Origin of the sequence: Mesorhizobium sp. M0088 (assembly GCF_040322895.1) — a bacterium.
Lineage (GTDB): Bacteria > Pseudomonadota > Alphaproteobacteria > Rhizobiales > Rhizobiaceae > Mesorhizobium.
The window spans coordinates 57,672-173,014 of the sequence record NZ_JAMYUI010000008.1; the positions used below are offsets into that span (position 1 = coordinate 57,672).

Below are 115,343 nucleotides of genomic sequence, written 5' to 3' on the forward strand. Positions count from 1 at the left end.
AGATGATATGTGCCTGTTCAAGCCAGGCGACATCGTCAAGTTCAAGGCCATTGGCCGCGATGACTACGACGCCACGCTGGAGGAAATCGAAGCCAATCGGTGGCAGCCGACGGTTCGCGAGTGCACCTTCAGCCTGAAGGATTTCAACAGCGATATTTACGGCACCAATGCAAAGCTGATGGAGCTTATCAATGGCCGTTAAGGTAATCTCTCCCGGCCTCTCCACTTCCGTGCAGGACCTTGGCCGACCAGGCCACTACCATGTCGGCATTCCCGAAGGCGGCGGCATGGACCGCTTTGCCACACGCATCGCAAACCTGCTTGTCGGCAACGATCCGGGTGCCGCGGTGCTCGAAGCCACCTTCATGGGCCCCGAACTCGAATTCACCCAATCCGCGGTCGTCGCCGTCACGGGAGGAGAACTCCCCCCCAAACTCAATGGCGAGGAACGGCCGACCTGGGAAAGTTTTCCGGTGAAGGCCGGTGACCGGCTTTCCTTCGGCTTCCTCAAGGGCGGCGCGCGCGCTTATCTGGCCGTCTCCGGCGGCATCGACGTACCGGTGGTTCTCGGTTCGCGCTCGACTTACATTCTGGGCGCACTCGGCGGTCATCAGGGCCGCACGCTGAAGGCGGGTGATGAGCTTCCCCTCGGCGAAGGTTCCGGCAAAGCCGGTCTTTCACTGCCTGCAAATCTGCGCCGCGCGGGCAATAGTCCGGCGGAACTCAGAATGCTTCCCGGCATGTACTGGCATCGGATCACTGAAGCTGCCGGCACTCGGTTCTTTGAGGAAACCTGGAAGGTCGCACCCGAAGCCGACCGCATCGGCTATCGCTTCCGGGGTGGGACGCCGCTGGAATTCGTCGAGCGCGAGCAGCCTTTCGGTGCGGGCTCCGACCCCTCGAACATCGTCGATGCCTGCTATCCCTACGGATCCGTCCAGGTGCCGAGTGGCACGGAGCCGATCGTTCTTCACCGGGACGCGGTTTCGGGTGGCGGGTACATGATGCTGGGCGTGGTGATATCGGCCGACATGGACCTTATCGCCCAGCTCCAGCCGCACACCCCGGCGCGCTTCGTTCCGGTGACGCTGGAAGACGCGCTTGCCGCGCGAACCGAACAGCGCGCCGCGCTGGCGCGTGCTGAAGGGCATCTGGCCGGCTGACGTCAGCCGGGAAAATGCCGGCGGAGGAGCCGGTGGCGAGGAGATCGGCCGGCCAAAACCGACCGTGCGTGGCGGAAGACAAAATCCGGTGCGCGAAACGACAAGACGACGCCGGGCAACGGCGTGAATTTGGCACCCGAGCAGTCCGCTAGAGACCGCCGGAACCGACAGGGGAAGACATTTGCAACGCGACTGGCCGCAAGGCCGGATGCTTCGCGCCTTTCCGTCGGTAGAAAGAAGGAAAGGGTCATGAGTCATCTGAGCGCGGAGAATGTCTCGGTATCGTTTGCGGGGCTGAAGGCCCTGTCATCGGTAGACCTCCAAATTACGCCCGGCCGCATCAGTGGCCTCATCGGCCCGAATGGCGCTGGCAAGACCACGCTCGTCAACGTGCTGACCGGCTTCCAGGCACCGACGGAAGGCACCATCAAGCTCGACGGGGCAGCACTCACAGGTCTCAAGCCGCATCAGGTCCGGCGGCGCGGCATTGCCCGCACCTTCCAGGGTGGGCGGCTCTTCCGCGACCTGCCTGTGCTGGACAATTTGGAGGTAACCGGCGTTGGTCTGGGAATGAGCCGGCGCGCTGCCATCGCCGAAGCGGAAGCGATGCTCGACTGGATAGGCATCGGTGCGCTGGGCACCCGCATCGCCGGAACGTTGCCATATACGGACGAGCGCCGCGTCGCCATTGGCCGCGCCCTGATGGGACGGCCCGCGTACATCCTGCTCGACGAGCCCGCGGCTGGCATGAGCGCGCTGGAGGCGCGGGAGCTTTCGGCCCTGATAAGACATATCGCCAGCGATCTCGGCTGTGGTGTCCTGCTCATCGAGCACAATGTCGGGCTGGTGCTCGGCCTTTGCCAGCATATCGTCGTGCTCGATTCCGGAGCGATCATCGAGGAAGGCCCGCCTGCCGCGATCCGCGACAGCGAGAAGGTGCGCCACGCCTATATGGGCACGGCCGCGAACACCGACCTGCCTGTGCTGGAGGCGATGGAATGAGCCTGCTCGCCCTTTCCGATATCACTATCCGCTACAGCCGTCTCACGGCGGTCCGAAATGTCTCCTTCTCCATGGAGGAGGGAGAAATCCTGTTCATCACCGGCCCGAACGGAGCCGGGAAGTCTTCGCTGCTGCGCGCGATCGCCGGTGTTACGCCGGTGGCGGGCGGCCGGATCGACCTTGCAGGTCATGAGATCACCGGCCAGGCGCCGGAGAACATCGCCCGGCTCGGATTGTCCATGGTGCCGGAGGGGCGCGATGTCTTCGGCTCGCTGACGACCGAAGAGAACCTTCTGGTCGGAACCGGCATGCATGCCCGCGAACGCGGCTGGCGCAGCCGAGCGGCCGACGAACTCGAAGCCGTCTACGCAACCTTCCCGATGCTGAAAGAGAGGCGGCACGGGCAGGCGGGATTGCTGTCCGGCGGGCAGCAGCAAATGCTGGTCATCGGACGCGCGCTGATGACCAATCCGCGGCTTGTAGCCATCGACGAGCCTTCGCTGGGCCTCGCCCCCAACATCAACGACCAGGTCTACGAGCGGCTGATCGCGTTGCGTGCGCAGCGCCAGCTCACGCTCCTGATCGTTGAGCAGAGCTCGGCCCGGGCGATGATGGTGGGCGGGCGGATGATCCTGATGCGTGGCGGACAGATCGTGCTCGATGGCGACGCGCGGACGCTCGGCAATGGCGAGGCGATCCAGGCTGCCTATTTCGGTTACGAGGACCACTGAGATGCTCCAGATCCTGTTCGACGCACTCTCGCTTGGTTCGCTCTACGCGCTTGGGGCGCTTGGCATTGCCCTCATCTTCGGCGTCATGCGGCTGGTGAACTTCGCGCATGGCGACGTCATCGCCTTCTGCGTCTTCGCGCTGCTATGGCCGTCAACAGACGCCATGGCCATCGTCTTCGCTGGCCAATTGCCGTGGTACCTGCTGGTGCCCTTCGTGCTCCTTTGCGGGGCCGGGCTGTCGGTGCTGTGCGAAATCGTTGTCTTCAGGCGGTTCCGCCAAGCAAATCCGGCAACCATGATGATCGCCTCCTTCGCGCTCGGTTTCGTCATTCGCTACTTCCTGCTCATGCTTTTCTCCAGTCGGCCGAAATCGATCTCGCTGCTGCCCGAACTGTCCCAGCCGGTGGAGATCCTCGGTGCCAGGCTTCCCCTCCTCCAGCTCATAACGATCGTCGCCACGATGGTCATCCTGATCGGCCTGACACTGTTCCTGCGTCAAACCCGCTTCGGCCTGGAGATGCGGGCGGCGGCCGAGAACTTCTCGATGGCCCGCATGCTGGGTGTGCGTGCGAACCGGGTTATCATGGGCGCGTTCGCCCTCTCCGGCGCGTTGGCCGCCGCCATTGCACTGATCTTTGGCGCCCAGACAGGCACGCTGGACATCCAGATGGGCGCCTCGATCATGTTGATGGCCTTCATCGCCACCGTCATTGGCGGCCTCGGCAGCCTCGGGGGAGCCGTGCTCGCCGGCTTCCTGCTGGGTGCCGCCTCGGTGATCATGCAGGTCATGCTGCCCATCGACGCCCGGCCGTTCCGCGATGCCTTTGTCTATGGAGCGGTCATCCTCGTTCTCCTCTTCCGCCCGCAAGGGCTTATTGCCGCGCGCGGCACCAAGGAAAGGGTCTGATTTCATGGGTGTCGCCGCCTCCCTCACCAACTCTACCGCTGCCGGTGCCGCGGCTGCCGAGCGAAAGCCCGCCCGCTTCGCGCTTGCCCGCCGCACAATCCTGACGCCGGTCCTGCTTTCTCTGCTGCTGCTGGCCATCGCGCTGATCACGGTGATGACCGGATCGCGGCCCTTCAACCAGACGGTGATCGACGTGTTCGTCCGTGTCATCCTCGTCGTGGGCCTATACATCTTTATCGGAAATTCGGGCGTTCTCAGCTTCGGGCATATCGGCTTCACCTGCCTTGGCGCCTACGCGGCCGCATGGCTCACCATCAATCCGATGATGAAACGCGGTTCGCTGCCGGGATTGCCCGAATGGCTGCTGGCGACCCGTTTGCCGTACTGGCAATCGGCCGTGCTGGCGGCATTGTTCGCCGCCCTCGCCGCTCTCATCTTCGGGCGGGTGCTGATGCGGCTATCGGGCATCGCGGCTTCGATCGCGACCTTCGCGATGCTCGCCATGATCAACACAATTTATTCCAACTGGGAGAGCGTGACCGGAGCGACCTCATCGGTCGTCGGCATTCCGATCGTGCGCATGATCTGGCCGTATCTGATCGGCGCCGTGGTCGCAATCTTCATCGCCTGGGCGCACGCGATCTCCCGGTCCGGCCTGGCCCTTCGTGCTGCCCGCGACGAGCCCACCGCCGCCGCGGCTTCCGGTATCGACATTCCCAGGGAAAGACTGGTGGCGTTCGTCGTATCGGGCGCGGTGATGGGGCTGGGCGGTGCGCTTATGGCTCATTCCATCGGCGTGGTCACACCCGATACATTCTATCTCGGTCTCACCTTCATCACCCTTTCCATGCTCGTCGTCGGCGGCATGGGCAGCCTGTCGGGGGGTGTGGTGGGTGTCGTCCTGCTGTCCGCCCTGATCCAGGCGCTGCGCTGGCTGGAGGCAGGCGTATCGCTCGGCGAGTCCACTTTCGCCCTCCCGAAAGGGGTCCAGGAAATAGCCCTCGGCGTCATCATGATCGTGATCCTCGCGCTTCGCCCATCCGGACTCATGGGCAACCGCGAGCTCACCTTACCTCGCAGCAGTCGCAACAAGTGACCGGCGGCACAAGCCCGACCGGAAAACAAAAAAGGAGACGTGCATGACATACAAAATGAGAATTGTCGCAACCGCTCTGGCCTCGATGTCCATCGCATATCCGGCGCTGGCCGATGACAAGACTATCGTCATCGGCTTCGCCACTGCGGAGTCGGGCTTCATGGAAGCTTATGACAAGCCTGCGCAGGAGGCGGCCTTGATCCGCATCGACGAGATCAATGCGGCTGGCGGCCTGCTTGGAAAGCAGATCAAGGTTGTCAAGGCCGACACCAAGTCCGACCGGGCCGAAGGCGCCAAGGCGGGCCTCTCCGTGCTCGACCAGGGTGCGGATCTCGTGGTCGTGTCCTGCGATTACGACTTCGGATCGCCGGCTGCGCTCGCGGCCGAGGACGCGGGCCGTATCTCCTTCTTCCTGTGCGCGGAATCGGTCAAGGCCGGTATCCAGGGTGTCGGCCCGCACAGCTTCTCCGCGTCGGTGCTGGCGGCCGTGCAGGGCGCAACCATGGCCGAGTGGGCATTCAAGGAAAAGGGCGCAAAGGACTTCTACCGTCTGCTCGATACCTGGACGGCCTACAACAAGGGCATCTGCGACGGCTTCGACTGGATGATGCCGAAGCTCGAAGCCCAGGGCGCGAAGCTTGTCGGTGAAGACACCTTCAAGAACGAGGACGCCTCCATCGCCGCGCAGATCACCCGCATCAAGTCTCTGCCGAAGGAGCCGGATGCGATCATGCTTTGCACGATGATGCCGGGCGCTGTCTCGGCCATCAAGCAGCTTCGCGCCGCGGGTATCAACTCCATGATCCTGAATGGATCGGGCGTCGACGGTAGCTATTGGCTCTCGGCTGTGCCCGATCTGACGAACTTCTACGTCCCCGTTCAGGGATCGATCTATGGCGACGATCCCAATCCGGCCGTGCTGAAGTTCAATGCCACCTACAAGGCGAAGACAGGCGCCGATCCCTCGAGCCAGTATGTCTTTCCGGGTTACGTCATGGTCGACGTCTGGGCCAAGGCGGTGGAGCGTGCAGGCACGGCCGATGCCGACGCGGTCGTCGCGGAACTGGAAAAGATGAAGAATGAGCCGACGCTGTTCGGGCCTCGTACCTTCTCGCCGGAACTGCATCACCAGAACCAGACGCGGTACCTGATCGTCGAGACCAAGGCCGGCAAGCCGGGTGTTGTAGGCAACTGGACGATTTCCGAGCCGGTACCGATGGAAGCCTTGCTCAAGTAGGAGAAGATGGGCCGGATAAGTCCGGCCCTTCATCTACGAAAGGCCCTGTTCCTCTGGGACGACCGGGCCTTTCGTCTTTGAGGATCTTGCCTTTGGACAAAAAATGAGGGCGGCCCGTTTGGACCGCCCTTGTCGCCCGATGAATTCAGATTTTCGCTACCCTCGCGCTTTGCGGTAGGAATCCTTGAGCGCTATGAGCTCCCCCGAGAAAGCGAAGATATCGCAGCCGTCGACTTCGATTTTCTGCCCCGCTGCCGTGGTGCCGACGAAGCGCCATGATGAAAGCCCGGTGTCGCCCGTCACGACGTGCCGTCCCCTGGCCCACTCGGCTTTCGGGAAGGCATCGAACAGCGCTGCATAGGCGGCGCGCACGGCGTCACGCCCCATATGCTTGCGCCCTTCGGCATCGGGTCCAGCCGAGCCGTGGAAAGCGCAATTCTCAGCCATGCAGTCCATCAGCGCGCCCACGTCGCGGGCGTTCCAGGCCGCGAGGAACCGGTCGAGCACGGCCAGCCGCCTGGCTGCGAGATCGCCGGCTTCAACGACCTCGACCTCCAGGAAGGCGAGCGGTGCATCGCCGGCATTGATGACGTTGTGAGCCACACCCGTCCGCCGCGAATAGGGCACCCCTTGGGTGAGAGCGGCTTGCGACTGCGCGCCGTCCGGGCCTTCGAGACCGAGTTTGCCGCCCGTAAGCGGCACGATGACGTAGTCATGGCCATGGATGTGCCAGCCGGTCTCGGCCCCGGTGGCAAAGCGCCATTCGGTGACCCGGAAGCGTTCGTCGTCGATATGGACGACCGGTTCGGCTTTCATGCGGGTCATTCAAGTCCCTCCTTGGCGACCGCACCGGTCAGGCGCTCAAGCGTCCGGCCCATGCGCGTCATGATTTCCTTCACATCGTCTTCTGTCGAGATCATCGGCGGACAGAGCGCGAGCTGGTCGCCGATGGCGCGGAAGATGAGGCCTTCCTCGTGGCCGATTCCTGCTGCGATAGCCCCTACACGCCCAACTTTGGCGAAGGGGCGTTTCGTCGCCTTGTCTGCCACCAGTTCAACGGCGCCGATAAGACCGGTGCCCCTCGCTTCGCCGACAAGCGGGTGATCGGCGAATGAGCGGATGCCGGCCTGGAACGACGTCTCAAGGCGGGCCGCGTTTCCGATCAAGTCCCGCTCCTCGAAGATGGCGAGGTTTTCGAGACCCACCGCCGTGGCGACCGGATGTCCTGACGCGGTGAAGCCGTGGCCGAAATTGCCGATCGTGGCGGTGTTGTCGGCGATCGCCTGATAGATCGCATCGGAGAAAATGACGGCGGCAAGCGGCATATAAGACGACGTGATTTGCTTGGAGACCGTCATGATATCAGGCGTGAAGCCGTATTTCTGAGCGCCGAAGGGCGTACCAAGCCGCCCGAAACCACAGATCACCTCGTCTGCTACCAGGATGATATCATTTGCCCGGCAGATTTTCTCCACGCCTTCCCAGTACCCGACCGGCGGCGGCAGAACGCCGCCGGCTGCCATGAGCGGCTCTCCTATGAAGGCTGCGATGGTGTCAGCCCCTTCTTCCGCGATCACCGCTTCCAGCTCGGCGAGCAGACGCGCCGTGAAGGCGGCTTCGTCTTCGCCTTCCATGCCGAAGCGATAGAAGTGCGGGCAGGTCAGGTGGCGAACGGGAATCGCCGGCAGATCGAAGTCGCGATGGTTGACCGGCAGGCCTGTCAGGCTGCCGGAGGCGACGGTGATGCCGTGATAGCCCTTGGTCCGTGCCAGGAATTTCTTCTTTTTTGGCCGGCCCAGCGCGTTGTTCATGAACCACATCATCTTGACGATGGTGTCGTTGGCTTCCGAGCCCGACGACGTGAAGAAGACACGCGTCAGGTTTTCCGGCGTCATCTCCACGAGTTTCTCCGCGAGCCGGATGGACGGTTCATGCGCCTTGGAGGAGAAGGTGTGATAGTAGGGCAGCTTCAGCATTTGCTGATAGGCAGCATCGGCCAACCGCTTTTCCGAAAAGCCGACGCCCACTGACCACAGCCCGGCGAGCCCTTCGATGTATTCCTTGCCGCGTTCGTCATACACACGGATGCCGTCGCCGCGGCTGATGATCAGCGGCCCGGTTTCTTCGTGCTGACGCAGGTTTGTGTAGGGGTGCATGGAGGTGGCGATGTCGGCGGCGGCGAGAGAGTTGGAAAGCGCATCCATGGAAGTCCTCAGCGGCTTGGGGAAATGGTTCGGGCGGTGAGTTCGAGATAGTCCTCGATCCCATGCGTGGAGCTTTCACGATTCGGGAAACGAATCATGGCAGGCTGTTGGAATGGGTGTCGATGATCCGCCGCATCAGCGCGGCGACGTCGCGCGCATTCGGAGGATCGGAGTGGATGCAGACGGTGTCGAAGTCGACCGGGCGGATCGTACCGTCTGTCGTGACGAGTTCGCGTCGGGTAAGCGCCCCCACCATGCGATGCTCGGCAAGCGTCAGGTCGATGGCCGACTGGACGCGCGGGATGATCAGGCTGCCGCCGGGAGCGTAGGCAAGATCGGGAAAGAACTCGCCCACGAAGGCAACGCCGAGCTCGGCTGCCGCCGTCTCGTGACAGGTTCCCGCCAGGCCGAAGAGCGGGACGCCGAACGGCTTGACCGCCGCGGCAATTGCCTGGGCAGTGTCCATGTCGTGCGCGGCCATGCCGTAGATGATGCCATGCGGCTTGACATGGCTGAGCTGCCCGCCCTCGGTGGCCAGCATTCCTGTCAGCGCACCGATCTGGTAGAGGAAGGCGGCTGTCAGTTCCTCCGGTTGAAGTTTCATCTCGCGCCGGCCGAATCCCTCGCGATCGGGAAGGGACGGATGCGCGCCAACCTTCTTTCCGTGCGAAAGCGCGAGCCGCACGGTCTTCAGCATCGTCCATGGATCGGAGGCGTGGAAGCCGCATGCGATGTTGGCGCAATCGATGTGAGGCATGATGCCAGCATCGTCGCCGAAACGCCAGTTGCCGTAACTTTCCCCCATGTCGCAGTTCAGGGTGACCATGGTTTGCTTGCCTCAGCCCAGAGTGTTCGACGCCCAGCCGGGGGCGATGTGCGGGAATTCCGGCGGCGGTTCGCGCTCGTGCAGCAGTCGAAGCACGCGCGGCGGCGTCAGTGGTAGCTGCCGCACCGGCTTGCCGATAGCGCGTGCCACAGCGCAGCCGATCGCCGCGCCCACGGCCAGGATCGGGACCTCGCCCGCGCCCTTGGTGCCTAGAGGCCCGATCGACGGTGCGCCCTCGTAGAGGTCGGCGGCGACCGGAACCACGTCCTGCGCCAGCGGCAGGCGATAGGTCTCGAAATCGTCCTGCGCGATGCGTCCGTCAGCGGTGATCGTCACCTCCTCATGCAGGGCGTAGCCGAGACCCTGCACGACACCACCCTGTATCTGGCCCATGACCGCGCGCGGGTTGAGTGCGCGGCCGACATCCTGCACCACGCGATAGGCCAGCACCTCGACATGACCGGTGTCCGGATCAACCGCCACCTCGGCCTCGTGAACGACGAAGACGGGGATGTCGAGCGCATCGATGAAGTGCCCCATCGCGCAGCCGGACATTGCCGGAGTGTTCCTGGCGGTAAAGGCTCCGCTTCCGGTGACCGGGCCGGTGGTTGCCTGCGCATGGGCGACGACAGCGGGGATCGACATGCCGGAACCGGGACGTCCCGTGATCTCGACACGACCATCCCGCACCACCAAGTCTTCCGGTCGGGTCTGGAGCATCTCACCGGCGGTCCGCAGCAGCTTCTCCCGCACTTCCGCGCAGGCAGCCACACTTGCCGCACCGATGGAGACGGTGGTGCGCCCACCGCCAACGCCGACATCGAGACCGGCGGCATCCGTATCGGCTTCGCGCACGATCACCTGGTCGGGAGCGAGGCCGAGTTGCCCGGCCACGATTTGCGGCAGGGATTGCACCATCGTGCCCGATCCGATCTCCACACCCGAGGTGACCAGCGTTGCGCTACCGTCGGCGTTCAAATTCACCGTCGCCGCCGAAGGCCCGACGAAAACGAACCATGTGCCGACCGTGGTCGCAATTCCATAGAGCCTGCCGTCGGCCTCGGCCTCTGATGTACCGGTGCTGGCGCGCAGTGTCTCCATGCGATCTAGCATCGGACCCAGCACGTCGGCCTCGAAAACCTGGCCCGTGGCACCGAGATCGCCATCTCCCAGGACATTTTTCTTCCGGAACTCCATAGGGTCGAAGCCTAGCGCATCGCAGATTTCGTCGGTATGTCGCTCCAAAGCGAATGTGTTGTAGACGCCGTTGCAAGCTCGGAAAGCACCGTTGGGTGGTGTGTTGGTGTATACGGCGCGGCTGACGAGCCGCGTTGCGCCAACCCTGTAATTGCCGCCCAGCGTGTGCGCCGTCATCGTCGTCAGAAAAACCTGTTCGCCTCCATACGCGCCGCAGTCCATCAGCACGACCGCCTCGCGCCCGGCAATGTATCCTTCGGCGGTGACAGCGGACCGGATGCGGATTTCCGCATTCTCGCGGCAGAGGCAGGTTGCCATCTCTTCCTGCCGGGTATTTTCCAGGACCACCGTGCGCCCGGTCATTCGCGCCAGAAGTGCCGTGATAGGCTCGATGGACGCATCGAATTTCAGGCCGAACCCGCCGCCGACAGGGGGTACAGTGACCCGCACACGCCCGGGCGGAAGCTGCATGACCCTTCCGGTGACGTTGCGCACGGTCCAAGGCACCTGCGTCGAGGTCTGGATGTGAGCACGGCCGTCCTCCCAGGAGCCGATGGCAACGCGCGGTTCGAAGGGCACATGGTTCTGCCGGCCGACGGTGAAGCTGCTCTCGACAATGCGAATGTCGGGACGGGAGAAGGCCGCATCGACGTCGCCGCGACTGGATTTTGCCTCCCAGGCGATGTTGCCGGCACGTGCACCGCCCTCGGTGATCACCTCATAGCCGCGCCAGCCCTCGTGAACGAGACGGGCGGCGGGCTGGAGCGCTTCGGCCATGGTGGACACCGGTGCCAGCGGTTCGACCTCAAGCACGACGACTGCAAGCGCCGCCCGCGCCTGCTTCTCCGTTTCGGCGGCGATGACGGCGATTGGTTCGCCGTGATAGCGGATCGTGTCGATGGCCAGGAGCGGATGGTCGGCAATGCCGATGCCGTACAGCCCTGGCGCATCGGCGCCGGTCGCCACCGCGCGCACACCAGGACAGCGAAGTGCTGCCGAAACGTCGAGCTTGCGGATCCGCCCAGCGGCAACGGTCGACCGCAGCAGCACGGCATGCAACATGTCGGGGCGAACCCGGTCGTTGGTGTATTTCGTGCGCCCGCGCAGCTTGTCCTGCGCATCGCGGCGGGGAAGGTTCATCACCGTGGCGGACAGCTCAGACATGGATGCCTCCTACCACCTGGCCAGCCATCCGCGCTTGGTCGAGCCAGTCGGCCACGGCGTCGACGATCCGCTCATATCCCGTGCAGCGGCAGATGTTGCCGACCATCGCGGCCTTGATTTCGGGACGGCTCGCATGCGGATTGTCGCGCACGAACGCCGAAAGGCTCATGACCATTCCCGGGAAACACATGCCGCATTGCACGGCATCGGCCGCCTCGAAATTGGCCTGGAGCGGGTGCAGCGCCTGGTTTCCGGAACTCAATCCCTCGATGGTCGTCACCGCGCATCCCTGGACGAGGCCAATCGGCTTCAGGCAGGACGGCACCGCTTCATCGTCGACATGCACGGTGCACGCGCCGCAGAAGCCTTCGCGGCACACGGCTTTGGTCCCCGTCAGGAATCGTTCCTGCCGCAGGATGTCGACGAGTGGCGTCATCGGATCGCCATCAAAGCGGCAGTCCTCGCCATTCAGCTGGAATATCACGGTCATGCCAGGCGCCCGGTCTTGAGAAGTGCGGCAACACCGCGCTTGACCAGCGGCGCAAGAACCTGGCGCCGGTACCAACCCTCCGCTTCCTTGCCGTCGCGGCCCTGAAAATCATTGTGCTCCAGCGCAAGCCCGGCGGCGCGTTCCGGATCGAACGCAGAGGCCGAGTCCGCCGCCATAGCCTGTTCGAGCGCCGTCCAGCGCCGCGCCACCGGCTCCACCGAGCCGACGGCGATGCGACATCGTTTGTCCTTGTCTACCGCAAGCGAGATGATGGCGACCGGATAGTCGCCGGCTTTCCGAAGCGGCAGGCGAATATGAGCACTGGCGACAAGGTCGCGGCGCAGATGAATTCTCGTCACAATCGCTTCGGCCAGCAGCGCATGCCTGTCTTTGAGGAAATCCGAAATACCGATGAGTTTTGGGCCTTCGAACGTCTCCAACTCCACCGTCGCCTCACAGGCGAGAAGCGCGGGAGCGAGATCGGCGGCGGCAAAGTCGAGGGCACAAAGGTTGCCGCCCACGGTGGCGACCTTTCGGATGCCAGGATTGGCCGCATTCTCCGCCGCGGCAACCAGACCTTCGAAGCCCACCGCCCCGTGCAACGTACGGCCAAGGACTGCATGGGTAACGGCTGCGCCGATCACGACATGGTCCGGTTCGATTTCGACCTTAGACAAGGCGGGTATTCGGTGGAGTGCGACCACCGCCTCGGGAAGATCGACCCCGCGCCGTGGATCACGCATCATCCAGGTGCCGCCGGCAAGCACCGCCGCGCCTTGCCGGCGTGCGGCCATTGCCTCTTCAATCGTGCTGGCTGCGGTGAACGATCGTTCCACGCTTGGTGCCATCTGTCATACCCCTCGGAAGCAGCCAACTTTCGCGGCGCTGCAGCATTGTTGCTCCAGCTTTAGGCTCCTGTGAAATAGTAATTCTTTGAATATCGTATCGAAAAAACAGATAACTCGGGCATCCCGCGAGCGCCCGCAAGATTGCGGCGCGCTCGTTAGTGCTCAGACCCAGTGGGCGACGGTCCGTTTCTCAAAACTTTCCCGGAACTGGGCGGTGGTTTTGGGGAGCAGTTCGCCAGTCTCCCAGTCGAGGATCACGGCATAGTGCCGAACCGCATCGAGCGTATCGATCTCGCCGGAGCGGTATTTGCGCGCGACCTCCTCGGGATCCATGCGTGCCCAGTCCTTCCGTTTCGCCCGGATGTCGGCACGGCAGGCTTCGGTTGCCGTCCCGTCGATTTCGTACTGGCACAGGTCGCGGTCGATTTCGCGGATCACCACGCCGTAGTCAGTCCTGGCGCGCTCCAGGGAAACGTAGTCGTCGATCACGTCCTCCATCACCTTGCGGGGCTCGCGCTCCAATGGATCGCCGAAACCGCCGCCGCCGGCCGTCGGACGAGCGAACTGGTCGCCTGTGTGGACGGAGTAATCGGAGAATACGGAGCCGAGCCAAATCTCGGTCTCTTCTCCGGCGCGCTTCATGGTCAAGCCGTGGGGCATCGACGGCAGGCCTCCTTCGACACCCCAGACGACAGCGCGCTCGCGGTCGCAAATATAGGACATGACGGCATTTTCAGCCTCAAGCAGCAACGAAGTCTTCTGCACGCCGACGCCGCCCCGCCATTTGCCGGGCCCGGCTGAATCCTGCTTGATCTGGAACTCGAGTGTCCGAGTGGGATTCACCCGCTCGTTGCCTTCGTTCGGCTGCGACATCAGCCCGGTTCCGAAGCAGGCGGTGGTGACATCGGCACCATCCTTGCCGTTGCGCCCGCCCCAACCGCCGGGCAGCCATTCGTAGAACATGAAGATCGGCTTTTCGGGTTTGCGCGCGTCCCGTCCCCCGGCCAGCAGATATTCGAGGTTGAAGGCGCAGGCGATAGCGCGTTCGGGCATGATCTTCGACCACATCTCGAAGATCGCGTTCATGATCTTTTCGAACGGCATCAGGAATCCGGTCACCGCCACCGGCCATTCCGCGCTGACGATGCTGTTCTTTGGCGCGGTTACCTCGATCATCCGGTAAAACCCGCTGTTGAGTGGAAGGTCCGGAAAGAAGGTTTTCATGCCGGCGACCACGGCCGAGAAGGTCGCGCCCGGGGCGGAATTGTACATCGAGGCAATGGTCGAATGGCTTCCCGTAAAATCGTAGTGGATCGTGTCGCCCTTGATCGTCATCTTGATGCGGATCGGGATCATGCCTTCGCCGGCACCGAGATCCCGGTCGATGTAGTCGACCGTCTCCCAAGTGCCGTCGGGCAGCTCCGCGAGACGCTTTCGCACCGCACGTTCGACGTAGTCCTGAACCTCCTCCATCCCGCGCATGACCTGGCCGCGTCCGTACTTCTTGACCAGCCGCAACAGTTCGCGCTCGGCGGCCTGCGTCGCCTGCGCCTGGGAATGGATGTCGCCAATGATCGACGCGGGATCGCGCGTGTTGGCCGCGATCATGTTGGCGACGTCGGAGCAGAAGCGGCCGCGCTGGAAAAGGCGCAACGGCGTGATCCGCAGGCCTTCGCGAAACATGTCGCGGGCGGTGACGTCGAAGGAACCCGGCACCGAGCCGCCAAGATCCGACCAGTGGCCGTTCGACTGTGAGAAGCCGATCAGTTTGTCTTCGTCGAAGATCGGCCGGACGAGCCGAACATCGCTGAAATGCGTACCGCCGGCATAGGGATCGTTGATTGCGTAGACGTCACCGGGTGCCATATCGCCTTCGAAGACCCGGATCACCTCCTTGCACGTGTTGTGCAGTGTGCCGACATGGACCGCGATGTCGTAGTTGCCCTGGGCGACGGAGTTGCCATCGGCGTCGTGCAGGGCATTCGAAAAGTCTCGGTTGTAGATGACGAAGGAATAGCAGGTGCGAAGCATCTGTTCGGCCATCTGGTCGACGGTGGTGATGAAGGAGTTCTTCAGCACCTCGAACGTTACCGGATCGAGGCCAGGGCTCGTTTCAATCAGCTTTGTCATGTCTCAGCCTTTCGTCACGATGAGAATGTTCAGGAAGCCGTCGACGGTCGCGCTCATTCCCGGCGGAACCACGGTGGTGGAATCGAACTGTTCGACGATGGCGGGTCCCGCAAAGGCAGCGCCGGCCCTGAGTTGGTCGCGTTCATAGACAGCCGCATCATGAGATACGCCGTCGAACCAGACGCCGCGGCGGCCGAGCGGCTCGGGCACATGAGGCAAGACTTCATGCCGCGGCATCTCGGCTTTCGGTACGATGCCGATCGCCTTGACCGCGATGCGGAAGATCGACACCGGCGCCTCTTCGCGGCGGTAGTTGAACTCGCGTTCGTGCTCGTTGTGGAATGCCTCTATCAGCGAGCAGATGCTCTCGATCCGTGCCGGGGCTGACACCGCGAGCGAGCGCCACTGGCCCTGGTACATCATCTCGACCGTACGCTGCAGCGCCATGTCTTCGCGCGCCACGCCCTCATGGGTCAGGCGCTCAACGGCCTGTTCTTCCATCAGAACAAAGGCCGCCTGCATCTCGGCGGGCGAGACCGTCGAAGCATCGGCCATGAAGCTTTCGGAGAAATCATGCTGCACGTCGACGAGAAGGCAACCGAGCGCGGAGGTGACGCCGGGATTGGGTGGCACGATCACGGTTGGAATCGAAAGCTCCTTCGCCACGGCCGCTCCGTGCAAAGCGCCTGCACCGCCGAATGCGACGAGCGCAAAGTCGCGTGGGTCATAGCCCCGGCTGATGGAGAGAAGCCGCACGGCATTGCCCATGTTGGCGTTGGCGACGGCGATGATCGCCTCGGCCGCCTGGTGGAGTTCCATGCTGAAGGGTGTCGCCACAGTCTCCTGCACCGCCTGGGCGGCCAGGGCGGGGTCGAGCGTGATCTTGCCGCCCGCAAGGCTGGTGCCGAGACGGCCGAGCACGACATTGGCATCGGTGTTGGTGGCGGTGCGGTTGCCATTCTTGTAGCAGGCCGGGCCCGGAAAGGCGCCGGCGGACTGCGGTCCGTTGCGCAAGCTGCCGCCCTCGTCCTGCCATGCCAACGACCCGCCGCCCGCGCCGATGGTCAGCACCTCGATGGAGGGGAAGCGGATGGGGTATCCGAATTCGATGTACCAGTCTTTTGTGATGCGCGACTCCCCGTTCCATGCGAGCGAGACGTCGGTGCTGGTGCCGCCCATGTCGAAGCCGATCGAGTTCGGGAAGCCACAGAGATTTCCGATGAAGCGGCTTGCGATCGCGCCGGCAGCGATGCCGGATCCCGCGAGCCGGGCCGAGAAATCCCTGACGCTCGCGGGCGTCATGACCCCGCCACCGCTGTGCAGCAACAGGAGATCTCGTTTGTATCCGGCGGCCGCGAGCTTTTCTCCGAGACGCGACACGTAATCGACGACGACCGGGGCGCAGACGGCGTTGGCCATGGTGGTGGAAAAACGTTCGTGCTCGAAGATTTCCGGCATCACCTCCGAGGAGATCGAGACCGGCAGATCCGGCATGGCCTCCTTCAGAATCTCACGCATGCGGCGCTCATTGGCGCCGTTGACATAGGAGTTCATGAAGCAGACGGCGATGGACTTGACCTGCCGTTTGACGAGAATTTCCGCGACGCGATGAGCGGCCTCTTCGTCCAGTGCTTCCAGGATCGTGCCCTCGGCACTGACCCGTTCCCGGACTGTCAGCCGGTCGCGGCGCGGGATATACGGCTTGGCGACATCCTTGTAGGTGTCCCAGAGGTCTTCCTTGTTGGCGCGGCGGATCTCGACAACATCACGGAAACCCTCGGTGCAGACCATTGCGGTGCGTGGCAGGCGGCGGGTGATCAGCGCATTGGTGGCGACCGTCGTACCATGAGAGAACAGCGTCACCTCCGAAAGATCGATGCGGCCCTGCTCCACGCCATTCATGATCGCCTGCATGGGATCGTCAGGCGTGGAGGCGGTCTTCTCGATGCGGATCGCGCCGCTGTCTTCGTCCATGATGCAGATGTCGGTGAAAGTCCCTCCGACATCGACGGCAACTCTTATTCTGCTCATGACAGTTCCTTCGCGGGATATTTGCGGGCAAGGCCCGGCTTTCGCCGCCCTTGCCGGGGCGGCGTCGCAATAGATTATGGAATTGGCCCGGATTTCGCCGGGTCTAGTGCCGCTCTCTTGAGGTCGAAGCGCGGCCTGCCCGGTTCGCTGCTTCGCGACGGGTATCGGTCGGTGCGCAACCGAACCGCGTCCGGTAATGCTTGCAGAATTGAGACTGGTCGGCAAAGCCCCAGCGGTAAGCAATCTCGGCAACGCTGCTGATGTTGGTCACCGACATCAGTTCCTCGGCGCAAAGTTCAAGCCGGGCGTCGCGGATGAAGCCGTTGATCGACTGGTTGCTGTCCTGAAAAAGAACCTGCAGGTAACGCAGGGAAATCCCGCAGGCATCGGCCACCGCCTGCGGGCCGAGGCCGGAATTCTTCAGATTGTCGCGAATATACTGCTCGGCACGATGCAAATGGCCGGCCCGGATCGACGAGATGCTGCTGTCCAGCACGCGATCGTCGCTCACGATCGACAGGCACAGCATTTCCAGGATGTGCCTGCCCATCATCTCACGAGCGACTTCAGTGATCTCATCGACATGGCCGATCGTGGTTCGCACCGTGTCGAGGAAGAGCGCGGCGACGCCCTGGGTCGCGTCGAAACTGAGCGCACTGAGCCGTTCGGCAGACCCGATCCGCGCCCGAACGCTCGACGATGGCACCTTCAGGACCCACAGCGCGTTTGGCTTGCCGTGCCAGAATTCGTAAGGCGCGTCTCCCCTCTCAACGAGGAAGCCCCCCGGACCGCAATTGACGGTCCTCGACCCTTGCGAGAAATTCACCTCCGACATCTCCGGGATGGTGATGAGCAGGCTGGCGTCACGTTCGTTGAGGAAGTGGCGGCGATGGCGGCGATAGCTTACGGCATCGCAGCGCATTTTAGACACGCTGACGAGCCCAAGCGAGAAGGTTTCCAGCGTGCCCGAAAATTCACGACGGTTCCGATACTCGGTGTCGAGCGGAAAATAGGCTTCGGTAACAGCGGCTTGCCAGGCATCACCGCCTGTGGGACCGCCGATCGTATCGACGACGTATTTCATTCCCCGACCTTTCTGGTTGGCCCCGGTTAGCCCGGTGTTTTTCTGAAGATTACAGGAATCCGCCGGCGCGTATTGGTCAAAAACGAATAAACTTATGTGGCCGCTTGGCCCAAGGGCCGGAGCTCGCGATGGTTTCAGTTATCGTCACGGTCCTGGTGTGCAGTTGATCAAACCAGCCTTGGGCGCGCAAACCGCAAGCCAAATTGGAACCATGCATCGGCCTCGACCGGCTCGTGCACCTTGGGCACGGTCGTCGCCGTGTTTGGTTTCGCGCGATGAGGATGGCGGGACACAGCGCGCACCCGAAACTTCTTCGCCAGGCAACTTTGCGCGAGCCCGCGGCCGAGAAACCCTGTTCCGCCAAAAATGGCGCCGATCCGCTCGGCTCCTCGGTCGTTTTGGCATGAGCCCAACCCTTCCACGCGCCGAAGCGATGCGCCGGCCTAGTCGGCCGCCGGGATAACCCGCCAAATCTTGTTGCCCACATCATCCGCGATCAGCAATGCGCCAGTTCGGTCGATGGCAACGCCAACCGGACGGCCGAATGCCTTGTCATCGTTGCTCAGAAATCCGGTAAGCACGTCCTGCGGCGGCCCCGACGGCTTGCCGTCGGCAAACGGCACGAAGATCACCTTGTAGCCGCTTCGCGGCATGCGATTCCATGAACCATGCTGGCCGACAAAGGCGCCATTCTTCATGTGCGGGCCGAACAGGTCGGCGGTGTTGAAGGTGAGCCCAAGCGACCCGGTGTGCGCCCCGAGTGCGTAGTCGGGCACGATCGCCTTGCCGACGAGGTCCGGACGCGGTGGCTCCGCCCTGACATCGATGTGTTGGCCGAAATAGCTGTAGGGCCAGCCGTAGAAGGCGCCATCCCTGACCGATGTCATGTAGTCGGGAACGAGGTCGCTGCCGATCTCGTCCCGCTCGTTGACGACCGCCCAGAGTTCCCCGCTTTCAGGGTTCCAGGAGAGGCCGTTCGGGTTGCGCAGACCCGACGCAAAGAGCCGCGTCTGCCGCGTAGCGAGGTCGATTTCATGCACGGCGGCGCGGCCTTCTTCCTCCTCCATGCCGTTTTCGCCGACATTGGAGTTGGAGCCCACGGTGGCATAGAGCTTCGTTCCGTCCGGACTGGCAATGACGTCCTTGGTCCAATGGTGATTGCGGCCGGCTGGAAGGTCGACGATCTTCTCGGACGGAGCAGTGATCTCGGTGGCGCCATCGCGATAGGGGAAAGCGACGACCGCGTCGGCATTGGCGACATAGAGCTTGCCGTCGAGCAGCGTCATGCCGAAGGGCGAGAAGAGGCTGCTGAGGAGGACTGTCCTGGTCTCAGCCACGCCATCGCCGTTCTCGTCGCGTAACAACGAGATACGGTTGGCGCTCCGCACCTCGGCGCCAGCCCGGCTCTGGAACAGTTTCATGAACCAGCCACGTATGGAAAAACCTTCGTCAGGTTTTGGCGGCGCATTGCTTTCGGCGACCAGCACGTCGCCATTGGGCAGCACGTGCAGCCAGCGCGGATGGTCGAGGCCGCCAGCGAATTCGTTGACGGCGAAGCCTTTGGCGGCGACCGGCATCTTGCCTTGGGGCCAAGGGGTCGCCTCGGCAACGTGGACCGTGGGTATCCAGGTCGGATTGGGTTCGGCAAGCGTCGGGTTTGGACCGTAGGTCTGCTCGATCGGAACGCTGGCCTGTTCGCGCGAGAAGAAGAACAAGCCCGCCCCCGCGATTACGACGAAGGCGACAATGACGAGTAAGACGCCCAGAATTTTTCGCATTGGATATTCCCGAGGATTGGGACAGTGACGTAACGCCATCAGGGCGTTCCGGTTGCGGCGGCACGCGACATTTGCGCGAAATAGGCGGCCAGTGCGGCAATATCTTCGTCCGAGAGGTTTTTAGCAGCGTTGCGCATCAGATGGGCGAAGCGCGTGCCGCCGCGCTTTTCCTCCCGGAAAAGCTCGAGATGGGTCGCAATGTATTTGGCGGGCTGTCCGGACAGTTCCGGATAGATGGGGTTGCGGTCCGGACGACCGTGGCAACCCAGGCATGCCGGAACGTCGCGCTCCGGGATGCCGCGTCGCGCGATCTCATCGGCACGCGCGATCCGGGCACGGTCCGGTTGCGTCGACGTTGCAGGCGCAGGCAGCGCGGAAAAATGCCGCGCGAGATCGGCGAGGAGTGCAGGGTCGACAGCGGTGACAGAAATTCCCATGACACCGCTCTGGCGGTGGCCGGCAGCGTAGGCTCTCAAACTTTCAAGAAGATAGGTTTCGCGCTGAGAGGCCAAGACGGGCGTTGCGGGGCTCCGGCCGAGCCCGTCCGTGCCGTGGCAGCGGGTACAGTCGGCGAGTGCGCGTTCGAGGCCTTGTGTTTGGCCAGTCGACGGTTCGCTACTGCCATAAGCAAGGTCGCGCCACCGCGCCTCGTCCATCGTCGGCAGTTCGCGCAGGAAGGCGACCATCGCCCAAACTTCATCGTCGCGCTGCTGCGTCGGCCAGGCCGGCATGCCGGTGAAGCGCACGCCGTGCTGGACGATGCGGAAGAGTTCGGCATCCGTCCATTCGCCGACCTTGCCGGCAAGGTCCGGCGGCTGCGGCAGCATCGCAAGGACGGCGGGCGACCGCGGTTCGCCGGGCGCACCGTGGCAGATGGCGCAGCCGCGCGCGAAATGGCCGGCAGCCGGCTGAATAGCGTAGCGCGGCAGTTCGTCCGGCACCTTGACCGTGAGTGCGTATGTCCGCACGGCCGAGCGCATCGCGAAGTGCAGAAACCATTCGGTCACCTTCCAGTGGCCGGTCGAGGCACCAACGTTGAAGAAGCCGATCCAGGTTGCGAAAAGCACCGCGGCCGGCAAGATCGCCAAGCCTATCGCCAAGTGTTTCCAGTTGACGTGCATCAGCCGGCCAGCCTCTCGGTTTTGCCGCCTAGGAGCCTGGCAAGCAGGAAGACGCCTCCAGCGAGGTAAACGGCAGCGCCGATCATCAACATGATGATGCCGCCGAGCGCCTGGTCCTGCCCCGCCCCGAGCACGAGGCCGAAGCACGTCACTTCGCCGAGGCCATAGAGCGGTCGCGAGGCGAGCGAGAGCAGCGCGCCAAGCAACGTCATGTGGATGGAGGTCAGGAGCAACGCGAAGGCGCCGGCAGCGTCCCTAGCCGGCGCATCGGCATTGCGCGGCGCCATGCACGTCAGCCACAGGAACAGCCCGGCGCCAAGGAAGGACACCTGCTCGATCATGGTGGCGATGGTCGATGTCTCGGCCCACTGGCGCGCAGCCGGCGCATGCCAGCCCCAGACGACAATCAGTTCGACGAGAGAGGCGATAAGGGGAGCGGCGGTGGCCACGGAGCGTATCGTCCTGGCAATACCGATTGCTATCAGCGGCGCCGCGATCGCGACGACGCCCATGTGGGCAAGCATGTGAGCCGCGAACGAGCCACGCCACGCATCGAGCAGCGGTCCCGCCCAGACCAGCGCGAGGGTGACGAAGCCCAGCAACAGGCTTGCCGTCCTCATGAGGAGCATCCGTCGATGAAGAGCAGCGGCAGCGCCACGTAAAGCACGGCGACGAAGCTCAGGCCGCAAAGCAGTAGCGTGGCAAACCCCTGGAAGAGGTTGCGGTCCGTCGCTGTGGGATCGTCGTGCGGCGGGTCGTTCGTGCCGAAGCCCCACTGCCTCCAGGCGAGCCACCCGGACAAGACGATCATCGCGAGTGCCCCCAGCGTCATAGCCACTATGCCAGCCTGGACGACAGCGAAACCGAGGTCACCGCGCTTGGCACACCAGATTGCGGCCAGTGCGTAACAGGCGAGGAAATGTCCGGCCCAGATCACGGGCGCGGTGAAGAGCGTCCAGAGCGTTTCGACCTCTTTGGGAATGATGCGCATCACCGTCTCACATCGCTTCCGGGAAAAGACCGATGACGGCGAAGGTGATGACAGCGGTGATCGCCATAAAATGCCAGTAGAGCGCGACGTTGTGCAGTTCCATGTCGTGCTCCCGCGTCAGGCGACCGGCGAGGCTGCGCGCAAGGCAATAGAGCTGCATGACGGATCCGACCGCGGCATGAGCAAGCGCCCAGATGACGAGAATCCAGACGATCGCCGGATAGACATGCGCGGTCGGCTGCATGTCATGCTGCCAGGGTCCGGCAAAACCGGCTGCAGAGGCAGCAAGCGTCAGCAGAAACGCGGCAACAAGCGCAACGCGTGCGCCGTCGATCCACCCGCTTGCGTTCAGTCGGCGCGCACCAAGCATCGCGACCCATGCGGCGACGAAGAGAGACAGCGCGATCATCGGCCACCGCATACCGGGACCCGGCTGCCCCAGAGTGAAGTCGGGATGGATGGTCCAGTAAAAGAAATAGCCGAAGATGAGGCTGGCGAAGGCAGTTCCGTCGCCAACCATCGTAATGAACATCGCCCACCAGCCAACAGAATCCGGACCGGAGGCATAGAGCGGCAAGCGCAATCCAAGGCCGACATCCTTGGTCTTCTTTTCCGGGGTTTCGCCGGTGCCGGTCCAGAGCCACCACAGAACGGCAGAGAGCGTACCGATGCCCGACAACAGGGCGAGGATCCAGAGTTCGAAGGTGAGCGCGACGAAGACGCCGCCGAGCAATGCGGCCGAGATTATTGTGATCGTGGTTGATGTCGCCACGCGCTGGCACTGTAGCGGATGGGCGTCGAGCACCGAGGTGATGAGCGTCTCGCGGCGATTCTCCTTGGCACTGCGAAGATAATAGGCGCCCTCATTGACCTTTTGCATCAGATCCGCCTGGTCCCAAAGCGGATACCGGCTCTCGATGATCGGAATGGATCGAACGCCCCAGTTCTCCTCGGGCTCGTTCAGCCATTCGAGCGTGCCCGCCTTCCACGGATTCTGCTCGCTGCGGGGTTCGCGATGCTTCGGCCGTACAACATCGAAGACAACCACCAGCACCCCTGCCGCGAAAACATAGGCGCCGATCGTGGAGATGAGATTCAGCCAGTCCCAACCGATCCCCTCGGGGTAGGTGAAGACGCGGCGCGGCATCCCGCGCAGGCCGCTGAGATGCATCGGAAAGAACGCGACGTTGAAGCCGGCAAACATCAGCCAGAAGGCGGTGCGCCCGAGACGGGGCGAGAGCATCCGCGCATTGATCAGCGGGTAATAATAGTAAACGCCGGCGACCAGCGGGAACAGCATTCCACCGATCAGCACGTAATGCAGATGTGCGACGATAAAATAGGTATCGTGCGCCTGCCAGTCGAACGGCACGAGCGCGACCATCACGCCGGTCAGCCCGCCGATGACGAAGATAGCGAGCCCGCCGGCGCCGAACAGCATCGGCACCGAGAAGATGACACGTCCGGCCAGCATGGTGGCGATGAAGACGAAGATCTGCACGCCGGTTGGAATCGCGACCGCTTCCGAGGCGGCCGAGAAGAATGCCAGCGAGATCTGCGGCAGGCCGGTCGCGAACATGTGGTGGATCCAGAGGCCGAACGATAGGAAGCCGGTGCCGACAGCGGCAAGCACGATCCAGGAATAGCCGACGATCGGACGTTGCGAAAAGGTTGGCACGATCATCGCCATCAGCGCGATGGCGGGCAAGAAGATGATGTAGACCTCGGGGTGCCCGAAGATCCAGAACAGGTGTTGCCACAGCAGTGGGTCGCCGCCCCGCGTCGGGTCGAAGAACGGCCAGTCGAACATGCGCTGCATCTCAAACAGGATGTCGCCGGCGATCAGCGGCGGAAAAGCGAATAGTATCATGCCCGCGAGGATCAGCAGGTACCAGGCGAACAGTGGCATTAGGTTGATGCGCATGCCCGGCGCACGGCACTTCATGATGCCGACGATCAGTTCGACCGCCGCAGCAATGGAGGCGACTTCGATAAAGGAGAGGCCCAGCAGCCAGATGTCGGCACCAATGCCGGAATATGCCTTGTCAGTGGCAAGAGGCGGATACATGAACCAGCCTGAAGAGGGAGCGGCGTCGAAGAAGATCGAACCGCAAACGAAGACACCGCCGATCAGAAAGCTCCAGAAGCCGAACGCGCCGAGACGGGGAAATGGCAGTTCACGCGCACCGAGCATTGGCGGCAGCAGAAAGATCGCGACGGCCTCGAAGATAGGCACGGCAAACAGGAACATCATCACGGTGCCATGCAGCGTGAAGGCCTGGTTATAGAAGTCGGCAGAGAGGAAATTGTTTCCCGGAACCGCGAGTTGCGTGCGCACAAGAAGCGCCAGAACGCCGCCAAACAGCATGAAGGCAAAGGCCGCACCCCCGTACCAGAGGCCAACCTGCGTATTGTTGACCGAAGTCCAGTAACGCCAGCCGATCGGCGTCTTCCAGACGAGGCGCAGCTGTTCTTCCTCGATCTTCTCTGCGGAGGGCAAGGCGTTTCGCTTTATGCGGGCTTTGAGGGTTGTCATTCGAGCCCCTTCAGCCAGGCGGCGATTTCGGCGATGTCCTGTTGGGGCAGCATGTTGAAGTCGGGCATCTTCGAACCCGGCTTGATCAAATGCGGATGGGCGATGAAGCTACGAACGGCCTCATCGTCGGTGGGCAAAACGCCGGCACCAATCGTTCCCCGCGAACCCATATGCGAGAGATCCGGGCCGACACCACCCTCAGCTTGTGTGCCCGCAACGCGGTGGCACGCGCCGCAGCCGTTGCGAAGGAATATGTCGCGTCCGGGCAAGGATGCGCCGGGCGAAGGGTTCGCCCGCACAGCCAGCCATTCCCGGAAGGCAGCGGGCTGCATGGCGACGGCCGTGAAGGTCATCAGCGCGTGCGAGGTCCCGCAATATTCTGCGCAAGGGCCGCGGTAGGTGCCAGGTTTGGTCGCCAGCAACGAGAGCCGATTCACGCGACCCGGGATCATGTCCATCTTGCCACCGAGCGCGGGAATCCAGAAGGAATGGATGACGTCGGTGCTTTTCAGCAAGAACTCGACGCGCTCGCCAACCGGCAGCCTGATCTCGTTGGCGGAAAGAATAGGAACTCCGCCGTCAGCCGGGTGGTAGGCGACCCGCCACCAGAATTGCTCACCGGTCACTTCGATCCTGAGACCATCGGCTTCGACGGCTCGTGCGAAAGGTCTCAGTCCAGGCATCAACCAAAGCGCATAGCCTAGCAAGAGAAAGAGGAGTAGCGAAGGAATGGCTGCCCCGCCCCAGAAAATCAGCCGACTTGCAATATGCTCGTCTATGGGAGTGCGCTCATGACGTATCGCGTGGACCAGAAGACCGATGACCGTCAGCCAGATAAGACCGCCAGCAATGGCCATGAGCCAGAAAAGGTCAGCGATCTGGCGCGCTTCCTCTCCGGCCGGATCAAGCGCCGACTGGGCTCCCGAGCAGCTGGAACAGGTTCCCAAGCATAACCACAGCGCGAGCCAGCGCACCGCAGCGAGTTTCGTAATCCGGGCGCTTGTGCTTGGAACTGTTGACGAATCTATCCCTCCAATCGATGCCCTTGCTCACAAACGCGCCCGCAACCGAGTGGTTGCGCCAAAACTTCAGTTTAACGGCAATGGCCAGTGCTCATGCAATCTGTGCGCCGGTTTCGTCATTTGTCGCGCCGGTAGGCTTCGATACCGGCGATCCTTTGTACGTCTCAGCAGGCAGCCACCTATTTTAAGGTTCACCAACTATCGGGACCAATCGAGCGATTTCTTGCACTTTGCGGCGTTCGACGGCGTGCCCAAGCCGTCTCGAAAAGTACCGTCTCCGCTCCAACCTGCGAGCAGGCGACCAAGCATTGGTGTTGGTGAAACGTGGGCGCGCACCGAAGAGTTGTCGCCGAGCCGCCCGTCGATCTCGAACATCTCGATCAGGAACCCGCGCCTCCGGCGCGGTTGCAACGCCGGTCCTGTAAATGTCCGCAACGCCAGGGGGGCGGCTCAGCCATCGTCCCTGGCGACCAGTAGAAAAGGTTCGCGCTCCGGCGTCGTCACCGAAAAGCCCGAAGGGCCCACCGCGCTGAAAAAGCGATGGAACATGTCGATGAAGACACGCACGAAGAGTGGCTTTGCCGAACCGTACATGTCGGCGACGATCAGCGTGGGTGGCGGCAGTTCATCGAGGATTGGTCTTCGAACGATCTCCTCGCCATCGGCGGTGGCGCGACCGATCGGCCGCATGTTGAGGACGGCCATGCCGAAGCCGGATGCGACGGCCGAGCGCACCGTTTCGTAAGAGCGCGTGCGAAAGCGCACCTCCGGTCGTTTCGCCAGCACGTCGAACAGGGTCAGGAGATAGGTCGCCGTGTGCGGCAGGTCGAGCAGCACCAGCGGCCGTGCCGCCAGTTCCGCCAGCCAGATGCCGTCGCGCGCGGCAAGGGGATCGTCTGCATTGAGCACGGCATGCGCCGGTACCTTGCAGATGCGGGTGACGCTGTCGATACCGATTGGACCGATGTCGTAGAGAATGGCCAGATCGATCTGGCCAGCGACAAGCCGTTCCTGCAACTGGACCTGGTCGGCCTCGACAAGGTCGATCTCGACATCGCCGACGCTGTCGAGGTAGCTGCGCAGCATCTCCGGCATGAACAGCGCGCCGAACGGCTCGAAGCAGCCGATGCGCAGGACCTTCGGCACGCGCCCGTTGAGGTCTCCGATCGACCGGTTGAACTCCGTTTCCGCCGCCAGCATGATGCGGGCGGCGGCGACGAAGCGTTGGCCGGCCGGCGTGATGGAGACGCCGCGCGCCGGCCGCCTGTCGAAAATGCGCGCCCCCATCCCGGCCTCGGCCAGAGTGATCGCCGCGAGGATGGAGGATTGCGAGATGTAGAGCGATCTGGAGGCCGCCAGCACGCTGCCAAGGCGGGCGACTTCGCAGACATAGCGCAACTGCCGAATGGTCAGATTCATGGCTCTTTGTTACATTAAATAGCGAATATTCCCCACAACAATACATTTTATGGTGATGAAAAAACCCGCCAGATTGCCTGGGCTGACAAGGCTGCCGGAAGAGCGGCCATGAAGTGAGGGGTTCGAACTGCATGCCGAATGGGCTGTCTCCCATTGCCGACGCCGATGATCTGTGCCGCCTGGCTGCTGCGGAGCTTAGCGCCGCCTACCGCGCTGGATCGCTGTCGCCCGTCGAGGTGACGCTGGCGGCGCTGGATCGCGCCGAAGCGATCAATCCGCTTTTCAACGCTTTCACCATGATCGACCGCAAGGGTGCGATCGAGGCCGCAGGTGCTTCCGAGAAACGATGGCGGGCAGGCGAGCCGCTGTCGGCGGCCGACGGCATACCGACGACGCTGAAGGACATCGTCTGGGTCGAGGGCTGGAGCGTGCGTTACGGCAGCAGGACGACGACTTCCGCCGCCTATGACAAGGATGCCCCCGCCGTTGCCCTGCTGCGCAGAGCCGGCACCGTCTTCATCGGACAGACGACGACGCCCGAATTCGGCTGGAAGGCGATTACCGACAGCGGCCTCTGCGGCATCACGCGCAATCCCTGGAATGCGCAAAAGACGCCCGGCGGTTCCTCCGGCGGAGCGGCGGTGGCCGCCGCCACCGGCGCCGGCGTCTTCCATCTCGGTACCGATGGCGGCGGCTCGATCCGCATTCCGGCCTCGTTCACCGGCATCGCCGGATTGAAGCCGACCTTCGGCCGCGTGCCCGCCTATCCGTCCAGCGCGTTCGGAACCGTCGCCCATATCGGACCGATGGCGCGGACAGCACTCGATCTTTCCGTCATGGCCGGCGCCATGTCCGGCCGCGATATCAGCGACTGGCAGCAAGGCGTGGGAACGCTGGCACCGCTTGGCCGGATCGAAGAAGTTTTGCGGGGCGCCCGGATCGGCTACTGGTCGAAGCCGCCTTCAGGAGCGCTGGATTCCGGGATCGCCGCCGTCGTCTCCCACGCCTTGACGTGTTTCGACGCCTTCGGCGCGACGGTCGAGCCGATTGATCTTCCCGGTGGCGATCTCCTCGATCTGTTCCAGCATCACTGGTTCACCGGCGCCGCGGCGCGGCTGGCGCTGGTTCCGCCGAGCGAACGGGCGGGCATCGATCCGGGCTTCCTGGAGATCGCACAGGCTGGGGCGGCGTTCGACGTCCATACGCTCGTCGCCGCACAGTTGGAGCGCGCCGAATTCGGCGCCGCCATGGACCGGCTGCTGGACGACTATGATTTCATCGTTTCGCCGGGGACATCGATTCCAGCCTTCGACGTTGGCCTTGAAGTGCCTCTGGGCAGCGGCCTCTCGCGATGGATCGAATGGGCGGCGTTCAGCTACCCGATCAATCTCAGCCAGCAACCGGCCTGCGTCATCCCTTGCGGCATGACCGAGGTGGGCCTGCCCGTCGGCTTCCAGATCATCGGCGCGCGCGGCGACGATGCCCGCGTGCTTTCGGCGGCAGCCGACCTGGAAGCCGCTTTCGTGCCCATGACCCACGCGTTTCGCCAGAAAGATCTGGTGTGAAAGATTTCGCATGAAGAAAAGACTCTAACCAACGCCAAAAAGGGGAACTTTGCCATGATGAACAGACGTGCAATGCTGCAGGGCGCGGTCGGCGCGGGTGCGGCCGGTGCCGCGCTTCTTGCCGATATGAACACTGCGGCGATCGCCCAGGACACCAAGCCCATTCCGGTCGGCTCGGCCCTGCCGATGTCCGGCATCGCCGCCGCCGACGGCATCGAGTTCAAGAACGGTCTCGAACTTGCCGCCGAGGAGATCAATGCGGCGGGCGGCATTCTCGGCCGGCCTGTCGAGATCCACATCGAAGACACCAAGGAAATGGGCGCCGACCTCGTCAGCCAGTCGATGCAGCGCCTGATCGACCGTTTCGAGGCGCCGGTCATCATCAATGGCTACAATCTCGGCACCAACATGATCGAGATGGACGTCGCCGCCGACAACGACGTCATCATGATGCACTACAACACGCTGATTTCGCACAATGAGAAGTTCAAGACCGACCCTGCCCGCTATTACAGCTCCTTCCAGGGCGATCCGCCGGAGTTCTGGTATGGACCGGGCTGCCTGAACTTCCTCAAGACGCTTGCCGCGGACGGCAAATGGAAGGCGCCCAACAAGAAGATCGCCATCATCCCGTCTGCCAACGAATATTCGATCGTCATCGCCAACGCGATCCGCGACAAGGCCGCCGAATACGGCTTCGAGGTTAGTCTGTTCGAGACCGTTCCGTTCCCGACCAACCAATGGGGACCGACGCTGGCGAAACTCCGCCAGGACCCGCCGGCGGCGATCCTGGTCACGCACTTCCTGCCGCAGGACCTGGCGCAGTTCATGGTCCAGTTCCTCGCCGAGCCGATCAACAGCCTGATCTACATGCAGTACGGACCATCGCTGCCGGCTTTCCGCGAGATCGGCGGCGAGGCGGTCAACGGCGTCGTCTATTCGACGGTGATCGGCTGCCTGCCGGACGACTTCTCCAAGCCGTTCCGCGAGAGCTACCGGGCCAAATTCGGTCCGAACTCGGCCTACATCACAGGATCGCAGACCTATGACGGCCTGTGGATGTGGGCGCTTGCCGCGGCAATCGCCGGTGGTCCAGGCGAACCGATGGACAAGGCGCAGACCACCAAGGTGGCCAATGCGATGAAGCGCCTGGTCTATCGCGGGGTCAACGGCACCTACCGGGCCGATCCGGCCGGCCAATCGGCCTTCTGCTATCCGACGCAGGTAGCCGATCCGTCGCTTGGCATGCCGCACCAGTTCCTGCAGCATCAGGATTACAAAACCGATCCGAAGCTGATCGCGCCGGTGCTCTATGCCACGGACAGCTTCATCCTGCCGCCATGGATCAAGTGACCGGACGCGGAAATGAAACCAACGACACCGGCCGGGCCCTTTGCCCGACCGGCTCCATTGGGTGAGAAATATGACTGAGGCCGCCAGTCCGATGCTGGTTTGTGACAGTGTGGTCAAACGGTTCGGCTCGCTGGCCGCCGTCGACGGGGTGTCGATGGTGGTCAATGCGGGCGAGATCGTTGGCATTGGTGGGCCAAACGGCGCCGGCAAGACGACCTTCTTCGACGTGGTGACCGGGATCACGCCGGCCAGTGGCGGCCGGGTGCATTTCGGCGACGCCGACATTTCGGCGCTTCCGGCCGACCGCATCTGCCAACTCGGCATCGCCCGCACCTTCCAGCTCAATGCCGCCTTCGACAGCTTGACCGTTCGCGAAAACATCGAGATCGCCGCCTATTTCGGCCGGCAGCGGCGAAGGCTGGCCGGCTTCCGCCTCGGCGAGGATGTCCGGCAGGCAACGATCGAAGCGCTGGACTTCGTCGGGCTTGCGGCCAAGGCCGACGAGACCGTGGCGCGGCTGCCGGTGCTCGACCGCAAGCTGCTGATGATTGCCGGCGCCATCGCCACCCGGCCGAAAATGCTCTTCCTCGACGAGCCGGTGGGCGGGCTCAACGTCGCCGAGATCGACCAGATCATGGCGATGGTGCTGAAACTGCGCGACCAGGGACTGACCATCGTCCTGATCGAGCACGTCATGCGCTTTCTCCTGGCGCTCTCCAGTCGCGTGATCATCATGCACCATGGCAAGGTGATATTCGAAGGCCGGCCGGACAAGGTCGCCGAGGACCAGACCGTTGTAGAAACCTATCTCGGCCAGGGCACGCAGAAACGGCTGAAGAAATTCTTCGATGAGCAAGCTGCCGCGACGAATCCGGCGGTGGGGGGAACGCCATGACGGGCGCAGCCGCAAAACCACCTGTCCTGCAACTCGACGGCATCGTCTGCGGCTATGACGGACTCGACGTGCTCAAGGGCATTTCGCTGACCGTTCATGCCGGTGAATTCGTCACCGTCGTCGGCCCGAACGGCCATGGCAAGTCGACATTGCTCAAGACCATTTCCGGCCTGGTGCCGCTGCGCGGCGGTCAGATCAGCATCGACGGCCGGCGCCTGTCCGGCAAGCCGCATGAGACGGCGATGTTGGGCGTCGCCCACGTGCCGCAGGGCGATATGCTGTTCGCGCAGATGAGCGTGCTCGAAAACCTTTTGATGGGCGGCTATCTCGCGCCGGACAAGGCCGAGATCGCGCGTCGGCTGGACGAGGTCTACGCGCTTCTGCCGAAGCTTGCCGACCGTCGCAACCAGATCGCCTCGAGCCTGTCGGGCGGCGAACGGCGCATGGTCGGCATAGGCCGCGGCCTGATGATGGGCGGGCGCATCCTTTTGATCGACGAGCCGTCGCTTGGCCTCGCGCCACTGATCATCGATCAGGTCTACGACGTCATTTCGCAACTGAGCAAGGCTGGGCGCACGATCCTGCTGGTGGAGGAGAACCCGGCCCGGGTCGAGGACCTCGCCGACCGCCTGCATCTGCTCGACGACGGCGCCATCGTCTGGTCAGGCAAGCCCGCCGAACTGATGGCGCGCGACGAACTCCTCGCAACCTATCTCGGAGGCTGACGCCATGACCGACGTTCTCATGGCCATTCTCGTCGCCGGCTTCACCTCGGGCGCGCTCTATGCGCTGGCGACGGTCGGGCTGTCGCTGGTCTGGGGTTCGATGGGCATGCTCAACATGGCCCATGCGGCGATGCTGACGCTTGGCGGCTACGTCGCCTTCACGGTGATCACCTCGCTCGGCCTGCCGGTCGCGATCGGTTTCGCCGGTGCTATCGTCGCGGGTGCTTTGGCCGGCGCCATCCTCTATTTCGCGATCGTTCGCAATCTCCTGCAGAACGACAAATCGACATTCGAAGCCAACGTCATGATCGCCACGGTCGGCATCGGCATCGCCCTCGAGAATGCCATCCTCCTGACCTATGGCGGGCAGCCGCTGAAGCAGCCGGTCTCGATCGCCGGTGCCTTACGCCTGGGGCCGCTGACGCTGCCCTGGCAGAACCTTCTGATCATCGCTGTGGTGGTCGTGATGATGGTGGTCGTCTCGGCGGCGCTCGGCCGCACGCGGATGGGCCGTGCGATCCGGGCGACGGCGCAGAACCGCGACGCGGCGCAACTCATGGGCGTCGCCGTCAACCGCGTCTACCTGCAGGTGCTGATGCTGTCGGGCGCGCTCGCCGGCATCTGCGGCGTCATGGTCTCGTCGATGACGCAATTGTCGCCGCCACTCGGCAACGATCCGATGCTGAAGGCCTTCATCATGTGCGTGGTCGCCGGTCTCGGCAATCTGCCGGGCGCCATCGCAGCAGCACTTGGGCTGGCGTTGCTCGAATCCTTCGTCCAGTACGCCTTGGGCGCCAGGTGGGGCTTTCCATCGCTGCTGTTCGTCGTCATTGCCGTGCTGATCTGGCGGCCGTCCGGCCTTTTCGGCCACGCCGAAATCCGGCGCATGTGAGGGGTATCATGACAGAGACACGTCCCATGTCCCGTTCCTCCATGTCCCGCTCGGCCAGGACTGATCTTGCCATCAGCCTGATGCTGATCGCGGCTGCGATCGTGCTGCCGTTCCTGGTCGACAGCCGCTACATCCTTGGCCAGATCGTGCTGGCGCTGTTCTATGCGACGATCGCCTCGCAGTGGAACCTCCTGTTCGGCTTCTCGGGCATCTTCTCGCTGGCGCAAATGGCGATCTTTGCCTTCGGCGGCTATGCGACGGCGATGCTCTGCTTCTATTTCGGCTGGAACGTCTGGGCAGCACTTGTGCCTGGCGCGCTGGGCGCCGTGCTGTTCTCGCTGGTCGTCGGCCTCGCCTGCCTTCGCCTGACCGGCGTCTATGTGGCGCTGCTGACGCTGGCGATCGCCCAGACGATGTATCTGCTGATCGTCACCGATACCGAATGTTTCGTCATGGTCGGCTCCGTCTGCCGCCAGTTCACCGGCGGCGCCGTCGGCTTTGCCCGCTTCGGCGACCTCGGCACCAGGGCCTTGCTCCGGGCGCAGTGGCTGGTCGGCAATTACGCCATCATCGCGGTGCTGTTCGCGCTCACCATGGTCTTCACCTACGCGATCGTCAAAAGCCCGATCGGCCTTGCCTTCCGGGCGCTGAAGGACAATCCGGGCTATGCGGTGGCCCGCGGCGTCAACCGCTTCCAGGCGCAGCTTCTGGTGTTCGGCATCTCCGCCTTCTTCACCGGGCTGGCCGGCGGTTTCTATGCCGCGCATTTCCAGGCGATCGGCCCCGGTGTGCTGTCGATGTCGCAACTTATGTTCATCATCGCCATCGTCGTGGTCGGCGGCGTCGGCACGTTCTGGGGACCGCTGGTCGGGACGGTGGTGCTGGTGCTGGCTGACGAATTGATGCGAGAGAGCGGCGAGTTCCGCACGCTCGGGCTCGGCCTGATCATCGCCCTGTCGGTGGTGCTGATGCCCAAGGGGCTGGTCGGCCGTTTTGGCGATGTCATCGACTGGCTCGGGCGCCGTCGCGCCAGCCCCGACAGCAAGCCAGCAGCAAGCAGCATTGTGCAAAGCCCGACCCCGGCCGGAAAGTGAGAGACTGACGATGTTCGATACGATCATAGTGGGCGCCGGCTCGGCCGGCTGCGTGCTGGCAAACCGGCTCAGCGCCGATCCTGCCCGCAAGGTGCTGCTGCTGGAGGCCGGGCGCGAGGCGCCGCTCGCCTCGGACGTGCCGTCGGACTGGCCGACCATGTTCAACACGGAAGTCGACTGGGGCTACTACACCGAGCCGCAGGCCGGCTGCCGCGGCAGGCGGGTGTTCTGGCCGCGCGGCAAGATGATCGGCGGCTCCGGCGCGCTGAACGCCATGATCTATATTCGCGGCCTGCCGTCCGACTATGATGGCTGGGCGGCGATGGGCTGCCCCGGCTGGGCGTGGGCTGACGTGCTGCCGGTGTTCAAGGCCAGTGAAAGCAATGCCGAACTCGGCAACGACCCGCTGCACGGCGCCGACGGGCCGCTGCATATCGGCAATGTCGGACATGTCGATCCCAACGAGCTTGCCTGGATCGAGGCCTGCAAGGCCGCAGGCTACAAGCAGAACCGCGATTTCAACGGCGTCGAGCAGGAAGGCGTCGGCCTGTTCCAGTTCACCATTAAGAATGGCGAACGCTGGGGCACCGGCAAGGCCTATCTGCGCCCGGCGCGGGAACGACCCAACCTGACCGTGAAAACCGGTGTGCTGGCGACGGGCCTGATCGTCGAGAAGGGCCGGGTCAAGGGCATCCGCTATCTCGTCAATGGCGAACCTGAGACCGCTTTCGCCGACAGCGAGGTGGTGCTGTCCTCGGGCTCGATTGGCAGTTGCCAGCTGATGCTGCTTTCGGGCATCGGGCCGGCCGACGAACTCGCCCAGGTCGGCGTTGCTCCCGTGCACGACCTGCCGGGCGTGGGCAAGGATCTGCAGGACCACATCAACATTCCGATCACCTTCTATACCAAGGACAAGATCGGCGTCGGCGCCTGGACCGACGAGACGCTGCAGCGCGACTTCGCCGAATGGCAGACATCGCGCAGCGGCCCGCGTTCCTCACCCTGGGTGGCGGCGGGCGGCTTCGTCAAGAGCCGGCCCGATATCGAGCCGGACCTGCAGCTTTACGGCGCCATCAGCCCGCATCGAGACTATGTTCGGTTCCTTTCGTCCAGACCCGGCATCACGCTGCACACCACGCTGCAGCGGCCAGACAGCCGCGGCGAGATTCGCCTGCGCTCGGCCAATCCGATCGAATATCCGGCGATCGACCCACGTTACTTCATCAGCGACGAGGATGGCTCGGACATCGCCACGCTGGTCGAAGGCATCCGCATCAGCCGGCGCATCGCGGCGCAGTCGCCGCTTGCCGAAATGCTCGCCGGCGAAATCACGCCGAGCGCCGAATGCGAGAGCGACGCCGAGATCGCCGACTATATACGCGGCCACTGCACGACGCTCTATCACCCGACCAGCACCTGCCGCATGGGTTCAGATGCGATGGCCGTCGTCGATCCGACGTCGATGAAGGTTCATGGGCTGGACGGGCTTTACATCGCCGACGCCTCGGTCTTTCCGAAAATGGTGTCGGGCAACACGAATGCGCCGACGATCATGATCGCCGAACGCGCCGCGTCAATGATCCTGGCGGGCTAGGAGACAAAACATGACGACAGGCTGGAATTTCCACGAACTCTATCTCTGGCACGAGACCGGCAATGCCGCGCAGTTCTTTCAGCCGAGCCTGACCATCGAGCCGGGCGAGCATGCGGAGAATGCCGACACGAAACGCCGATTCCGCAATCTGATGGAGGTTTCGGGCCTGACCGAGAAACTGTCCAAAATCGCCTCCATCGCGGTGAGCGAGGATGACCTCGCCCTGTTTCACGACCGCGACTACATCAGCCGCATCAAGCTGCTTAGTGATGGGCGCGGCGGCGATGCGAGCTATCTCACCCCCTTCGGCCATGGCAGCTACGAGATCGCCTGTCTGGCCGCCGGCGGCACGGCAGCGGTGATGGATGCGGTGTTGAGCGGCGATGTCGACAATGGCTATGCGCTGGTACGACCGCCCGGCCATCATGCCGAGCGCGGGCAAGGCATGGGCTTTTGCCTGTTCGGCAACGTTCCGGTCGCTATCCTGAAGAACCGGGCCAAACATGGCTTCGAGCGGGTCGCCAGCGTCGACTGGGATGTTCATCACGGCAACGGCACCCAGTCCGCCTTCTATTCGGACCCGTCGGTGCTGACCATCTCGATCCATCAGGACGGGCTTTATCCACATGACAGCGGTCTTCACAACGAACGCGGCGAGGGCAAGGGCGAAGGCTACAACATCAATGTACCGCTGCCGGCCGGCTGCGGCCACGGCGTTTACATGTCCGTCTTCGAACGCGTCGTGCTGCCGGCGCTCAATCGCTACAAGCCTGATCTTATCGTCGTGCCGTCGGGCTTCGACGCCTCGGCGGCCGATCCGCTGGGGCGCATGATGCTGCATAGCGGCAGCTACCGCGACATGACGCGGATGCTGATGCAGGCAGCGGACGACCTCTGCGGCGGGCGCCTGATGATGTCGCACGAAGGCGGCTATTCCGCCTCCTACGTTCCCTATTGCGGCCTGGCGGTGATGGAGCAGTTGTCCGGCATCAGGACGCATATCGACGACCCGTTCCTGCCGGTCTTCGAAAGCTATGCCGGCCAACCCTTGCAGCCACATCAGGCGGCCGCTGTTTCCAGGGCGGAGGAACTTTTGGGCGGCATCGCCTAGAATTCTGATTGCGGTCAGCCGATGAGGCGATCTCAAGACACACCGGCGGCCAATCTCGCAAATGCGGGCATGCGCTGACGGTAGGCTAATGCATGTCGCCCAAAAGTTCCGGTTTGGGACAACGACATGCACGAAAACAAAGACTTAAAGCGCGTCGTTTTTTGCGAGAAACTACGCCGGAGCACTCCAGACTACGCTAACCCCGACTCCCACTCGATTGTTCAAACAGCCTATAACTAATTGAAATTACACTAGAATGTTTCTATTGCCCCATAAGAGACCGACACCAGAGCCGTCAAAAAATTACACCTTGGTCCTAAAGGGAAATCGCCGCAAAGAATTTTTCGAGGGTTCACCAACTATCGGGGACCAATTGGGCGATTTTTGTACCTCAAGACGTTCGACCGCCTGCCCAAGCCGTTTAAAAAAAGTACCGTCACCGCTCCAATAGGGCATTGGCATGGGTCATAATGATCGACAAGCAACCGGTGTCGCACACACCCTGCTGCGGGCGGTGTGGCGCGACCGCGCTGGCATCCACTCGATTATTGCTAAAATTCCGGCTAGCTTGGCGACAGATGGCTCAATTTCTGGTCGGTGAATCACAATCAGACCGCCCTTCAAGAGAATAATGGGCGGCACCTTTGGTCCAAGGCGAGTGCAATGGCGCACGAATGAGCTCTACAACAATGCGCCGTGCGACGCCCAGCGACCTTGTCCTTTCGTATACCGATCAAGCAATTGGCTATATGGGCAAGATAGGGGAATCGCCTTTAGCAGTCCGGATTGGAACCAAGAGGGATGACTTCTGCCGATTTTTTTGACATCGCTTTCCTCCTCGATCCATCCCACAATACAACAGGAAGTCTCTGCTCACTCCTCGCGGCGATATTCGCCAACCCATCTAGTTCCGGACTGGCGATCAGAAGGCATATCCGAACGGCATTCCATAGAAGCGATATAAATTGAAATTGCGGCCTGATATTTCACACCTAGGATGGTTTCGAAGCCGGCGGGTCGCTCACGGTCTCAAGGCGAGAATTTTAAGAGACGTTCAAGAATGACCCAGCACGCAGAAAACGCTCGAATTCTCATGTACAGCCACGACACGTTCGGGCTCGGCCACTTGCAGCGCTGCCGGACTATTGCGCATTCGCTAGTCGAGGATTTCCGTGGGCTTCAGGTGCTTATCATTTCGGGTGCGACTATCGCCGGCGCCTTCGACTACCGCGCCCGTGTCGACTTCGTGAAGATCCCCAGCGTCATCAAGTTGCGCAACGGCGAATACACCTCGTTGGAAAAGGACATCGATCTGCATGAGACGCTAAGGATGCGTCAGTCGATCATCCGCCACACAGCCGAGACCTTCCGGCCGGATATCTTCATCGTCGACAAGGAACCGCTCGGCCTGCGCGGTGAGATTGAGGACACGCTGTCCTACCTCAAGACGCGGGGCACCACGCTGGTGCTTGGCCTGCGCGAGGTGATGGATGCACCGCATCTGCTCGAAGCAGAGTGGGCGCGCAGGGATGTGATGCGCAAGATAGGCCTGTTCTACGACAAGGTCTGGGCCTATGGCCCGCCGGATTTCTACGATCCATTGACCGGCTTGGATGTGCCGCCGGCTGTCAGGGCAAAAATGAGATTCGTCGGTTTCCTGCAACGGAGCCTGCAGCGGAACCAGTTGCCCGGCCACCGGCCAGAGGGCGACTATATCCTGGTTACCACCGGTGGCGGCGGCGACGGCGCCGAATTGATTCACGACGTCATCGATGCTTATCAGCACGATCCGAAATTGCAGCACAAGGCGCTGATCGTGCTTGGGCCTTACATGCCGGCTCGCAAGCGCAACAAGTTGCTGAAGAAGGGTGCCACGATCCCCTACATCAAGATTATCGAGTTCGACAACCGCATGGAAGACCTGATTGCCGGCGCCAAGGCGGTAGTGGCGATGGGCGGTTACAATACCTATTGCGAGATACTTTCTTTCGACAAGCCGGCGCTCATCGTGCCGCGCATCGAACCCCGCCAGGAACAACTGATCCGCGCGCGGCGCGCGGCCGAACTGGGCCTCATCGAAATGCTTTTGCCGGAGGAAGCCAAGGACTCCCAGCGGTTTGCCGATGCACTGGTGGCGCTGCCGAATCGGCCTCGTCCATCCCAGAGTAATCCACATCTGACCCTGGAAGGGCTCCCTCATATTTCCGAAATCGTCGCGGAACTGCTCGACCGGCAGGCTGGCCCTCACCTTTCGGTTATTGAAGGCATGAACTGAGTTGCAACATCGCAAGATCGTCGTGGTTCTGAAGGGTTATCCGCGGCTGTCGGAAACCTTCATCGCGCAGGAACTGCTCGGACTGGAGCGTGCGGGGTTCGATCTGATACTCGTTGCGCTCAGGCGGCCGACCGACGCAAAACGCCACCCCGTGCATGACGAGATCAAAGCGCCCGTCCATTATCTGCCGGAATATCTGCATGAAGAGCCGCTGCGCGTGGTTCGCTCGCTTTCTGCTTGTTTGCAGCGGCCGGGCTTCTGGCGTGCACTGGGATCGCTGGCCGTCGATATGCCGCGCGACTTTACGCGCAATCGCGCGCGCCGTTTCGGGCAAGCGCTCGTGCTAGCGGCCGAATGGCCCGAAGACGCGGTATGGCTGCATGCGCATTTCGCGCACACGCCGGCATCGGTGACGCGCTATGCCAGCCAGCTTCTTGGTCTGCCCTGGAGCTGCTCGGCCCATGCCAAGGACATCTGGACTTCGGCGGATTGGGATCTGGCCAGCAAGCTTTCCTCGGCGCGCTGGACGGTAACTTGCACGAAGACGGGCTTCGACCGTCTGAAAAAACTCGCCGACGGCAACTCGTCAGTGCATTTGAGCTATCATGGGCTCGACCTTGATCGCTTCGGCATTTTCGGCGAGGCACGAAAACAGCATGACGGCTCGGCGCCGGACGAACCGGTTATCGTTCTGAGTGTCGGGCGCGCCGTTGCAAAGAAAGGTTACGACACCTTGCTGGAGGCCCTTGCCCTCTTGCCCGGTGATTTAGCGTGGCGTTTCGAGCATATTGGCGGCGGCGAGGAATTGGAGCGGCTCAAGGCGTTGGCGCAAAAACTCGGACTGGATGGTCGCATCTCTTGGAAAGGCGCGCTCGCGCAGGAAGAGGTGCTTGAGCACTACCGCCGCGCCGATATCTTCGCCCTGGCCTGCAGGATCACCGCAAATGGTGACCGCGATGGTCTGCCGAATGTTCTGGTGGAGGCGGCCAGCCAGCGGCTTGCCTGCGTGTCGACCGATATTTCCGGCGTGCCGGAGCTTTTATCGCCGGATGAAACCGGGCTACTGGTTCCGACGGAAAACCCAATTGCCCTGGCACAGGCGCTGGAGCGGCTGATCCGTGATCCCGTGCTGCGTGCCCGCCTCGGCGACACCGCAGAGGCGCGCGTGCGCGGCAATTTCGATCACATGGCAAGCATTGGACAGCTCAAGGAGCTGTTCGAACGGGAGTGGCGGGCCGCCGAATGAAGCGGCTGCGCGCTTTCTTCTATGTCCAGCACCTGCTCGGCATCGGCCATCTCGCGCGCTCCAGCCGCGTCGCGGCGGCTCTGGTCGATGACGGGTTTGACGTAACCATCGTCACTGGCGGAGCGCCGGTCGCGGGGTTTCCGGGATTGGGGGCAATATCTGTAACCCTGCCATCTGTTACCTCCGGTGATGAAGGATTTTCCGGCCTTGTCGACCTGCAGGGCAAGCCCATTGACGATGATTTCAAGAAACGGCGTTCAGAGATGCTGCTGCAGGCATTCCGGGATTGCAGGCCTGATATCGTCATTGTCGAGGCGTTTCCATTTGGGCGCCGGCAGATGCGTTTCGAACTCTTGCCGCTGATCGAGGCCATCGACGCGGCGTCGCCCAGACCGCTGCTGGTGACGTCCGTCCGTGATATCCTTCAGGAGCGCGTCAAGCCGGGCCGAAACGAGGAAACGGTCGATCTCGTTAACAGGCATTTTGACCTTGTCATGGTCCATGGCGATCCGGCTTTCGCAACCCTAGACAAGACATTTCCACTGGCGGGAGCGATCAGGGCCGAGGTTGCGTACACGGGGCTCGTTGCCGCGCCACCAGCGCCCGCGGCCTCCGAGCGTTTCGACGTTGTGGTGTCGGTTGGCGGCGGGGCCGCCGGAAAGAGCCTTGTCCGGTCCACCATCGCATCAGCGCGGAATGCCGACAACGCCTGGAAATGGTGTCTGATCACCGGCCCAAACCTGCCGAAGGACGAGTTTGACGCGATTACACGCGATGCCACGCCGGGCCTGTCCATCTTTCGGTTTCGCGAGGATTTCCCCAGCTTGCTGACCGGCGCCCGCCTGTCGGTCTCGCAGGCGGGTTACAACACTGTCTGCGATGTCCTGCGCGCGCGCTGTCGCTCGCTGCTCGTTCCCTTTGCAGCCGGCGGGGAAACGGAACAGACGGTTCGAGCCCTGATGCTCGAAGAACTGGGTTTGGCGACGGTTCTGAGGGAAAACGACCTGACGCCTGAGTGTCTGGCGCAAGCGATCGAACAGGCGCTTGCGGGACCGACGCCAGCCGCGCATCGTCTCGATCTGGAAGGCGCCCGTCACTCGGCGCAAATCCTGCGCGAGCGGCATCGAGCCTGGTCCTCGAAATCCTAGCGCAGGTCATATCTCGGTTGGATTCGCGCAACGCGCTTCAAACTGTTCCAATCAGCATGAAGCGGGTATATTTTTTTGTCGGCAGTTCGCCGGAGAACCTGATCTCCCGTAGCGCCGCCATTGCTTCGAAGGCTGCAAGCGAAGCCACGCAGTTGATGTGCGTCGGCTCGCTGAAGTAATCGTTCGATTGCAGTAGCACCTTCGTGCCCCGCGGAAGCAGGGCAAGCCAGGCACCCAGGTCGGCTATGTGTTCGCAGCTCGTATTGACCACCAGGTCGGGCCGACCGGCCGCATAGTCGAGTGCGTACATATCTTCCGTCAGCGCCCGGAAGCGGTCGCCGGCTTCCCGGTTGAGGATCCGGGCGACCGGCCCGACTTCGGGATCGATGTCGATGCTGTCGATCGCCGCAATGTCGAAACGGGCGTCGTTGAAAAGCATTGCCGGCAATACGCCGTACCATCCGCCCAGAACCCATATGCGCCCGAACCGGCCGCCGTCGTTTTCGAACAGCTTGTCGAGCGCCCACATTTTGCAGGCGACCTGCTTGTGGTTGAAGGCGTTGGCGATATCGGCCGTCGGATGCTTGGCGATGACCCGCGCCAGCCCGGCGACAAGAGGGTGGTCGACATAGGCGGCAATTCCCCGGGCGAGGTCCAAGGCTTGTTCGTGCCCGTCAATGCCGGCATTGCGTGCTTGCGTGACATCCATCATATTCGTCTTCTATGTTGGGATTTCGGGCTACACAACGCAATATTGCCTCACCCAAGGCTGTTCGACTTGCGGATGAGACTATGCCACCAGCCGTTTCGCCGTTGCACGGTCACGAAGGGGGCCGGTTGCGTCTGTCCGGACCAGCGGCGTCCATCCGCGAAGACATTGCCGATACATCGTTTGCCAGCAGGTGCTTTCACCGCCTGCTTCCTCCAAACTGACAGCCGCATATGGAACCCAGCCTAGCCCGCTATATCTGGACGCACACCCGGAAGCAGCAGATCTGGATATTGATGATCGTCCTGCTTTCGATGATCCCATATTTCATGTCCTTCGACCTGCCGAAGCTGATCGTCAACGGCCCGATCCAGGGGAAGGGGTTCGAGCAACCCGGCGCGACCCTGCCCTTCATGAAATTGCACTATAACCTGCCGTTCATTGGCGAGGTCCAGTTCTTCTCCGGTTTTCAGCTGGACCGCAAGGAGACGCTGCTTGCCCTGAGCCTTGTGTTCCTCTTGCTGGTCGTCATCAACGGCCTGTTCAAACTCTACATCAACACCTACAAGGGCCGCCTCGGCGAACGCATGCTGCGGCGTATTCGCTTCGATCTGATCGATCGTGTGCTGCGGTTTCCGCCGATTTACTTCAAGCGGGTGAAATCCGCCGAAGTGGCGACCATGGTGAAGGATGAGGTGGAGCCGCTGGGCGGCTTTATCGGCGATGCCTTCCTGCAGCCGGTGCTGCTCGGCGGCCAGGCGCTGACGGCCATGCTGTTCATCATGGTCCAGAACGTCTGGCTCGGAATGATAGCGATGGTGATCGTGATCATCCAGATAGTACTCATCCCGCGGATGCGGCGGCGGCTGCTCGTGCTTGGGCGCCAACGGCAGTTGACGGCGCGCGCGCTTTCCGGCCGGGTTGGCGAAATCGTCGACGGTATCGGCGCGGTTCACGTCCACGACACGTCGAACTACGAGCGCGCCGACATAGCTGCTAGGCTAGGGCTCATCTTCAAGATCCGCTTCGATCTTTACCAATGGAAATTCATGGTAAAGTTCCTCAACAATTTTCTCGCACAGCTCACGCCCTTTCTGTTCTACATGATCGGCGGGTATCTGGTCATAGGGGGCCGGCTGGACGTCGGTCAGCTCGTGGCGGTGATCGGAGCCTACAAGGACCTGCCCGGACCGATGAAGGAACTGATCGACTGGGATCAGGATCGGCAGGATGTCCAGGTCAAATATCAGCAGGTCGTTGAACAGTTCACCGTCGAGGATATCATTGCGCCGGGAATCGCGGCACTGGCGATCGACGATCCCGGTCCGATGACAAACCCGCTGTCGGCGGTCGGTCTGTCCATGGCAGACGATGGCGGTGCAATGCTCCTCAACCGTGTCTCCATGCAGGTCAAGCCGGCTGAGACGGTGGCGCTGGTCAGCACCCCGACAGGCGGAGCAGAGGCGCTAGCAGAAGCCTTCGCGCGTCTGAACTGGCCAGAGAGTGGAAAGGTCGCTTCGGGCGCCGATGACCTGCTTGAACTCCCCGAAGCCGTGACCGGCCGGCGCATGTCCTACGCCTCGTCGGATGTTTTCCTGTTCCAAGCAAGCCTGCGCGATAACTTGCTCTACGGGTTGAAGCATGCACCGCTGACATCGGTGACTTATGACGGCACCGCGGCAGACCAGCAGCGCTGGAACATGGACGAGGCGCGCCGGTCGGGCAATCCGGATTTCGACGTCCACAGCGACTGGATCGACTATGCTTCCGCCGGTGCTACCGGCCCGCACGACCTCTTTGAAGCGGTGCGCCGGGTGCTCGACGCGGTTCTTCTGTCGCGCGACATTCTGGATCTTGGCTTGCGCTCTTCGGCCGACCTCACGCGTCACACGAAGCTCGCCGGGCGGATCGTCGAACTGCGTGCAGCGCTGCGAACCCGGCTCGAACAGGAAGGGCTGCGCGAACTGGTGGTTCCTTTCGAGCCGGGCGCTTACAACACGGAAGCGACGATCGGCCAGAACCTGCTTTTCGGCGCCGCCGCCGGCCCCGAACTGGCCGACAAGGCTCTGGCGGCCAATCCCTACTTTGCTTCCGTGCTGAAGCAGGCCGGCCTCGACAGCACGCTCTACGAGATGGGCATGGAGATCGCCGAACAGGCGATTGAGCTGTTTGCCGACCTGCCGCCAGATCACCAGTTCTTCCAGCAGCTCGCCTTCATGAGCGCCGAGGAGATCCCCGCCTACGAGACCTTGCTGCAGCGGCTCAAGAACCGCCCCTACGAGGCGGTTTCGGAGGCCGACCGCGCCATGATCATCACCTTGAGCTTTGCCTATATCGAGCCCCGGCACCGCTTCGGCCTGCTGACCGACGAGTTGATGAGCAAGATCGTCGCCGCACGCAACCGGTTCTATGAAAACCTGCCGCCCGAGCTGCACAACGCGATCGAACGGTATGATCCTGCCAAATACATTGCCGCGGCCACCGTCATGGACAATGTCCTATTCGGCCGTGTGGGAAACAACCATCCCGACGCGCCGGACCGCATACGCTCCATCGTCTATGACATTCTTGACGAGCTGGGGCTTTATGCCGAGCTTCTGGATGTCGGCCTGGACTTCAACGTCGGCGCCGGTGGAAGGCGGCTGACCAGCGGACAGCGACAGAAGCTCGATGTTGCCCGGGCTCTGCTCAAGCGTCCCGATTTTCTCATTCTCAACCGGCCGCTGTCGGCGCTCGACCAGCGCGTTCAGGACAAGGTGCTGCGAAACGTGCTCGAGGAAGCCAGACGCGACGGCCATTCGCCGGCAATTGTGTGGGTCGTGACGAGTCCGGCAATGGCGATGATGTTCGATCGCGTTATCGTCTTTGACTCGGGGCAATTGGTGGAAGACGGTACACACGAGACACTTTTGGCAGAGAACGGTATCTTCAAGGAACTTCTGTCATAGTCTGGCAGACGCGAATTTAGGAAGGTTTGCGACAATGCTGCTCAAGGATGAAGTTGGAATGCTGCAACGCGTTCCCTTGTTCTCCGGCATTGAGCCGGCAAAGCTCAAGCTGCTCGCGTTCACATCCGATCGCGTGAATTACAGCGCCGGCCAGATTCTTTTCCGGCAGGGCGACGAGGCAGACGCTGCCTATGTCATCCTTTCAGGCAGGGCGGATATTCTGGTTGATTCCGACAGCGGGCCGATAAAGGTTGCCGAACTGCTGCCAAATTCGATCGTCGGCGAGATCGCCATATTGTGCAACAGCTCCCGCACTGCCACCGTCAGCGCGGCAAGTGATCTGGAGGCCTTGAGAATCCGCAAGGATCATTTCCTGAGGCTTATGAAGGAGTTCCCGGAAATGACCATCGAGATATTGCGGGTTCTTGCCGATCGGCTAAGCCATACGACCGCGGATCTGATCGACGCACGAAGCGCCTAGAGCTATGATGAGCGAAAGGTAGCATGGACGACGATTTTTTCCTGGTCAGATTTTGGGGCGTGCGCGGCAGCATTGCTGTATCCGGGCCAGAATTCGCTCGCTATGGAGGCAACACAATCTGCATTGAGATGCGATGCGGCAAGCATACGCTTCTGTTCGACGCAGGTTCTGGCCTGCGGCCTGCCGGTAGGGCGCTTCAGGCGTCGGATGTGACCGATTTCGACCTGCTTTTCACCCATTGCCATTACGATCACATCATCGGGCTGCCGGCTTTTGCGCCTATCTTCGACCCGAGCGTCAAGCTTACGCTTTGGTCCGGGCATCTTGCAGGACGCATGACGACCCGGCAGATTATCGATGAGTTCATACGGCCGCCGTGGTTTCCGGTGAAAATGAACGTCTGCAAGGCAAATCTCGACTGCCGCGATTTTGTATCCGGAGACGTGCTTCGGCCGCGCGAAGGGGTGGTGGTTCGGACCGGCAGTCTCACCCATCCGGGAGGCTGCATAGGCTACCGGATCGAATGGGGCGGCCGCGTCGTGGCGGTGATCACCGACACCGAGCACGAGCCGGACAAACTCGATCAGTCGGTGCTAGACCTGATCGAAGATGCCGACCTCGTCATTTACGATTGCACCTACACCGAGAAGGAAATGGAACGCCGCCGCGGTAACGGGCACTCGACATGGCAACAGGGCGTCAAGCTCTGTGAGGCTGCTGGTGCACGGGCGCTTGCGCTGTTTCACCACGATCCGACACGCACCGACGAGCAACTGGACGAGATGGAGAAGCTGGCCAAGGACAGGTTTGCCGGCGCTTTTGCCGCGCGGGATGGCCAGATGCTCAAATTCCCGGTCTCATCGCACAGAAAGCGCTGAGCTATTTTCCTTTACCCGCGCGGCGCCCGATCAATGTCCTGATCGGAAGCCATGCACAGGGTTCAGCCTGAACGGTGACTGTCAACAATCGTTCGAGGAAAAGCCAGGCCGATTCATCATGTACAAGATGGTGGGTGAGCAGGCCGATCGGCTCGCCGTCGGATGCATGCTGCAAGTGTGCGATGATAGCCTGGACCAATAGACCATGATCGAGGCAGCCGCGCGTGCCATGCCAATCCATGATGTCGACATTGCTGTTGATGACCGCCAATGAAGCCGGCTTCGGCGGCCCATAGACTGACAAGGCCGCAAAACCTATCGATCCAAGGTCGGATACCACGCCGGCGTCGATCCTGTTCCAGGGCGGCACCAGCATCGGAACGGCACGTGCGCCGTGCAGGCCGGTTACTCGCGACAGTCCGCGAGCCAGATCATCGAGCACCGCCTCGCGTGGCCGATGCGCGCCGAGTTCCTGCTTTTTCTGGTCCTCGGGCGCATGATTTCGGTGCGCCCAGCCATGGATCGCGACCGTGGCATGCGGGGCCTCGTCAAGCCGGGCGACAAGCTTCGCGTCGGTCAGGGCCGGAATGACGGCCAGAGTGACCGGAACCGCGAATTCACCGGTGAGGTCGAGCAGCCGATTAAGCGCAGGCGTCGGATCCACGGCGTCGTCGTCGCGCAGCCAGAACTCCGCCTTGCGGCCCGCCCGTTGCAGGCGCGCCAGCTCTTCCACCAAGGGCTGCCAGATCGGATCGGACGTCATGAAACCGGGACTTTCGCAATAAGTCCGGCCAGACGCGCAGCTGCGCCACCGAGGGAACGTTCTTCGAGAACGAAACGCCTGGCTTCCGCGGCCATGATGGTTCTTTCGTCGTCACGGGCCAGAAGCCTTTCAATGGCGGAAGCGAACGCCGCGACATCTCCCGGCGGGGTTAGAAACCCGGTCTGGCCATCCCGCACGACCTCCGGCACGCCGGCGATGTCCTGGGCCACCACCGGAAGGCCGGCGGCCTGTGCTTCAAGATAGGCAACGCCGTAGGCCTCGCCATAACCCGGCCAGACATAGATTCCCCCGGTGTAAAGGACATCTGGCACGGCGGCTGGCTCGATCGAGCCAATCCATTCGATGCGATCGGCGGGCAGGCCGGCGAATTGCGCTTCGACCTCGTCGCGGGCTGGGCCGTCTCCGACGACCGACATGGTCCAGGGCAGATGACCTATCAAGCCGAGCGCTTGCGCCAGCATGCGATAGCTGCCCAGTTTGTCGCCCGGGCGCATCATGGCGACGGCAATGAGGCGCGTCGGACAACCCCGTGCCGGGATTTCCCGGAATGCCGATGTGTCGATGAAGGGCGAAAGCATACCGAAAGCGGCCTTGGGAATAGCATCCGCCAGTCCCTGACGATCCCTTTGGGTGAAGCAGATGTTCATCGCCGCCTGTTCGATGGCTCGCGCCACCAATGCTTGGCTATCGGCCCACAAGCCGGCATCGCGTCGCCTGGAATAGGAGGCTTCCGCTGTCACATAGGGGACAGCAAAGGCCGACGCCAGCTCCGGCCCGATCAAGTCGGGCGCCTTGTAATAAGGATGGTAGGTGAACCAGAGATCGGGCTTGCCGTCACGATCCCAAAGCTTGGTCAGCCGCACGGCTTCCTCTGCGGCCTCGATCTTTAGTGCCTCGAAACTTTTCGACTCCGGCTGGCGTAGATAGAAGCGCAACTCAGATGCCAGTTCGACGCTATGCCCTCCGTACTCCAGCGCTTTGACAAGCATCCGTGCCATCTGGCGGTCGCCGGAAACAACGGGATGATTGGGTGACTTCAGCGGCGCGTAGAAGGCAATTCGCATCGCGCGACCCTATCACCGGAAAGCCTGCGCAAGTCAATTTCCAAGCGTAATCGACTTCACCTTCAAGCCGTGGAATATGCTATCTAATGGCCATGGAAACAGCTGTCGCGTCCGACCCGTTTGTCGCTTCTTTGCCGGTCTTCGCAAAGTTCGAAAGCGTTGCCGACATCGATAACTATCGGCCCCTCCCCGATGGCTGGGCGCTGGCCACTGCCGACATTGTCGGCTCGACCAAGGCGATCGAGGCGGGGCGCTATAAAACCGTCAATATGGCCGGCGCAAGCGTCATTTCGGCGCTGCTCAATGCGCTGGGTCGGCAAGACCTCCCCTTTGTCTTCGGCGGCGACGGCGCGCTCGTGGCGTTTCCCGGCTCGGCGCTGGAGATCGCCCGCAACGCACTGGCGGCCGTCCAAAGGTGGGTGGCGGACGAACTGGGCCTTACCTTGCGCGCCGCGATCGTGCCGATAGGGGACATAAGGGCGCATGGCCTCGACGTTCGCGTGGCGAGGTTCCGGGCTTCCGAAGCGGCCTTCTATGCCATGTTCGCCGGCGGTGGCGGCAGTTGGGCGGAAGCTGAGATGAAAGCGGGGCGCTACCGCATCGATCCTGCGCCGGCCGGCGCGCGGCCGGATCTGACCGGCCTCTCCTGCCGTTGGAACCCGATCGAGGCCCGGCATGGCGAAATCGTCTCGATCATAGCCACACCGGGGGCGTCGCGCGACTTGCGCGGGTTTCAGTTTCTGGCTTCCGACATCATCGCCCTCGCCGGCAGGCAAGAGCGCGATGGCCACCCGGTGCCGGTGGACGGCCCGGGCTACAGTCTGCTGCCCGCCGGCCTGGATGTCGAGGCGCGGGCGATGGCCCCGGCAGGATGGCGGTGGCGGTCGAAGCTGTGGATCGTGTTCCTGATGACGCTTACGGCTGCAACCGATCGATTTGGGTGGACGATTGGCCGTTTCGATCCGAAGGTCTACAAACGCGAGGTGGCCAGCAATTCGGATTTCCGAAAGTTCGACGACGGCTTGAAGATGACCATCGACGTTGACGCGGATGTGCTGCATCGGATCCAAGACCGGCTGAAGCAGGCGGAAGAAGCGGGCATCTGCAATTATGGCCTGCACCGCCAGAAGTCTGCCTTGATGACCTGCCTCGTCATCTCGCCGCTGCAGCGCGATCACGTTCACTTCATCGATGGCGCCGCCGGCGGCTACGCGATGGCTGCCGCAAGCCTGAAGGCGAAGGCGCAGGTCTGCTGACTGCTTGCGGAATTCGATTTCCCCAATATGCCCTCACTCATGGTTCTTGGCACCGGTGAGCCTCGCCATGGGAGCGGGTAACCTGTCCGAATTGACGGGGAAGCAGATTTTTTGGACGCCTCACGATATGACCGTCTTCTTAACCGGATTTCGAGGCGCGCCGCGCATGTCGGCGTGATCGGGCTGGCTATGTCGGGTTGCCGCTGTCGGTTGCGATCGCACGTGCCGGGTCCCCGGTTTTCCAGCTTCGACATCGAAACCCGGAAGGTCGAGACCCTGAACAACGGCCAATCCTACTTGAGGCAGTGACGAGGCCCGACGGTGTCTGAGACGGCGAATTCTTTGCCCGATGTCAGGATCGAGATTGCACTCCGCCGGAAGCCTCGCCACATAGGGTTCCAGGTGATAGATGCTGTTTTACGCCTGCTTCCTTCCTGCAAGGAGTTATTTAGGAAATTCTTCGCCGGCTTTCGTCGCCGAAGCCGGCTTCACTGACTTCGATTGTGTGGCGGATCAAAGGAGATGGCTCGTCTTCGACGGGTTTGAGATGGCATGAGCACAGCGCAAGCAGAAATTTCCACCATTCTCATGGATAAAGTTGCCGACTGGCTGAGCCAATCGGCGCTGGCGGGCAACGACCTGGAAACATTGGTAAAGGGCTTTTGTGAACGGCTGGCTGCTGCCGGCCTGCCGCTGAAGCGGGTGCATTTGAGCTTTTCGATGCTTCATCCGCTTTATGACGCGCTCGGCTTTACCTGGCTTCGCGGCCAGGGCCTGGAAGTGGAAGGCTTCCGCAGTGAGAACGGCGTTCATTCCGACAGATTCCTGACCAGCCCATACTACCATCTGCTCAGCAACAAGCTCGACCACCTGCGGCGCCGGCTCGACCCGTCGGTGCGGTCGGAGTTTCCTGTTTTCGATGACCTCGGGCGTATGGGCGTCACCGACTACATGGCTTTCGTGCATCCCTTCAACGGCGATACCAGTCAGGGCATGATGGGGTCTTGGTCGACCGACAGTGCTTCAGGCTTCAGCGACGGCATGATTTCGGCGCTATTGCGGATCCAGAACTATCTCGCTATCGCCACTAAGATGGCGGTGCTCACCAAGCTCGCCGACAACATGATGACCACCTATCTTGGCGGCGACGCCGGCAGGCGTGTGCTGGATGGCCAGATCAAGCGCGGCGAAGGTGACACAATCCGGGCCGCACTGGTCATGGGCGATATGCGCGGGTCGACAAGGCTTGCCGAAACCTCCGGTCGCGAAATCTACATCGATACGCTGAACCAGTTTTTCGATGCCATCGCTGCGCCTTTCAATCGCAAAGGCGGGCAGATCATGAGTTTTCTGGGTGATGGCTTCATCGCCGTCTACCCCTGCGAAAGGCATCGCTCGCAGTCCGAGATCGCCTGCCAGGCTGCTCTTGCGGCAGCGCACAAGGCCAGCGCGCGCATGATGGAGCTCAATCTGCGTAGAAAGGAGCAGGGATTGGGCGACATTAAGTTTGGTATCGGCCTGCATGTCGGCAATGTGATGTTCGGCAACGTCGGACTTACCGACCGGCTGACATTCTCTGTCTTCGGCTCGGCTGTAAACGAGGTCCAGCGTCTCCAGACCCTGACCAAGAAATATCCGCACAGCGTTCTCGCCAGCAAGGACTTCGCCAGCTATTGCGGCGACAACAGTTGGCTGACGCTCGGCACGGAGGAACTGGCGGGTAGCAAGCAGAAGCTGACGGTGCTTTCACCCGATTTGTCGGGTGCTCTCGCTCTCGATGAAGACGCTGCGCCGATTCACGACCGGATATCGGACGCCGAGCAGGTCATGCTGCTTCATCGCGATGCCGCGCGGTTGTCGGCAAGCGACCGAAGAAAGCTTCAGTAACCGACACGATCCGGTCCGAAAGCCTTGGTGTGCAGCCCGGTCGCCGGTTCCGTCGCGGAATTCGATTCGAATCCAAGTTGCTCTGGGCTGGCAATACGCTAGTCTCGTTTTTTGGGTCTGCCGCCCGGCAGACTGCCAGAGTGGGGCTGGTGTGAGGATGAATTCGGGCATTGATCTGCTGCGGATCGAGGATCTTGGCATCTCTTTTGCCATAATCGGGGGACCGTTGCATGCCGTCAGGCGCGCAAATCTCCGCGTCCTGCCCGGCAAGGTTACCGCGCTTGTGGGAGAGTCCGGTTCCGGAAAATCGGTTCTCAGCCAGGCAGTGATGGGCATTTTGCCGAATACGGCCCATGTTCGCGGCCGTATCCTGTTTTCCGATCCTGAAAAGCCCGGAACGACGCAGGATATCCTGCAGATGCAGCGTGACGGAACCGAAATCCGAGCGTTGAGAGGCAGCCGCATCGGCAAAATCTTTCAGGAGCCAATGACATCGCTGTCGCCGCTGCACACGATCGGCAACCAGGTCAGCGAATCCTTGCAGATTCATACGCCTATGGCTCGGGCGGAGCGCAAGGCGCGGACCGAGGAAATGCTCGGCCTTGTCGGCTTCCCCAATCCCAAACGCGCCTATGACATGTATCCCTTTGAACTTTCGGGAGGATTGCGGCAACGCGCCATGATCGCCATGGCGCTCATCTGCCGGCCTGCTTTGTTGATCGCCGACGAGCCGACGACGGCGTTGGACGTCACCATTCAGGCGCAAATCCTGCATTTGCTGCGCGGGCTTCAGACCAAGCTGAACATGGCGATGCTGCTGATCACGCACGACCTTGGCGTGGTCGCCAATGTCGCCGACGAGGTGGTGGTCATGTACCATGGCGAGATCATGGAAATGGGGCCTGTCGAGGCGATATTCCGCCGGCCGGGCCACCCTTACCTGAAGGGCCTGATGGCAGCCGTTCCGCATTTCGACCTGAAGCCTGGTGAAAGGCTAAAGGCGCTCCGCGAGGTGCCGGTGAATGTTGGGAACCTGCTCGGCAAGCAGACTGCGCCGGCATCGAAGGGGCCGGAGGACATTCTGCTTTCGGTGAGGGATCTGACAAAGACCTTCACCACCCGCAAGTCCGGATGGTTCAGCGGGGGTCATCAAACCTGTGTTCGCGCCGTGGACGGCGTGAGCTTCGACATCAGGCGGGGTGAGTGTCTGGGTCTGGTCGGCGAAAGCGGCTGTGGCAAAACAACCGTCAGCAAGATCCTCATGCGGGCCATCACCCCCAGCGGCGGCTCTGTGATCTTCAACGGCCGCGATGGACCGACCGACGTCCTGGGCGCAGAGGGAGATGCCCTGCGCATATTGCGCGCGAAAATCCAGATGGTCTTCCAGGACCCGGTTTCGTCGCTTTCACCTCGCATGACGGTGGAGAACATCTTGAGCGAGCCGCTGGAGATCCATCGACGTGGCAATGCGGCGTCCCGACTCGCCACGGTCAAGAGCCTGATGCAGGCAATCGGGCTCGATCCGCGCTTCATAAAGCGCTATCCGCACAGTTTCTCCGGCGGGCAACGTCAGCGCATCGGCATCGCGCGTGCGTTGGCGCTAGGGCCCGAACTCCTGATCTGCGACGAGCCGGTTTCGGCGCTCGATGTCTCTGTCCAGGCGCAGATCCTGAATCTTCTGAAGGACCTGCAAAAAGAACTGGGCCTGACCTACCTGTTCATATCCCACAATCTGGCGGTGGTGGACTACATGGCAGACCGCATCGCGGTGATGTGCGGCGGGCGTATCGTCGAGCTTGCGCCGCGCGAAATTCTGCTCAGGAAACCAATCCACCCCTACACGCGCTCCCTGGTCGCCGCGGTACCTTTCCCCGATCTCGACAGGCCGATGGATTTCAAGACGCTGAAGCTCAGCGGAGCTTCCGACACCAGCGCATGGGGACCGCAATTCCGCGACGAGGGCGACGAAGATAGGCTGTCACCACTCGATCTTGGCGGTGGCCACCTCGTGCTGGCGAGACATTCGGCCGATATCAGTGAGTTACGCCATTGATCAGCCGGCGCACCGTCCTTGGTCTCATGGCTTCGGCCTTTCTGCCAGGGACGTCGCGCGCCGGCGATCTGGAGCCGGAATTTCTTCGGCAACAACTGACGGTCAAGGCGCTGCCGGCACTCGCTGAGCGCCTGCCCAAGAGTCCGCGCGCGCTGAATCTCGCTGCAATGGGCCGGCTGCCCGGCCAGTATGGCGGCACGCTGCGGACAATCATCGGCAGCCAGAAAGATATCCGGATGATGACGATCTACGGGTATTCTCGCCTGGTCGGCTATGACGAAAAGCTCAACATGCAACCCGACATTCTCGAACGTTTCGACGTAGCGGATGATCGCGTCTTCACCTTCAAGATACGGGAAGGGCACAAATGGTCTGACGGCAGCCTGCTGACGACGGAGGATTTTCGCTATTGTTGGGAAGATGTCTGGCTGAACGACGAGCTTTCGCAAGGCGGGCTCGCCCCCGCCCTGCTGGCGGACGGCAAGCCGCCACGCTTCGAGATCGTCGATCCGTTGACGGTCCGCTACAGCTGGGATGCGCCCAATCCAGACTTCCTGCCCAAGCTCGCTGCCGCTTCGCCGCTATCGCTTGTCCTGCCGGCCGCCTATCTCAAGCAGTTCCACAAGAAATATCAGGATTCATTCCGGCTCGCCGGCCTGATGAAGGAGAACCGGACCCAGAAATGGACGCTCCTGCATATCCGCATGTCGCGGCAGTATCGCCCGGAGAACCCGGAACTGCCGACGCTCGACCCCTGGCAGAACCGGACCAAGCCGCCGGCCGAGCAATTCATCTTCGAGCGCAACCCGTTCTTTCATCGAATAGACGAGAACGGCCGGCAACTGCCCTATGTTGACCGGATCATCATGAATGTCAGCTCATCGGCGATCATCTCCGCCAAGACCGGTGCGGGCGAGAGCGACCTGCAATGCATGGGAATTGACTTCAGCGACTACTCCTTCCTGAAAGACGCGGAGAAGCGCTATCCGGTGAAGATGCACCTGTGGAAACGTACACAGGGTTCTCGGCTGGCGCTGCTGCCGAATCTGAATTGCGCCGACCAGGTGTGGCGTGGCCTTCTGCGTGACGTGCGCGTGCGCCGCGCACTTTCGCTCGCCGTGGACAGGCGCGAGATCAATATGGCCGTGTTCTACGGATTGGCGCAGGAAAGCGCCGATACCGTATTGTCCGAGAGCCCGCTCTACCGGCCGGAATTCGCTAAAGCTTGGGTTGCCCATGATCCCGAGCAGGCCAATGCACTGCTCGACGAGGTCGGGCTTCTGGCACGTGACGATGACGGCCTGCGGATACTTCCCGATGGACGCTCTGCCCAGATAATCGTGGAAACCGCCGGCGAAAGCACACTGGAAACCGACGCGCTCGAACTCATCACCGATCACTGGCGAAAGATCGGCATCGCCCTGTTCATCCGGACTTCGCAGCGCGACATCTTCCGCAGCCGCGCGCTTGGCGGCCAGATCATGATGTCGATGTGGTCGGGCATCGACAATGGCGTGCCGACCGCCGACATGAACCCGAGCCAGCTGGCCCCCACCATCGACGATCAACTGCAATGGCCGCTCTGGGGTGCTCACTACTTGTCTCACGGCAAGATGGGCGAGGCGCCCGATCTTCCTGAAGTGATCGAGTTGATGGCTTTGCTCAAGCGCTGGAACGCATCGACCGAAGCGACAGAGCGCGCCGAAATCTGGAATTCGATGCTGTCGATCTACACCGATCAGGTGTTTTCGATCGGGACCGTGAACGGAACGCATCAGCCGATTCTGGTGTCCTCACGACTGCGCAATCTGCCTGACAAGGCGCTCTTCGGCTACGATCCGACCGCCTATTTCGGTGTCTACATGCCGGATACATTCTGGCTTGGAGAGTCCTGAGCGTGCTTCGATATATTGTCTGGCGCATTACTGTGATGGTTCCAACGCTGCTGGTGATATCAGCGCTGGTGTTCACGATCATCGAACTTCCCCCCGGCGACTATTTCGACAGCTATGTCGCCGAGCTTCGGGCGCAGGGCGAAGGGGTGGATTCCGATCGCATCGAGATGATGCGGAAGGAATATGGTTTCGACAAGCCGCCGATCATTCGCTACTTCTACTGGGTCGGCGGGATGCTGCACGGCGATTTCGGCTATTCCTTCGAATATGAGCTGCCGGTTCGCGACGTCGTCGGGGACCGAATGTGGCTGACCGTGCTGGTTTCCTTCGTCACGATCATCTTCACCTGGCTCATCGCCTTTCCGATCGGCATGTACTCCGCGACGCATCAATACAGTTGGGGCGATTACGGCCTGACCTTTTTCGGCCTCCTGGGCCTTGCCATTCCGAACTTCATGCTGGCGCTGATCCTGATGTATTTCGCCAACATCTGGTTCGGCACGTCCCTCGGCCATCTCATGGACCCGCAATATCTCAGCGAGCCGATGAGCTGGGCCAAGGCGAAGTCGATACTCGCCCATCTCTGGATCCCGGTCTTGATCATCGGCACCGGGGGCACGGCAAGCATGATCCGGCGGCTGCGCGCCAATCTGCTCGATGAGCTACACAAGCAATATGTGGTGACCGCGCGCGCCAAAGGCCTTCATCCGTTCAAGGCGCTGGTCAAATATCCGCTGCGCATGGCGCTCAATTTCTTCATTTCCGACATCGGCTCTATCCTGCCGGCCATCATCTCCGGCGCCGAAATCACGGCGATCGTGCTGTCTTTGGAAACGACCGGGCCGATGCTGATCAAGGCCTTGCAAAGCCAGGACATGTATCTGGCGGGGTCGTTCCTGATGTTCCTAGCCTTCCTGACAGTCATCGGTGTCCTGATTTCCGACCTGGCGCTGGCGGTGCTTGATCCACGAATTCGTTTGCAGGGCGGCAGCACCAAATGAAGACGGATTCGCCGCTCCCCGCTCCGGGTGCTCCACTAGAACACTACGTTTCCAGCGCGCCCTTTGACCTGCAGTCGGTCGAGGCGATGACGGCGGAGCAGTCGAAGGTCTTTCAGGCGTCGCAGTTGCGGTTGATGTGGTGGAAATTCCGCATGCACCGGCTTGCCCTTGTATCCGGCATATTCCTGATAGTGCTTTATTTCGGGATATTGATCTGCGAGTTTCTGGCGCCGTACAATCTGCACACGCGCAACATGGACTATATCTATTCGCCGCCGCAGCAGGTGCACCTGTTCCACAACGGCGAGTTCGTCGGGCCGTTCGTCTATGGCCGCCAGATGACGCTGGACATGGACACGCTCAAGCGGAACTACATCGACGACCAGGGGGGCGATGTTCAGCGGCTCCGTTTCTTCTGCAAGGGCGACAGTTACCGGTTCTGGGGCCTGATCGAAGGTGACAGGCATTTTGTCTGCGCTGCCGAAAACGGCCAGCTCTTTCTGGCCGGCACCGACAGGCTGGGGCGCGACGTGCTCTCGCGCATGATCTATGGCGCACGCATTTCACTGACAATCGGCCTCGTCGGCATCAGTTTCAGCTTCCTGCTCGGCATCGTCATCGGCGGACTGGCCGGTTATCACGGCGGTATCTTCGACCTGATCGTTCAACGGATAATCGAAGTTCTGCAATCGATTCCCAGCATTCCGCTATGGCTGGCCCTCGCGGCGATCATGCCGATAACCTGGAGTCCGATCCTGATCTATTTCGGCATTACCGTGATCCTCGGAGTGCTCGACTGGACCGGACTGGCGCGGGCCGTGCGTTCAAAGCTTCTGGCCTTGCGCGAGGAGGATTACGTTCTGGCCGCGCAGTTGATGGGCGCCGGGAGCAGCCGCATCATCGGCCGGCATCTCATTCCCGGCTTCATGTCGCATCTGATCGCCACGGCGACGCTCTCCATTCCCGGCATGATCCTGGGCGAGACGGCGCTGAGCTTCCTCGGGCTCGGCCTGAGAGCGCCGATAACCAGCTGGGGCATCCTGCTCACCGAGGCGCGCAGCGTCAGCGTGATCGCATTCTATCCATGGCTGCTTTTGCCGATGCTTCCCGTCATTCTCGTCATCATGGCGTTTAACTTCCTCGGTGACGGCTTGCGGGACGCCGCAGATCCCTACAAATGAGTTGTTATTTTGCCGCGCCGTGCCGCCTATTCCACCCGGTATGATCCTGCCGGCTGCCTGTACGGTTGTTGCAGTGTTCATGGTCCGCCTCTATATGTGCCGACACGTGATCGAGTTTCGCACTACGCCTTCGGGATTCACCCGTGAACAGTTCTTGTCGGCGGCATTGACGATCTCTTGCTGGTTCAGGACACACAAAAGCATATGAGTCGCCTCGAGAATTTCATCAGCAGGATGACCGCACAGCGCGACATTCTCGACCAAGTCTGCGTCGAGGTGGCGAAGATGGAGGGGCTTGTACTCGAGCTCGGCCTCGGCAACGGTCGGACGTTCCACCATCTGCGCGAGCGCCTGCCCGGGCGCCGGATCGTGGTGTTCGACCGCGAAGTCGGCGCACATGCCAGCTCAATTCCCGAAGCCGAAAACCTCGTGCTCGGCGAAATACGCGAGACGGCCCGCAAGTTCATTGGCATCGAAGCCGCCCTTGTTCATGCTGACATCGGCACCGGCTATGACGATCGGGATGCAGTGACTGCTACCTGGCTTCCCGATCTGATTGCGAGCCTGCTTCGGGTCGGCGGCTTCGCGGTCAGTGGCACGCCGCTCGATCACCCGCTGCTGCAACGCCTCCCGGCGCCGACTTCAGAGCCCGCCGATCGTTATTTCCTCTGCAAGCGCGTGTGAGCGGCCGAGAGCGCTTCATCTTTTCACGCAAACGCTGCTCTACTGCAATTCCAAGGGAAAGTGCTACGCGTTTTTCCCGAAAAACCGTTTACACTTTCCCTGGGATTGCTCTGGACGGCCCAATTGCTCAGGGGATTGTATACACCGCGATCTCCCGCTCGATGCCGCGCAGCGAGACTTCGTGAGGCACGGGCGTCAGAGCGTTCCTACGCAACAGATCGGCGGTGAGATTGTCGTCGACCACCGCGCGGGTTGCGAAGATAGCCTGTGCGTTGGCCAGGTTCTGGACCCGTGAAGCAATGTTGACCGTCTGGCCGAAATAGTCCTGTCGCTCGTTCATGGACACGGCGATGCAGGGGCCGGCATGGACACCGATCTTGAGCAGCAGATCCTCGCGCCCGCTTCTCTCATTGAGCGCACGCATGGCATCACGCATCCTGAGGGCCGCAGCCATCGCGCGATCAGGCGTCGCGAATGTCGCCATCACCGCATCACCGATGGTCTTCACCACCGCGCCTGCCTCCGCCGCGACGATCTCGTGCAGAACCTGGAAATGCACGCGCACGAGATCGAAGGCTGAAAGGTCGCCCACCCGCTCGTAAAGCGCGGTCGATCCGCGCAGGTCGGTGAACAGGAAGGTGAGGCTGGTGATCTTCAGGCGCTGGTTGATGTCGAGCGTATCCGTACGATAGAGGTCGCGGAACGTCTGGTTGGTGAGCAGGCGCTTGGCGGTCAGAAAAGGCCGGCGTTTGCCCAGGAGATTATGCAATGCCTCGCCGGCGATGAAGACTGCCGGCAGCACGCGGGTGTCGGTCCTGTTTTCCAGCGAAATACGCAGCGGACCAGGTTGCATTTCCAGTGTCTGGTTCTGGACATGGTCGCGGTCGAAAGCCAACGACAGGCTTCGCCGCTCTTTTGTTGGTTCGCCCTTCGCGTCGATGAACTGCGCTGAATGGGTGACCGGCTCGAAGACGATGATGAATTCGGACGGAAGCTGTATGGGCAGAACGGCCTTTTCACCCGGCGCCAATTCGATATCCTCCAGCGAGAACGCTTCTATGTTTTTCGCCAAACCCTCTTCCGGCAGATCGACGCCGGATCCCCAGTAAATCTGGCGAAAATATTCCACCAACGGCAGTTCGTGTGGATTGTGGGCGGCAATCCTGCGCACGCGAGGGCTGACGGTGAATGTCACCTCAACCATCTCATCGAGGGTCGGCGAATAGCCTTCGGAGCATAGCGCGCAGGTGTATTCGTCCTTCTGCAGGGTTTTCAGCGTAGCGTTGGTGTCGAGCACGCCGCCACAGCCGGGGCACAGAACATTCCATGAAATGTCGAAGATGCCCACCCGCGCCGCATGGAGGAAGGCGCTTATGGCGCGTTCCTCGTCGAGGCCATGCTTGCTGGCGAAAGCCGGCACATTGATGCGGCAAAGTTCATAATCCTTGCCTTCCGCGATGGTCCGCCGGATCGCGTCGATTGCCTGGGGATCGACATCGGTCGATTGCCGCAAAAGCGAGAACAGATCCTGAATTTCGGTCATCGTGCAGGCTCCGGAAAATGCACCCCCGAGGTGGTTGACCGGAACCGGTCTTCGTTCCGAGCGCTCCATCTTACTTCGAAACGGATCGTACGGCCATTCGAATGGAGAAGCCCGCCGACGTGTCAATTCCGTCGGGATTTTCACCGATCGCAAGCGGTACTATGGTGGGTCCATGGGGTATTCATCTTTGGGACTTTCTCCCGCGCCGACACCCGACAACCCGCCATTTCCCGCGGCCTTGCGGCTTTTCTCGGCGGGGGTCATCATCGTCCTGATCGTCGGCGCCGGCCTTTTTTTCGCGCCTGCGCTGGTCAAGCCGCGCTGGCCTTGGGCCGTCACGCCGTTCAACGCCCGCTTCCTCGGCGGCTTCTACACCGCCGAAATGGCCGTGATGGCGGCGCTGCTGGTCTGGAATCGCTGGTCGCCAGGCAGGCTAGTGCTTGTCATGGCCTTCATCTTCACCGTCATCGTTTCGGCGGCTTCGTTCATCAATCTCGGCTATTTCAACTTCGAGCGGAAAGCGCCCTGGCTCTGGTTCTTGGTCTATCTTGCTTCGGTCGCGGTATCCGGGCTGTTCCTGTGGCGGGCCGGGGGCCGTCCTTCCGCAAAGGGCGTGACCTTAAACTCTGCATGGCGCGGCTACATGTCGATGGAAATGGCGATCCTTGGGCTTTATGGCGTCGGTCTGTTGCTGTTTCCCCTGACATTCGGCGGCTTTTGGCCGTGGCCGATCGACGCCTTCCACGCTCAGGTTTACAGCGCCATCTTCCTCGCCGGAGCGGGCGGCACATATCTCGTCTGGAAAAGCGCGCCGCGCGAAGAGCTGCTGGTGCTCGGTCTGGCGCAGTTTCTGGTCGGCTTGTTTGCCATCCTTGGCCTTGTCATCACCGAGGCCGTAATGCACCGGATCGACTGGACGGCGACGGGAACATTGTGCTGGCTCGCCCTTTTCGGCTGGATCGGAATCAGCGGCATCTTCAAACTCTACGCCGTCTCCCGGTACTTCAGCGCGCAATCGGCATCATAGGATGATGAGATGGCTGGATTTTCAGATGATGTCCGGTGCATCGTGCCGGGCCTATTGCCTTTGCCGGGAAAGCCATGACCAGCACGACCTCGCCATTCCCAAAGAAAATCCAGCCGCAACTCCGGGCCATTCGGCCAAGCGATGCGGAGGCGCTTTGCGCCATCTTCAACATGCCGGGCTTCCGCTGGGGCACGCTCAGGATGCCATTCGAGATGGTGGAGCAGGTAGAACGGCGTATCACCAAGTCCGGCCAGGAAACCACCTGGATCGTTGCCGAGCTGGACGGCAAGGTCGTCGGCCATGGCAGCCTTGTCGTGCAGGGTTCGCCGCGCCGTTCGCACATCGGCGAGATCAATATCGGCCTTGACGATGGCTTTGTCGGCAAGGGTATCGGCTCTGCCATACTTGGCGCGCTGCTTGACGTGGCCGACAACTGGCGCGCCCTGAAGCGAGTCGAATTGACCGTCTATGCCGACAATGGACCGGCCATCCGCCTCTACACAAGCCACGGCTTCGAGGTCGAAGGCCGGCATGTGAAGGCCGGCTTTACCGAAGGACGGTATCACGACCTTCTGAGCATGGCCCGGCTGCGGTTCTGATGACCAGGGACTTTGATCCGACCCTTAAGGCTCCGGTGGATGTTCTGGCAGTGCTGTCACTGCTCTGCCCGGAAGTCGTGCGTGACATCGAGCAGAACTGGAATGCACCGGTTTCCGAATATGCCCGCCATCTGTGGCGGCCGGTGGCAAGGCCTGCTTCGGGTCCGGCGATCGCTGCCCGTTCGATCCTGCTTGATGTACTGCATCAGCGCCTTGATTTGATCATGCAGCCTGAAGAGGTCGGCAAGGCCCTTGAAGAATTCGACCACAGACCGGTGATTCAGTCCGGCCTCCACTGCCTGCTGCTGATGGACAGGATCACCTTCGATGCCCTCCTGTTTGCCTGGCTCGGCGCGGTCGAAAACGGGCTGTCGGCGTTCGTCGGCTTCATGGGAACGACGATGACCATGGAGACAATTGGCCGGGAGGGGCCGGGATGGCTCGATGTCGGCGACGACAAGGTCAACTTGTTTGGCATGGGGCGCCACAAACTATGCCGCAAAAGCGCCTGCGCGGCCGGCCCGGTCACCCTCAACAAGCGGGCGCTCGAAGCGGTGGGCGACGAAACGGATGCCAGCCGCTGGCTGGGCACACTGCTCGCCAGCCAGGACAAGGTGTTTGGAACCGCCGCCGATGCACTGACAGACCTCAACGAGGATCTGGTCGCCGATTGGGATCGTTCTGGCATGGCTCGGCCGGTGTTCATCGATGACCGGCTCGCGGCTTCCGTCGTGGCGCGGCATCTGGACCATGACGGCAGCCTTCTTTCCAAGCTGCTCCTTGAGCCCGCAAGGCGTCAGCGTCTCGAACGTACCCTGCAAGAGACCGAATCGGGCCCATTTGGCAGATTCCTGCCCAATGCCACGGCCTATTTCTGGGGCATTCGCGAGGAGCGCGTGCGCAAGCTTGTTTTCGAGAACGGGCACCTGATCGAGCCTGAAAGGCCGAATGGTCTTTCCATCCCGTTCGAGCGGGCGCATCTCAAGCAGGCGCTGCTGGACGGCGTGCTGCTGCCGAACTTGTTCTTGACGTTCCTCGTTCTTGCCATATTGCCTCGCGTGCGGGTGGTGGGCGGGCTGAGGCAGATCGGTTATGTAGCGCTTTTCCACACGATCCTGCTGGCTGCGCTGGATGAAACCGCGCCGGAAGAGCGCGGTCTGGCTGCCGAGTTGCAGGTTCGGGAAAATGCCTGGGGCACCCGGGTCATCGATGAAAAAATGTCGGTCCGCGAACAGGTTGCCGGCCTGCCGGCAGGGAGGCTGTTTCCTGACCTGCTCGGGCACTACCGTTCGCACACCTTTGCCGAGACGACCGACGACCTGAAACTGGTTCGTGAAAACGCCCGATGGCGCAAGATCGGCCGAGCCTTTGGCGTCTGATCCGACCGCATGCCCTCATTTGTCATTGCACTATTCCGGCCTTGCGGAGCCCGTCGATCATGAGTTCGAAATCGGCATGGTTCTTGTAAGGCAAGACTTTGCGACGGTATTCCAGCGAATAGTCAGGATTGACGCGAGCAGTTCCTGCCATGCCGCCCACGCGTGCCGAGATCGCTGACCGAGAGGTCGAGCCTCGCCTTGACCTGGCGATAGGCGTCCTCGGACAGGCAGATGGCGCCGGGCGCCGCGACGCCCTCCAGACGTGAGGCGAATCTTCGTCCGCGCTGTCGACCGGCTGTATCCAACCACATCTGCAGCCAGAATTGCGACTAGTCTGCGATTCTCGCTCAAGGTCCGTCTCCTCATCTCCATGATAGCAGGAAGACGGAGGGCTAAGAGAGACCTTCGCAACGACGGCCAAGCAGCCGTCCGAATCGGCAACGCTCCGCCACCGGACCCACGGATGCCCATTTGCTGCCGCTTGCCGGTTGACGGCTATCGGTTCATCATTGTGAATACCCTGGCCGTGAAGGGCGTGGCGAGATCACGAGTCATGGCCCCAAGAGCCGGATGATTGCAGGCCGAATCGACCTGAAATCTGAATCCATCTCTAGGTCAAAGAGACAGAGCAGGATGTGGTCCGAAAACCGCTTCACACTTTTCGGCATCATGCTCGGGTGAGGTTTCCATGGACTGCTCGGGCTGCGGTTTCGAGATTGAGGGCGGTTACGCCTTCTGTCCGAAGTGTGGCAGGCGCCAGCCTGTGCCATGCGCCAGCTGCGGCTACCCCTGCGCACCTGATTTCGAGTTCTGTCCGAAATGTGGGGCAAGCCTTGGTGCGTCCGCAAAAGCCGCCGAACGGTCTGTTCCGAAACCAAGCGGGACCATCGTGCCGCCTTCTCGAATCCTGTCGCTGCCTACGAACATCGAAAGCTATGGGCTGCATCCCGTCTCTGACGCCGATCGCCGGACGGTAACGGTCCTGTTCGCCGACCTTTGCGGCTTCACGACACTCAGCGAACAACTCGACCCCGAGGTGATGCAAGCTCTGCAGAACGCGCTGTTCAAGGAATTGACGGCGGCCGTGCGGAACTTTGGCGGTTTCGTGGACAAATTCATCGGCGATGCGCTGCTCGCTTTGTTCGGTGCGCCGGTGGCGCATGAAGACGACCCGGAACGTGCGCTTTGCGCCGCTCTCGACATGATCGCCCGGACGGCGCGGCTCGGTGAAGGCACCCCCCACTCCGGCTCGCCTCTGTTACTCCACATCGGCATAAACACCGGTCCGGTGGTTACTGGCGGATTGGGCATCGGCACCGCCAAATCCTATTCGGTGACCGGCGACACCGTGAATACGGCGCAGCGCCTGCAATCGCTGGCCGCACCGGGTGAGGTGCTGGTAGGCGAACTCACTCACAGGCTGACCCGGCATGCCTTTTCTTACGAGTCGCTGGGCGATGTCGTGCTTCGCGGCAAGGCCGGCAGCGTGCTCGTCCATCGACTGGATGCACCGCTTGCGGCCCCGCGTGCAGCACGTGGGCTCGAGGCGCTCGGCCTCAGCGCGCCGATGATTGGTCGCGGTGCGGAGCTTCATAGAATGTTGGCGAGCCTTGACCAGGCGTGCGACGGCTCGGCCCAACTTGTCCGCCTCGTCGGAGAAGCCGGTATCGGGAAATCGCGGCTGGTGAAGGAGTTCGTCGCCCGCGTCGGCGACGAGGATCGTTTTCGCAACGTCGCCGTGCGGCAGGCCGCGTGCTCACCGCTGGGCGAACAATCATTTGGCGCCTTGGACGCAGTTGTGCGCAGCGCTGCGGGGATGATGCAGAACGAAAATGGGGATGAAATAAGGGGGAAGCTCGCAGCCTTGCTTACCGATCTCGGCCTGCAGGGCGAAGAGGCGAAGCGACTGATGCCTTTGCTTTACCATGTGCTTGGCCTTGGCGACCCCGATGCCACCTTGCAGCATGTCGAACCCGAGCAGCTGCGGCGGCAAATTCTTTACGCAGTCCGCACAATCATCGAGCGGCGGCTTGCGTTGTCGCCGCTGTTGATTGTCGTGGAAGACCTGCACTGGGCCGACGCCGTGTCGCTCGAGGCACTGCGTTTCGTGATGGACAGGTTGGAACGCACACGGTTGATGTTGCTGGTCACGCATCGTCCGGCGCCGGACAACGACCAGCTCGATTCAAGTCGGGTCAGTCACACGGCGCTCAGGCTTTCGCCGCTCAACAATGATGACGGACGCAGCCTGCTGGCGGCGCTTTTCGGCGAGAGCTGGGTAAACTCCGCAGGAGGGCTTCTCGGCCAGATCCTCGAGCGCGCGGGCGGCAACCCGCTCTTTTTAGAGGAGATCGTTCGCGGTCTTATCGATCGCGGTGTATTGATGCGCGAGGGCCAGCGATGGCGGACTGTGGCAGGCGAAGTCGCAACCGGCATTCCCGCCACGATCCAGGCAATGTTGCTTGCTCGGGTCGACCGGTTGCCCCAAGAGGTGCGCCGGTTGGCCCAGGAAGCCGCGGTAATTGGCCCGCGCTTCGATGCCACCCTTCTGAAAACCGTTACATCCGACCCCGGCCGGCTAGAAGCCGGCTGCGAACTGCTTTGCGATGCGGAAATCATCGAGGAAGTTGCCGGATCTGGCTCGGGCTCGTCGCAAAGCTACCGCTTTACGCAAACATTGCTGCAGGACGTGATCTACCAGAATCTGCTCCTGCAACGCCGGACCGACATCCACGGACGGGTCGGTTCTGCCTTGGAGCAACTGTGCGGCGACAAGCCGGAACGGCTCGAGGATTTGGCCGTGCTCGGTCATCATTTCGCACAGAGCGCCGAGCGGGAGAAGGGCGCGCATTACCTGCAGGCGGCGGGTGATCGCGCTCGCATGATATACGCCAACGATGACGCCCTTCGTTTCTATGAGCGAGCACTGACCGCATTGGGTGCGATCGGGCAAACACCGCTCAAACTGGCAATCGCAGAGCGCATTGCCGATCTGAGCGGCCCGGCAGGCCGCCGCCAGGTCGCGCACCACCACTACGAGGCGGTGTTGCTGGCATACCGCCAGTCGGCAGATCGTGTCGCTTCGGCACGAGTTTTGCGTAAGGTCGGGCGGCTGCTCTGGGACGTCGGCAAGCGGGACAACGCAGAATCCCGCTATGCTGAAGCGGCAGCGCTCCTCGATGGAGCGGATGCCCCGATCGAGCAGGCGCATCTCTGGCAAGAACGTGGCCGACAGGCGTTCCGGAGCGGAGATCACTCCCTCGCGGCAAAATGGGCGGACGCGGCGCTGGATTGCGTACGCACTTTGACGACGGAGCATGTTTCCGACGTAGGACGCGATGCCACTCTTGTGACCGCCGAGGCACTTAATACCAAGGCTGTTGCGCTGGCTCGCCTCGGACGAAACCGTGAAGCCGTTGGCCAGGTCGAGCGCAGCATTGAATTGGCCGAAGCCGCCGGTCTGCTGGGTGCGGCCTGCCGCGGCTACACCAATCTCGGCGTGCTCTACACGACTATCGATCCGGCAAAGGCGATGGAGGTCTGTCGGCGCGGTCTGGACGTGGCGCGCCATATTGGTGATCTGGGTTTCCAGGCCCGCCTCCTCGCCAATCTGGCGGTCGCTTGTTGTACTTTCACGGATCGCTGTCCAACGGAGGGCGTGCCTGCCGCCGAGAAGGCTATCGAGATCGACCGGGCGCTCGACCAGCGCGAGCACCTGCCGGTGCCGTTGATCGTGCTTGGGCAGATCCACCAGTGCAACGGCCGTCCTGAACTGGCGGTTGGCCTGTTCCACGAAGCACTGGACGTCGCCCGCGAAATGGGCGAGCCCCAACTGCTCTTTCCGTGCTATGATGGTCTCGCAACGCTTAATCTGGACCTCGACAATCTGGCCGAGGCCGAACGCTACTTTTCCCTGGCGCAGGGTATATGCGTCCAGCACGGGCTCGACCCGGAAGCGCTTGTGGTGCTGCCTTTTCTCGACTAGCCGGGGTTAGGGGTTGGAAATGTCCGCGCCTAGTGACTTGGTACCGCTTCAACCGGGCGACCGTGCGCCGAACCTGGTGCTTGACGCCATTACCCAGGAAGGCAAGATCGCGCTCGATGACTTTCGCGGGCAAAAACCAGTGCTGGTCGGCCTGTTTCGAGGTCTGCATTGTGCCTTCTGCCGGCGCCACATCGCCGCCCAGGCGCGGCTTGATCCGGAGCTGCGCGAAAGGGGCGTGGAGAGCCTGACGGTGGTCAACACGCCGATCGAACGAGCGCGTCTCTATTTCCGCTACCACCCGATGCCGAACCTGCTTGCGGCCTCCGACCCTGAACGCGCTTCACATCGTGCTTTTGGACTACCCAATCTCGAATTCACCCAAAACGAGACGAACTGGCCGTACAAGGTCTCGATGGCAGCAGCAAAGGATATGCGGGTCGACATACCAGGCGAGTTGCCCGGTCCCATGGATCCTTTTGCAGCGAGCGAAATCCTCGATAGGAAGGACCCTTACGAAGTGACCGAAGCCGACGAACAGATGATCGCAACAGGACACGGACAATTGGTCGGTCAATTCCTGCTGGACAGGCAGGGAATTGTCCGCTGGAGTTTCACGGAGGTTCCGGAGGGGGGGCGATACATGTTTGGGGCGCCCAACCCGAAGGAACTGATGTCAGCTGTGTCGCAAGTCGCCCAATGAGGTCCCGTTTGATCAAATCTTCACGTTAATAATTTGCGGCTTGAGATGCAGTGCGCTCCAGCGTCGGCAAGCGACAATCAGGCTGGGAGCCGCCACATTCGTACACGACCTGCACCACGCAATTCCGTTTCCTCAAGTGGATCGCAAGCAAATTTTGGTCCCAGCAGTTGGCGCGTTGCATCGGAAATACGGATTTCACTGGGCTCCGCGGACGTTTGAATACGCGAGGCGAGATTAACGGTCTCGCCCCACAAGTCATAGGCGAACCGTCTTTTGCCTATGACGCCAGCGACGATCGGTCCCGAGTGAATTCCAATTCTCAGTCTTATCGGTTCTCCTGCGAAGCTTTCGCGTTTGACCGCCTTGCGCAGTTCAACTGCGTAGTGCGCCAGGGCTTGTGCATGATCGGATCGCGCGGTGGGCAGGCCCGCGACCACCATCACACAATCGCCGATTGTCTTGATCTTTTCGCAGCCGTGCCGTTCCGCGAGCCGATCCGCCGCCTTGAAGAAGTAATTCAAGATAGCGAGCGTCGTCACCGCTCCGACGCTGCGCGCTCTTTCCGTAAAACCGACGATATCGGCAAAAAGCACACTCACCTCTGCGTGGTTGTCTGCAATTTTCTTGTGCGCTTTCAACCGCTCCGCGATCGACGCCGGAAGAATGTTGAGGAGCAGGGATTCGGCGCGCTGGTATTCACGCGACAATCCCTCCTGACTCTTCCTCAACGCCTCATTGGCCGAATGTAACTTCTCGTTGAGTTGGCGCTCCCTCTCTTGCAGAAGAGTCATTTCATAAGCCTTCTGTTGAAGCCGCTGCTTGTTGTCGCGTTCGGCAGTGGCATCAAGAAAGAGCAGCCACACGCAGTCATCATCAGCAAAAAGATGAAGGTCCGCGACACGCCCGCTGGGCAGTTCGACCATAGGCATATGAAATGGAAGCTCCGGGCAAGGCAGCAAACCTTCCATGAATTCAAGCTGATCGGCAACAGGCTTACCGATGCCAAGGGGTGAGAGCCCGTAATGTTCAACGTTACCGCCCTTCGCCGCTGTCCGCAGCTGGGCGTCAATTTTCACATACGCAATAGCACGCTCGTTGTAGAAGAAATCGTAAATCCAGTTTCCGATCTCTCTTGGCAATCTTTGCATGGTCTATTTGGTGACCATCGAAGCGAGTTTAAGAAACGCATCATCGACATGCTCACCCGAGAGCGCACTTGTCAGATAGACCTGCCATCCACGTTGCCTCAGTTCGTCGATTTCTCTATCCGGTATTACCCACCGATCGGCCAGATCTGATTTGTTGAAAAGCAATACGAACGGCATAGCACCGAATTCAGCCTCGACCCGCTCGCGCAGCGTGAGCGCGGCGGTAAGGGTAGCGGCGCGGGTTCCATCGACGACAAGCACGAGGCCTGTCGCACCTCGCACATGGCTGACGCGGAATGAGCCGATATCATCTTCGCCGGCCAAATCCCATAAAATCAGATCCACTGTTTTGTCCGGGAGTGCGACACTCTTTTTGTCGATCTTCACTCCCACCGTGGTCAAGTAGGTTTCTGAAAAGATGCTTTTCACAAACCTGCGGACCAGGCTCGTCTTTCCGACAGAGAACCCGCCCAGCATACAGATCTTTTTTTGCAACATCTTGGGCTCCGCCCTAGTCCAGGTTTACCGTAACCGAAACCCGGCGATTGGTGGAGCTACCAGCCTGACTATTTTCAGGCACCGCCGGTTCAAAGGTACCCGCACCCCGAACCAGCAGCAGTTCCGGAGCGACGCCGCGCTTTTTGAGAAGCGCACGAACTGTCTCGGCACGGGCGGCGCTGATCGACGCGTTGGCCGTCTCACGGCCCGTGGTGTCCGAATGGCCGGTCAACATGAACCGCGCAGTTACGCCTGACTTGCGGGCACTTTGGGCGAATTCCTTTATTTGATCCGCCAATCTGTCGAGAACCGGCGTCTGCTCTGGTCCCGGCACAACTTTGCCGGAAGAGAAGAAAATATCGGTCGTCTGGATGGCCTCTCTCAAATGATTGAGCTCTGCAAGGTCCAGTTCACGCAGCTGCGAGACATCCAGAACCACTCCGTCCGCCGAAAGTTGTTCAGCGGCGGCCTGCGCCCGGTTGATCCAGGCGGCAGGAGCCTCGCCCACGACAACGATGCGACCCTGGATGATCGAAAGTCGGACCGATTTCGGCGGCGTCAGCGACGCCGTCAGCCGCTTCACCACAAACTTCGGATCAAGGCTCTGGTAGAATTGCCACTGTGAATGAACGCGGGCAGGATCGACCTCCGTTCCGGACAGCAGAGCTTGCGGGTCGGCGGCAAGCGGGTCTCGCAGGCCGGAAATATAGAAATGTCCACCCCTGGCCGATTGTTGGGCGACGACAATTCCCGGTTGGGCCTCAAGTCGCGACACATAATACTGCCAGTGCTCCGCCGCGCGTGCTTCGGGGCTCACATCACGAACCTTGGAGATGTCGAATTCCGGTCCGCCTGCCGAAAGCTGTCGGGCCGCTGCGCGCGCCCGATCTATCCAGGTGTCGGGAGCCTCGCCCTCGGCAATGATGCGATCATTGACGATCGAAAGTCGTACTGTATCTGGCGGATACAGCGACGCCGTCAGCCGTTTCAACACGAACTCCGGCTCAAGGCTCTGATAGAATTGCCATTGTGAATGAACCCGGGCGGGATCGACCTGCGTTCCAGACAACAGCGACTGAGGGTCGTCGGCAAGCGGGTCTCTCAGGCCGGCAATATAGAATTGGCCGTCGCGTATCTTTTGTTGTGCAACGATGATGCCCGGCTGGGCCTCCAGTCGCGACACATAGGCCTGCCAGCGCTTCGCCTCGAGTACTTCGGGGCTTACGTCACGAACCTTGGAGATGTCGAATTCCGGTCCGCCTGCCGAAAGCTGTCGGGCCGCTGCACGCGCCCGATCTATCCAGGTGTCGGGGGCCTCACCCTCGGCAACGATGCGCTCATTGTCGATTGATAGTCGTACTGAATCCGGCGGAGCCAGCGACGCCTTCAGCCGCTTCAGCACGAACTCCGGTTCAAGGCTCTGATAGAATTGCCACTGCGAATGAACCTGGGCGGGATCGACCTCAGTTCCAGACAACAGGGACTGCGGGTCGGCGGCAAGCGGGTCTCTCAGGCCGGCAATATAGAATTGGCCGTCGCGCGCCTGTTGTTCGGCAACGATGATGCCCGGCTGGGCCTCCAGTCGCGACACGTAGGCCTGCCAGCGCGACACATAAGCTTGCCAGCGCTGCGCTGATTGCCAGGAAAGAAAGTACCAACCGCCTGCCAGGCTCAAAAGCAGCAGGGCAACCACCGCCACCAGCCACGGAAATCCCTCGTTTGATTCCTCCTGCTTGAGCTCGACGCAGGTCTGCAACTGCGCCTCTACGCTGGCCAACTGCGAACCGTCGCCGTCAAACTGCTCTAAAGCCTGTGAGGATTCCTCATGGATGCGAAGCAATACATCGCGAACTATTTCATGCAATCCCTCTGGCGGATTTCCCCGGATCACCGAAACCAGCGTCGCAAACGGTCCAACTTCTGACCAGAGACGAAGGTCGCCAAAACGAATTGTGTCCAGGCCGCTCTGCTCTTTCTCGTTAAACGAGTCCTTCACAAAATCCTGAATTGCACTAAGCATCGAAGAGATGAGTTGAGGATCTTCGCTCGTTGCATTATCGGCGGTTACATGCGCTATCAAAAGACCGGAATTACGGTGAATGAGAAAGGCATGCTCTATACGATAAACAAGAGAGTGCTTAAGAACAACTTCCGAAAAGCTTGCTCCTGTCCTCCAAGATTCAAATCTCCACTTGAGCCCATGCCAGGTAAATATATGTCTTAGAGTTTCGTTCAGCGACTGAAAGGTCTGGTCGATCTTTTCCCCGATCGACTTGCGAATTGCCGGCAGAAACACCGGGTATAATATATCCGTCAGTGTGCGCGGGCTCTTCTGGATTGACCGTTGCACAGCCCTTTCGACAGCTGGCGCAAGCGCCTCGCCGAGCTGCGCATGAGGCGCTCGCGCGGCCGCACTGGGAAGAATGTCGCCCACTGCTGCCGCAAGCTGCTCGGGTTCGTCCAGCAGATGCGTAACTCGTGAAAGCTCCGAAATTTCGCGGCTGACCAGCAACTGGCGCAGCGTTTCCATGCGAGGATCGGCGGTTGGGACTCCGTCGAAACGCGCACGATAGTCCGGATCAACGTTCCGGGCAATTTCGACCAAAAGACGAGCCAGAGCCTCGCGATCAATTTCTGTATCGTTCGAGGCTGTTCTTTGTGGAAGACTGATTGGGTCGACGGTTGACGTCAAGGTCCCATCAACTCACTTTCCAGCTACGATCCGAGTTGCCCTTGCTGCCGACGGGATCCTGATTCAGACATTTCGCAACCTCTACAAACAGGCCAGCCAAAAGATTTCGGTCGGTCTTAACGTTGCTGAGATCGGCAAACATTTTCTCAATCAGCATCTGAACGCCTTCATTCTTCTGCTTGATTTCCTCACGCAGCAAATGATCGTTTCGATTTATCCGGTCCGAAACGTCCCGCTCAAGCGCGCTCAATTGATCCGACAACGCACGCACCTGCTTTTCAAGTGCCTGGTTTTGCTCGCGAAGATTCCGGTCAATCTCCTTGTCGGCATCGGCTCGTGAGTCTTTTTCGTTCCGCAATTGCGCCGCGAGCGAATCGATCTGCTTCTTTGCATTTGACTCGTACATCTCAAGATTGCGCTTGGCTTCGGATTCGACATCCTTGAAGCGTTGCAACACCCGTTCTTCAAGCTTGGAAAAACGGCGGTCATAGTCCTGCATCTGGTTGCCGAACAGCAGATCGCGTATCTTGTCGACACCTACGGCGTCGCCGGCGCCCCCGTTTTCGCGAACCTGGGCCGCCATGAAGTTCAGCCCGCTTCCGTCTGCATTACCAATCAAATTTGCGTCCGCCTTGTTTGCGGAGGAAACGGCACTCGAAGTACTCGAAGATTCCTTGGCCATCCTTATACCCCTCTATTTGAACACCTGCCACAGTGCAGAGACCCATAAACAGATGAAGATGCCAGCAAAATCCGCGACCCGCAAGCCGGAATCTTCTTGGCGCAAGCCAATTTGGGTGCTCTTTTTACACCTCTTGCACTGGCAGAAAAAGCACCAGTACCGCTAGGTGTTGCTCTCACCCCTCTCTGTGATAGCAACCATAGCCATTTAACCTAATTGGCTATCGGGCGAAATCTACTATGAAGCCGAGTGATACAATGGCATTATGTATATCTATTTAGGCAGATTTAAGTAACAAGTTTTTATTAGAAATTGCTAAAATAGCTATTCCGGCGGGCAGCATATTGCCTCTCGCTCCGCTATATACTGCCACCATCAGCTTCCGGCGCGAGCTCAACAGTAGAAGGAGCATCTTCTTTTCACACGAGGAATCGCCGATCGAGAATGCAGCCCGGAATCGCGGTGTTTCGGTCGATAGGAGAGAGCAATAGGCCCCAATAGCTGGCAGTCATTCAACCAAAGCTTCAGTGGGCTTGCATTGTTGCGTCGTCGATTGCAAAGGACGCCAGTTTGCCATAGCCAAGTGCCAGGGACCGCAGCTTGTGGTCATGGTGCCGATTTCAGGGATCGACATGAGTATGCGGCATGCTTGGTTTTGACGTGCATCTGCGACAGCCGGCGCCCGATCTCGGCGGCACGGATGAAATGCTGCGCCAGGCTTCTAACGTCGCTAACAGGACAGGAGCAAGCTCGCCCTGCAGCCAAATGGCGGCGCGACGGCTCGGAAGAGTTCACGGGAGACTGTTTGGACGCAGCATCATCGATGACCGTTTCCTTTGGCGGGAAATCGCCGGCTATGTCTTGGGACTCTTGTACCTTCGAACCAGGCGTGGGTAAGACGGCATGGCGCATAATCCATTGGTTTCAATCGTGGTTCCTGCGCACAACGCAGAGGTAACGCTGGCGCGCGCACTCGATTGCCTCCTCGATCAGGAAATCGTGGATTGGGAGGCGATCATCGTCGACGACGCCTCCACGGACCGCACCGCCGCGATCATTGCCGGTTATGTGGAGCAAGATGCCCGATTTCGGACGTTGAGTTCTTGCGCGCATGGCCCCGCCGGCGCGCGCAATAGCGGGATTTCGGCGGCGCGCGGCCACTGGCTCATGTTTCTGGATGCACACGATTGGGTAGACGCCAGCTTCCTCGCGAAAATGCTAGCCGCACTGGAGGCCGCGCCCGATTCAGTGGCCGCCTATTGCGGCTCTCAGTGCGTGATGCCCGATGGCGAACTTATTCCGTTGAGCGTCTCTTCAGAGGTTGCGGTCCAGCCCTTTGAAACATTTGCCCGCCGGTGTGCCATCGCCACTCACGCGCTGCTGGTCGACCGGGAGACAATCGTCGAGTTAGGCGGTTTCGATGTGTCGCTGCGCACATGCGAGGACTGGGATCTGTGGCAGCGCCTCGCCCGCCTCGGCAGGAATTGGGTAATGGTCGACGAGCCGCTCGCCTTTTACCGGGCTAGCTCCAACTCGCTCACCCGCAATTCATCTCAGATGCTGGCCGACGCGGAAATCGTGATCGCCCGTGGCTTCTCTGCCGACTCCAGAGTCAAACACCCGGTGACTATCCACGCCAACGGAGCGAACTCGGCGGATGGCCGCACCGCTTCCGAAGCACTCGCGTGGTTCGCATTTTGGAACGCCGCGTCGGATTGCGGCGGCGGCTCGGGCTCGATCAACCCGCAGTCCCTGCGCGCGCTTCCGGCCGGACGCAAGTGGGCGAGTGAGATCGCCAAGGTAGCCGTCAACGGCCTTGCGGTGGGAAGCCTGTCTGTGCCGGCGCAACTGGCTGCCGGGTGGGGAAGGTTCGGCGGCGCCATCACCGAGTTGATTACCGAACTCGGCAAGGTCTGGGCCAATCCCGCGGCGGCTCGCCGCATCCAGTATCAGCTTGAGCAAATGCTTCTCGACGCCGACGATCTTGGCGCGCCGCGCAGACTGGCGCGAACACTTGGAATCCGCGTCGACGCTCGAAATCCGACCTCGACCGAACTGCCGGACGGAATCGACCAAATCTATGCCTACCTGATGATGGATGGCCACATCGAGGCCGTCGTACAATTCGGCGTGCTCGGGACAGTGACAAGGGATCATTGGATTGAACTGATCCGGAATTTCGCACCGCAAAAGGAGGCTGGCGCCAACACTCCGAACACGCTTCCAGCCGGGGCATTGTCAGGCACAGCCAAACGCGGGCCTGATCCGGACAGCCATTTCGGCAAACTCGCGCGATTGGCTGCGCAAGCGCGGGAGCTGGTCCGGTCGAGCGCCGAACCAGCGGAGCCTCCCGCGGCGCCGCGGCGTGCACGGGTCAGGCACGACGAGGATCGCACGTCGTTCTGGAATGGCTATTTCGCGACCGAGGACCCCTGGAACTACGGTTCGTCCTATGAGCAGGAAAAATATGAGCGGCAGCTCGAGATTCTGCCTGGGGGTCCCATCGGACGGGCGCTTGAGCTCGCCTGCGCGGAGGGCCATTTCACGCGGCAGCTGGCGCCGCGAGTGGGCCATCTGACCGCAACCGACATCTCCGCCATAGCCGTCGGACGGGCCCGTGCGCGATGCAGCGATCAGCCGAATATTGAATTCGGCGTACTGGATTTCTCCGCCGACACGCTGCCGGGTGAGATGGATCTGATCTTCTGTTCGGAAGTGCTCTACTATCTGGATGATCTCGCCGAGTTGCGGCGCATTGCCAAAAAATTCGCAGAGGCGTTGGCGCCTGGCGGCAGTTTCATCAGCGCCCACGCATTCGTGCTGCGTGACAATGTTGAAAGGACGGGCTTCGACTGGAACACATTCGGGGCACAAGCGATCTCAGAGGCGCTCGCAGCGACCGAAGGTCTCGTCCTCGAGCAGTCGATCCAGACCGAGCTCTATCGCATAGACCGCTTCCGCCGCCTGTCACCGGACGATGTGGTGACGGAACCGAGGATTGATCATGCGCCGATCCGCGCGCCTATCGGACTCGGTGTCGCCCGAAATATCGTCTGGGGCGGGGCGCGGGCCTTGCGCCGCGACGTCGCGCGCAGCGAGCGGCGGCCACGTATCCCTGTCCTCATGTACCACAGCGTCGCCGAAGAAGGTCCGGCCGCCCTCGCCCGTTTTCGGCTAACGCCTGCCGCATTCGCCAGCCAGATGGCATGGCTGCGCGCCAATGGCTTTCACGCAACCACATCCGAGCAACTGGAACGGTCCATCGCCAACCGTCAGCCTTTCGCTGGCCGCCCAGTGCTCATCACCTTCGATGACGGCTTCCAGAATTTTGCCGACCATGCCTGGCCAACCTTGCGCGCGAACGACCTGACCGCGGAAGTGTTCCTGGTGACTGACCTGGTGGGTGAAAGCGCGCAGTGGGATTCCGAAAACGGTCCGCCGACGCAGCTTATGGATGCCGGGACGGTGCGGCGGCTCGCCGCCGAAGGCGCGTTCTTCGGAAGCCATCTCGCGACGCATCGCGCGATCGATGGTCTGTCGAGTTCTGACTTGGCCGCCGAACTGCTGCGCTCTCGTATGTTCATCGAACATTGGACCGGTCGGCCAACCTCGGCGTTCGCGGCACCCTTCTCTGTCACCGACCGACGGCTCGGCAGACTGGCCAAGGAGTCCGGCTATCGGATCGGCTTCGGCAGCAGACACGGGCCGGCGGACCTTAATTGCGATCCCATCGACCTTCCACGCATCGAGATTCGCGGGGATCGCTCGCTCGACGACTTTGTCGCCACCGTCGAGGCCATGCTCGATTAAACGGTGAATTTGTCACGGTCATCGGTTCCGCTCACGTGCGCAAGATCGACGAAACGCTCCGCACTCGCCAGACTGCCGCGATCGCTCGATGTCACCCCAAGATCGGAATGACCTGCCCCGGCGGCTGAGTAAACACTGCCAAAATACCCGGCGCATCAGCATATTCAAGCGTGGCATGCGTGGCATGCGTGGCACCTATCAGCCCTGCGCAGAAAGCATCTGCACCGCTACCTCTCCGAATATGACTTCCGCCATAATTCACGCGCAGCCCCTGGCATGAACGACGATGCGTGGGCCGGTCGCAGCCTTGATGGTATCGTCGGCAAACGCTCGGGTTACTGCATACGGAGCGACGCCGCTTAAGCCGACCCAGTGCAGGCTAACTGTATTCGGTAGCCGCTTTTCCCGAGCAGATGGATTTCAGATTACGAGCAAATAAGTAAACGTCTCCGAAGTAGTTCGGGTACATTTCAGCAAGCTTTTCTTTCTTATCCACCTCGACCAAGACAGCCTTCACCTCACTGCCCCTTAGCTCGATTTTTTGCTCGATCTCTTTCAATTTTCGTGCGCCTGATGTAATTACCCTGAAATGATCGACAGTCAGTTTATGATCTTTCCCATATTGAAGCAAATAGTATCGCGTTTTTTCCGCTTGCCGTATAAAATTTTCTGGGAATCGGGTAGTATTCTTGATTTTTTTTAGTATGCCGATCGCATCTATACGCTTGTTGAGATCCCGCAATTCTCGAACCCGGTCATTGTGATCCGGAACACTTACATGAACGGGGCACTGCTCAACGTGCGCGAATTCCGCCGACATAAGCTGGAAAAGGCGAAGCCAATCTTGGTCGCCCTCTCCGTGCTTCAAATCCTGGCCCCGGAATAGCCCGACAGCCTCAACCGCAGTTGCCCATGAGTGCTGAAGCTTGGTACGAACTTGCAACTCGATGCGTCGTCCGTCGAAAGCCTCGGTGTCGGCATCTCGGGATCGGTATTTGAAAACAATATGGTGACTTCGATACCCGTCCGGCTTCGGCTCATCGATATAGTTAAACTCCCTAGAGTGGATCTCATGGGGGAACTTGTCTCGCATCGATGCGAGAAGCGAGCGAACACCTTTGATATCGGCCATGATCGCCCGGCAACCGCCGATGTCGTTCATGGTGTCCAAATTGGTGGTGGACTCTCGAAGCTTCCGACGAATGGATGCCATGCGCTTTGGCCGGGATGCCATGTCGCCCTCCAGTCGCAGGGCTCTTATGTGATGACGGACAGAGAACCGAACGCTGCGCATCGGCAGAAAGTGCGAGTCGCGCCAGCTATTGGCGATTGAGAAGATTTCGAGTGCGTCCACATACTGGCCGACAGTGATGTCTCGTCCGAACTGAATAGGTTTTGCCAGCCGGTCGCCTGCCTTGCGAACGGCTTTCATGCTGTAGGCAAGGCGCGGGTACTCAGTCATTGGAGCCAAGAAGTCATGGTAGCCCGCCTCATTCTGGACTGGCGGGACTATCGCAGGGGAATCAGATCCCAAGAGTCATATCCGTTTGGGTAAGCTAAGTACCATAGCGCGCGACATCGGATCTCCGCGAGCGAGATACCGTCTCGGCCGTATCTGCCTAGATCGCGCCCCTGGACATGACGCGGACGTACATGCCGCCATGCTCAGGCGGCTTTCCACTACAGCCATCGCCGCCGCCGACACCGAACCATCGCCACCGCACACGACCACAAGGTCGGCCATTTGGCGCAGGAGAACTATGTCACTGGCAATCTCCGGCAAGACCTCGACCGGGGCGGATTTCAGATCTCGGCGCGCCGCTTTGATGCTCCAGAACGTCGCCGGCGTCCCGCTGGAGCCTGCGACAGAAGATGCGCTCAAGCCCATTGCCGGAGAGATTTAAATCGGCAGGGCCAGATCGGCCTGGCTCCTGTAAAATCTGGAGCCGGGTCGCGATTGGCCGGAACCAAACAGAACAGCCGTAATTATCAGCCGAGGGACCGCAACCGCATAGGAAGCGGAACGATGGCTGAAATTCTTGATCTCGAACTTGGCAGTTCAAGGTTGCGCGTCAAACGTGCCGAGAAATCGTTGAAGCGCGCAAAGGAAGAAACGGACAGGAAAAATGGCGTGGTGAATATCGCCCTGTGCTGCAGGATCCGGGCAGCTCAAAAGCGCGTGACGGAGGCCCCGGGAGCGCCAGACCAATATGTATACGTGGGAGGCCTCCAAATCACCCCGAATGGACATGAAATGGCGAGGAGTTGCCGTCATGACAATACTGTTTGAGCCGCTGGACTCGGATTACCACAAGCGCAGCGTGCTTTATCACGCCACGCGGTTGTCGATGCTCCACGATCGAATGCTGATGCGTTTCAACAAGGTTGACGAAGCGGCCGACAAGGTTGAAGCCGCAGCGGCCGTGCTGGTCGATGTCACCCACGGCTCTGCCGTCGATGCGTTCCAAGACGCGGTGTTCCGGAATTCGTCGGCAGATTTCCTTCAGATGGAAACAGGCCAGACCCTTGGGCTCTGAACTGCAAGGGATGACGCCAGTGTTTCGGCAGCTAGGGCCGCCTGCGCCCGCTTGGGGCGTCTCAATGTAGCTTTCTGCATTATCTGGATCGGCGAGCGGTCCAGTTGGTCTTTCCCGCATTCGAGGCAGCGGCCGCGAATGCGGCATCATAGTGAATACCGATGTCAATTCGCGTCGGCCTTTGGTGGCCCGAGAGGAAACCGAAGGGAACTGACTGCGGCGCGACCGCCTACGTCATCGAGACGCTCGACCGGGTTCCGGCGCAGCTTCGCGTGGTCCGCATTATTCCGCCCCAAATAGACTTCTGCGAGACGGTGGTGCAACCGTCACCCGGAGCGGCCCCCATCGCCGGCGGCCCGCTAACGCTGACGTTGCTGGCGCAAGTTCGCCGCCCTTTCGGACGCCTTAATTGTGGTTTGAGTGCGCCGTCGAAAACAGTCTCAAGTTCCCCACCGACTGCCTGACGGACGCGTCCGGCCCCTCCGCATTTACTCTTTGGTAACCCTCCGAAGTCGGAAGACAAAACGTATCGGCTCCTTTTGCCTTCCATCGTGTTAGGGCTTGGAACAAACCAACGGAGCTGTGAGTAAAATGGCCACCGTAACCAACGCCAAGGGTGTTCCGCTCCCCTATAGTGGGTCCTCCGCAAAGTGGTACTCGGCAACGAATTCGGGCCCGGCCCTCTACGGCAGCATCTATAACGATTCGCTGTATGGCGACGGCAGCGTCAGCGTCACGATGTATGGCGGCAAGGGCGACGATATTTACTACCTGTACTCCGCGAAAAACAAAGCGGTGGAGCTGCCCAACGAGGGCATCGATACGATCTCGACCTGGATGAGCTACAGGCTGCCGGCGAATTTTGAGAATCTGACGGTCACGGGCGATAAACAATATGCCTTCGGAAACGCTCTGAACAATATCATCGTCGGCGGTTCCGGCCAGCAGACGCTCGACGGCTTGAAAGGCGACGATGTTCTCAAGGGTGGCTCCGGCGCTGACATTTTTGTCGTCAAACCGGGCAATGGCAGCGACCTCATTCTCGACTTCGGCGCCGACGACACCGTGCGCGTCGGAGGCTACGGCTTCACCTCCTTCGACCAGGTGCACGCCAACATGGTGCAGTCGGGATCGAACGTCCGACTCACCCTGTCGCCAACCGAGTTTCTCGTCTTCGCCAACAAGACCATCGACCAGTTCAGCGCCAACCAGTTCGATCTCGCCCTGGACAAGTCGCATCTGACGCTCACCTTCTCGGACGAGTTCAATACTTTGAACCTGCACAGCGGTTCTAGCGGGACCTGGGACACGAACTTCTGGTGGGGTGCTCCGAACGGCAGCTCGCTCACCACCAACAGCGAGCTTCAGTGGTATATCGACACCAGCTACGCCCCCACGAGTTCGGTCAACCCGTTCAGCGTCCAGGACGGTGTTCTCACCATTACGGCCGCCCGGGCTCCCGACGCGATCAAGCCCTACATAAACAACTATGATTACACGTCAGGTCTGTTGACGACCTACCATTCCTTCGCACAGACCTACGGCTATTTCGAAATTCGAGCTGACATGCCCGAAAAGCAGGGTGCATGGCCGGCCTTCTGGCTTCTTCCGGCGGATGGCTCCTGGCCGCCGGAACTGGACGCAGTGGAGATGGTCGGCCAGGATCCCAACAAGCTCACCCTGACCAGCCACTCGAACGCGACGGGGTCGCATACGAAAGTGACATCGACCGTATATGCAGCGGATACCGAAGGGTTCCACAAATATGGGGTGCTTTGGACCCCGAGCGAGCTGGTCTGGTATTTCGACGATGTCGAAGTTGCCCGCGCACCAACGCCTGCCGACATGCACAAGCCAATGTATATGCTGGTCAACCAGGCTGTCGGCGGCATGGCGGGAGCGCCCGCCGACGGGCTTGCCACCCCTTCTGAAATGCACGTCGACTATGTCCATGCCTACGCGCTGAATGATTGGTTCATCTAGGTGCCATGCTGGAAGATGGAGTGAAACCGACACCCTTCGCCAACCGGTCTTGGACGCGTTCATTGCCGCTTGCGCCCGCGCTGGACCCGAGGTGAAGGAAGATGTCTCACATCCATCCATCTGAGCCGCCGCGAACGACGCTCACGGCGATATTCGCTTCCTTTCGCCGGGCATTCGCCGGCATCGCCTTGATGAGCGGGGTCGTCAACGTCCTGGCGCTGACCGGCTCGTTCTTCATGCTGCAGGTCTACGATCGCGTCATTCCCGGCCGCAGCGTGCCGACGTTGGTCGGCCTTTGCGTGTTTGCGGGCACGCTGTTCGTCTTTCAGGGCGTCCTCGAACTGATCCGATCGCGGCTGCTGGTGCGTATCGGCATGGCGCTCGATGCGCGGCTCAGCGGGCAGGTGTACATCGCACTGATGCGTCTGCCGTTGCGCACGAAGCTCACCGGCGATGGCTTGCAATCATTGCGGGACCTCGATCAGGTCCGGTCGTTCCTGTCGAGCGCTGGGCCGACCGCGCTGTTCGACCTGCCTTGGATGCCGCTTTACCTCGCAATCTGTTTCCTGTTCCATTTCTGGATCGGCATGACTGCGCTGCTCGGCGCCGTCATCCTGTTTGGCCTGACCTTGCTTGCGGAGGTGCGCACCAGGCAGCCCGCGAAACGTGCCAACACACAGGCCGCTGCGCGCAACACGCTGGCGGAGGCGACGCGCCGCAATGTCGAGGTGCTTCAGGCAATGGGTTTTGGCCCACGCATCGCCGAGCGCTGGTCAGGCATCAACGCCGACTATCTCAGCACCAATGCCAAGGCGAGCGATTTGGCGGGGACGCTCGGAACGACATCGAAAGTCGTGCGCATGATGCTTCAATCCGGCATCCTGGCGATCGGCGCCTGGCTCGTCATCCATCAGGAGGCGACGGGCGGCATCATGATCGCCAGCTCGATCATGATGAGCCGAGCGCTGGCACCGATCGAACTCGCGATCGCGCATTGGAAGAGCTTCGTCAGCGCCCGACAGGCCTGGGCGCGCCTGACTCAGCTTCTGGGGCTGCTGCCCGAGGCGGCAACAAGTGTCTCGCTTCCGCCACCGTCGTTTCGCCTCTCGGTAGAGGGCATCAGTGTGGCGCCGCCGGGCGAGCGTCGCCTTGTCGTCCAGGATGCGGGCTTCGTGCTGCAGAAGGGCGCCGGCCTCGGCATCATCGGTCCGAGCGCTTCGGGAAAATCCTCGCTCGTCAGAGCGATCGCCGGTGTCTGGCTGCCAGTGCGCGGTACCGTCAGGCTCGACGGTGCGACGCTCGACCAGTGGTCGTCGGAAGAACTCGGCAAGCATGTCGGTTATCTGCCGCAGGATGTCGAGTTGTTCGATGGCACCATTGCCGAGAACATAGCTCGCTTCGAACCCCAGCCCCCCTCGGACAAGATACTGGCCGCCGCGCGCGCCGCCGGTGTTCATGATCTGGTGGTCCACCTGCCTGAAGGTTATGAAACGCGTATCGGCGAGGCCGGGTCGGCGCTTTCGGCGGGCCAGCGACAGAGGGTCGCCTTGGCGCGTGCTCTCTATGGCGATCCGTTTCTTGTCATACTCGACGAGCCGAATTCCAATCTCGATGCCGACGGCGAAGCCGCCTTGACGGCGGCGATCCAGGGCGTGCGCGACAGAGGCGGCATGGCCATCGTGGTGGCGCATCGCCCGAGTGCATTGCAAAGCCTTGACCAGATCCTTGTCATGACGAACGGCAGTATTCAGGCCTTTGGCCCGAAGAATGAGATCATGACCAAGGTGACCCGCCCCATCAGTGTTCCGTTAAAAGTTGTCTCAAGTCCTGAAGAGGCGGCGCTCTGATGGCGGAGAGAGCGACATCGGTGATCGACCGGACCATTCGACGTTATCTGCTCGGCGGCGTTGCGACCTCCATCCTTCTGGTCGGTGGAGCGGGCAGCCTTGCAGCGGTGACCGACCTCTCCGGCGCAGTCATTGCCTCGGGAAAGCTGGTTGTCGATTCCAGCGTCAAAAAGGTGCAGCATCCAACCGGCGGCGTGGTCGGCCAGATCTTCGTGCGCGAAGGCGATGCCGTGCAAGCGGGACAGGTTTTGATTCATCTCGATGAAACCGTCACCCGCGCCAATCTGGCCATTGTCACCAAGAGCGCGGATGAACTCGATGCCCGCCTGGCACGTCTCAAGGCCGAGCGCGACGGTGCGGACGCCATCGGTTTTCCGCCGTCGCTGATGTCTCGGCGGGACGATCCGGATGTCAACGGCACAATGGCCGGAGAGCAGTCGCTCTTCGAGTTGCGCCGGCAGGCACGCGCTGGCCAGAAGGCGCAGTTGGCGGAACGTATCTCCCAGCTCGCCGAAGAAGTCTCCGGCCTGACCGAGCAAAAGGACGCCAAGAGCCAGGAAATCAAGCTGATCGGAACCGAGCTCGCGGGCATGCGCACACTATGGCAGCGCAAGCTGGTCTCGATCGATCGGATCACCGCTCTCGAGCGCGAGGCCGTGCGGCTGGAGGCTGAACATGGGCAGCTGACCGCCGCGATAGCGCAGTCGAAAGGCCGCACGTCGGAAATCCGCCTTCAAATCATCCAGATCGATCAGGATCTGCGCAGCGAAGTCGCCACCGAGCTGCGTGAGGTCCAGGCAAGACTCTCGGAACTCGTCGAACGCAAGGTATCGGCCGAGGACCAGCTCAAGCGCATCGACATTCGCAGCCCGCAGGCCGGCGTCGTCCTTCAGCTTGCCGTACATACGATTGGGGGTGTCATCACTGCAGGCGAACCGGTCATGCTCATCGTGCCGGTCGCGGACCAACTGACCGTCGAAGCCCGTGTCGCGCCACAGGACATCGATCAGCTGAAACAGGGGCAGGAGGCGACGCTGCGGCTTTCGGCCTTCAATCAGCGCACAACGCCTGAACTCAACGGAACCGTCAGCAAGATCTCCGCCGATCTCAGCACCGACGAGCGCACCGGCGCCGGTTATTACACCGTGCATATCGTTTTGCCGCGCACGGAACTTGCCAGACTCAAAAGACTGACCCTGGCGCCCGGCATGCCGGTCGAGGTGTTCTTCTCGACCAGCAGCCGCACGATGCTGTCCTATCTCGTCAAGCCCTTGGCCGATCAGATCCAGCGAGCATTCCGGGAGGAGTGAAACGCGCCCGGGCTGCAACGACCGGCCGCTCCCCGTCTCGAGCTCTTCATTGGGCCTGCCGCCTGCATGATGCTGCCGGCGGGCTCGGGTGTCACAACCGAAATCGATGACCGCGACAATCCCTTTTCGAACCGACGTGAGGAACATGCATCCGCAAGCGAAGTTCGGAATTTGCATGGTGTGAGAACACTCCCTCCCTCAAGTCCAAGCTCTGGTGCAGGGCCCGTCGCTGTGACCTCAGCGGCGGGCCTACCTGCAAAGCCGGCAAGCGTTAAATCTTTTCAGGCTGGAACCTGTTTCTGAAATCGAAGTTGGGTTTGCAGCTTGGCTTCCAACCCCGGCCAAGCCTCAAAAGCAAGGCCCGCCGCTGTAGTTGTGTCCTCAGTGGCGGGCCTATTTCGTCTGTCGCCCAAATGTTATATAAGTATTTTCTAAACTAACAGAACATCCAATGAACGCAAAGGGAATGAAATGCATGTATCAGACCATTGGATTTCAAGAATAAGACTTTGGTCTGCTAAGAAATAGCCCACCATCAAGGGACGATAGCGGGCCTTAAAGCCGCTAAAAGCCTCGCGGAATCGGCCGCTATACTGCGATACTGTGACTGTGACTGTGACTAATAGTTCCGGATTGTGGATTGTCGGAAACGTACAATCGCCCGTTATTATCCGGCACAACTATTTTCGCGTCAAACGCTCCACGGTCTCAATAATGGCCTTCGCCAGCGCTCGGACTAGCTTCAATGCGGCGCGTTCGCCAATTTCTTCGGTTGCCACAGGGGCATCGATTCCACGTAGCAAAAAGGGAGGTCGGCACGATCAACTACCAAGCACCGGTGACGGTGAGCATGCCGACCAATCTGGGCACAAAGGTGGCTAAATGACCAGACCTACAAGCTACTGGCAGAATGAAAGCGCAGCAATTAGTCCCGATGGCCTAGACTGCCCGTCAAGCGATTCCGCGATCACACCATAGGCATTAAAGCCGGTCATATATTAGCATGTGCTTGCGGCGGCCCACCCCCGCCCGCCCGGCCGGCGCCTAACGTCCCAACAAACCCGCCACAGGCGTCGGCCACCCTCGCCTCGGTCGCCTCCGAGATGTGCAGTGTTGAGTGGATGCGTCGTCGCGTCGAGGGCCCGTGGCTTCGCCTCTCGGATAGCTCGCAAGGTCGCATGGCGTAGTTTGTCCTGGCGCTTGAAGGTCTTCACGCGGCCGATAAGGCTGCCGCTGCTCGGGCACTCCAACCTCGATGAGGCGTATAAGGTCGCGCTCGCGGGCGCAGTTCGCGGAGCGGGGGTGGGGTCTGTTGCGTGCGTCACCTGCGTGGTCGCAAACGGAGGTCGGCTAGTCCGCCGAATGACTTTATCGCCGTAGCTTCCCTACTCCCACTCGATTATTTAAAGACCATATAACCCGTTGAAATCACTGTCAAATATTTCCTGAAACGGGGAAAAGAACGACACTAGAACCGTCAGAAAATTACGCTATTGATTTTAAAGAGAAAATCGCAACAAAAAATATTTTGAGGTTTCACCAACTATCGAGAACAATCGGACGATTTTTGCAGCCCAACGCCGTCTGGCGGGGCGCGTATGCCGTCTCGAAAAGTACCGTCACCGCTCAGATTTTCGCTTCGAAATCAATGGTCATGGTGGGTCCGGAGGATGTAGCGAGAACGTTAATTTTATTGACCTTTCCGTGGGCAGAAAATCAGAGATCTTACGCATCGTTCCGTATGGTTCCGCGGCCAATGGGCGACGTCTGGTCCGCAGGTTTCAATCTTGGATACGCAACCACCGATACCGGCATTCGCTGATCGCAGCAATGGGAGCGTTTCCGATCAAGATCACAATCAGACCGGTGCGTACTCATTTGCCTCGAAAACATGGTGATGCACGCGGCCGGTGAACATCTCCAGCAGTTCACCGGTGACCTCCCGGCTTTTGAATCTTACGTCGGATTGAAGCGCCCGGTTGCAGGTGTCCATGTCCGGATAGCGAATGGCCAGCGCCATCGCGTAGGTGGGCGCGCCTTCGTCGCGCGCCGTACCGTCGAGAACGCGCACTTCCTCGGCGCCGGGAAACTGAGTCCAGAGCGGCACCAGCCTGTCCCTGACGAAGCGCCGGAACTCGCTCTCTTGTCCGGGATGGATTTCACCTTCGAAGAGGGCGTAGCGAATGATCATGGCGAGGCTTTCCTGATTGTGTGCTTGTGACGTCTGTCGGCTTGCGGGCGCATCGGGTGATACGCCCGCCTTGGTGCGTGCTTATTTGCCCCAGATTTTCTTGTACTGGTCGCGGTAGCCATTTTCGGGGTCGAAGGCATTCTTCGGGCCGCCGTCGAACTCGACATTGTCGGCCGTCACCACATGCAGCGGCGACAGATAGCCCGACCATTTTTCACCGGCGATGGCGCGGTTCAGTTCGTCGACCAGTTGCCAGCCCTGCAGGTTGAGCGGTTCGGCGACCGTCACCTTCTGGAACTGGCCGGCGCGGATGCGCTGATAGGCCGATTCCGAACCGTCGCCGGCGGCGACATTGATCGGCGCGTCCGTGCCGGCCTTGCCGGCGGCGGCCAGAGAAGGTCCCATGAAGTCGAAATAGAGGTCGTTGATCGCCAGCGAGTGCGTCCAGGCATCGCCGTATTTCTGCAGCAGCGACGTGGTCAGCTGCGGCATGCGCTGCGAGGTCTCGGCGATCGGCGTGTCGACATATTCGAGCACCTTGCCGCCCAGCCGCTCGATTTCGGCCTTCATCTTGTCGGCCTTGGCGATGGCGATGGCGTAGGTCGAATCGGTGAAGATCACGACGCCGGGTTTGCCCTTGGCATCGGTGTAGGCCCAGTCGGCCGCAGCCGTGGAGACCTGCATGGCGTCGGTCGAGACATTGGCGAAGACGCCGCTCTTTTCGTCAGGTCCGATCACCGGTCCGGCATGCCAGGAAACCAGCGGGATGCCGGCGGCCTTAGCCTGTTCCAGCGCCGGCGCCTGCTCGACAGCGTCGAAACCGTTAATGACGATGCCATTCGGCTTCAACGCCATCGCCTGGCCGAAGGCGGCGGTGCGGCCACCGATCGAGCCGGCGCCGTCGATCACCTTGACCTCCCAGCCGATCGCCTTGGCTGCCTCCTCTACGCCGGTGGTGACGCCCAGAATGCCGCCGTTCTTGAGGTCACCCGCGAGCACGACGATCGTCTTGCCCGGCTGCGCCTTCGGACCGGTGGTCGGGCCGTCCCAGGCGGTTACTTTCTGCGCATATTTTTCGACCACCGCCATGGCGTCGGCCATCGCGTCTGCGCGTGCGTGGCCGGCGAACAGGACTGGAGCAGCGACGGTCATGGCCATCAAGGCGACGGATGATTTCAGAAGTGTTCTGCGTTGCATGTTGGTACCTCCCCTGGTTTCAAAAAAGTTATCTGGTCTTTCCGGAACTCGATTTCGGCGCCAGGTCACTGGCTGATCTGCCCAGCCACCGGGCTCAGGCCGGCTGGATGCGCGTTGACATAGATGGAATAGAGCGACGTCTGGGCGGTGATGTAGAGGCGGTTGCGCTTCGGACCGCCGAAGCACAGATTGGAGACGATTTCGGGAACCAGGATGCGCCCGATAAGCGTCCCGTCCAGCGCGTAGACGCGAACCGCGTCGGCGCTCGAGGCCCAGATATTGCCATTGCGATCGACGCGGAACCCGTCGAAGAACCCTGCCTCGCATTCGGCCAGCGTGCCGCGCGACCGCAGCGAGCGTCCGTCCGCAGCGACGTCATAGGTCTTGATCGCATGCGGCAGGCCCTGAACATGGCTTGCGCCGGTATCCGACACGTAGAGGATGCTCTCGTCGGGCGAAAAAGCCAGCCCGTTCGGCTGCACCAGATCGGCGATGACCGCACTCACCTCGCCGGTTGCTTCATCGAACCGGTAGACATGCGATGCGCCGATCTCCGGCCGGGCAATCATGCCTTCATAGTGGCTGTCGATGCCGTAGACCGGATCGGTGAACCAGATCGTCCCATCGGATTTGACCACCACATCGTTGGGCGAATTGAGCCGCTTGCCGTCGATGGTTTCGACAAGCGGCTGCCAGCGCCCATCATGTTCGAGCCGGGAGACGCGACGGCCGCGATGCTCGCAGGCGACGACGCGGCCTTGGCCATCGAGCGTGTGGCCGTTCTGGTTGTTGCAAGGGGTTTCGAAGACACTGACCGAACCATCGCTTTCGTCGTAGCGCAGCAGCCTGTCGTTGGGGATGTCCGACCACAGCAAATGCTTTGCCGCGGGAACATAGACCGGCCCCTCGGCCCAGCGGCTGCCGGTCCACAGCCGTTCGAGCTTGGCATGCCCGATCGTCAGCTTTCGGAAGCGGTCGTCCAGAATCTCGTAGTCGCTCATTTCATGGATCCCGGGATGGTTCGGCTGGTCACTTCGAGGACTGCTCTGCGGTCTTGGTCCTGGCCCTGTGCGCCGCGCCGCGCTTGCGCTGGGCGTAGCCGGCAATACCGATGGCGACGAGCAGCGTCACGCCGTTGAACAGCGGTTCGACGAAGAAAGAGCCGCCGAACTGCTGGATGCCGGAAATGCCGACCGCCAGGATGACGACGCCCGTCATCGTGCCCCAGACATTGACGCGTCCAGGCTTGATGGTGGTCGAGCCGAGAAAGGCGCCGACCAGGGCCGGCAGAAGATATTCCAGCCCGACGCTGGCCTGGCCGATGCGCAGCTTGGAGGCGAGCAGGACGCCTGTCAGTGCCGTCAGGGAACCCGACGAAATGAAGGCGCCGATGACGAAGCGGCGCACCGGAATGCCGTTCAGCGCAGCAGCCTTCGGATTGGCGCCGATGGCATAGACGTAGCGGCCGATCGGCAGATATTCGAGGATGATCCACAGCGAGACGGCGATCGCCAAGACATAGAGGCCGGTGATCGGCAGGCCGAACACCATCGTGCCGTTGAGCGCATAGAAGCCGTCGGGCAACACGCCGACGACCTGCCGCCCGCCAGTGTGCCAGAGCGCCAGAGCGTAGAGCACGGTGCCGGTGCCGAGCGTGGCGATGAAGGAGTCGATGCGGGCGACTTCCACCAGCAGTCCGTTGAGGAAGCCGGTTGCAGCGCCGAGAACCAGCACGACGATCACCGCCAGCGGCCACGGAACGCCGAACATGGTCTGCAGGCTGATGGCAAGGATGTGCCACAGCACGATGCCGTAGCCGACGGTGAGGTCGATGCGCCCGGACGCCATCGGAATCATCGCCGCGAGCGACAGCAGGGCGATGATCGCCTTGTCGGAGATGATCGAGCGCAAATTGAGCAGGGTCGGAAAGGTGTTCGGCAGCAGGATCGAAAACAACAGGATGAGCAGCGCCGTCAGGATCACCAGCCCGTAGACCGGCAGCAGCCGGACGATCTTCTGCCCCAAAGGCAAACCCGCCATTTCGCCACGGGTTGGTTCAAGTGCACTGGATTCGATCGATTGCATGGGTTCGCTCCCAGAAAGTTCAGGCGGCTTCGGAAGCCGATGCCGCAATGATCACGGCGGATGTGGTCAGGTCGTTGCCGGTGAGTTCGCGCACGATCTGTCCGCGCGAAAACACCAAGGCGCGGTGGCAGATATGGGCGATCTCCTCGAAATCGGTCGACACCACGACCACAGCGAGGCCGGCTTCAAGCGCGCGGCCGATCAGCCGGTAGATCTCGGCCTTGGCGCCGACATCGACGCCGGCAGTGGGGTCCTCGGCGATCAGCAATGTGCGGCCGGTGTGGAGCCAGCGCCCGACGACCACCTTTTGCTGGTTTCCGCCCGAAAGCGCTTCGATGGGCAGGTTCGGATCGTTGGGGCGCAGCCCGACCGAGCCGCCGATCACTTGCGCCAGCGCAGCCTCCTTGTGAGGCGCCAGGAATGAGAACAGGCCGCGCTTGCCGGCACCGGGATTGAGAAAACTGTTCTCGCGGATCGACAAGGAGGCCGCGATGGATTCCTCCGTCCGGTCGCGGGCGATTAGGCCGACGCCGGCCGCCATCGCCGCGATCGGGCTCGATAGATCGGGCGTAGCGCCATTGATCGTCACCGAACCGGAAAAGGCCTGGCAGCCGAACAGCGTGCGGCCGACCAATTCCTGTCCGGCGCCGCGCAATCCGACCAGACCGAGCAGCTCTCCCTTGCGCACGTCGAACGACACCGGACCGGCGCCGGCGCAGACCAGGTCGCGAACAGCGCACACCGTCTCGCCGGCCTGCGTCTCAGCCTTGCTGAAAACCTGGCTTACCGGACGGCCGACGATCATCTCGACCAGCTCGTCCGGCTTGGTCTCGGCGACCTTCTTCTGGCCAACCAGCCTGCCGTCGCGCAGCACGGCAACGCGGTCGGCGATGCGGAAAATCTCGTCGAGGCGATGCGAGACATAGATCATGCCGACACCGCGCTGCTTGAGCGGGCGGATGGCGTCGAACAGGCGATCGACCTCGTCGGCCGGGAGACTGGCGGTCGGCTCATCGAGCACCAGAACATCGGCCTCGGTGGCCAGAGCGCGGGCGATGGCGACCAGCGATTTTTCGGTACGCGTTAGATCCTGGACGCGCGTCGTCGGATCGAAATCGCAGCCGACAAGCTTCAGCGCCTCGTGCGCCCGCTTTTCGGTGGAGCGCCAGTCGATGAGACCGGAGCGCAGCGAAAATCCCTGCGCGAGGCCGACATTTTCGCCGACCGTCATCCACTCGATCAGGCCGAGATCCTGGTGAATGAAGGCGACGGATTGGCGCTGGTTCGGCCGCGGCGGGCGATGATGATAAGGCTCGCCGCGAAACAGGATGCTGCCGCCATCGGGACGGTAGATGCCGGCAAGCGTCTTGATCAGCGTCGACTTACCGGCGCCGTTCTCGCCGAGCAATGCCAGGATCTCGCCCTTGTGCAGATCGAGCGACACGTCGGAGAGCGCGCGGGTGCCGCCGAACTCCTTGGTAATCGACTTGAACTCGATCAATTTTTCCTCAGACACAAGCGTTCCTCCCAAGATCGCCAAATGATGTTATCGATAACATTTCTGAGCGTCAAGCGACAAAGTCCAGGGCTCGCCGCTCAGCTGGTCTTGCCGTCGAGCAGGCGCATCATTTCAGCCGAATCCTTAGACCCCAGCCCGGCCGCGCAGAGCAGGCGATGGATCTCGACCACCTGCCCGGTCATCGGCATCGGCGTCTTGGTCTTCAGCGCAAAGGCCTGCAGCGAATCGAGGTCCTTCAGCATGTTGTCGATGCGTCCGGTGGCTGAAAAATCGCGAGCGGCAAACTTTGCCATGAACTCCTGCATGATGCTGGAATCGGCCCTGCCGCCCTTCAGCGCCGCCGGGATGGCCTTGGGATCGACGCCGCCGGCTTCGGCGAGTTTCACCGCCTCGGCGACGGCCTGGAACAGCACCGCGCAGAACAGCTGGTTGATCAGCTTGGTCGTCTGCCCTGCCCCGCTCGGCCCCATCAGCGTGTAGTTGGCGCAGAGATGCTGCATCACCGTGCGCGCGTGTTCGAAGTCTGCCGCCTCGCCGCCCGCCATGACGGTCAGCCGGCCGGCGAGCGCACCGGGAACGCCGCCCGACAGCGGACAGTCGAGCCATTTCATGCCGGTCTCGGCAGAGAGCTTCTTCGCCATCTCAGCGGTGTCGGCCGGGTCGATCGACGACATGTCGATCAGCAGTTTTTCGGGCGACGCCGCCGCCGCGACACCGCTATCGCCAAACACCACGGCACGCACGATGTCGGCATGGTTGAGGCTGAGGATGACGAAGTCGCTGGCGCGCGTCGCCTCGGCAATCGACGCGGCGGCGACAGCGCCCTTCGCGACCAGGGCGGCGACCTTGGCCTTGTCCAGATCGAACACGGTGACCGCCAGCTTTGCCTCGATCAGGCGGGTGGCTATCGCCGACCCCATGATGCCGGCGCCGACAACGGTGATTTGTGCTGCTTCTGTCATGTCAACGTGCCTCTCTCTTTGTCCCGGCAGCGGGTGCGACACTGAGAGTGCCCAGCCCCTCCAAAGCCGCGTCGACTATGCTGTAGACCGGAGCGTTGATATCCACGGTGACCACTAGCTTCTCACCATCCGGATTTTCCAGCGCAGCGAATTGGCTATCGAGCAGCGCCGGCGGAAAGAAATGGCCGCTACGCTCGGCGAGTCTGGCTTGCAGCAGCGCGCGCGACCCCTCCAAGAATATGAAAACCGCCGACCCGCCCACCGCATGGCGAAGCCGATCACGGTAGGATTCCTTCAGCGCTGAGCAGCTTACGACAAGCCCACCGCCCTCCTCGTTCGCCTGGCGCAAGGCTGCACCCACCAGATCCAGCCACGGCCAGCGATCGTTATCGGCGAGCGGGATGCCGGCCGACATCTTTTCGACATTGCCGGGCGGATGCAGCGTGTCGCCTTCGATGAAGGGGAGGCCGAGCCGCTCCGCAATCTCGACTCCGATTCTGGTCTTGCCGCAGCCGCTGACACCCATCACGACGATGAGTGCGGGCTCAAAGACAGGTCGTGATGCCGCCATCGACATAGAGCGTGTGTCCGTTGACAAAGGATGAGGCCGGTCCGGCCAGGAAGACTGCCGCGCCGATCAGTTCGCCGACATCGCCCCAGCGTCCGGCCGGCGTTCGGTTGGTCAGCCATGTCGAAAATTCGGGATTGTCGACCAGCGCCTGGTTGAGCGGCGTCTTGAAATAGCCCGGCGCGATGGAATTGATCTGCAGGCCATGCTTGGCCCAGTCGGCGCACATGCCGCGTGTCAGATTGCGCACCGCTCCCTTCGTGGCGGTATAGGGCGCGATGTTCGTGCGGGCCAACTCGCTTTGTACCGAGGCGATGTTGATGATCTTGCCGCACTTACGCGCAATCATGTACCGCGCCACCGCCTGCCCGACGAAAAACACGCTGGAGATGTTGGTGCGCAGCAGCTCGTCCCATTTGTCCGCAGGGAAGTCCTCGAGCGGCATACGAAACTGCATGCCGGCATTGTTGATCAAAATGTCGATGGCGCCGATCGTCGCCTCGATCTCGGCGACGCCTTTGACGACCGCAGCGTGATCGGTCACGTCGAAGACCGCCACGCGAGCCTTGTATCCCCGGGCCACCAGCGCATCGGCAGCGGCCGCGACTTTTTCAGCGTTGCGCCCGTTCAGCACGATTTCGGCGCCGTGCTGCGCCAGCCCCTCTGCCAGCGCCAGGCCGATCCCCTGACCCGAGCCGGTGACCAGCGCCCGCATGCCGGTCAAATCGAACAACGAACTGCTCATGCGCTCCTCCTGAGGACTGTCCCCTGAAGCGGATACGATTTCCACCGCGCCGCCGCCAGTGCCTATTGACATGAATGTTATCGATAACATAGTCAATGGGAAAAATGAACTTGCTGAGGAGACGACGCCATGACCGATATATTGATGACCGGCCCCTATCCGGATTGGGACATGGGAGACCTCGAGGCGAGATATCGCGTTCACAAGCTCTGGCAGGCGGAGGACAAGGACGCGCTTATCGCAAGCCAAGCTGGCGCGATTCGTGGCATCGCAACGCGCGGCGAGCTTGGGGCAAGTGCGGCGCTGATGGCGAAACTGCCGAAGCTTGAAATCGTCTCCTGCTATGGCGTCGGCACCGACGCCATCGACCTTGCTTACGCCAGGGCAAACGGCATCCGCGTCACCAACACGCCTGACGTGCTGACCGAGGACGTGGCCGATATCGGCATCGGGCTGCTGCTGGCAGTGGCGCGCAAGATCCCGCAGGCCGACGCCTACGTCCGCGGTGGCAGCTGGCGCAAGGCCAACATGCCCCTGGTGACGCGCGTTTGCGGGAAAAGGCTGGGCATTGTCGGCATGGGCCGCGTCGGCGCGGCGGTGGCCAGGCGCGCCGCAGCCTTTGACTGCGCTGTCGCCTATTTCGACGTGCGTAAGCGCGATGACTTGCCCTACGCATTCGTTGGCGATCTGGTCGAACTGGCGCGACAGAGTGAATTCATGATTGTGACGCTCGCTGGCGGCGACAGCACGAAGCACATCATCGATGCGGATGTTCTGGCTGCACTCGGGCCTGACGGCATCGTCATAAATATTTCGCGCGGCAGCACGGTTGACGAGACCGCGTTGCTCGCGGCCCTGGAATCCAGTGCCATAAAGGGCGCTGGGCTAGACGTGTTCTGGAACGAGCCAACGATCGACGAGCGCTTCCTGAAGCTTTCCAATGTCGTGCTGCAACCGCACCACGCCAGCGGCACGGTGGAGACCCGCAAGGCCATGGGTCAGCTCGTTCGCGACAATCTCGCGGCCCATTTCGGCGGACAGACCTTGCTGACACCGGTCGTCTGAGAGAGGATCCCATCATGAAGTCGATCGTCATCCACGCGGCAAAAGACCTGCGGATCGAGGAGACCGATCCGGGCTCCCTTGGCGCCGGACAGGTCGAGATCGCGGTCGAAGCCGGTGGCATCTGCGGTTCGGACCTGCATTATTATAACCATGGCGGCTTCGGTGCGATCCGTCTTCGCGAGCCCATGATCCTTGGCCACGAGGTTGCCGGCACAGTCAAAGCCATGGGCGGCGGCGTTTCCACACTCGCTGTCGGCAACCGCGTCGCGATCTCGCCCAGCCGACGCTGCAACGCCTGCCGCTACTGCCTGCAAGGCATTCAGAACCAATGCCTCAACATGCGCTTCTATGGCAGCGCCATGCCGATGCCCCATATACAAGGGGCGTTCCGCCAGCGCCTGATCGCGGAGGCGTGGCAATGTCATAAAATCGCCGACCATATCTCCATCAACGAGGCCGCTTTCGCCGAGCCTTTTGCGGTTACGCTGCATGCCATGAACCGCGCCGGCTCGCTGCTCGGCAAACGCGTTCTGGTCACCGGCTGCGGGCCGATCGGCGCGCTTTGCATCCTGGCAGCCAGAGCCCACGGCGCGCGCGAAATCGTCGTCACCGACGTCATGGATGCCGTGCTGGAAAAGGCTCGGGAGATCGGCGCTGACCGCACCATCAATGTCGCCACCGACGCCGACAAGCTCGCTGCCTATAACATCGAAAAGGGCAGTTTCGACGTGATGTTCGAATGCTCCGGCAACGAGCGCGCGGTACGGGCCGGACTCGACGTGCTGAAGCCGCGCGGCGTGCTGATGCAGCTCGGCCTTGGCGGCGACGTGTCTCTCCCGCAGAACCTGATCGTCGCCAAAGAGATCGAGATGCGCGGCAGCTTCCGTTTTCACGAGGAATTCGCGCTCGCCGTCGACCTGATCAACCACCGCCGGGTGGATGTCAAACCGCTGCTATCAGGCATCTATCCGCTCGACGAGGCGGTTACCGCTTTCGAGATCGCTGGTGACCGCAACAGGTCGATGAAGGTCCAGATCGCGTTCTGAAGATCCTTCGGATGCGCTGGAAGCGCATCAACACATCGCCTTTAAATCGCGTCGGCGCCGATCGCCGCCAGTGCGGCGCGTGCCACGTCGAAATCCTGCTCGCCGGTTCCCGAACCGACACCGATGGCGCCCGCCAGGCGGCCATCGAAGCGGATCGGCAGGCCGCCAGGCAAATTGGTCACGCCGCCCTGTGAGGCGATCCCAGCCAAGGTTGCTGCTTCGGGCGCCATGCCGCCGGTGGCGGCGTTGATCGACGCCGCCGTGCGCGCCTTTGCCCGCGCCGTGTGCAGGCTCAGGAACCGTGCGCCGTCCATACGCAGGCTGGCGATGGTCTCGCCGCTTGCATCGACAACCACAAGACATTGCGGCACCCCTATCGTGACGGCGCGTGCGGCTCCGGCAGCCACGGCTTTCAACGCGCCGTCATGCGTGAGGCTGATGGTCTTTCGAAACATCGCTATGCCTTTACTGTTTTGGAATTTGCTGAAGGAGTTCAGGTGCTTTCGCGCTCGACGACGCGATAGCCGGTCAGGATGATTTCCTGTTCGTGCTTCTTTTCGCCGCCGCGGATGATCTGGATAAGCCTGCGGGCAGCTTGTTGTCCGATGCCATAGCAGTCCACGTTCACGGTTGTGATGCCGGGATGGCAGAAGGCGGCAACCTCATAGTCGCCAAAGCCGGCAATGGCGATGTCCTGCGGGACCCGCATTCCACGACGCTTGCATTCCATCAGCGCGCCAAAGGCCGAGAGATCGGAAACGCAGAGCACGGCCTCGGTGTCCGGCCAGCGTTCCAGCATGCTCACAACCGCCTGGCCACCTTGTTCGATGGAGATCGGTGGCACGCCGAAGGAGACAAGCCGGCCGGTCGGCAGGCCGAGTTCCTCGATGGCTCGGACAAAGCCTTCGCGCCGCTGGCTGCCGCGCGTGTCGCGCGAGGTCGTGCCACCGATGTAGCCGAATTTTCGATAGCCTTTCCTGGCCAGCGTTTTGACGAGAAGCCCCATCGCCTCTTCGTTGGAGAACCCGACCACCTGATCGATGGGTTTCGACGGCAACTCCCAGGTTTCGACTACCGGGATGCCCGCGTTATCAAGAAGGCGGCGGGCGCGCTCCGTATGGGCTCCTCCAGTCACTATGATGCCTTCCGGCCGTCGGCGGAGCATCGCTTCGATCAGCTTTTCCTCCTTCTCGACCGTGTAGTCGGTGTAGCCGAGAAGAAGCTGGAGTCCCGTGCTCTCCAGTTCATCCGTAATACCGCGCGCCGTGTCGGCGAAGTTGGAATTGTTGAGCGATGGAACCATTGCAGCAACAAATCCAGTCTTGCGCGAGGACAGGGTACCGGCTGACTGGTCGAGCACGTAACCAAGCTCGTTGACCGCAGCCATGATCTTTTCCCGCGTCGCCTTGGAAACCCGGCTGCCCTCTTTCAGGGCGCGTGAAACAGTCATGGTGGACACACCTGCCCGCAGCGCCACGTCAACCATAGTTGGCGCATGGCTTTCGAGGTGCCTAGATGAGGCAGCCTTGGTCATCATGCCGCTCCACCGGCCGGCTGAGGCCTGCCCAAGGGAAGCGCTAGACGTTCGGTCACAAGGTCTCTGCGGCGTCCTGCATCGATCATGAGCCACCCCTTGGAATCAAACCCCACGCGAAGGACATGTTATCGATACCATCTGAACAAGACAACGACCATATGTGTCTAGGTATTGTCATGAGCACTGGGTGACGGTTCTTTTCTCGAACGTTGAGTCGCGTACGAAAATTACCCTCAAAAGCACCGTCAGATGGATCTGCTGCCCTTACACCCAGATTTGCACGAGGCCAAAGAAATCAGCGACTTAGGCAATCGAAGACTTCAGTTGATGATGTGGGTCCGATTGTGAATGAGATGAACCGCAAACCGTTGGTTTTTCTGCGAAAAACTACGCCGAAGCACTCCGGACTACGCTAACCCCTCATTGCCGGGTAGATCGTCCGTATGGTCCCGCGACCGCTCCGCTTCTCTGATAATGCCAAGTGCTCACTAGGTGCGATGAGCCGACCGCCGGCGGGACAGACGGCAACCTTGCCATTCACCGGACGGGAACTGTGCATTTTTTTCCAAAAGCAGGAACATACCTGCATCGCCCAAGTTAGACACCGACGGCATTGGATCACGGATTCTTTCTCGCATTCTCCAGTCTGACAGAGTGCTCCATGATTCTTTGATGCTCGACGAATGGGCAGGACAATGTACCGCTGTCAGCTTTTCTTATCAGCCTTTGGCCTGGTGTTGGCGGGGGGCCTGTCCCCACAGGGCCAAGCCATGGCACAGGCGCCCTGCCCGGCGGACCACGATAAGCTGCTCGCCGCCCTCAAGGCCAATGTGAAAGCAAGCGGTGGACCTGCCAACGGAGGCTTTGAGACCAACGAATGGGCCGCTGTCGTTGCCCGCGACGGCGCGGTGTGCGCGATCGCTTTCAGCGGTCCCACCGCAGATTCGCAATGGCCAGGGAGCCGCCTCGCCGCGGCAGAGAAGGCCAATACAGCCAATGGGCTCAGTCTGGCGCAGATGGCCCTATCGACAGCCAATCTCTACGCCGGGGCGCAGCCGGGCGGGCCGCTTTTCGGCTTGCAGGAGACCAATCCGGTTAACCAGGCCGCAGCCTATGCGGGCGATCCCAAAACGTTCGGAAGCGCCAGCGATCCCCTCGTCGGCAAGCCGATCGGAGGCGTGGTTGTGTTTGGCGGCGGGCTTGCCCTCTATGACGGCAAGAGCATCGTTGGAGGGATTGGGGTCTCCGGAGATTCCTCATGCGCCGATCACAACGTCGCCTGGCGTGTTCGCGCGGCGCTCGGCCTCGACAAGGTTCCCGCCGGGGTCAATCCCAATCGCAAGGACGCCATCGTCTACGATCTCGATCCCGGCGGCAAAAGCGCCTCGGGCTGGGGCCATCCGCTTTGTGCCGGCACCGAGGCTGACATCGCGGCGGAGCTCGGCGCCGGCGTGGGAGGCTCGATCCACAAATGAAAGGCATGCTGCACCCGGCACAGGCGCGCGTTAACGAAGGACGAGGCGCCCGCGCATCGGCGACCGAGAATTCTTTTCGCACCTGCATACTCTCGGTGATGCTGCTGGCATGCGGCCCATTCCTGAGCGGTGCCTCGGAGCCGCCATCGGCGGCGGCTATTGCGCCGCCCGCCGCCGCCGCGCCACCCGATGACGGGCAATGGACAATGTCGGCCAAGAACTACGCGTCGACCCGCTTCAGCGACCTGACCGAGATCAACGAAGGCAACGTCAAGAACCTGCAGGTCGCCTTCACCTTCTCCACCGGCGTGAACAAGGGCCAGGAAGCAGCGCCGCTGGTTGTCGGCAACATCATGTACATCGTCACGCCCTTTCCCAACATCGTCTACGCGCTCGACCTTTCCAGGCCCGGCGCGCCGATGAAGTGGAAGTACGAGCCCAACCCCGAGCCGGCGGCACAAGGGGTGGCCTGCTGCGATGTCGTCAACCGCGGCGCGGCCTTCGCCGACGGGCGCATCTTCTTCAACACGCTGGACGGCCACACGATCGCCCTCGACGCCAACACAGGCAAACCGATCTGGAACGCTCATATCGGCAACATTAACATCGGCGAGACCATCACCATGGCTCCGCTGGTGGTGAAGGGCAAAGTTTTGGTCGGCAATTCCGGCGGCGAAATGGGCGTCCGGGGCTGGGTCAAGGCGCTGGATGCCGGAGACGGGCATATTGTCTGGACGGCTTATGGCACTGGACCCGACAAGGATGTGCTGATCGGCCCGGACTTCAAGCCCCACTATGACATGGACAAGGGCAAGGACCTTGGCGTGACGACATGGCCGCCGGAAGCCTGGAAGATCGGCGGCGGCAATATGTGGGGCTGGATCTCCTACGATCCGGACTTGAACTTGATCTTCCACGGCACAGGCAATCCAGGACCGTGGAATCCGGATTTGCGGCCCGGCGACAACAAATGGACGTCCGGTATTTTCGCGCGTGATCCCGATACCGGAGCGGCGAAGTGGTTCTATCAGTGGAGCCCGCATGACCTCCATGACTATGACGGGATCAACGAGCAGATCCTTCTGGACATGACCTGGCAAGGCAAGCCGCGCAAGGTCCTCGTCCGACCGGAACGCAACGGCTACCTCTATATCCTCGATCGGACCACTGGCGAGGTGCTGTCGGCCACAGCCTATGGCCCGGTCAATTCCAGCAAGGGCGTCGACCTGAAGACCGGCCGCCTGATTGCAAACCCCGACAAGAGAACCGGCACCGGCAAGGTGGTGCGAGACATTTGCCCGACAGCGTCCGGCCTCAAGGACTGGCAGCCATCGGCCTTTTCGCCGAGGACCGGCCTGCTCTACATCCCCCACAACAATCTCTGCATGGATGAAGAAGGCGTCGAGGTAAACTACATCGCAGGCACGCCCTATGTCGGCATGAACGTACGCATGATCCCCGGGCCGGGCGGCAATCGTGGTGCCTTCACCGCCTGGGATGTTGCCGCCGCCAAGCCGGCCTGGGTCCTGAAGGAGAACTTTCCGGTGTGGAGCGGCACCGTCGTCACTGCCGGCGATGTCGTCTTTTACGGCACCATGGAAGGCTGGTTCAAGGCGGTCAGCGCCAGGACTGGCGACCTCCTTTGGCAATTCAAGACATCGTCCGGCATCATCGGCCAGCCGATAACCTATCGCGGCCCCGATGGGCACCAATATGTCGCAATTCTGTCAGGCGTCGGTGGCTGGGCCGGTGCCATCGTTTCCGGCGACCTCGACCCACGCGATGCCACCGCGGCACTTGGCTTCGTCAACGCGATGAAGGATCTAAAGAACGCTACCACGGCGGGAGGCACGCTTTATGTGTTCCGGCTGCCTTGATGGATCGGACTTGACCGTACGTCCGGCGCGAAAGGCGTTCCAACGGGTGGCGATCGGCATGGCCGGGCTCGCCTTGTTGCTCTTGCCGGCTATTGCCAGTCCACGTGAGTTGAGAGTGTGCGCCGACCCGAACAACATGCCGTTTTCCAACGCGGCCGGTCAAGGCTTCGAGAACAGGATCGCGGAAATCATCGCCACTGATCTCGGCGCCAAGCTGACGTATACTTGGTGGGCGCAGCGCCGTGGCTTCATCCGCAACACGCTGAAGGCAGGCCTTTGCGATCTCGTGCCCGGCACGCCTGCCAATCTCGAAATGCTGCGCACGACCACGCCTTACTACCGTTCGTCTTATGTCTTTGTAACCCGCCAGGACGGCCCGGACGTGGCCTCCTTCAACGACCCGCGGTTGCAAGAATTGCGTATCGGTGTTCAGCTCATCGGCGACGATGGCGCCAACTCGCCGCCAGTCCAGGCGCTTGGCCGCCGCGGCATCGTCGGGCACCTCGTCGGCTACCCCGTCTATGGCGACTACTCCGCTCCCAACCCTCCGGCGCGCATCGTCGAAGCTGTTGCGAACGGCGAGATCGATCTTGCCGTGGTTTGGGGTCCGCTCGCCGGCTATTTCGCCCAGCGGCAAAAGGTGTCGCTCCGGATCACGCCGGTCACGCCTCGCATCGACGGACCGCAACTGCCGCTAATGTACGACATCTCAATGGGTGTTCGGCGCGAGGACGATGCGCTGCGTGGCGATGTGAATAGCGCGCTTGCCAGACACAAGGCCGAGATCGACGCGGTTCTGGCGCAATACGGCGTACCGCGTCTGGACATGGCCGGGAGTCCGGCGCGATGAGGCAGGCTCTGGCGATGTTACTGCCCTTGACGCTGGCCCTGGTCGCCTGCCAGCGCGAGGAGCGCGACACGCGACCGCAATCGGCGCTCGGCTCAGGTGAGCAGCCGACGCCCGTGACCACGTTGGAGCCGGGCGGACAGCGACCCTCCCCCACCGATAACAAGGCGGCGAGCTTCGAGGCCAACGCCTTCCACATGAGCGAGGGCAAACGCCTGTTCAGCTGGTTCAACTGCTCGGGCTGCCATGCCAATGGCGGTGGCGGCATGGGCCCGGCGCTCATGGACGAGAAGTGGCTCTACGGCAGCTCGATCGAAAGCATCCACGCCACGATCCGCGACGGCAGGCCGAACGGGATGCCGAGCTTCGGCCAGAAGATACCCGATGACCAGATATGGGAGCTGGCGGCATATGTGCGTGCACTGGGCGGCAACGCGCCCTCCTCCGCCGCGCCGCAACGCAATGACGGCATGATGGTGCATCCCTCGGAAAACCGCCTGCCGGATGCCGCGACACTGGGCAAATCACCGTGAGGCGCCCGGCTTCGATGACCTTCGCTCTCTGTCTCCTGCTTCTGCAGGGATGCGCAGGCTGGCAGTCGGCGCTGGATCCGAAAGGCCCCGCAGCCGACGAGTTGGCTTGGCTGATCTGGTTCTTCACCGCGCTTTGCGCGGTTGTGTGGGTGCTGGTGATGATCGCGCTCGCAGCACCGCTGGTTATGCGATCGCGTCCCGGCGATGAACCCCTCTTACTCGACGAAGCGGCCGAACGCCGCAAGATGCGCGTGGTCGCGTCCGCCGTCGGACTGACCGCCATCATCCTGATCGGACTGACGCTGCTAAGCTTTTTCGCCAACAGGACGCTGGCTGCGATCGGCTCGGAGGCTGTGCTGACAATCAGGGTGACCGGGCACCAGTGGGGGTGGGAGTGGCGCTACGAGGATGCTACGCCGCGCCGCATCCTGACGACGGTAAACGAGATCCATATCCCTGCCGGCGAGCCGGTGCGGCTGCTATTGACCTCGACCGATGTGATCCATTCCTTCTGGATCCCAAGCTTGGCCGGCAAACTCGATCTTATCCCCGGCCACATGAACGTGCTGGATATCAAGGCGGACAAGCCGGGCGTCTACCGCGGTCAATGCGCTGAATTCTGCGGTGCGCAGCACGCCAATATGGGCACCTTCATCATCGCCGAGCCGCGCCCGAAATTCGATGCGTGGCTGAACGACCAGTTGCAGCCGGCCGGCGCGCCGGCGAGCGGCGAAGCCAAGGCCGGCGCGGACCTGTTCCTCAAACGCCCCTGCGTGATGTGCCATAGGATCGGGGGAACGCCGGCCGGCGGAACGGTGGCTCCCGACCTCACCCACATCGCCAGCCGGAAAACATTGGCGGCCGGAACGCTGACGATGAGCCGCGGCAATCTCGCCGCCTGGATAGCCGACCCGCAAGGCATCAAGCCGGGTTCCCACATGCCAGTGGCAGATCTCAACGGCGACGAGCTCAACGCAATCGTCGCTTATCTCGAGGGGCTGAAATGAGCAGCGCCGATGTCACAGGCGACCGCCACATCCCGGAACCAGACCCCGCCAAGGGCGACCTTGCTCCCGAACGTGACGGCCCCCGCGATACCGGCATGGATGATGCCAGCCTGCATCGCTGGCTCGAGCGCACCTGGCGGACGCCGTCCGGCATCGTCGGAGCGCTCTCGAGCGTCGATCACAAGGTGATCGCACGACGCTATTTGATCACCGCTTTCGTCTTCCTTGGTCTTGGCGGTCTCAACGCTGTTGCCATGCGTATCCAGCTTTCGGGACCTCAACGCGGCCTGATCGGGCCCGACCTCTACAACCAGCTGTTCACCATGCATGGCGTTACGATGATGTTTCTGTTCGCCGTGCCCATCGTGCAGGCGACCGGAATCTACCTGGTGCCGCTGATGGTCGGCACCCGCAACATCGCGTTTCCGCGTCTGAACGCGTTCAGCTATTGGATCTACGTCTCGGGCGGCGCTTTCGCCTGGGTGTCCTTCGCCCTCAACATGGCTCCTGATGTGGGCTGGTTCGCTTACGTGCCGCTGTCCGGCCCCGAATTCGCACCGGGCAAGCGCGCCGATGTCTGGGCGCAGATGATCACCTATACCGAAGTGTCGTCATTGGCCGTCGCTGTTGCGACCATCGTCACTGTCTTCAAACAGCGTGCCCCCGGCATGTCGCTGGACAAGATCCCACTCTATGTCTGGGCGATGCTGGTCACTTCCTTCGTCGTCGTCTTCGCGATGCCGGCGGTGATGATCACCTCGACTTTCCTGATCCTTGACCGCCTGGTCGGCACGCACATCTTCAACCCGGCGGAAGGTGGGGATGCTCTGCTGTTCCAACATCTCTTCTGGTTCTTCGGTCATCCGGAGGTTTACATCATCTTCCTGCCGGCGACGGGCATGGTGTCCGCGATCATTCCTGTTTTCGCCAGGCGACCGACATTCGGTCATCTCGGGCTGGTCCTGTCGCTGATCGCAGTCGGCTTCCTGTCGTTCGGGCTCTGGGTTCACCACATGTTCGCCACGGGATTGCCTAAGCTCGGCGCCAGTTTCTTCACCGCATCCAGCATGCTGATCGCCATTCCAAACGGCGTGCAGATCTTCTGCTGGCTTGCAACACTTTGGGACGGCCGGCCGGTGATCCGGACGCCATTGCTGTTCGTCTTCGGCTTCTTCTTCATCTTCGTCATCGGCGGGCTGACCGGTGTCATGCTCGCCTCTGTGCCACTGGATCTTCAGGTGCACGACACCTATTTCGTCGTCGCGCATTTCCATTACGTGCTGATCGGCGGCTCGGTGTTCCCGCTGCTTGGCGCGACTTATTTCTGGTTCCCGAAGATCACCGGCCGCATGATGAGCGAACGCCTCGGGCGGTGGCATTTCTGGCTGGCCTTCATCGGGTTCAATGCGGCCTTTTTCCCGATGCATCTCGTCGGCCTATGGGGCATGCCACGAAGGGTCTATACCTATCCGGCCGAGCTTGGCTGGGGCAACATCAACCTTTTCATCTCGGCAGGGGCGCTACTCTTCTTCCTGAGCTTTGTCCTGTTCACCTTCAATCTTGTGCATGGCGCGTTGAAAGGCACCTCGGCCGGCAACAATCCGTGGGACGCAGGAACCTTGGAGTGGGCAACATCCTCGCCGCCGCCGAGCTATAATTTCGCACGCATTCCCATCGTCACCCATATCGAGCCGCTCTGGGCCGAGCGGGAGGCGCTACCTGTAGCGACCGGGCTCCGCATCGATGCGCGCGAACTCCTCATCTCGACCGTGGCCGAAGCTTATCCCGATATTCGCGAGAAATCGGCCGCCCCTTCGATCTGGCCGCTTTTTGCGGCGCTAGCCGTCGGCGGCACCTTTCTCTATTCGATCTTCACGCCCTGGGCGATCGTCTGGGGCGCCGCGCCGATCGCCATCACGTTGATCGGTTGGTTCTGGCCCAAGGGCCATCCGGAGGACCAGGAATGAAGCAGCGCGCCGCCGCCGATCTTTCTGGCCTGCCGACCTTCGGGCACGGTCCGCGCAGCCCCACCTGGTGGGGCACGCTCGGCTTCATGGCGTTGGAAGGTACGGGTTTTGCGCTGGCAGCGGGCGCATATCTCTACCTTGCGCTGTCGTGGCCAGCATGGCGGCTTAGCGCACCGCAGCCGAACCATTGGCCCGGAACGATCGTGACGATTTTGTTTGTCGTCAGCCTTGTGCCCAACCACGTCCTCCACCGCCACGCCAAGCAATGCTCCATGGTTCCGGTGCGGATCGGCCTGGTGGTCATGTCGCTGCTCGGCATCGCTCCGCTCGTCGTGCGCTGGTTCGAATTCCCCGCCCTCAACATCTATTGGGACACCAACGCCTATGGATCGATGCTCTGGGTGCTGCTTGGCCTGCACACCACGCACCTCATAACCGATGTCGGCGACACCATCGTGCTGACAGTGCTGATGTTCACGCGCCACGGCTATAGCGGCCGGCGCTTCGGCGATGTCGGCGACAATGTCTTCTACTGGGATTTCGTGGTCCTGACCTGGATCCCGATCTACGTGCTCATCTATTGGGCGCCGAGGCTAGGCTGAGATGCGAGCGTTGCGGTTGGGAACGTCTTGGGGTGGTCTTCTGTCAGGTCCGCTGGCCTGGGCGGTCTCGACACAGCTGAATTATGCACTGGTGCCTTGGCAATGCAACCGTCAGGTGCCGGTCGTGCTTCCCGTGGCGCTGCTGCTCGTCTTGTTGTCGCTGCTCGGCGGGGCGCTGTCGTGGCGCGCGAAGCGGCGAGGCGGTGCCGCATTCAAGCCGGAGCGTACGCGCCGCACAGAGCGCTTCGTCGCCAAGCTCGGGATATTATCGGCGTTGCTGTTTGCGCTTGTGATCCTGATGCAAGGCAGCGCGGCGCTGATCCTGGATGAGTGCCTGCGATGAACCTGGACGCGCTGTTCCCTACTTCCATCTGCTACGGCGCCGGCGCGCCCGGGGCCGGGTGGACGCTCGCGCTGCCCATCACCCTGCCACTCGCCGTGCTTGCCCTGATATATGTCGTTGGAGCGGGCCGGCTTTGGCGGCGCAGCAGCCGCGGCAGGACGTTGCGGATGCGCCAGGCTCTGCTGTTCACGGCCGGATGGAGCGTGTTGACAGCCGCATTGGTCAGCCCGATTCATGTGCTCGGCGAGCAGGTCTTTGCGGCGCATATGATCGAGCATGAACTGCTGATGGCCGTGGCGGCGCCGCTGTTGGTCTCTGCCTGCCCGGCTGCGGCCTTGATGTGGGGCCTACCCATCCGGTTCCGGCGCATCCTGGGAATTGCCGGACACGCCAATTGGCTGAGGGTGGTCTGGGCCTTCGCAACGCGGCCGATCAGCGCGACCATTATCCACGGCATTGCTATATGGATTTGGCACATTCCGGTGTTGTTCGAGGCCGCGCTCGAACGCGGCGTACTGCACTATGCACAGCACGCGAGCTTCTTCGGAACAGGGCTGCTGTTCTGGTGGGTCCTCTTGCCGCGTCCCGGCCGCCAGCATGCCTATGGGAGCGCAGTGATGCACCTCTTTGTCACCTCGCTGCATACCGGGCTGCTCGGCGTTCTCCTGTTGCTCTCACCACGCCTCTGGTACCCGGAGAACGCCGTGGGAGCGGCACTGTGGAATTTGAGCCCCCTGGAGGACCAGCAACTTGCCGGACTGGTGATGTGGGTTCCGGCTGGATTGATATATGGCGGCGCAGCGCTGCTGCTGGCCGCGTTGTGGATCAAGGCGAGCGGAAGGAGGGAGGCGGCGCATGCGTACGAGCTTGTCTAAACTGCTTGCCGCCGTCATCGCCGCGCTGGTGCTGCTCGTCGCGGCCGTGGCCGGAATGACCTGGTGGTCCGATTGGGCCGCGCGCGTCCGCCACGAGGCGGAGGCGGCCACGGGCGGTGACACTGCGAGGGCCTTGCCGATCATGACTGCGAATGGCTGTTCCGGCTGCCATACGATTACGGGCGTGCCGGGCGCGCAAGGGCAGGTCGGTCCTCGCCTGGATGCCAGTCTTGCTGACCGCGTCTTTATCGGCGGCGGGCTGGCCAACAATCCAGAGAACCTGATCCGCTGGATACGATCGGCCAGGGAAATCAATCCGCACACCGCCATGCCGTCGACCCGGATTACAGAGCAGCAGGCGCGCGATATCGCCGCTTACCTCTACGCTCTGAAATGACTCGAGCGGTTCACCGTTTGAACAACAACGCCAGCCCTTCTGAAGAGACCGACTATCGTTGATCCAGGATCATTCAAGCTAGGTTTGACGCTGAGACGGATCGGAAATCCGTTCACGCACGGCATGCTCGGTTTTGTCTGCTGTGGACTTCACGACCTCGCCGAGCTGATCGGCCATCGTGCCTGCTTCCATATGTTGCCGGCCAGCTTCCTGCTTGATGGTCTCATAGGCGTCGGCGGCGACCTGCTTGGCTTCATCCAGACCCCTGTCGAGCATGGTTTCGGCGGTGTCGCGAAGCTTGTCGCCATAGGCGCCTAGTTGCTCATCCTCCGTTGCGGTATGGGGCAGCATTGCACCTATGGCGGCGCCGATGGCGAGACCGGCGGCCGCTACGGCCAAGGGTTGGTTCTCAAACAGTTCTTGGGCAGAGCGGGTGGTTTTCGCCGCCATCTCGCCGGTCACCGATCTTGCAGTGGCCGTGCTGCCCGTCAAACCCTCGGCGGCGTTGCTTGCCGCGCTCGAAACGGTATCGCTGACGCTGGTAGCAGCCGACGACAGCGATGTGGCGGCATCGGAAAGCGTGCTGCCAAGGCCTCCACGCTCCCCGTCATCATGTCGTCCCGGCGCCGAAGGCATGGAGTATCCAGCCGAACCGTGGGGGGTGTTTGAGGTACCGCTGCCGAACATCAGCCAAGCCAGACCTGCGCCCACCATGGTGACCGGCAAAGGATTGTCTCGGACCTGCGTTCTGAGATTGCTGAGCATGGCCGAGCTCTCCCCTCCCGAGAACAGCCCGGTGAACTCATCCAGCAATTGTCCGGGCGTCATCTTGCCTCGAATGGATTCGGCGGTCTCCATCACCCGGGCGCGGGCTGCCTCGGCCTCGCGTTCAAGTTCGGCTGCGGATTTCTCTTTCATCTCACCTGTTCCTTGATCACGCTCGCGTCGCGCTTAAGCTGTTCCTGGGTCCGGTCGGGGGTAAGTTCCGAAGGCGCCATGCTGGCCATCCCGGTCCGCAGCAGGATGACGCCGAGGACCGCCACGACCACACCGACCAGCAGGGAAGACCACCCCGCGCCTAGCCCTGCCCGCGTCAGTGCGATAACGAGTGCCTGCAGCAACACCAATAGCGCGGCGAGCAGGCAAATCGCGCCGCCCAGTACTTCCGCGGCACCTGCTCCGGCTTTGGCAAGCTTTTCAGAGAGCTCCGCCCGAAACAGCCTGGCCTCGGTTTGCACCAGAGTGGTGACATTCTGGGCCAAGTCGGTGATCAGTCCGGTAAGGCTGGGATTGTCCTGGGTGTTCATCTGTCCTGCTCCGCGTTCTGCGTGGCCCCATCATCGCCGACGAGGCCCGAATCCTGCGAACGATCAACGGACCAACCCTGTGCCTGATCGGTGTGTGATTTGAGGTCTCCCGCAGCATCCTGGAATTCTGGACCCGCCGGCGGAGAAGCCTTGATGAACCGCCCGAGAGCCAATCCGGCCAATACCGATCCGGCAAGCAGGACACCGGGATTTTGCCGGCCAAAGGACTGCACGTCCTCCAGGACCTGGCCGAACGGTTTCTGTTTCAATGACGATGAAAGCCGCTCCAAGCCACCGGCGGCATCCAATGCGAACTTCGATGCGTTCCTTTCATCGTTGTTGGCCAGATGGTCACTGGCCGCGCGCAGTGCGCCGCCCAGCGCCGCCAGACTCGATCCGATGTCGCGCTGAGCTTCCTCCGCCTTGTCGGAAATCGCATCCCTGGCTTCAGATGCATAATCGCCAGCCTTACGGGTCACCGTGTCACGCGCGTCGTGAAGCAGCTCGCTGGCACGTTCTTGTTCCTGGCGCAGCCTGTCGGATACGTCGCTTTTCGCCTTGTCGAAATCGGTGGGCTGTCCGCCCTGATCGTTCTCATGCTGCATGGGCCACCTAGTGAAGACCGAGGAAGGAGAGGACCGCCAGCACGACAACGATAAGGCCGATAAGATAGATGACACTGTTCATGTGCACGTCCTCCGTGGCTTCCCAACTTCGTGGAAGCTGCGATGTTCCCTTGGGTGAAGCATTTATGATCAGGCTGAAACGGGGAGCTCGTCAGGCACGCAAGGAATGAGCTGAGCTGCCCGTCGTGCGGAGGTTCACTGGCTCGAGTACAAACCTTGTGCTCCCGACTGCGGACGGGCCGAGCGGAAGGCCGCCGGTTGCCTCGGCTTTGGCTGACCTTTGTCTATTCGGCTGTCCGCCTGTCGATCATCTGCTCGCTCTGGACGCCCGGCACGTCCCTGCGCTGTTGGACGCCTTCAACGAAGCGAGGATGAAGGCATAGAATACGTGCTGATGTTTCATTCTCCTGCGGGAAGGAGCAGAGATATTCAGTTCGCCCATGTCTTCGAACGCCGCGAGCGACTGCTGCATGGTGTCGTGTGCACGCGCTCCGACGGATTGTTCCGTCCGAGCAACACCTAAATCATGCAACCTTGGAAAACAGGGCGACGTCGCATCTGGCCAAGCCGTAGCGCCACCGATGATCGGTCGTGGCGACCCGGCTTTGGTAAAACAGCGAAAGTTGGCCCCCTTCGATCATCACGGTCGAGTGGCCGTTCTCTCCCGGCTGGCCTGGTTCCAGCACCGGTCCCATCGACACATAAGGTCCAGCAACATCATCGGCGATGGCAAAAAACACGCGTTGCCGGTTTCCCCGAAGGCCATTCGGGAGAAAGCAAGTGGCATTGAGAAGCACGCGGCCATCCGGCAATTCGACCAGTTGTGCGCCCTCTATCCCCCATTCGTAGTCGGGATCCTCTCTCGTGTTGTGGTGAGGAACTTCATTATGGTCGAGGATCTTGCCGATCCGCTTCCAAGGGCCGAACCATGAATCGGATTGGCTACGCGCGAGATAGATGTCGGGCTGTGGCACCCTGGTGAATTTTGGCATGGCGGAATAGACGAGGTAGCGCTTGCCGCCAATAACTGCGGGATGCGGATCGTAAATGCCATCTTCCTCCGTGTCCGGGATGGCGAGGATTGCCGGGCTAAGAACCACCCAATGGAACCCGTCATTGGAAACCGCATGCTCGCAGCGGCCACCAGACTTCATGAACTCGGTCTGGATGAACATGTGAAAGACGCCACTTTCGTGAATGACCCCCGGAGCCGCAACACCACTCCCATTGATAGGAAGCTCGATCGACTGATGCTCGGTCCACGGCCCATAAAGTTCCGGCGCCGTGGCATGCAGGATCCTCCACGTCTCGCTGGTCACCGTGCCGCTCGAGCCGAAGACGTGCCACAGGCTGCCATCAAAGACGGGGCAAGGGTCTTTGAGATCATCCACGCTTTGCGGATGAAACAGCGGAAAAACATTGGTTGAAAAGTCGATCTTCATATCAGCCCCGGAATTCGCCTGGCACGGACTCGCCAGTGATGCGGGCGAATCAAATTGATGTCCTGCACATTTTATAACCAGAGACTTAAACGCAAATACGGCAGGTCAGTTCTCCACCGACATTCCCCCGTCGCTCACGCTTTCAAAGCCCGGCGACGCGTGGTGGCCGTTCTCAGCTCCGCGGAAATGTCGTCGCATTCGTCATCCGAGCGGTGACTGAGAGCACTTCACTTCACCTTGGAACAACTCACGCGCGGGAAAGTTAGGAGCTGGCATCGAAGTCTATTTCTCCTCGACCCGCTATTAACAAATGTTAGTCGTAACATAAACCAAAGATTACGAGAAGGAACATCTCAATGGAAGCAGCCTTGGGCAGGGTATCCGCCAGTAAACACGTTGGCAGGGAAAATCTACTGGTTTGCTTCTCCCATTTGCGATGGAATTTCGTTCATCAACGGCCGCAGCATATCCTCACTCTTGCATCCATGAAGCAGAGAGTGATCTACTTTGAAGAGCCTGTTTTTGAAGAACTGCCACAGCCGCTGATGCGGACGAGCGAGGCGTCGCCAAACATTCTAATTGTGACACCAGTGCTTCCGCTCGGCGCGTCGGCCGCGAAATCAGATGCCGTCCAGCGGAGATTTGTTCAGCGGATCATAGCTTCAATGCCGCACAGCCGGCTGATCGCCTGGTACTACACGCCGATGGCTCTTCGCTTCACGGAGTTCCTTGACCCAGACATATGCGTCTACGACTGCATGGACGAACTCTCCGCCTTCAAGAATGCGCCGCCCGAACTGGCGAAGATGGAAAAGGAACTTCTGCGCCGCGCCGATCTCGTTTTCACCGGTGGCCTGAGCCTGTTCGAGACCAAGCGCCGCCTGCATCAGGCCATTTACCCCTTTCCGAGCAGCATCGATGTGAAACACTTTCATAAGGCAAGGCTGCCGGGAAAGGACCCCATCGATCAGGCCGGCATTCCTCACCCGAGGGTGGGGTATTTCGGCGTCATCGACGAGCGGCTGGACGTCGACCTCGTGGCGCTAGCGGCGCGGACCATGCCGGACGTGCATTTCGTCATGATCGGCCCCGTTGTCAAAATCGATCCTGCAATCCTGCCGAAGGCCGACAATCTGCATTGGTTGGGCGCGAAGGCCTACTGCGACCTGCCCGATTATCTGCGCCATTGGGATGCCGGGTGGATGCCGTTTGCGCTCAACGAAGCGACCCGGTTCATCAGCCCAACCAAGACGCCAGAGTTTCTGGCGGCGGGCCTGCCGGTGATCTCGACGGCAATCGTTGACGTTGTGCGCAGCTACGGCGCTGCTGGGCTGGTGGAGATCGCCGACATTGACGACTTGGACAGCAAGCTGCGCTCCCTGCTTTTGCGACCGCGCGAGATGCTGCTGCCGCAGGTCGATGCCTATCTGGCTGACATGTCGTGGGAAAGAACATGGAAGGCCATGGCCGCTCACATTGAGGGCGCCTACCGACGCAAGAAGGTCGTACCGCTTCGCAGGAGCGCATAGCCATGTTCGATTGGCTGATCGTCGGCGCGGGGTTTGCCGGCAGCGTGCTTGCTGAAAGGATAGCCTCCCAGCGACATGAAAGCGTTCTCCTGGTCGACCGCCGCAGCCATGTCGGCGGCAACGCCTACGATTGCTACAATGAAGCCGGCATCCTCATCCATCGTTACGGGCCTCATATTTTTCACACCAACAGCCAGTCGATCGTGGACTACCTCTCGCAGTTCACCCAATGGCGCACATACGAGCACAGGGTTCTGGCGGCGGTCGACGGGAACCTGCTTCCCATCCCGATCAATCTCGACACGATAAACCGCCTTTATGGCCTCGAGTTGAATTCCGCACAGTTGGAGGAGTTCTTCGCATCGCGGCGCGAGACGGTAGAGGACGTGCGAACGGCCGAGGATGTTGTCGTCAGCACCGTGGGACGCGAGCTCTACGAGAAGTTCTTCCGTGGTTATACAAGGAAGCAATGGGGCGTCGATCCGAACCAGCTGAGCAAATCAGTGACGGCACGAGTGCCGACCAGGACCAACCGCGATGACCGCTATTTCAGCGACAGCTTCCAGAAGATGCCTGCCGGCGGATACACGAGGATGTTCGAGCGCATGCTCGATCACCCGAACATCAAGGTCATGCTGCAGACCGACTTCCGCGAAATTCGTGACAAGATACCCTTCAACCGCCTGATCTATACCGGCCCGATCGACGAATATTTCGGCTGGCAGCTAGGGCGTCTTCCTTATCGTTCGCTCCGTTTCGAGCACGTCACCCTCGACCAAGAGCAGTTTCAGCCGGTTGCCGTCGTCAACTACCCCCAGACGGAAGATTACACCCGCATCACCGAGTACAAACATTTGACCGGCCAACGGAGCGTGCGGACCAGCCTGACATACGAATATCCCACCGATATCGGGGACCCGTACTATCCGGTGCCGCGGGCCGAAAACGAAGAGCTCTACAAGCGCTACGAAGCGCTCTCCGCAACCTGTCCCGACGTGTGGTTTGTCGGCCGCCTTGCAACCTACCGCTACTACAACATGGATCAGGTGGTCGGGCAGGCCCTGGCAACCTTCGCACGCATTCAAAAGAGCGTCCCGGAATGGGCGGGCGTGGGGGAGGCGTCGTTGGCCGAAGGGGTGCTGTAGCTCCCTACCTGGACCCGGGAGCATCGGCGGCGGGCCGACAGGCGCTCGCGCAGTCCTTCGTGCAGCTCATGTATTTAACGCGTCGGGTTCGCCGCGAACAAAGCTTGCTGGCGGGCCAATTCGTCCGCGACGGGCTTGCGGACGTGTCGGCTGCCGTCCGCCTGGACGACCGAAAACAATCCCACCTCCGCATGCCGCGAATTGTCCCAGCCCGGATAGGCGGTTACCGGGTAAAGGCAAATACCTCCGATCGGGGCTGTGAGGCTTTCTGCGGCACGCACCTCGTCGCAGACATAGTGGAGCCAAGCCGGCCCGCCAGACCCCTCGGAGCCGGTCTCGGCGATGAACATAGGCTTGCTATATCGATGCGCGACTTCGATCAGCATCTCCGATAGGGCACGGTACTCGTGATGCCCCATCGGAATCGTTGGCCCGTTTAGGTACCACTGATTGTGTGGATAAAAATTCAAGCCAACGACGTCGACGACATCTTCGCTCCCACCCAGCTCAGGTTCGGCCCGGCCCAGCAGCATGTCGTAAGCTTCGAACTGTCCCTGACGGGCATTTTCGGCCCGGCGCCGTTCGGTGCGGGTCCGGTCGCGAGGAGCGATGTGGATAAGCGGCTCGGCCCAGACAAATCTGCAAGCGGGATCGACCTCCCGCATCGCGCGAACGCCGGCTATTGCTGCTTTCACGAGGTGCCGCTTGAACCATCCCCGCTTCTTCGGGCCGACGCGCGGGAAATAGCCGACCTCAACAGCCCAGGCGAAAAACGAAATTTCGTTGATCGGGCACAACAGAGGCGCTGTACCGGCGATTGAACGATGAACCCTCACAGCTTCCGCGGCGAACGAGGCATAGGCATCGATGAAATGCATCGACCCCTGATCAACATGGTCGGGAGATCCGTAGTGGAAGATGTCCCAGATGACCTGGACACCTGCCGATTGCGCTGCTTCGACCATCGGCGTCCAGCTTGACCAGTCATAGGTTCCAGGAGCGGTTTCGATGAGGTGCCAGCGCAAACCGTCGCGGATGGTACGAAGACCGAGTTCGGCGCAACCGCGGTAGTCGCCCAGGGCATGCAAATAATGCGACGTCGCGCGGATAAGATCGAGGCGAACGCCGTCCTTGCGCCGGTGCGACGAGCACTCGAAGCCAGCCATGAAAAAACTGGCGAACGGCGACGTGCCCGCAATCGAAGTCACCTCATTGCCTGCGCTGTGTCCTGCTTCGCTCATGCGAAGTCTCCTTAGGGCATTTGGGCTCAATCTCGGCTGCCGAATGCAGATCGGGAACAGCCATAGCAATCCGGCAGCCGTCTCTCATCCGCCAGGCTGCACATTGGTCCTGTGCTTAACGGGATGGTTCCAAACCGGATGGTCGAGCCTTTGTTCCCGATCGAACCCACCGGAGGGCAGACAGCAGCCAGGGAAGAAGCTGCGCAAGGCAAGTCGGGGGCGAGGCACACAGCCGTCATCGGATCATCCACCGCTCCGACGAAGGCAGGGAACAGTACGTTCAAATTCGACTTTCCGACATCGATCATGCAAGGCGAGAGGATCGCAGCGACGTCGCCTGGAGTATTGCATGAGCCGCTCCGCCGATCTTTCCCGGTAAAGCCCGCCATTCGCTTCAAGCGGGAACATTGGTTGCCTCAACAAGTTTGATCGCCATAGCAATGGGCCGCAGCGGGCGGGCGCACAGATGAGACATCTGGTCAAAGATATCCTGATCGAGATCGCTGAAATGCTTCCGGCCATCACTCAAAAGGGCGAAAACTCGGCCGAAGCACTGCCCGTCCATGCGCCGAACTTCCCCCACGATCTGGAGCCGGTGATCCGGGCAGACCCTACCTACCAAGTGCCATCGCAACGCACCGACGATCGGCATGAATCAGTCGCAGTCCCGAGCAAGCCGCAAGCTGTATGGAGGGATATGCCTCCGGCTGTGATGATCGTACCTTTGCCAGTCACTGTAGATGAAGGCACGGTCAAGGCTCACGCCTCCGACGGGCAGCATGCACGGCGTCGAGTGCCGTGTGAACGGCTTCAACGTTTGAGGCGTGAGGCTGGGCTCACGGCCTGAAGATCAGCGGCCGTTGGCCCTGCGCCAGTTCATCGCGCATTGCTTCGGCGCCGGCATCGACTTTGCCCACAGCCAGTTCCGCCGCCTAACCTAGCACTGCAATTGCACTGGTTCTTTTGAGCACCGCAGCGATGGTGATCGCTATCTTTGACTATGCTGATTTGCGGCTCTTGGCCTTTGGCCGGTCTTGGCCGATGCCTTCCTTGGCGAGGCTCTTTCGAAGAACCGAGGCCAGGTCGACCACGTTCTCCTTGGGCTTCGGCGCCGGTTTCGGGGGTTTTTTGCCCTTGCGCTTGGCGTCGATCATGGCAATCAGCGCATCCACGTAGGTATCCTCGAATTTCGAAGGATCGAACTTTGTCACCTTCTTGTCGATGAGAAGCCCCGCGATTTCGAGCAGATCCGCATCATACTTTGGGCTTTTCACGTCATTGAAGACGGTGTCTTCCGATGTCATCTCATTGTGGGTCCGTAGCTCGGTCAGCAACATCCCTTTTCCAAGGGGCTGTATCAACACTTCGCGCCCGCGCTGATAGAGTACGACGCAGGAGCGTGCCGCAACGCGCTTCTTGGCCATCGCATCGCGCAGGACGGCAAAGGCCTCCAGAGAGGCACCGTCTGCCGGGATCAAATAGTATGGTTTCTCCAGAAAACGTGTGTCGATCTCGGCAACCGGAACGAAGGAATCGACGTCAAGTGTATGCTGCGACGTCAGTTTCAGTTTCTTTATCTCGTCCGGCTCGACGTGAATGAAATCACCCTTGTCCGCCTCATACCCTTTGATCTGATCCTCGGCTTCGACAACATCGCCGGTCTCTTCATCGACATAGGCGCTTTTGACGGGTAAACCGTCCTTGCGGTTCAAAATCTTGAAGTGGATCTTGGATGCCTCACTTGTGGCACCAACTATCTTCACCCCGCATGACACGGAA

General features: G+C 61.3%; 97 protein-coding genes and 1 pseudogene (2 of these 98 cut by a window edge). 56 read left to right on the forward strand and 42 right to left on the reverse strand.

The genetic code is table 11. From position 1 onward, the window contains the following. From NKJ67_RS11520 to NKJ67_RS11550, 7 genes are all read left to right on the forward strand, one after another. Positions 1–202, forward strand: the 3' end of a protein-coding gene (locus NKJ67_RS11520; RefSeq protein WP_127326913.1) for a 5-oxoprolinase subunit B family protein. It extends 674 nt beyond the left edge of the window; the window shows 202 of its 876 coding nt (coding positions 675–876); its start codon lies beyond the left edge, outside the window; it ends in the stop codon at positions 200–202. Beyond that, complete coding sequence (locus NKJ67_RS11525) at positions 192–1,163, forward strand: 5-oxoprolinase subunit C family protein (protein WP_127319973.1); 972 nt, start codon at positions 192–194, stop codon at positions 1,161–1,163. The genes NKJ67_RS11520 and NKJ67_RS11525 overlap by 11 nt, the downstream gene beginning before the upstream one ends. A gap of 249 nt (positions 1,164–1,412) precedes the next feature. After that, entirely contained in the window at positions 1,413–2,165 is a 753-nt protein-coding gene (locus NKJ67_RS11530) for an ABC transporter ATP-binding protein (RefSeq protein WP_027163992.1), read from the forward strand. Next, on the forward strand, positions 2,162–2,896 hold the full coding sequence (locus tag NKJ67_RS11535) for an ABC transporter ATP-binding protein (protein WP_127319975.1): 735 nt from the start codon (positions 2,162–2,164) through the stop codon (positions 2,894–2,896). The genes NKJ67_RS11530 and NKJ67_RS11535 overlap by 4 nt, the downstream gene beginning before the upstream one ends. Position 2,897: 1 nt before the next feature. Continuing rightward, positions 2,898–3,803, forward strand: a complete 906-nt coding sequence (locus NKJ67_RS11540; protein ID WP_027036291.1) for a branched-chain amino acid ABC transporter permease — start codon at positions 2,898–2,900, stop codon at positions 3,801–3,803. A 4-nt stretch (positions 3,804–3,807) separates the two neighbouring features. Continuing rightward, positions 3,808–4,899: a branched-chain amino acid ABC transporter permease gene (locus NKJ67_RS11545; protein WP_127326909.1), complete on the forward strand. Its 1,092-nt coding sequence runs from the start codon at positions 3,808–3,810 to the stop codon at positions 4,897–4,899. Between the two features lie 43 nt (positions 4,900–4,942). Beyond that, positions 4,943–6,136: an ABC transporter substrate-binding protein gene (locus NKJ67_RS11550; protein WP_127317803.1), complete on the forward strand. Its 1,194-nt coding sequence runs from the start codon at positions 4,943–4,945 to the stop codon at positions 6,134–6,136. 156 nt (positions 6,137–6,292) lie between these two features. On the opposite strand, the gene NKJ67_RS11555 is transcribed toward NKJ67_RS11550, so the two are convergent. From NKJ67_RS11555 to NKJ67_RS11630, 16 genes are all read right to left on the reverse strand, one after another. After that, on the reverse strand, positions 6,293–6,961 hold the full coding sequence (locus NKJ67_RS11555; protein ID WP_352581386.1) for a nuclear transport factor 2 family protein: 669 nt from the start codon (positions 6,959–6,961) through the stop codon (positions 6,293–6,295). Next, positions 6,958–8,340, reverse strand: coding sequence for an aspartate aminotransferase family protein (locus tag NKJ67_RS11560; protein ID WP_352581387.1), 1,383 nt, complete (start codon positions 8,338–8,340; stop codon positions 6,958–6,960). The genes NKJ67_RS11555 and NKJ67_RS11560 overlap by 4 nt, the downstream gene beginning before the upstream one ends. A gap of 94 nt (positions 8,341–8,434) precedes the next feature. After that, positions 8,435–9,166, reverse strand: a complete 732-nt coding sequence (locus tag NKJ67_RS11565) for a LamB/YcsF family protein (RefSeq protein WP_352581388.1) — start codon at positions 9,164–9,166, stop codon at positions 8,435–8,437. A 12-nt stretch (positions 9,167–9,178) separates the two neighbouring features. After that, a complete protein-coding gene (locus NKJ67_RS11570) occupies positions 9,179–11,527 on the reverse strand; it encodes a xanthine dehydrogenase family protein molybdopterin-binding subunit (protein WP_352581389.1) in 2,349 nt (782 codons plus the stop codon). Next, positions 11,520–12,017, reverse strand: coding sequence for a (2Fe-2S)-binding protein (locus NKJ67_RS11575; protein ID WP_127811213.1), 498 nt, complete (start codon positions 12,015–12,017; stop codon positions 11,520–11,522). The genes NKJ67_RS11570 and NKJ67_RS11575 overlap by 8 nt, the downstream gene beginning before the upstream one ends. After that, positions 12,014–12,865, reverse strand: coding sequence for an FAD binding domain-containing protein (locus NKJ67_RS11580; protein WP_352581390.1), 852 nt, complete (start codon positions 12,863–12,865; stop codon positions 12,014–12,016). Before NKJ67_RS11580 ends, NKJ67_RS11575 begins: the two co-directional genes overlap by 4 nt. Before the next feature lie 162 nt (positions 12,866–13,027). Next, positions 13,028–14,995, reverse strand: coding sequence for a hydantoinase B/oxoprolinase family protein (locus NKJ67_RS11585; protein ID WP_127380462.1), 1,968 nt, complete (start codon positions 14,993–14,995; stop codon positions 13,028–13,030). A gap of 3 nt (positions 14,996–14,998) precedes the next feature. Continuing rightward, a complete protein-coding gene (locus tag NKJ67_RS11590) occupies positions 14,999–17,026 on the reverse strand; it encodes a hydantoinase/oxoprolinase family protein (protein WP_128309244.1) in 2,028 nt (675 codons plus the stop codon). Positions 17,027–17,129: 103 nt separating this feature from the next. Next, on the reverse strand, positions 17,130–18,110 hold the full coding sequence (locus tag NKJ67_RS11595) for an AraC-like ligand-binding domain-containing protein (protein ID WP_127317809.1): 981 nt from the start codon (positions 18,108–18,110) through the stop codon (positions 17,130–17,132). Positions 18,111–18,553: 443 nt separating this feature from the next. Beyond that, positions 18,554–19,888 carry a PQQ-dependent sugar dehydrogenase gene (locus tag NKJ67_RS11600; protein WP_352581391.1) on the reverse strand — a complete coding sequence of 445 codons (1,335 nt, stop codon included), beginning with the start codon at positions 19,886–19,888 and terminating at the stop codon, positions 18,554–18,556. 38 nt (positions 19,889–19,926) lie between these two features. Next, positions 19,927–20,976 carry a c-type cytochrome gene (locus NKJ67_RS11605; protein WP_352581392.1) on the reverse strand — a complete coding sequence of 350 codons (1,050 nt, stop codon included), beginning with the start codon at positions 20,974–20,976 and terminating at the stop codon, positions 19,927–19,929. Between the two features lie 32 nt (positions 20,977–21,008). Continuing rightward, on the reverse strand, positions 21,009–21,629 hold the full coding sequence (locus NKJ67_RS11610; RefSeq protein ID WP_292335652.1) for a cytochrome c oxidase assembly protein: 621 nt from the start codon (positions 21,627–21,629) through the stop codon (positions 21,009–21,011). After that, the gene (locus tag NKJ67_RS11615; RefSeq protein WP_236383169.1) at positions 21,626–22,000 is read right to left on the reverse strand and encodes a hypothetical protein; all 375 of its coding nucleotides are present in this window, start codon (positions 21,998–22,000) and stop codon (positions 21,626–21,628) included. The genes NKJ67_RS11610 and NKJ67_RS11615 overlap by 4 nt, the downstream gene beginning before the upstream one ends. Before the next feature lie 7 nt (positions 22,001–22,007). Next, the gene (gene ctaD / locus NKJ67_RS11620; protein ID WP_352581393.1) at positions 22,008–24,536 is read right to left on the reverse strand and encodes a cytochrome c oxidase subunit I; all 2,529 of its coding nucleotides are present in this window, start codon (positions 24,534–24,536) and stop codon (positions 22,008–22,010) included. Then, positions 24,533–25,510, reverse strand: coding sequence for a cytochrome c oxidase subunit II (gene coxB / locus NKJ67_RS11625; RefSeq protein WP_352581394.1), 978 nt, complete (start codon positions 25,508–25,510; stop codon positions 24,533–24,535). The genes ctaD (NKJ67_RS11620) and coxB (NKJ67_RS11625) overlap by 4 nt, the downstream gene beginning before the upstream one ends. A gap of 498 nt (positions 25,511–26,008) precedes the next feature. Beyond that, entirely contained in the window at positions 26,009–26,977 is a 969-nt protein-coding gene (locus NKJ67_RS11630) for a LysR family transcriptional regulator (RefSeq protein WP_127811219.1), read from the reverse strand. A gap of 131 nt (positions 26,978–27,108) precedes the next feature. On the opposite strand from NKJ67_RS11630, the gene NKJ67_RS11635 reads away from it, so the two are divergent. From NKJ67_RS11635 to NKJ67_RS11685, 11 genes are all read left to right on the forward strand, one after another. After that, a complete protein-coding gene (locus NKJ67_RS11635; RefSeq protein WP_236383173.1) occupies positions 27,109–28,542 on the forward strand; it encodes an amidase in 1,434 nt (477 codons plus the stop codon). A 54-nt stretch (positions 28,543–28,596) separates the two neighbouring features. Beyond that, complete coding sequence (locus tag NKJ67_RS11640) at positions 28,597–29,895, forward strand: ABC transporter substrate-binding protein (RefSeq protein ID WP_127380470.1); 1,299 nt, start codon at positions 28,597–28,599, stop codon at positions 29,893–29,895. 70 nt (positions 29,896–29,965) lie between these two features. Beyond that, entirely contained in the window at positions 29,966–30,790 is an 825-nt protein-coding gene (locus NKJ67_RS11645) for an ABC transporter ATP-binding protein (protein WP_352581395.1), read from the forward strand. Continuing rightward, entirely contained in the window at positions 30,787–31,515 is a 729-nt protein-coding gene (locus tag NKJ67_RS11650; protein ID WP_127326892.1) for an ABC transporter ATP-binding protein, read from the forward strand. Before NKJ67_RS11645 ends, NKJ67_RS11650 begins: the two co-directional genes overlap by 4 nt. 4 nt (positions 31,516–31,519) lie before the next feature. Then, positions 31,520–32,407: a branched-chain amino acid ABC transporter permease gene (locus tag NKJ67_RS11655; RefSeq protein ID WP_023809005.1), complete on the forward strand. Its 888-nt coding sequence runs from the start codon at positions 31,520–31,522 to the stop codon at positions 32,405–32,407. Between the two features lie 26 nt (positions 32,408–32,433). After that, complete coding sequence (locus NKJ67_RS11660) at positions 32,434–33,501, forward strand: branched-chain amino acid ABC transporter permease (protein ID WP_352581396.1); 1,068 nt, start codon at positions 32,434–32,436, stop codon at positions 33,499–33,501. 10 nt (positions 33,502–33,511) lie between these two features. After that, positions 33,512–35,095, forward strand: coding sequence for a GMC family oxidoreductase (locus NKJ67_RS11665; protein ID WP_236383179.1), 1,584 nt, complete (start codon positions 33,512–33,514; stop codon positions 35,093–35,095). 10 nt (positions 35,096–35,105) lie between these two features. After that, positions 35,106–36,206, forward strand: a complete 1,101-nt coding sequence (locus NKJ67_RS11670) for a histone deacetylase-like amidohydrolase (RefSeq protein WP_256747137.1) — start codon at positions 35,106–35,108, stop codon at positions 36,204–36,206. Positions 36,207–37,266: 1,060 nt separating this feature from the next. Beyond that, positions 37,267–38,481, forward strand: a complete 1,215-nt coding sequence (locus NKJ67_RS11675; RefSeq protein WP_352581397.1) for a glycosyltransferase family protein — start codon at positions 37,267–37,269, stop codon at positions 38,479–38,481. A 1-nt stretch (position 38,482) separates the two neighbouring features. Continuing rightward, positions 38,483–39,727 carry a glycosyltransferase gene (locus tag NKJ67_RS11680; RefSeq protein ID WP_352581398.1) on the forward strand — a complete coding sequence of 415 codons (1,245 nt, stop codon included), beginning with the start codon at positions 38,483–38,485 and terminating at the stop codon, positions 39,725–39,727. Next, positions 39,724–40,875, forward strand: coding sequence for a glycosyltransferase family protein (locus NKJ67_RS11685; RefSeq protein ID WP_352581399.1), 1,152 nt, complete (start codon positions 39,724–39,726; stop codon positions 40,873–40,875). The genes NKJ67_RS11680 and NKJ67_RS11685 overlap by 4 nt, the downstream gene beginning before the upstream one ends. Before the next feature lie 37 nt (positions 40,876–40,912). On the opposite strand, the gene NKJ67_RS11690 is transcribed toward NKJ67_RS11685, so the two are convergent. Then, positions 40,913–41,587: a class I SAM-dependent methyltransferase gene (locus NKJ67_RS11690; protein WP_352581400.1), complete on the reverse strand. Its 675-nt coding sequence runs from the start codon at positions 41,585–41,587 to the stop codon at positions 40,913–40,915. A 230-nt stretch (positions 41,588–41,817) separates the two neighbouring features. Between NKJ67_RS11690 and NKJ67_RS11695 the strand changes: the two genes are divergently transcribed. Genes NKJ67_RS11695 through NKJ67_RS11705 form a run of 3 tightly spaced genes read left to right on the forward strand, consistent with a single transcriptional unit; the run spans position 41,818 to position 45,891 of the window. Beyond that, positions 41,818–44,532 carry an ABC transporter transmembrane domain-containing protein gene (locus NKJ67_RS11695; RefSeq protein ID WP_127326884.1) on the forward strand — a complete coding sequence of 905 codons (2,715 nt, stop codon included), beginning with the start codon at positions 41,818–41,820 and terminating at the stop codon, positions 44,530–44,532. A 34-nt stretch (positions 44,533–44,566) separates the two neighbouring features. After that, positions 44,567–45,013, forward strand: coding sequence for a cyclic nucleotide-binding domain-containing protein (locus tag NKJ67_RS11700; RefSeq protein ID WP_127292062.1), 447 nt, complete (start codon positions 44,567–44,569; stop codon positions 45,011–45,013). A 23-nt stretch (positions 45,014–45,036) separates the two neighbouring features. Beyond that, positions 45,037–45,891 (forward strand): MBL fold metallo-hydrolase, encoded by an 855-nt coding sequence (locus tag NKJ67_RS11705; RefSeq protein ID WP_127320283.1) that lies wholly within the window; start codon positions 45,037–45,039, stop codon positions 45,889–45,891. 1 nt (position 45,892) lies between these two features. Here NKJ67_RS11705 and NKJ67_RS11710 read toward each other — a convergent pair whose 3' ends face one another. Together NKJ67_RS11710 and NKJ67_RS11715 are read right to left on the reverse strand one after the other, a co-directional pair. After that, complete coding sequence (locus tag NKJ67_RS11710; protein ID WP_352581401.1) at positions 45,893–46,654, reverse strand: polysaccharide deacetylase family protein; 762 nt, start codon at positions 46,652–46,654, stop codon at positions 45,893–45,895. Further along, on the reverse strand, positions 46,651–47,739 hold the full coding sequence (locus NKJ67_RS11715) for a glycosyltransferase family 4 protein (protein ID WP_256747133.1): 1,089 nt from the start codon (positions 47,737–47,739) through the stop codon (positions 46,651–46,653). The genes NKJ67_RS11710 and NKJ67_RS11715 overlap by 4 nt, the downstream gene beginning before the upstream one ends. Before the next feature lie 92 nt (positions 47,740–47,831). Between NKJ67_RS11715 and NKJ67_RS11720 the strand changes: the two genes are divergently transcribed. The 7 genes from NKJ67_RS11720 (at position 47,832) to NKJ67_RS11750 (ending at position 57,696) form a co-directional block, all read left to right on the forward strand. Further along, complete coding sequence (locus tag NKJ67_RS11720; RefSeq protein ID WP_245463554.1) at positions 47,832–48,995, forward strand: DUF3095 domain-containing protein; 1,164 nt, start codon at positions 47,832–47,834, stop codon at positions 48,993–48,995. Positions 48,996–49,547: 552 nt separating this feature from the next. Continuing rightward, on the forward strand, positions 49,548–50,882 hold the full coding sequence (locus NKJ67_RS11725; protein ID WP_127320275.1) for an adenylate/guanylate cyclase domain-containing protein: 1,335 nt from the start codon (positions 49,548–49,550) through the stop codon (positions 50,880–50,882). 157 nt (positions 50,883–51,039) lie between these two features. Then, complete coding sequence (locus NKJ67_RS11730) at positions 51,040–52,935, forward strand: ABC transporter ATP-binding protein (RefSeq protein WP_352581489.1); 1,896 nt, start codon at positions 51,040–51,042, stop codon at positions 52,933–52,935. Then, a complete protein-coding gene (locus NKJ67_RS11735; protein WP_352581402.1) occupies positions 52,932–54,830 on the forward strand; it encodes an ABC transporter substrate-binding protein in 1,899 nt (632 codons plus the stop codon). The genes NKJ67_RS11730 and NKJ67_RS11735 overlap by 4 nt, the downstream gene beginning before the upstream one ends. Before the next feature lie 2 nt (positions 54,831–54,832). Continuing rightward, positions 54,833–55,831: an ABC transporter permease gene (locus tag NKJ67_RS11740; RefSeq protein WP_127326880.1), complete on the forward strand. Its 999-nt coding sequence runs from the start codon at positions 54,833–54,835 to the stop codon at positions 55,829–55,831. Then, positions 55,828–57,012 carry an ABC transporter permease gene (locus tag NKJ67_RS11745; RefSeq protein WP_352581403.1) on the forward strand — a complete coding sequence of 395 codons (1,185 nt, stop codon included), beginning with the start codon at positions 55,828–55,830 and terminating at the stop codon, positions 57,010–57,012. The genes NKJ67_RS11740 and NKJ67_RS11745 overlap by 4 nt, the downstream gene beginning before the upstream one ends. A 204-nt stretch (positions 57,013–57,216) precedes the next feature. Next, positions 57,217–57,696, forward strand: coding sequence for a class I SAM-dependent methyltransferase (locus tag NKJ67_RS11750; RefSeq protein WP_023809557.1), 480 nt, complete (start codon positions 57,217–57,219; stop codon positions 57,694–57,696). Between the two features lie 127 nt (positions 57,697–57,823). Here NKJ67_RS11750 and NKJ67_RS11755 read toward each other — a convergent pair whose 3' ends face one another. Then, positions 57,824–59,239 (reverse strand): adenylate/guanylate cyclase domain-containing protein, encoded by a 1,416-nt coding sequence (locus NKJ67_RS11755; RefSeq protein WP_352581404.1) that lies wholly within the window; start codon positions 59,237–59,239, stop codon positions 57,824–57,826. A 187-nt stretch (positions 59,240–59,426) separates the two neighbouring features. Here NKJ67_RS11755 and NKJ67_RS11760 point away from each other — a divergent pair, with 187 nt between their 5' ends. The 3 genes from NKJ67_RS11760 (at position 59,427) to NKJ67_RS11770 (ending at position 62,244) form a co-directional block, all read left to right on the forward strand. After that, entirely contained in the window at positions 59,427–60,266 is an 840-nt protein-coding gene (locus NKJ67_RS11760; protein WP_352581405.1) for a hypothetical protein, read from the forward strand. A gap of 74 nt (positions 60,267–60,340) precedes the next feature. After that, a complete protein-coding gene (locus tag NKJ67_RS11765; RefSeq protein ID WP_352581406.1) occupies positions 60,341–60,865 on the forward strand; it encodes a GNAT family N-acetyltransferase in 525 nt (174 codons plus the stop codon). Further along, positions 60,865–62,244 carry a hypothetical protein gene (locus NKJ67_RS11770; protein WP_352581407.1) on the forward strand — a complete coding sequence of 460 codons (1,380 nt, stop codon included), beginning with the start codon at positions 60,865–60,867 and terminating at the stop codon, positions 62,242–62,244. Before NKJ67_RS11765 ends, NKJ67_RS11770 begins: the two co-directional genes overlap by 1 nt. Positions 62,245–62,366: 122 nt before the next feature. Here the strand turns inward: NKJ67_RS11770 and NKJ67_RS11775 are convergent, their stop codons facing one another. Next, positions 62,367–62,549 (reverse strand): hypothetical protein, encoded by a 183-nt coding sequence (locus NKJ67_RS11775; RefSeq protein WP_164895538.1) that lies wholly within the window; start codon positions 62,547–62,549, stop codon positions 62,367–62,369. Between the two features lie 383 nt (positions 62,550–62,932). Here NKJ67_RS11775 and NKJ67_RS11780 point away from each other — a divergent pair, with 383 nt between their 5' ends. Both NKJ67_RS11780 and NKJ67_RS11785 read left to right on the forward strand, forming a co-directional pair. Beyond that, positions 62,933–66,229, forward strand: coding sequence for an adenylate/guanylate cyclase domain-containing protein (locus tag NKJ67_RS11780; RefSeq protein WP_352581408.1), 3,297 nt, complete (start codon positions 62,933–62,935; stop codon positions 66,227–66,229). Between the two features lie 19 nt (positions 66,230–66,248). Next, on the forward strand, positions 66,249–66,929 hold the full coding sequence (locus NKJ67_RS11785; protein ID WP_127380484.1) for a redoxin domain-containing protein: 681 nt from the start codon (positions 66,249–66,251) through the stop codon (positions 66,927–66,929). Positions 66,930–67,006: 77 nt separating this feature from the next. Here the strand turns inward: NKJ67_RS11785 and NKJ67_RS11790 are convergent, their stop codons facing one another. From NKJ67_RS11790 to NKJ67_RS11805, 4 genes are read right to left on the reverse strand one after another with little or no spacing between them, the layout of a single operon-like run. Further along, entirely contained in the window at positions 67,007–68,077 is a 1,071-nt protein-coding gene (locus NKJ67_RS11790) for an adenylate/guanylate cyclase domain-containing protein (RefSeq protein WP_352581409.1), read from the reverse strand. 3 nt (positions 68,078–68,080) lie between these two features. Next, complete coding sequence (locus NKJ67_RS11795) at positions 68,081–68,575, reverse strand: Rab family GTPase (RefSeq protein WP_023809564.1); 495 nt, start codon at positions 68,573–68,575, stop codon at positions 68,081–68,083. 13 nt (positions 68,576–68,588) lie between these two features. Next, positions 68,589–71,267, reverse strand: coding sequence for an OmpA family protein (locus tag NKJ67_RS11800; protein WP_127408307.1), 2,679 nt, complete (start codon positions 71,265–71,267; stop codon positions 68,589–68,591). A 7-nt stretch (positions 71,268–71,274) separates the two neighbouring features. After that, the gene (locus tag NKJ67_RS11805) at positions 71,275–71,949 is read right to left on the reverse strand and encodes a coiled-coil domain-containing protein (RefSeq protein ID WP_031212622.1); all 675 of its coding nucleotides are present in this window, start codon (positions 71,947–71,949) and stop codon (positions 71,275–71,277) included. A gap of 903 nt (positions 71,950–72,852) precedes the next feature. Here NKJ67_RS11805 and NKJ67_RS11810 point away from each other — a divergent pair. Beyond that, positions 72,853–75,759, forward strand: a complete 2,907-nt coding sequence (locus tag NKJ67_RS11810) for a trifunctional glycosyltransferase/class I SAM-dependent methyltransferase/polysaccharide deacetylase (protein WP_352581410.1) — start codon at positions 72,853–72,855, stop codon at positions 75,757–75,759. Positions 75,760–75,916: 157 nt separating this feature from the next. After that, a pseudogene (locus NKJ67_RS11815) lies at positions 75,917–76,122 on the forward strand (IS1595 family transposase); the annotation flags it as partial. 16 nt (positions 76,123–76,138) lie between these two features. On the opposite strand, the gene NKJ67_RS11820 reads toward NKJ67_RS11815, so the two are convergent. Continuing rightward, a complete protein-coding gene (locus NKJ67_RS11820) occupies positions 76,139–77,221 on the reverse strand; it encodes a RelA/SpoT domain-containing protein (protein WP_236383200.1) in 1,083 nt (360 codons plus the stop codon). Positions 77,222–77,519: 298 nt separating this feature from the next. Here NKJ67_RS11820 and NKJ67_RS11825 point away from each other — a divergent pair, with 298 nt between their 5' ends. From NKJ67_RS11825 to NKJ67_RS11850, 6 genes are all read left to right on the forward strand, one after another. Then, a complete protein-coding gene (locus NKJ67_RS11825; RefSeq protein ID WP_352581411.1) occupies positions 77,520–77,663 on the forward strand; it encodes a hypothetical protein in 144 nt (47 codons plus the stop codon). Between the two features lie 122 nt (positions 77,664–77,785). Beyond that, positions 77,786–78,049, forward strand: coding sequence for a hypothetical protein (locus NKJ67_RS11830; protein WP_352581412.1), 264 nt, complete (start codon positions 77,786–77,788; stop codon positions 78,047–78,049). Then, complete coding sequence (locus NKJ67_RS11835) at positions 78,009–78,296, forward strand: hypothetical protein (protein ID WP_236383207.1); 288 nt, start codon at positions 78,009–78,011, stop codon at positions 78,294–78,296. The genes NKJ67_RS11830 and NKJ67_RS11835 overlap by 41 nt, the downstream gene beginning before the upstream one ends. Before the next feature lie 591 nt (positions 78,297–78,887). Continuing rightward, the gene (gene eglC, locus NKJ67_RS11840) at positions 78,888–80,279 is read left to right on the forward strand and encodes an endo-1,3-1,4-beta-glycanase EglC (protein ID WP_236383208.1); all 1,392 of its coding nucleotides are present in this window, start codon (positions 78,888–78,890) and stop codon (positions 80,277–80,279) included. A 101-nt stretch (positions 80,280–80,380) separates the two neighbouring features. Further along, the gene (locus NKJ67_RS11845) at positions 80,381–82,126 is read left to right on the forward strand and encodes a type I secretion system permease/ATPase (RefSeq protein ID WP_128363473.1); all 1,746 of its coding nucleotides are present in this window, start codon (positions 80,381–80,383) and stop codon (positions 82,124–82,126) included. Further along, entirely contained in the window at positions 82,126–83,436 is a 1,311-nt protein-coding gene (locus tag NKJ67_RS11850) for an HlyD family type I secretion periplasmic adaptor subunit (protein WP_352581413.1), read from the forward strand. The genes NKJ67_RS11845 and NKJ67_RS11850 overlap by 1 nt, the downstream gene beginning before the upstream one ends. 1,858 nt (positions 83,437–85,294) lie before the next feature. On the opposite strand, the gene NKJ67_RS11855 is transcribed toward NKJ67_RS11850, so the two are convergent. The 8 genes from NKJ67_RS11855 to NKJ67_RS11890 all read right to left on the reverse strand — a co-directional run bounded on the left by NKJ67_RS11855 (position 85,295) and on the right by NKJ67_RS11890 (position 92,703). Further along, positions 85,295–85,627 (reverse strand): hypothetical protein, encoded by a 333-nt coding sequence (locus NKJ67_RS11855; protein ID WP_352581414.1) that lies wholly within the window; start codon positions 85,625–85,627, stop codon positions 85,295–85,297. 81 nt (positions 85,628–85,708) lie between these two features. Continuing rightward, entirely contained in the window at positions 85,709–86,824 is a 1,116-nt protein-coding gene (locus NKJ67_RS11860) for an ABC transporter substrate-binding protein (protein WP_352581415.1), read from the reverse strand. Between the two features lie 65 nt (positions 86,825–86,889). Next, a complete protein-coding gene (locus NKJ67_RS11865) occupies positions 86,890–87,825 on the reverse strand; it encodes an SMP-30/gluconolactonase/LRE family protein (protein WP_352581416.1) in 936 nt (311 codons plus the stop codon). A gap of 28 nt (positions 87,826–87,853) precedes the next feature. Continuing rightward, a complete protein-coding gene (locus NKJ67_RS11870) occupies positions 87,854–88,909 on the reverse strand; it encodes an ABC transporter permease (protein WP_352581417.1) in 1,056 nt (351 codons plus the stop codon). A 19-nt stretch (positions 88,910–88,928) separates the two neighbouring features. Further along, the gene (locus NKJ67_RS11875; protein WP_352581418.1) at positions 88,929–90,425 is read right to left on the reverse strand and encodes a sugar ABC transporter ATP-binding protein; all 1,497 of its coding nucleotides are present in this window, start codon (positions 90,423–90,425) and stop codon (positions 88,929–88,931) included. Between the two features lie 80 nt (positions 90,426–90,505). Beyond that, positions 90,506–91,390 carry an NAD(P)-dependent oxidoreductase gene (locus NKJ67_RS11880; protein WP_352581419.1) on the reverse strand — a complete coding sequence of 295 codons (885 nt, stop codon included), beginning with the start codon at positions 91,388–91,390 and terminating at the stop codon, positions 90,506–90,508. A 1-nt stretch (position 91,391) separates the two neighbouring features. Continuing rightward, positions 91,392–91,967, reverse strand: coding sequence for a gluconokinase (locus tag NKJ67_RS11885; RefSeq protein WP_352581420.1), 576 nt, complete (start codon positions 91,965–91,967; stop codon positions 91,392–91,394). Next, the gene (locus NKJ67_RS11890) at positions 91,936–92,703 is read right to left on the reverse strand and encodes an SDR family oxidoreductase (protein ID WP_127268550.1); all 768 of its coding nucleotides are present in this window, start codon (positions 92,701–92,703) and stop codon (positions 91,936–91,938) included. The genes NKJ67_RS11885 and NKJ67_RS11890 overlap by 32 nt, the downstream gene beginning before the upstream one ends. A 129-nt stretch (positions 92,704–92,832) precedes the next feature. Here NKJ67_RS11890 and NKJ67_RS11895 point away from each other — a divergent pair, with 129 nt between their 5' ends. Together NKJ67_RS11895 and NKJ67_RS11900 are read left to right on the forward strand one after the other, a co-directional pair. Next, a complete protein-coding gene (locus NKJ67_RS11895; RefSeq protein ID WP_352581421.1) occupies positions 92,833–93,768 on the forward strand; it encodes a 2-hydroxyacid dehydrogenase in 936 nt (311 codons plus the stop codon). Positions 93,769–93,782: 14 nt separating this feature from the next. After that, complete coding sequence (locus tag NKJ67_RS11900; RefSeq protein WP_352581422.1) at positions 93,783–94,814, forward strand: L-idonate 5-dehydrogenase; 1,032 nt, start codon at positions 93,783–93,785, stop codon at positions 94,812–94,814. Between the two features lie 41 nt (positions 94,815–94,855). Here the strand turns inward: NKJ67_RS11900 and NKJ67_RS11905 are convergent, their stop codons facing one another. Both NKJ67_RS11905 and NKJ67_RS11910 read right to left on the reverse strand, forming a co-directional pair. Then, complete coding sequence (locus NKJ67_RS11905; protein ID WP_268931180.1) at positions 94,856–95,269, reverse strand: GlcG/HbpS family heme-binding protein; 414 nt, start codon at positions 95,267–95,269, stop codon at positions 94,856–94,858. A gap of 38 nt (positions 95,270–95,307) precedes the next feature. Beyond that, complete coding sequence (locus NKJ67_RS11910) at positions 95,308–96,300, reverse strand: LacI family DNA-binding transcriptional regulator (protein WP_352581490.1); 993 nt, start codon at positions 96,298–96,300, stop codon at positions 95,308–95,310. An 821-nt stretch (positions 96,301–97,121) separates the two neighbouring features. On the opposite strand from NKJ67_RS11910, the gene NKJ67_RS11915 reads away from it, so the two are divergent. Genes NKJ67_RS11915 through NKJ67_RS11960 form a run of 10 tightly spaced genes read left to right on the forward strand, consistent with a single transcriptional unit; the run spans position 97,122 to position 106,274 of the window. Beyond that, positions 97,122–97,826: a heme-binding protein gene (locus NKJ67_RS11915; RefSeq protein WP_352581423.1), complete on the forward strand. Its 705-nt coding sequence runs from the start codon at positions 97,122–97,124 to the stop codon at positions 97,824–97,826. Next, a complete protein-coding gene (locus NKJ67_RS11920) occupies positions 97,823–99,703 on the forward strand; it encodes a methanol/ethanol family PQQ-dependent dehydrogenase (RefSeq protein ID WP_352581424.1) in 1,881 nt (626 codons plus the stop codon). The genes NKJ67_RS11915 and NKJ67_RS11920 overlap by 4 nt, the downstream gene beginning before the upstream one ends. Continuing rightward, positions 99,684–100,553, forward strand: coding sequence for a substrate-binding domain-containing protein (locus tag NKJ67_RS11925; RefSeq protein WP_352581425.1), 870 nt, complete (start codon positions 99,684–99,686; stop codon positions 100,551–100,553). Before NKJ67_RS11920 ends, NKJ67_RS11925 begins: the two co-directional genes overlap by 20 nt. Then, complete coding sequence (locus NKJ67_RS11930) at positions 100,550–101,083, forward strand: c-type cytochrome (RefSeq protein WP_127296112.1); 534 nt, start codon at positions 100,550–100,552, stop codon at positions 101,081–101,083. The genes NKJ67_RS11925 and NKJ67_RS11930 overlap by 4 nt, the downstream gene beginning before the upstream one ends. A 14-nt stretch (positions 101,084–101,097) precedes the next feature. Beyond that, positions 101,098–102,090 carry a cytochrome c oxidase subunit II gene (gene coxB, locus NKJ67_RS11935; protein WP_352581426.1) on the forward strand — a complete coding sequence of 331 codons (993 nt, stop codon included), beginning with the start codon at positions 101,098–101,100 and terminating at the stop codon, positions 102,088–102,090. Continuing rightward, entirely contained in the window at positions 102,087–104,057 is a 1,971-nt protein-coding gene (ctaD, locus tag NKJ67_RS11940; protein ID WP_127331650.1) for a cytochrome c oxidase subunit I, read from the forward strand. The genes coxB (NKJ67_RS11935) and ctaD (NKJ67_RS11940) overlap by 4 nt, the downstream gene beginning before the upstream one ends. Next, positions 104,054–104,659, forward strand: coding sequence for a cytochrome c oxidase subunit 3 (locus tag NKJ67_RS11945; RefSeq protein WP_127331648.1), 606 nt, complete (start codon positions 104,054–104,056; stop codon positions 104,657–104,659). The genes ctaD (NKJ67_RS11940) and NKJ67_RS11945 overlap by 4 nt, the downstream gene beginning before the upstream one ends. Before the next feature lie 16 nt (positions 104,660–104,675). Then, entirely contained in the window at positions 104,676–105,002 is a 327-nt protein-coding gene (locus NKJ67_RS11950) for a hypothetical protein (protein WP_352581427.1), read from the forward strand. Then, a complete protein-coding gene (locus tag NKJ67_RS11955) occupies positions 104,999–105,877 on the forward strand; it encodes a cytochrome c oxidase assembly protein (protein WP_352581428.1) in 879 nt (292 codons plus the stop codon). Before NKJ67_RS11950 ends, NKJ67_RS11955 begins: the two co-directional genes overlap by 4 nt. Next, positions 105,858–106,274 (forward strand): c-type cytochrome, encoded by a 417-nt coding sequence (locus NKJ67_RS11960; RefSeq protein ID WP_352581429.1) that lies wholly within the window; start codon positions 105,858–105,860, stop codon positions 106,272–106,274. Before NKJ67_RS11955 ends, NKJ67_RS11960 begins: the two co-directional genes overlap by 20 nt. Positions 106,275–106,352: 78 nt before the next feature. Here NKJ67_RS11960 and NKJ67_RS11965 read toward each other — a convergent pair whose 3' ends face one another. The 4 genes from NKJ67_RS11965 to NKJ67_RS11980 form a co-directional block, all read right to left on the reverse strand. Then, positions 106,353–107,192 (reverse strand): hypothetical protein, encoded by an 840-nt coding sequence (locus tag NKJ67_RS11965; RefSeq protein WP_352581430.1) that lies wholly within the window; start codon positions 107,190–107,192, stop codon positions 106,353–106,355. After that, positions 107,189–107,581, reverse strand: a complete 393-nt coding sequence (locus tag NKJ67_RS11970; protein ID WP_127318951.1) for a phage holin family protein — start codon at positions 107,579–107,581, stop codon at positions 107,189–107,191. The genes NKJ67_RS11965 and NKJ67_RS11970 overlap by 4 nt, the downstream gene beginning before the upstream one ends. Beyond that, complete coding sequence (locus NKJ67_RS11975; protein WP_127266481.1) at positions 107,578–108,186, reverse strand: hypothetical protein; 609 nt, start codon at positions 108,184–108,186, stop codon at positions 107,578–107,580. The genes NKJ67_RS11970 and NKJ67_RS11975 overlap by 4 nt, the downstream gene beginning before the upstream one ends. Before the next feature lie 545 nt (positions 108,187–108,731). Then, on the reverse strand, positions 108,732–109,649 hold the full coding sequence (locus NKJ67_RS11980) for a glycoside hydrolase family protein (protein ID WP_164748700.1): 918 nt from the start codon (positions 109,647–109,649) through the stop codon (positions 108,732–108,734). A 356-nt stretch (positions 109,650–110,005) separates the two neighbouring features. Between NKJ67_RS11980 and NKJ67_RS11985 the strand changes: the two genes are divergently transcribed. Together NKJ67_RS11985 and glf are read left to right on the forward strand one after the other, a co-directional pair. Further along, on the forward strand, positions 110,006–111,178 hold the full coding sequence (locus tag NKJ67_RS11985) for a glycosyltransferase (protein ID WP_352581431.1): 1,173 nt from the start codon (positions 110,006–110,008) through the stop codon (positions 111,176–111,178). Between the two features lie 2 nt (positions 111,179–111,180). After that, positions 111,181–112,323: a UDP-galactopyranose mutase gene (gene glf, locus NKJ67_RS11990; RefSeq protein WP_352581432.1), complete on the forward strand. Its 1,143-nt coding sequence runs from the start codon at positions 111,181–111,183 to the stop codon at positions 112,321–112,323. Between the two features lie 74 nt (positions 112,324–112,397). Here glf and NKJ67_RS11995 read toward each other — a convergent pair whose 3' ends face one another. After that, entirely contained in the window at positions 112,398–113,564 is a 1,167-nt protein-coding gene (locus NKJ67_RS11995; protein ID WP_352581433.1) for a glycoside hydrolase family protein, read from the reverse strand. A 466-nt stretch (positions 113,565–114,030) separates the two neighbouring features. Between NKJ67_RS11995 and NKJ67_RS12000 the strand changes: the two genes are divergently transcribed. Continuing rightward, positions 114,031–114,411 carry a hypothetical protein gene (locus tag NKJ67_RS12000; RefSeq protein ID WP_164895692.1) on the forward strand — a complete coding sequence of 127 codons (381 nt, stop codon included), beginning with the start codon at positions 114,031–114,033 and terminating at the stop codon, positions 114,409–114,411. 151 nt (positions 114,412–114,562) lie between these two features. Here the strand turns inward: NKJ67_RS12000 and ku are convergent, their stop codons facing one another. Further along, positions 114,563–115,343, reverse strand: partial view of a non-homologous end joining protein Ku gene (gene ku, locus NKJ67_RS12005; RefSeq protein ID WP_352581434.1) — the 3' portion only. 44 nt of this gene lie beyond the right edge of the window; 781 of the gene's 825 nt are visible here — the last part of the coding sequence; the start codon falls outside the window, past its right edge; it ends in the stop codon at positions 114,563–114,565.

Bases quoted from the DNA above. Each gene is read 5' to 3' on its own strand.
- NKJ67_RS11980 (WP_164748700.1), bottom strand. From the start codon at position 109,649: ATGAAGATCGACTTTTCAACCAATGTTTTTCCGCTGTTTCATCCGCAA.
- NKJ67_RS11810 (WP_352581410.1), top strand. From the start codon at position 72,853: ATGGCGCATAATCCATTGGTTTCAATCGTGGTTCCTGCGCACAACGCA.
- NKJ67_RS11650 (WP_127326892.1), top strand. From the start codon at position 30,787: ATGACGGGCGCAGCCGCAAAACCACCTGTCCTGCAACTCGACGGCATC.
- NKJ67_RS11830 (WP_352581412.1), top strand. From the start codon at position 77,786: ATGGCTGAAATTCTTGATCTCGAACTTGGCAGTTCAAGGTTGCGCGTC.
- NKJ67_RS11955 (WP_352581428.1), top strand. From the start codon at position 104,999: ATGAACCTGGACGCGCTGTTCCCTACTTCCATCTGCTACGGCGCCGGC.
- NKJ67_RS11615 (WP_236383169.1), bottom strand. From the start codon at position 22,000: ATGCGCATCATTCCCAAAGAGGTCGAAACGCTCTGGACGCTCTTCACC.
- NKJ67_RS11715 (WP_256747133.1), bottom strand. From the start codon at position 47,739: ATGCGAATTGCCTTCTACGCGCCGCTGAAGTCACCCAATCATCCCGTT.
- NKJ67_RS11985 (WP_352581431.1), top strand. From the start codon at position 110,006: ATGGAAGCAGCCTTGGGCAGGGTATCCGCCAGTAAACACGTTGGCAGG.
- NKJ67_RS11590 (WP_128309244.1), bottom strand. From the start codon at position 17,026: ATGAGCAGAATAAGAGTTGCCGTCGATGTCGGAGGGACTTTCACCGAC.
- NKJ67_RS11845 (WP_128363473.1), top strand. From the start codon at position 80,381: ATGTCTCACATCCATCCATCTGAGCCGCCGCGAACGACGCTCACGGCG.
- NKJ67_RS11825 (WP_352581411.1), top strand. From the start codon at position 77,520: ATGTCACTGGCAATCTCCGGCAAGACCTCGACCGGGGCGGATTTCAGA.
- glf (WP_352581432.1), top strand. From the start codon at position 111,181: ATGTTCGATTGGCTGATCGTCGGCGCGGGGTTTGCCGGCAGCGTGCTT.
- NKJ67_RS11770 (WP_352581407.1), top strand. From the start codon at position 60,865: ATGACCAGGGACTTTGATCCGACCCTTAAGGCTCCGGTGGATGTTCTG.
- NKJ67_RS11750 (WP_023809557.1), top strand. From the start codon at position 57,217: ATGAGTCGCCTCGAGAATTTCATCAGCAGGATGACCGCACAGCGCGAC.
- NKJ67_RS11580 (WP_352581390.1), bottom strand. From the start codon at position 12,865: ATGGCACCAAGCGTGGAACGATCGTTCACCGCAGCCAGCACGATTGAA.
- NKJ67_RS11860 (WP_352581415.1), bottom strand. From the start codon at position 86,824: ATGCAACGCAGAACACTTCTGAAATCATCCGTCGCCTTGATGGCCATG.
- ctaD (WP_352581393.1), bottom strand. From the start codon at position 24,536: ATGACAACCCTCAAAGCCCGCATAAAGCGAAACGCCTTGCCCTCCGCA.
- NKJ67_RS11725 (WP_127320275.1), top strand. From the start codon at position 49,548: ATGAGCACAGCGCAAGCAGAAATTTCCACCATTCTCATGGATAAAGTT.
- NKJ67_RS11945 (WP_127331648.1), top strand. From the start codon at position 104,054: ATGAAGCAGCGCGCCGCCGCCGATCTTTCTGGCCTGCCGACCTTCGGG.
- NKJ67_RS11690 (WP_352581400.1), bottom strand. From the start codon at position 41,587: ATGATGGATGTCACGCAAGCACGCAATGCCGGCATTGACGGGCACGAA.
- NKJ67_RS11670 (WP_256747137.1), top strand. From the start codon at position 35,106: ATGACGACAGGCTGGAATTTCCACGAACTCTATCTCTGGCACGAGACC.
- NKJ67_RS11970 (WP_127318951.1), bottom strand. From the start codon at position 107,581: ATGAACACCCAGGACAATCCCAGCCTTACCGGACTGATCACCGACTTG.
- NKJ67_RS11865 (WP_352581416.1), bottom strand. From the start codon at position 87,825: ATGAGCGACTACGAGATTCTGGACGACCGCTTCCGAAAGCTGACGATC.
- NKJ67_RS11785 (WP_127380484.1), top strand. From the start codon at position 66,249: ATGTCCGCGCCTAGTGACTTGGTACCGCTTCAACCGGGCGACCGTGCG.
- NKJ67_RS11665 (WP_236383179.1), top strand. From the start codon at position 33,512: ATGTTCGATACGATCATAGTGGGCGCCGGCTCGGCCGGCTGCGTGCTG.
- NKJ67_RS11560 (WP_352581387.1), bottom strand. From the start codon at position 8,340: ATGGATGCGCTTTCCAACTCTCTCGCCGCCGCCGACATCGCCACCTCC.
- NKJ67_RS11930 (WP_127296112.1), top strand. From the start codon at position 100,550: ATGAGGCAGGCTCTGGCGATGTTACTGCCCTTGACGCTGGCCCTGGTC.
- NKJ67_RS11635 (WP_236383173.1), top strand. From the start codon at position 27,109: ATGCCGAATGGGCTGTCTCCCATTGCCGACGCCGATGATCTGTGCCGC.
- NKJ67_RS11905 (WP_268931180.1), bottom strand. From the start codon at position 95,269: ATGTTTCGAAAGACCATCAGCCTCACGCATGACGGCGCGTTGAAAGCC.
- NKJ67_RS11660 (WP_352581396.1), top strand. From the start codon at position 32,434: ATGTCCCGTTCCTCCATGTCCCGCTCGGCCAGGACTGATCTTGCCATC.
- NKJ67_RS11780 (WP_352581408.1), top strand. From the start codon at position 62,933: ATGGACTGCTCGGGCTGCGGTTTCGAGATTGAGGGCGGTTACGCCTTC.
- NKJ67_RS11550 (WP_127317803.1), top strand. From the start codon at position 4,943: ATGACATACAAAATGAGAATTGTCGCAACCGCTCTGGCCTCGATGTCC.
- NKJ67_RS11655 (WP_023809005.1), top strand. From the start codon at position 31,520: ATGACCGACGTTCTCATGGCCATTCTCGTCGCCGGCTTCACCTCGGGC.
- NKJ67_RS11695 (WP_127326884.1), top strand. From the start codon at position 41,818: ATGGAACCCAGCCTAGCCCGCTATATCTGGACGCACACCCGGAAGCAG.
- NKJ67_RS11900 (WP_352581422.1), top strand. From the start codon at position 93,783: ATGAAGTCGATCGTCATCCACGCGGCAAAAGACCTGCGGATCGAGGAG.
- NKJ67_RS11885 (WP_352581420.1), bottom strand. From the start codon at position 91,967: ATGTCGATGGCGGCATCACGACCTGTCTTTGAGCCCGCACTCATCGTC.
- NKJ67_RS11555 (WP_352581386.1), bottom strand. From the start codon at position 6,961: ATGACCCGCATGAAAGCCGAACCGGTCGTCCATATCGACGACGAACGC.
- NKJ67_RS11805 (WP_031212622.1), bottom strand. From the start codon at position 71,949: ATGGCCAAGGAATCTTCGAGTACTTCGAGTGCCGTTTCCTCCGCAAAC.
- NKJ67_RS11965 (WP_352581430.1), bottom strand. From the start codon at position 107,192: ATGAAAGAGAAATCCGCAGCCGAACTTGAACGCGAGGCCGAGGCAGCC.
- NKJ67_RS11910 (WP_352581490.1), bottom strand. From the start codon at position 96,300: ATGGTTGACGTGGCGCTGCGGGCAGGTGTGTCCACCATGACTGTTTCA.
- NKJ67_RS11595 (WP_127317809.1), bottom strand. From the start codon at position 18,110: ATGAAATACGTCGTCGATACGATCGGCGGTCCCACAGGCGGTGATGCC.
- NKJ67_RS11705 (WP_127320283.1), top strand. From the start codon at position 45,037: ATGGACGACGATTTTTTCCTGGTCAGATTTTGGGGCGTGCGCGGCAGC.
- NKJ67_RS11585 (WP_127380462.1), bottom strand. From the start codon at position 14,995: ATGACAAAGCTGATTGAAACGAGCCCTGGCCTCGATCCGGTAACGTTC.
- NKJ67_RS11915 (WP_352581423.1), top strand. From the start codon at position 97,122: ATGGCACAGGCGCCCTGCCCGGCGGACCACGATAAGCTGCTCGCCGCC.
- NKJ67_RS11745 (WP_352581403.1), top strand. From the start codon at position 55,828: ATGAAGACGGATTCGCCGCTCCCCGCTCCGGGTGCTCCACTAGAACAC.
- NKJ67_RS11675 (WP_352581397.1), top strand. From the start codon at position 37,267: ATGACCCAGCACGCAGAAAACGCTCGAATTCTCATGTACAGCCACGAC.
- NKJ67_RS11850 (WP_352581413.1), top strand. From the start codon at position 82,126: ATGGCGGAGAGAGCGACATCGGTGATCGACCGGACCATTCGACGTTAT.
- NKJ67_RS11870 (WP_352581417.1), bottom strand. From the start codon at position 88,909: ATGCAATCGATCGAATCCAGTGCACTTGAACCAACCCGTGGCGAAATG.
- NKJ67_RS11835 (WP_236383207.1), top strand. From the start codon at position 78,009: ATGAAATGGCGAGGAGTTGCCGTCATGACAATACTGTTTGAGCCGCTG.
- NKJ67_RS11820 (WP_236383200.1), bottom strand. From the start codon at position 77,221: ATGACTGAGTACCCGCGCCTTGCCTACAGCATGAAAGCCGTTCGCAAG.
- NKJ67_RS11610 (WP_292335652.1), bottom strand. From the start codon at position 21,629: ATGAGGACGGCAAGCCTGTTGCTGGGCTTCGTCACCCTCGCGCTGGTC.
- NKJ67_RS11570 (WP_352581389.1), bottom strand. From the start codon at position 11,527: ATGTCTGAGCTGTCCGCCACGGTGATGAACCTTCCCCGCCGCGATGCG.
- NKJ67_RS11730 (WP_352581489.1), top strand. From the start codon at position 51,040: ATGAATTCGGGCATTGATCTGCTGCGGATCGAGGATCTTGGCATCTCT.
- NKJ67_RS11600 (WP_352581391.1), bottom strand. From the start codon at position 19,888: ATGCGAAAAATTCTGGGCGTCTTACTCGTCATTGTCGCCTTCGTCGTA.
- NKJ67_RS11960 (WP_352581429.1), top strand. From the start codon at position 105,858: ATGCGTACGAGCTTGTCTAAACTGCTTGCCGCCGTCATCGCCGCGCTG.
- NKJ67_RS11925 (WP_352581425.1), top strand. From the start codon at position 99,684: ATGTGTTCCGGCTGCCTTGATGGATCGGACTTGACCGTACGTCCGGCG.
- NKJ67_RS11920 (WP_352581424.1), top strand. From the start codon at position 97,823: ATGAAAGGCATGCTGCACCCGGCACAGGCGCGCGTTAACGAAGGACGA.
- NKJ67_RS11880 (WP_352581419.1), bottom strand. From the start codon at position 91,390: ATGACAGAAGCAGCACAAATCACCGTTGTCGGCGCCGGCATCATGGGG.
- eglC (WP_236383208.1), top strand. From the start codon at position 78,888: ATGGCCACCGTAACCAACGCCAAGGGTGTTCCGCTCCCCTATAGTGGG.
- NKJ67_RS11790 (WP_352581409.1), bottom strand. From the start codon at position 68,077: ATGCAAAGATTGCCAAGAGAGATCGGAAACTGGATTTACGATTTCTTC.
- NKJ67_RS11545 (WP_127326909.1), top strand. From the start codon at position 3,808: ATGGGTGTCGCCGCCTCCCTCACCAACTCTACCGCTGCCGGTGCCGCG.
- NKJ67_RS11535 (WP_127319975.1), top strand. From the start codon at position 2,162: ATGAGCCTGCTCGCCCTTTCCGATATCACTATCCGCTACAGCCGTCTC.
- NKJ67_RS11795 (WP_023809564.1), bottom strand. From the start codon at position 68,575: ATGTTGCAAAAAAAGATCTGTATGCTGGGCGGGTTCTCTGTCGGAAAG.
- NKJ67_RS11995 (WP_352581433.1), bottom strand. From the start codon at position 113,564: ATGAGCGAAGCAGGACACAGCGCAGGCAATGAGGTGACTTCGATTGCG.
- NKJ67_RS11975 (WP_127266481.1), bottom strand. From the start codon at position 108,186: ATGCAGCATGAGAACGATCAGGGCGGACAGCCCACCGATTTCGACAAG.
- NKJ67_RS11575 (WP_127811213.1), bottom strand. From the start codon at position 12,017: ATGACCGTGATATTCCAGCTGAATGGCGAGGACTGCCGCTTTGATGGC.
- NKJ67_RS11755 (WP_352581404.1), bottom strand. From the start codon at position 59,239: ATGACCGAAATTCAGGATCTGTTCTCGCTTTTGCGGCAATCGACCGAT.
- NKJ67_RS11765 (WP_352581406.1), top strand. From the start codon at position 60,341: ATGACCAGCACGACCTCGCCATTCCCAAAGAAAATCCAGCCGCAACTC.
- NKJ67_RS11645 (WP_352581395.1), top strand. From the start codon at position 29,966: ATGACTGAGGCCGCCAGTCCGATGCTGGTTTGTGACAGTGTGGTCAAA.
- NKJ67_RS12000 (WP_164895692.1), top strand. From the start codon at position 114,031: ATGAGACATCTGGTCAAAGATATCCTGATCGAGATCGCTGAAATGCTT.
- NKJ67_RS11525 (WP_127319973.1), top strand. From the start codon at position 192: ATGGCCGTTAAGGTAATCTCTCCCGGCCTCTCCACTTCCGTGCAGGAC.
- NKJ67_RS11630 (WP_127811219.1), bottom strand. From the start codon at position 26,977: ATGAATCTGACCATTCGGCAGTTGCGCTATGTCTGCGAAGTCGCCCGC.
- NKJ67_RS11685 (WP_352581399.1), top strand. From the start codon at position 39,724: ATGAAGCGGCTGCGCGCTTTCTTCTATGTCCAGCACCTGCTCGGCATC.
- NKJ67_RS11890 (WP_127268550.1), bottom strand. From the start codon at position 92,703: ATGAGCAGTTCGTTGTTCGATTTGACCGGCATGCGGGCGCTGGTCACC.
- NKJ67_RS11700 (WP_127292062.1), top strand. From the start codon at position 44,567: ATGCTGCTCAAGGATGAAGTTGGAATGCTGCAACGCGTTCCCTTGTTC.
- NKJ67_RS11640 (WP_127380470.1), top strand. From the start codon at position 28,597: ATGATGAACAGACGTGCAATGCTGCAGGGCGCGGTCGGCGCGGGTGCG.
- ctaD (WP_127331650.1), top strand. From the start codon at position 102,087: ATGAGCAGCGCCGATGTCACAGGCGACCGCCACATCCCGGAACCAGAC.
- NKJ67_RS11710 (WP_352581401.1), bottom strand. From the start codon at position 46,654: ATGACGTCCGATCCGATCTGGCAGCCCTTGGTGGAAGAGCTGGCGCGC.
- NKJ67_RS11530 (WP_027163992.1), top strand. From the start codon at position 1,413: ATGAGTCATCTGAGCGCGGAGAATGTCTCGGTATCGTTTGCGGGGCTG.
- NKJ67_RS11565 (WP_352581388.1), bottom strand. From the start codon at position 9,166: ATGGTCACCCTGAACTGCGACATGGGGGAAAGTTACGGCAACTGGCGT.
- NKJ67_RS11540 (WP_027036291.1), top strand. From the start codon at position 2,898: ATGCTCCAGATCCTGTTCGACGCACTCTCGCTTGGTTCGCTCTACGCG.
- NKJ67_RS11720 (WP_245463554.1), top strand. From the start codon at position 47,832: ATGGAAACAGCTGTCGCGTCCGACCCGTTTGTCGCTTCTTTGCCGGTC.
- NKJ67_RS11895 (WP_352581421.1), top strand. From the start codon at position 92,833: ATGACCGATATATTGATGACCGGCCCCTATCCGGATTGGGACATGGGA.
- NKJ67_RS11855 (WP_352581414.1), bottom strand. From the start codon at position 85,627: ATGATCATTCGCTACGCCCTCTTCGAAGGTGAAATCCATCCCGGACAA.
- coxB (WP_352581426.1), top strand. From the start codon at position 101,098: ATGACCTTCGCTCTCTGTCTCCTGCTTCTGCAGGGATGCGCAGGCTGG.